This window comes from Vibrio sp. 99-8-1, from assembly GCF_013114595.1.
GTDB lineage: Bacteria > Pseudomonadota > Gammaproteobacteria > Enterobacterales > Vibrionaceae > Vibrio.
On sequence record NZ_VTXE01000001.1, the window covers coordinates 1 to 115,343 of the forward strand.

Below are 115,343 nucleotides of genomic sequence, written 5' to 3' on the forward strand. Positions count from 1 at the left end.
GGTTTTGACGGCCGCATCATCGGTATGACAACCTTTGGTGAGTCAGCTCCGGCAGGCGAACTCTTTAAGATGTTCGGCTTTACCGTAGAAAACGTTGTCGATACAGCGAAAGAGCTACTGGCTTAATCCATCACCTTTCAGTGCTTCTTTGAGCACTGACATGAATACTGTAAAAACCGGAGATCTTAGGATTTCCGGTTTTTTATGCACCTCGTTATTTGGGTCTTTCTCCCACACTATCTAATCAAATAACTCATTTTATTGTCATATTTGATAATACCAGCTACTTTTTATATGCAACTACGTAGAGGCTATAAAAAATGCAACAAGTTCACCAATCATTATCCGAACAGATGAGAATGGGCGATCATGAGATCGAACGTCGTAAAATATTGTTAGAACTCGATCAAAGTGACTTTGACCGACTAGAATCTTGTCTGCATTGGGTAGAGCCCATTATCGACCCTATGGTGGCGCAGTTTTATACCCTACAAACTGAAATACCGGAAATTGCCCTGATAATCGGTGACAAAGATACCTTAGCGAATTTGCACAATAGTATGTGTAAATACGTTAAAGAGTTGTTTATGGGAGACTACGGGCGAGACTACGTCAATAAACGACTAAGGATCGGAAAAATTCACCAACGGATAGGGGTAAGCCCTAAGCTATATCTATCTGCCGTTAGCCAGCTACAAAGAGTCATCGAAGATCATATTGAAGAAAATAGCGACGATGCAAAACAGGTGATCATCTCACTACGAAAACTGTTTTATTTCGATAATCAGTTAGTGTTTGATACCTATATCTCTGCTTTGCAAGGCGTAGTCGAGTCAACAAATACGCAGCTAGAGCAGTACGCATCCAACCTAGAGAAGAACATCGCCGAACGAACAGAGGCGTTGGTTCAGCTCTCCATGCGCGACCCATTGACGAAACTGTTCAATCAACGGGCCTTCTATCAAGACTTAGAAAAGGCGGTTGCTACAAGTCAACGCAGTCAAGCTCACGTCACCGTACTCTATATCGATCTCAACCACTTTAAAGCCGTCAATGACGAATTTGGTCACCTTGCAGGAGATGACGTACTGATTGCCTTTGCCGAGGCCTGCAACCAAGTATTGCGTAAATCAGAGTCTGCTGCCCGGTACGGTGGCGATGAATTTTGTATCATCATGCAAAATACCAAAATTGAACACGCCCGTAATCTTTGTGAACGTCTGAGTACAAAATTCAGCGAGTTAGTAAAGCACGATGTTACTTTAAGTATTGGCGGTGCGTCGTGTTATCCCGGCATAGAGCGTTCCATTGACGAACTGATGCACGCCGCAGATATACAAATGTACCAAGCAAAAGAACTGGCTCACAAATCGAGTACTCATCAATTTAGCTTTGAAGCAAGACTTGATGATGAGGATAATGTCACCAAGCTTGCATAATGTTTTCACTCACCTTTAGCTATTCGTAACCGCTAATTCTACAGCTGAGTTAGCGTGAATAGCGGTAGTATCATACAGCGGGACGCTTGTATGTTGCTGCTGAACAAGCAGTGCAATTTCCGTACAGCCGAGGATGACCGCTTCGGCACCTTGCTGTTTTAATCGGTCAATAATCTCGATATAGCGGACTCTCGATGCATCCTTGATCTCACCTCTGCACAGTTCCTGATAAATAATGGTATGAACTGTTTTCCGATCTGCTTGTTCGGGGACAACCACATCAATGCCAAATTTTTCCGTCAGCCGTCCTTTATAAAATGACTGTTCCATAGTAAAGCTAGTGCCTAACAACCCGACTTTTTTTACCCCATCATCCAACAGTTTTTGTGCCGTTGCATCTGCGATATGCAGTATAGGGACCGAAATCTCCTGTTCAATCTTGGAGGCAACTTTGTGCATGGTGTTAGTGCATATGAGAATAAAGTCGGCCCCTCCTTTCTCTACTGATATCGCGGCATCGGTAAGTATCTTTGCTGTTTCATCCCAATTGCCTTGATGTTGCAACTTCTCAATTTCATCAAAGTTCACACTGTACATGCAGATTTTTGCCGAGTTCAAACCACCAAGTTGTTCCTTCACCCCTTCGTTGATCGCTTTGTAATAGCTCAGTGTCGATTCCCAAGACATTCCGCCAATTAACCCAATGGTTTTCATGGTAACTACTCCTGTTTTTCCAATTACGTTATCAGTTCTCAACAAGAAATGTTTGTACGATCTTGCCAAATTTCATTAATTTTAAGCTTGATACGGTATGTCATATGTAAAAATTTCTGACTATATCTCGTTCTAATTACGCTTATTTTAGTATTATCTACCGGATAAAATAATAAAGATTAAACTACAACGTCATGAGTTTTGCTTTCAACAAGTAAGACCAATAAATATAAAACTAGGTGATTATGATTAAAGCAATACTGTTCGATATGGATGGGTTAGTGTTTGATACAGAATCAATCAACAAAACCTGTTGGCAACAAGCCGCCCTCCAACAAGATTTACTGTTAGATGATGCCTACTATCAAACCTTTATCGGTGTTAGAGATACAGAGTGCGAGCAGAAACTGATAAATACCTTTCAGGAAAAGTTTGATTTAAACCGCTTTCGAAAAGACAAACAGAACTACTACAGCCAATACCAAGACAGCAAAGTGGAATTTAAGGATGGTTTTCATAAACTGTTCGACTGCCTTAAGCGCCACCAGCTCAAATGTGCATTAGTGACATCCTCACCTTTATCAGCAGTGGAGCATTACTTCTCAGAGAGTCCGTACTTAAAACAGTTTGATGCCGTTATTACCTCAGAAGACGTAAACCAAGGAAAACCGAACCCTGAATGTTATAAGCTAGCTTGCAAGAAAATAGCGGTTCAGGCTAAACATTGTTTGGTGCTTGAAGATTCAAATAATGGCATGAAAGCGGGATTAGAGGCGGGTTGTTTAGCGGCTATTATTCCTGATTTGGCTCCTCCAAGTGAAGAGATCTCTAGACAGGCCAATTTTATTTTTGAATCTTTAAATGATGTTATTTCACTCATTGATGCAACGTGCATAGAAGCACCTATCACGTTACATCATGCGCATGCATAGCAATTCAGTTACGGAGTAAAGGTCTCACCAGACTCTACATTCAGGTAGACCTTATCTTCTCTATCCGTGCCGCCACAGTAGATGAAATAGACAGGCTCAAGGTTAAAAGTAACGGACCGCACCCAGCCTCCCACTAACTCAAAATCTTCAAATGTGCACTGACCCGATTTAATAAGCTTTTCAGCCCCTTGAATAAAACTCTCTTCATACTCTTTTAGGTCATCTGATCTTTTGATCAAAGCCATCATTGTTTTACGACGTTCTATTGGGGTGATCATGGGTTTGTCATGTGATAAATAATCTCTATTCACCCAATCTGCAACATCATTACCGCTTTTATGAACTTCATAATCGGAGAAACGCACCCAATCTCCTTTCACTTCTAGCGCGGTTAACTGATCCCCTTTTCGTAACATGCCACGAACAGCGGAGCCTCTCCTTGGATAAGAGCGAACGTTTAAGCGGTCCGAGATAACATAGTAGTCGACATTTGGCTCTATGACAGGAGCAGGAACGGCAGCAGATTCCATCGGCTCAGCCTCCTCTTCCATCACTTCTTCAACCATCTCTTCCTCTTGATTCATCATAAAGAAATAGTAATACGCACCACCCCCAGCCGCAGCCAGCACGAGCAATATAACGATGATGATAACTATTTTTTTCATAGATAACCTTGCGTAGTAAAGGAAGCGTCTCTAGGCCAAAAGTATAGCCAATTATTATATCGGCAGTATAGTCACTACCTTTAACACCCATACAACATCAAATATCAAGACAAAAAAAACCGCTCACGGTCAGGTGAACGGTTTGACTCACTTAGGGGGAATGAAGCGAGTTTTTAGTATTACAGTAAAATAGACACCGTTAGAACAAGGTCGGTAACTCTGCGGCTTCACACGCTTGATTCAAACGTTGCTGCGCTAGCTTTATGTTCTTTTCCCAATGTTCATCTTGTGCCCACATTTCAATAACCAAAGGCACCACTATTTCATGACGTTTGAAGGTCTTAAAAATGGCATCAAAATCCACTTGCCCTTCCCCTATCACTAAGTCTCGAAACTGGCCTTTATAACCCTCTTTCACTTTATAAGTATCTTTAAGGTGAATTTGAGTAATTCTTGGCGCACTCAGCGCAAGTTCCGTACAGGTATCGTAATTCCAACCATTAATATTACCCACATCAGGATAAGCGGTAAAAAACGGCGAATTTACTTGACGGTTTAACACTTCAAACTTGCTTAACGAGTTAAGGTAATCAGTATCCATAATTTCAACCGACAACATGACACCCGCTTTTTCAGCAAGCTTAGCGCAATAGCGCATGCCTTCTATAAAGCGCTGATGAGTGGCTTCATTGGCAGGCTCATAATACACATCGTAACCGGCTAATTGAATGTTTCGAATACCTAACTTATACGCAAGGGCAATCGCCTTCTCCATATGGATGGCTGCTTGCTCACGTATTGCAACATCAGCAGAGCCAAATGGAAATTTGCGATGAGCACTAAGGCACATAGACTGAAGCGGTAGTGCATGGGTTTCGCAGAGATGACGAAGTGCATAAATCTCTTCATCACTCCAATCTAGACGTTGACGTCTCTCATCAGACTCATCAACAGATATCTCCAAGAAGTCAAAACCAAGCTCCTTGGCTTTGACGATTTTTTCCTGCCATGACAGTTCATTCGGTAAGGCTTTTTCATATAACCCTACGCGGTGACGTTCCAGGTTTCTATACATGCCGTTTTCCTTACCAGTAACGGTTTATCTGAGCGCGAAGTGCTTCTGCTGTTTCTTTACCTTTATCACCCGCTAGTGCACGACCTGCGATGAAGGTTTTCGCTTTAATGCCTTCAAATAGGTAAATCTCTTCTGGCACAATACCGCCAGTAATAGACAGTTCAATACCCAAATCAGACAGGGCGCGCATTTTAACTAGATCCGCTTCTGTCCAACCAATACCAGCTAGTTCAGCATCGCGTGAACGGTGGTAAATCGCCTGCTTAATTCCTAGGTCGACCCACGCTTTAGCATCTTCCATTGTCCAGTTGCCATAAATCTCAATTTGAATCTCACCATCAAATTCGTCAGCCACTTTTTTACACACTTCAATCGTTGCAATATGAGCCGCTGCAGAAACAGTGATCCAATCGGCTCCAGCTTCGAATGCCATTTTCGCTAAAATTGCACCGCCGTCAGTAGTCTTCATATCACATACTAAAATGTGCTCTGGGTGATTTTTACGCAGAGTTTGAACTGACTTCATCCCTTCTGCGAATGCCAAGATAGTGCCTACCTCGATAACATCTACAAAGCTTTCTACGTTATTTGCTACTTCTATTGCACTGTCCAAGTTTGTTTGGTCAAGCGCGATTTGAATCATTGGTTTAGTCATTTTTAATTCCTCTGAATTTGTCACGAATAAGGTGGGCTAATCCACCTTGGTTGTTATCTGATTGACACACCATGTCAGCAGCCGCTTTTACTGTTTGATCAGCATTGTTCATTGCGACACCAAGCCCTGCCAGTTGAATCATGGAAATATCATTGTGATTGTCTCCAACCGCCACTACCTGTTCTGCTTGGTAGCCATGTTGTTGAAGATATTGTTGTAAGCGACTTCCTTTGCTATTGCCTTTGCTAGCAAAATCGACGCGGTTAGACCACGAGCGCTCTCCTGAAAAATTGTCTTGTACAAAAGGTAATTTCTGTAACTTCTCAATTGAAGAAGGCTCTCCTTCAATAACAAATTTCCAGACATACTCGGCACTTTCTATATGGTCAGAGAATGAACGGATTTGTCGAATATCCGGTCTATTTGACGGTTCAAATGTCTGTGACCATTTTTCTAGCGCCGTCATGTACTCAATAGGCTGCTCAGTTGAATAGAGCATGCTATCGGTGACATACAGCACAAGTTTCATTTGATAATGCAGCGCAAGATCCAAGAACGTTTTTGCCGTCTCTTTACTTAATGCGTTTTCTGACAATACCTTTTGCTCTGCATAGTCATATACATAAGTGCCGTTACAGCAGATAATCGGCGTATCAAGCCCAAGCAAATCATAATAAGGCTTAGCCGCAGTATGATGTCGACCCGTCACCACAACGACATGATAGTCATTGCTGACCTGCTTTATCGCATCCACCACATCAGGGTGAACACCATGCTGGTCATTAAGTACGGTTCCATCTAGATCGAGAGCCAGAACTTGATACATATTGCTTTCCTACTTCTGTCCGTAATAAGCATTAGCACCGTGTTTACGGTTATAGTGCTTATCTGACAGCTCTGGTTGAATAGTGACACCGCTGTTTAGGGCACGAGTTGCCAACGCCATGGCAGAAACTTCTTCGAGCACGACAGCATTGTGAACGGCATCTTTACCGCTTTTTCCCCAAGAGAAAGGGGCATGCCCTGAAACGATAACACTCGGCACAGCTTGCGCATCCAGCTTACGACGCGCAAATTCTTGTACTATCACTAAGCCGGTATTTTTCTCGTACTCGCCTTCTATCTCTTCAGGTGTCAAATTGCGCGTGCAAGGAATGTCCCCGTAGAAATAGTCAGCGTGGGTTGTCCCTAAAGCAGGCACATCCAATCCCGCTTGTGCCCAAATTGTCGCACTGCGCGAATGAGTATGAACAACGCCCCCAACATTTGGGAACGCCTTGTATAATTCGATGTGAGTATCGGTATCACTTGAAGGGTTCATGCTTCCCTCGACACGATTGCCATCTAAATCAACAACAACAATGTCGTCTACCTTCATGTCGTCATATTCAACACCTGAAGGCTTTATCGCAATTACGCCAAGTTCACGGTCAATTTCTGACACGTTACCCCAAGTAAATGTTACCAATCCGTACTTAGGAAGCTGTAGATTTGCATCCAGTACGCGTTGTTTAAGTGCTTGATACATAACCTTTATTAAACCTTTTTACTTTATTTAGGTTGCAGCGATTCACCGGATGGCCGAGGTGGGCTCCAGATATGCTATAACCTACTTATTCACTATTTCTACAGCTAGGCTGTAGAACGAAATAAGAGAGCGTGATAACCACGCTCTCTTATAAAACTTACTCTGCTAACGCAGCATCAATAACATCGTAGACATCTTGCGCGGTGTTACATGCTAATAATTTATCAATATCAACACCCGTTTCGCTATCTTCGTCATCTAGGACTTGAGTTACTTCCATCAAGCCTTCCATATGTTCGTCAGAAGAACTACCGGCAAGAGTAACCATGACTCTCACTTGCTCACCTTCGATATCAATTGGTGTTGCCAACGTCACTAGTGCAAAAGCAGTGCGGTTCACACCATCTTCTGGACGAGCGTGTGGCATAGCGAAATCTGGGGCAATACAAATGTATGGGCCGAGTTTTTCAATGCTAGCAACAATCGCTTTGTAGTAGCTTGGTTCAACGGCACCCGATTTCTCCAACATATCTGTACCAACTTTGATCGCTTCACGCCAGTCGCTCGCTTCTACGTTCAGTTGGATAGATTGATTATCGATAAGTGATTGTTTGAAACCCATGGTTTTATCTCCTGTAAACGGTTACCAGCAAACTAACTGGTAACCGAACTTTTCTTTTTAGTAATGTTATTTCTGTGTAGCGAAGTTTTGGTCAATGATGGCAAGCAGTTCATCACCGAATGAATTAGGGTTAAGCATATTCTGTACACCTAGAACGAATTTGCCTTCACCTACTTCCATCTCGCTTGATAAGTGCTTAGATGACACAATGATATCTGTTGATGCTAACTTCGACTTATAGTCAGATACCGCACAAGAGTCCATGACATGTGGAATGCCTTTCTTCTCTAGGTATTTGCCTATTTTCATCTTCATCATCATTGAAGAACCTTGACCGTTACCGCATACCGCTAAGATACTTACCGGACGTACACCGTCTGATACTTGAATCGCTTGTTGAACAGCTTCAACAACTTCTGGCTCTTCTGCATTTAGGTTCATTTCACCTTCTGCATCTTCTTCAGCACGTAGCTGCTTAGAAGCGAAGTACATGTACACGCCTGCTAGTGCAACAAGTGCCCAGAAGAACGCTTTAGAAGCAGATAGACCAGCAAAGATTGGTGGGAATACTAGAGCCCAGTCAGCCATACCCATCCAGCCACTAAACTCAACGCCTTGACCCATGAAGATATCAATTGCCCAAGCTGAACCAACAACTTCGATGATACCCATTACGAAACAGATCTTCATAACTGCTTTCCAGCCACCAAAGTGGTTAGCGAAAACACCTATTGTTGCGTTAGAGAAGAACATTGGAATAAAGCCAGGGATGATCATGATTGGTGCATCAAGAGCCAGCATAGCAAGTACTGCTGTGAACTGGCCAATTGCGCCCCACATGAAACCAAATACCATTGCGTTTGGAGAGAATGCGTAGATTGCCGCACAGTCAATCGCTAGAACCGCGTTTGGAATAACACGCTCTGAGATACCTTTAAAGGCTTCAGATAGTTCAGCAACGAACATACGTACACCGGCAACGATAACTTGAATCGCTACAGCGAACTTAAGACCCGTTTCTAGAATGTAGATAAACCAGTTCGTTTTACCCGCCATCTCTTGAAGGTTATCAAGACCAAATGAAAGCAAGATGATGCCAAAGAACACTGTCATTACGATAGCTGTTGCAGCAATGCTATCGTGGAAGATATGAAGCCACTTAGGCAGTTCAATATGGTCTACACTATCGTTTTTGTCACCCAATTTTGGTGCAATTTTAGTTGCAATCCAAGAAGCAACCTGCTGTTGGTGACCGATAGAGAAACCCGCTCCGCCTGTAACAGCTTCAGTAGGTTTAAACATAATATTGGCAGAAATACCCCAATATAGCGCCATCAACACCGCAGAGTAGATGATGGTTTCCCACATTGAAGCACCAAGAATAAAGTAAAATACCGCAACTAGACCCGCTTGTTGGAACATGATGTGTCCCGTAAGCATGATAGTACGAATACCAGTGAAACGGCGGAATAGAACCAATAGAATGTTGATACCTAGAGCCAATAGAACCGCGTAACCAACCCATGAATAGTTGTCACCCATGTTCTCCATGGTTGCCATCATTGTTGTATACGGGTCAATAACTGAACCTGTTAGGCCGTGGAATTCTGAAAGTTTTTCAATAACAGGTTTGAATCCTTTAACCAAGGTACCGGCACCAACCTGTACAAGCATAAAACCAACGATGGTTTTAATTGTGCCTTTAATAATTGTTGTTGCGTCGCGTTTTAATAGCCAGTAACCAATACATGTTACTAAACCTAATAGCAACGGCGCCTTTGTCATTACCTGACTGTAAAAAATATAGAATACGTCGTATAAGAACTCCATATTTTTACCCCTTCTAATATTTGTTTTGTAGGACAAAGCTAAATTACGCATTATCTGATAAATTAGCTCAAGATTGTTTTGCTCACGTCACTAAACATAACAATCACAAATAATCATTCAATGCTCATCTATGATTATTTTGATTTAAATCAATAGTGCTCATGATCACTAGGTAGAAGTGCCAAATTGATCAATAAAATGAACCAAAAACAATCACAACTATATAAATCAATAACTTACATGGAATAAGTGACCTATTTCAAACTTTGACACCTATTTCCTTTGACATGATTAGTGGTGATAACTAGAATCATAACAAGTCAATAGTAATCACGGCGTAATCATTTGATACTTGGCTAATGATAAAATAATTGGTAACCGATATGAACGAAGTACAACGACACAGCAATATTCTTGCGTTACTTGACGAAGAACATTCCATCAAGGTCAGCACTATTATTGAGACTTTTAATGTTTCGCCGGCAACGGCAAGACGTGACATCTCTAAGCTTGATGAACTGGGTAAGTTAAGGAAAGTAAGAAACGGTGCAGAAAGATTAGAGAGCATAAAGAAAATATGGTCTCCCCTTAATGTCGACAATACTGAGCATTATCGCGAAAAAGCAAATATCGCAGCCGCTGCTGCTAATTTGTGCGATCGAGGTGACAGCATCGTAATCAACTGTGGTTCTACAGCATTTATGTTGGGGCAAGAGTTGTGTGGCGAAGACATCAAGATCATTACTAACTATTTTCCATTAGCAAGCTATCTCATTGAACGTGATCATGAGTGTGTAATCATCACTGGTGGTCAATATAACAAATCTAAAAATATCTTCTTAAGTCCCACACCTGAGCTTTCAGGAACGTATGCTGGACACTGGATGTTTACCAGTGGTAAAGGCCTAACCGAACAAGGTCTCTATAAAACAGATATGCTCACAGCGGTCGCTGAACAACAGATGTTGGAACAAGTTGGTAAATTGGTTGTAGTCGTAGACAGCTCAAAAGTTGGACAACGTTCGGGAATGCTTTTCTGTCCCTCAACCAAAATAGATTTTGTCGTCACAGGTAAAGATGCCGATCCAGACGTAGTTTCAGCACTACGCGCGAAGGGCATCGAAGTCATTCTAGTTTAATGAATCAATAGGTAATTAAAGATGAGCAAAGTAAGCGAAATCACACGTGAATCATGGATTTTAAATACGTTCCCTGAGTGGGGCACCTGGTTAAACGAAGAGATCGAAAAAACCGTTGTACAACCAAACACATTCTCTATGTGGTGGCTGGGTTGTACCGGTGTTTGGCTTAAAACTGAAGGCAACACTAACATTTCTATGGATTTTTGGTGTGGTACTGGTAAAAAAACACAGAAAAACGCACTAATGAAAAACCAGCACCAAATGATGCGTATGGGCGGTGTTAGAGAGCTTCAACCAAACCTTCGTACCGCTATTTTCCCAATGGACCCATTTGCAATCAAAGAGATTGATGCAGTTCTTGCGTCGCATGATCACGCTGATCACATTGATGTAAACGTAGCAGCAGCAGTACTTCAAAACTGTGGTGACCATGTTAAGTTCATCGGTCCTAAAGCATGTGTTGATCTTTGGATGGGCTGGGGTGTTCCTGAAGACCGTTGTATTGTTGCTAAAGTAGGTGACGAAATCCAAGTAGGTGACGCGCTCATTAAAGTTCTAGACTCGTTCGACCGTACTGCGCTGGTTACTCTACCTGAAGGCACTTCTTCTTACGATAAAGCCATCCTAGATGGCATGGATGACCGTGCAGTTAACTACCTAATTGAGACGACAGGTGGTTCAATGTATCACTCAGGTGACTCTCACTACTCTAACTACTATGCTAAGCATGGTAACGATCATAAAATCGATGTAGCACTTCTATCATTTGGTGAGAACCCACGCGGTGTAACTGACAAGATGGGTGCTTCTGATATTCTACGTGCTGGTGAAGCATTAGATTGTGAAGTGGTTATGCCTTTCCACCATGATATCTGGGCTAACTTCCAAAATGATCCTCGTGAAATCGAAGTACTTTGGAACATGAAGAAAGATAGACTGCAGTACAAATTTGCTCCTTTCTTCTGGCAAGTAGGGGGTAAATATACTTACCCAACAGATAAAGGCCGCATGTACTATCAACACTTCCGTGGTTTCCAAGATATTTACACTGACGAACCAGAGCTGCCATACAAAGCGTTCCTATAATCGGTTTGTATTGACAAAATCCATGATAAAACCTTGCTCCGGCAAGGTTTTTTTTGCTCATCAACAACCAAGCGATAAGACCACCAGAATCACCTCATATCAAACCCCAACAAACTGTTACAAAAACAACCCCCCTAGATCAACCGTCCCTAGTAGTATGGAAGTAAAAAAGGACTCACCATATGAGCACAATGTTAACTTTTTTATTATCAGGGATGATTTTACTGGTCATTTTTCTCTACTCAATCACCCCCGTATCAATAGTGTTTCAATGTCTGGTTAGCGCACAGCGAAGCTGTGCTAATCTCAAGCTGAAACGAATAAAAGTCGATGGGTTAGAGATAGAATATCTTCGTGGGGGAAGCGGTCCTGCACTAGTATTACTGCACGGTTTTGCAGCCAATAAAGACTACTGGAATCGCGTGTCAGGCCACCTCGTTAATGACTTTGATGTCATCGCAATTGATTTACCCGGCTTTGGCAATAGCACAAAAGATATAGAGCTAGACTACGATATTCACTCACAAGTCGATAGGTTAAAAAGAATCACCGACACCCTAAATTTAACAGAGTTTAACCTTGCTGGCAGCTCCATGGGCGGATACATCGCTGGCAACTATGCCGCTCAGTACCCAGATACAGTCACTCACTTATGGCTTATCAGTCCACTTGGCATTAGAAACTCAATAGCCAGTGACATGTTTGCCGCAATTAAGAAAAGTTTAAAGCCCATTCTTTTACCGCAGACAAAGGACGATTTTTTGCAACTGTTTAACTTTCTGTTCATTAAACCTCCTTTTATCCCTTCTCCCATCATTAACCATCTCGCCATTGATGCGAAGAAAAACGCTGAGTTAAATAACAAGATCTTCAAGCAAATAATTCGAGTAAAGAATGGGGAACCAGATCCCGACCAACCACTTGATAAGGTTTTAATTAACTACAGTGGTCCGGTATTAATATCGTGGGGTGACACCGACAGAGTATTGCATGTTTCTGGCGCTTCAGTTTTAAAGCAAGCCATTCCACATGCGAAACTAGAAATCAGCCAAAACGTAGGTCATTTGCCAATGGTAGAAATCCCACTGGTTACCGCTAAATCCTTTCTATCGTTTGCTAAGCAACCCTTAATTGCCCATGACGAACGGTGACGCTACTCCACATCGTCCATAACATGATACTTAAAACAGTCACCCTTTTATCCGCGCAACGACCGTTTGTTGTGCGAATGACTTTTAACGCTTTTGTACCATTCGTAAATTGGTGTAAAGAAAGATAAATATAGGTAAAGTGACTCCTCATTGGTCAGCAGATCGTTATTATTCAATTCATAAACCTTATGAATACTATGGATAAACCAACGTCCGGTGACAACTATGCCCACTCTTTCTATACGCAATATCACTATTATTACTAGCCTGTTTTGGCTTCCCTCACTCGCTTATGCTCTGCTCACTTCTGACGGAGCAATGACAGATTTCTTCTTCTGGCGTCATCAGTTAATCATGCTGTCCGGAATGCTAGCTTTAGTGTATATGAGCTTAGCGGTTGTTCTCGCGGCTCGTTTTCAATGGCTAGAAAATATCGTTAATGGCTTGGACAAAAGCTATGCGCTGCACAAAAACCTTGGTATAGGTTCAATTATCACGCTTGTAGCCCATTGGGCGATGGTAAAAAGTGCCCACTGGCTCATTGATTCTGGTGCCATCGCAATGCCACAGAGAGGGCCTCGACCTGAGCAGATAGGTATCGACTGGCGGGGAATTGCAGAAGGTGTTGGTGATGTTTCCTTCAAGCTATTTCTACTGTTTAGTATTATTAGTCTTGTGCAAAGCATCAGTTACAAAAAATTCCGATTTGTTCATAAAATTGGTGGCGTATTGATGCTAGCTGGCGTTTTTCACTCCATGTTGTTGATGGATTGGAACTTCGCCACACTGCCGATGAACACCATCATTACCCTATTTTGTCTAGCGGGCACATACTGCTCAGTATTGTCATTGACAGGGAAAATTGGCCGTAGCAACCAAGCTAGTGGTGAAGTCACACAAGTTGATTCATTAACGACAGATGGAAAAAGAGCCGATACCATTCGCTTCTCTATTACTTTGTCTAAACCCATTCGTTACAAAGAAGGTCAGTTTGCGTACTTAAACTTCCATGATGGCGAATCCCCTCACCCATTCTCAATTTTAAACTATAACGCGGCAGAGAATATGGTGGAGTTTGGTGTAAAAGATTTAGGTGATTACACCCATAAATTAGTTCAAACATTGCAGGCTGGACAGCGGGTAACGGTAGAAGGTGGTTATGGTTACTTCCAAATCCCCGAAGATCAGCAACAGATCTGGGTTGGTGCAGGTATTGGCATCGTGCCGTTTATTTCTCGGCTTTACTGGTTAGCGCATAAAGCAAAACACCAACCCGTTAACATAGAAAAAATTCACCTATTTTACTGTGTTAACTCTCGTAAAGAGGCCTATTTTGAAAAAGAGATTACGAACGTGATTGGTAACTTACTTAACAAGCTTGATATTGTTGAGTTAGAGATAGTTGACGCCGAGAAGGGGCAACTGCTTGACGCACAGCAAGTGCTGCAAAAAACTCAAGGACAAGCATACAATGTGAGCTTCTGCGGCCCTCGCCCATTTGCAACATCGCTTAAGTCTGATCTTGTGGCATCAGGATTAAATGAAAACAACTTCCACTCTGAACTGTTTAAAATGCGTTAGTCGCTAAGCAGAAACGAAACTGTCAAAAGGCACCGTTAACTATATATGTAACGGTGCCTTTATTATTTGGCTATTACTCTCGTTCTGTCTGTCAGCTATTATTTTTTGGCCGATTTACAACCTGCACTATTAGCACAACCGACACACTTTACCCCCTTGCGCTTCTCCGAAACAATTTTAGAGACCGCAAGCACCAGAATAAGTAAAATAACAAGAGACACAATTATATTCGCCATCACACGTACTCCTTATGAAGAAACTAAGCCCAACAACTCTTCTTCTTTTCTTGCACCTTTCCTAACTAAATGCATTAGAATTCCAAACAGTATTAAAGTCACACCTAGGCCATAAACAAAGCCTTGACCTACAGCACCTGTCGTCAGGTATGTCCCCACTTGATAGGTCATGAAAGCGGCGACGTAACCTACTCCAAACTGGAATGCGACTCCACCAAGTAACCATTTCTTATTCTCCAGTTCCGCATTCATAGCGCCTATTGCTGCAAAGCATGGAGGAGTGAAAAGATTAAAGACGAGATAAGCAAAGGCAGCAACTGAAGATAGCCCCATAATACTCGCGACATCGGTACTGCCAGAGACCAGTGCTAACTCTTCAGTATCAATGAAGTTGGTAATGCCATAAACAACCGCTAACGTACCAACCACATTTTCTTTGGCAATGAAGCCAGTGATAGCCGCTGCCGCCAATTGCCATGCACCAAAACCTAGCGGTATTAATGCAAATGCGAATGGAGAGGCAAGTCCTGCCAAAATACTTGTGTGTTCAGCTCCTTCTGCAACCACTTCAAACTGCCAATTAAAGGTCTGCATGATTTGGACTACCGCGTTACACAACAAGATGATCGTACCCGCTTTGATGATAAAGGCTTTTGCTCTTGATAAAGTGGTAAAGACTGCACGACGAACACTAGGGAAACGATATTCAGGTAGCTCTAGAATAAAGAATGCTCTGGTACTTTTTTCTCCGGTGATTCTTACAATTAACAGTGCACCAAGAATAATTAGACCGATACCGGCGAAATACATGCTGGTTCCAACCCATGCTGCATCTTGAAAAAAGACACCTGCAAACAGGGCAATAACCGGCAATTTAGCACCACAAGGCATAAATGGCGTTAACATCGCGGTGGTTCTACGCTGTCTTTCATTTTGAATCGTTCTTGTGGCCATGATGCCTGGAATTGCACAACCAGTACCAATAACCATTGGAATAATGGACTTTCCAGACAAACCAACCTTCTTAAAGAAGCGATCCATAATGACGGCTACTCGAGCCATATAACCACTATCTTCAAGCAGTGCAAGCAAGAAGAAAAGCACCATAATTAATGGAAGGAATCCGATTACAGCACCGACACCACCAATAATACCGTCTAACAATAAGGCACTAAGTAGGGGAGAAACGTCATCACCTAGCACGCCTTCAACTGCTGCATAAATCTCATCTATCCAGCCAACAAGTGTATCCGCTAAAATTGGGCCGATATGCGTTTGAGATAAAGAAAATACACACCACATGACGAGAGCAAATATTGGTAATCCTAGCCATTTGTCAGCCAATACTTTGTCGACTTTGTCTTGAGTTGTTTGTGTTGCACTTACTACCTGTCGCTTTTCAATTTTTTGAACCAAACTTTTTACAAAATCAAAGCGTTGTTTATCGAGCTCTTGTAATGATGCCGCATCTTTCAGTTTGGTATTGTCAGCATCAAACGGGGCACTTTGTGTTTGTCCTTTTAGCCCAATAGCTTGTTCGATCAGTGTCTCTAGTCCGTTATCACTGCTTTTAATCGAAACGGTCTCGACGACAGGACACCCTAACTGTTCACTTAATTGACGAGTGTCTAGTTCCGTTTTTCTTTTCTCAGTTAAATCACTTTTATTTAAAGCGACAATAACGGGAATACCGAGCTCTAGTAATTGAGTGGTAAAGAACAGGCTACGGTTTAAATTGCTGGCATCAACGATGTTTAAAATAACATCAGGATTTTCATTTCTAATGAAATCTCGTGTAATTGTCTCTTCAGAAGTAAACGGTGACATTGAATAAGCACCGGGGAGATCAACCGCAATAATGTCACTATCTGTATGACTAATTGTTTGTTTAATTAGCCCCTCTTTCTTACTAATAGTTACGCCAGCCCAGTTGCCAACACGTTCTATTTTTCCCGTGATAGCATTAAAGAGCGATGTTTTCCCACTATTGGGATTACCTGCCAATGCAATTCTCAAAGCCTTATCCTCACAAAAATTTTAATCCAGCTAGCTATCGCTAACTCATCTATTTCTCATTAATTAAACCAGTATGACCATTTTCGCTAAATCTACATCGATACTGTATCGGGCGTCTTTAATGCTAATTACATAAGTGTCTGATAAGACAGATATAAGTGTAATCGACTCCCCTTTAAAACAGCCTAAAGTAAAAAGAAATTTCACTATTTCTTCGTTATCTTGAATTACGTTTTTTATTTCGTATTCTTTATTAACCTCAGCATGAGATAGAGTTTTGACGTTGCGATATTCAGTTTTATCTGTTTCTTTTTCTTGAAAAAAAGTAACGAATCTCTGCGGTAATAGGTTAGCAATGATATTGTTCACAACCCTTTCTCCAAATATATCGATATAGTTATAATTTTATTGCTTCAATGCTGACTCTGCTGGGCCAATAATAGAAATCTAAATAACAATGGTTTTCATTTGCATGCGTAAAATAAGTGAAAGCAGTTTATTACACAATAGCCCTCACTAGCATTATGGCTATTTAGTTAAATAACTATGCAAGTTGATTGATTTAAATCAATTTTTCGGTAAGAGTTCTTGCTGCTTAAACAGCTATATTAGGACAGGCACCTTACTTACGCATGCAAATAGAAAGCTCTGCGCCCACGACAAAAGACAACACAACACAACACAACACAACACAACAACCATATTTTGCCTTTCATCGAAACACCCCTATTTCAAATCGCTGTAATAGCTGCACTCATTAAGTTATATAGATAGAGAGCAACATGATTGCGGTAATTTTCGAAGTTCAAAGCCTGACCAATGAGGATAAGAGTCGCAGGGATAATAAAAGATTTTGGCATGGATGATCGCGCTAAAGCACCAAAAGACAGTACCAATATCCATGGTTAAGATAGCGCTAACAGCAGAACGTCCTTTAGCTAGCAACGTCTGGACAAATCATTGTCGCCAATGGAAATACTCGTTGTCGTAACACTCACTCGCTAGTTTGATCGGCTGCCATTACTATCTCGTCATCATTTGCGAGGTATTTATGTCACGATTTATTCTTTGTAGCTTTGCGCTCGTTCTTCTCTATCCAACCGCCATCGACCTTTATTTAGTTGGTTTACCGCAAATTTCAGCCGATCTTAACGCGACAGAATCACAACTGCATATCGCGTTTTCTATCTATCTAGCCGGAATGGCGACAACCATGTTGATAGCCGGAAACATTGCCGATTCAATTGGAAGAAAACCAGTAGCGATTTTAGGAGCGATGATTTTCATTGCTGCTTCATTACTCGCTGGTAACGCGCAACACAGTTCATGGTTCCTCTTTGCGCGGTTCATTCAAGGTGTTGGTGCAGGTTCATGTTATGTCGTGGCATTTGCCATATTACGAGATACATTAAGCGAGACTCAGCGTGCAAAAGTGCTCACTATGATTAATGGAATTACTTGTATAGTTCCCGTACTCGCGCCAGTTCTCGGTTACTTAATTATGTTGCGGTACCCTTGGCAAAGCTTGTTTACCACAATGGCTATTATGGGCTTCATGGTACTACTTTTAATGGTACTGCTATTGAAGGAGAGCAAACCTCACTTTCCAAGTTTAACAACGCAGCAAAGCAGCCATCTATCAGCCGAAACCTTTGCTGAAAGATTTTTTGTCAGTCGCTTAATCATCACTTCACTTGGTGTCACCACTATCTTAACCTACGTCAACACCTCTCCCTTAATCATCATGGGAGAAATGGGTTTCGACAGACAAGGTTATTCCATCATTATGGCACTGACTGCGCTAGTCAGCATGATAACCTCTTTTTCTGCACCTTTTGTTCTTTCTAGGTTAAAACAGAATACCTTAATGGTAACCGCACAATGTCTATTTGCTTTTGCTGCCGTCATTCTATTTCTCACCCAGCAGCTACATCTTGCTAACCCATTATATTTTTTAGGCTTTGCTTCAATATGTGCTGGGTTTTCCATTAGTTTTGGCGTCTCTATGAGCCAAGCACTCGGGCCGTTTTCTCGTCGTGCTGGTGTGGCAAGTTCCTTATTAGCTATCGCACAGATCGCTTGTTCAGCATTCTATATCTGGATAATGGGGATACTTGCGGTAAGCGCATTCAACATGCTAATTTTTATCCTAATATCCGGTAGCGTAATTAGTTTCGCTTTACTACTATTACTGCCCCAACCTTCTCACAGTGAGCAGCATGAAAAAATCATTAGCCCGTCTTGACTTAAATCTGTTGTATATTCTTAAACTGCTGTCACAAGAGCTTAGCGTGTCAAAAACAGCGCGCAAACTCAATGTCACCCCTTCCAGTGTCAGCAAGTCTCTCAGTAAATTACGAGATTGGTTTGATGACCCCTTATTTGTCAAAACACCGAAAGGGTTAATGCCCACACCGCTGACATTAAGCATGGATCAACAGCTGTCTGACTGGCTTCAAATAAGTAATCAGATTTTGGATACCCACAGTGACGATTATCCAAGTGACATTCAGTTTGATCTCGCGGTGGAGTCGCCACTATTAATTACCATGCTTAGTGAACTTATATTGCAAATACAACAGCGTTATCAGGGAGCCAAAGTAAAAACACGTAATTGGGATTACGACTCCTTGGAGGCGATTATCCGAGGAGAAGCGGATATAGGCTTTACAGGACGAGAAAGTCACCCTCGTTCAAAAGAGTCTTTAGATCTTTTACCCTATTTTATTGATTACGAAGTGATATTTACTGATTTACCCATGGTTTATCTACGAAATGACCACCCAGCATTACAAGAGGAGTGGAATCTAGAGACGTTTCTAAAATACCCTCATATCAGCATTGTGTGGGAAAAAAGTGAGCTATGGGCGTTGGACGAAGTGCTCAGTGAAATGGGAGTCACACGCAATAACACCTTAACAATGTCGAGCTTTGAGCAATCGCTATTTATGGCTAACCAACCTGGTCTGAATATGATCACAACCGCGCCACAATATTGTCAGCGTTATACCAAACAGATCCATCCTGACTTGATCTGCTTACCGATACCGGTAGATAAAGCCTCACGAGATAAACTGTTGATTCCCTTCACCATGATTTGGCATAAACGAAATGCCCACAACCCTAAAATCATGTGGCTTAAGGAAGCGATAAAATCACTCTATTCTCAACCTCATTAACTCTGCCATTGTGCCTGCATGCACCAACAACCGTAATAAAACTGATGCAAGAAGAAAAGCCACTCTATATCAACTTGTTGATATAAAAAGAAAAAAATTGACGTTAAAGCCAATCTTTTCTCAATACTTAACTGTCTGTAACATTACTCGTATTCAGACGAGTAGGTCTCTTCATAAGTATGCGAATAAAGTTCAAACAAGTTACCAAACGGGTCTTCTAGATAGACCATTTTAGCTGGTTTGTTATCATCTTCTGGATGATAGCGCATAATATCCATTCTCACTTTACCGCCAAATTTCTCAGTTCTTTCTATCGCACCGGCAAAGTCATCGGTTTGAAGACAAAAATGGAAGATACCGAGTCTTGAGAAATCAACCACATGTCTCTCATCACGCTGTTTCATTTCAAATAGTTCAACACCAATTCCGTCAGTGGTCACTAGGTGTGCAATATTAAACCCCTTGAAGCCTTCTCCAAAGACAGCGACGCACATTCTACCAATTGCTGTTTCGCGTTCTTCTTCAACCTTGGTATTTCCCATCACAACTTTTAGGCCCAGCGCATTGGTATAAAACTCTACCGCTTTATCCATGTTGCCAACCATTATACCTACGTGATTCATTTTCATACTATATTCCCAAATTAGGTGACTAAATAATCTCATCTCAGAAATTTCAGCCTGTCAGTTGGTGCCTTTGGCACCAAACTGTTTAAAATCAAAGCAATAAAATCTTTATTGAATGACGATCTTGGCTTTACTATCCCTGACTGAGGTTAACTGCTGTTTTGTTGGAATCAGTATATGAGCATCTGTACATTATGAAAAATTATCATTAATTATGATTATAATAAATTTATGCTATCAAAAAATAGTTTAAAACTGTCTCTCTGCTAATATCAAACAATAGTTTGATCATCGAGTTTGTTATAAAAACACAACTTTGCTAGACTCGCCGACTCTATAAATTAGCAGTCCATTCATGTCACGGCTTAAAGGCTCAATACTCATATCAACTCAAACTTCTCAGTAGGAACTAAATGAACATCTTCGCTTTAATCGTCCTTGCTTTTGCAATGTCTACAGACGCTTTTGCAGCCGCAATAGGTAAAGGGGTCAAAATCAAAAGTCCCCGTTTTATTGACGCGTTAAAGCTAGGAGTTATTTTCGGTATTGTAGAAGCGACAACCCCCGTTATCGGCTGGCTAATAGGCAGATCCGCATCTCATCTTATTGAAGCATGGGATCACTGGATAGCTCTTATCTTATTAACAGGTTTAGGCGTTCACATGATCTACCAGAGCCTAAAGCCAAGCGAAGATGAGGCTGCCCCCACGAAGAAAATGTCATTAGCGTTAGTTGTATTAACCGCTCTTGGAACCAGCACTGATGCAATGGCAGTTGGTGTTAGTTTGGCATTTATAGAGGTGAATATTGTTTTGGCAGCGGGCTTAATTGGAGCAGCGACGTTTACCATGGTCACTATCGGAATTATGTTGGGAAGTGCCCTTGGCTCACTTATTGGTAGGCGAGCAGAAACGTTTGGTGGAATAGTGCTTATTGGCGTTGGGTTATGGATCTTCTATAGCCATGTATCCTAACATCGTGCCTGTAATGTGTGGTTGAAAAAAGATCATAACGACACCACTAAAGTAACCTCTAGATACACTCCCTAAGGGCGAGTTATATCAGTTATGATCTTCTATCATCAAACTACTTTTGCAGTTGCTCTTTTGCCGCTTCAACTTTTGAAAAGTCTAGCCCAAGTTCGTTAACCGCTTCTTTAATTAATGCAGGGTTTTGCATTACTTGCCCCATTAAAAGCTGGAGTTTATCTTGAGGTAAACCGAGTTGACCAATTGTTGCCATCGCCGCTAAAGGGTTTTGTGTCAACACTTCAAAAAGCTCGCTGATCTGCTTGTCACTAATATTATTCTCTTTCAGTATCTCAAGAATCGGATTCATTACACTACCTATTAAACATCAATCAAAATAAAACGATATTCTAACATCTTCAACAAAAGGGCACAGCCTTCTTCTAAAAGGTTATCTATTACTGGTCAGACACAGTATAAGCCAAAATATCGACAATCTGCTGAGGCGTTGTCGCCCAACCTTGAGCGGATGCGTCTACCTCTTTAAGAGGGTGAATGATGCTTTCATCATGCAATGTAATATAGGGCTTACCTAATGCAGCGCAGTAACCGGCATCAAATGCAGCGTTCCATTGCTTGTACTGATTGCCAAAACGAATCACTGCCAGATCACAAGACTTAATCGCTTTTTGAATACGAATCGCGTTCACCTTCGCCGATTTATGATCTCGCCAATACTGTTGAGACTCTTCACCTAAACCATCGCCTGCCGCATCACTTGACTCATGAACCGTATTTGCTGAGGTGAAGTCAATATCTAGCCCTTTCTCTTTACAGCCAGTAATAATCTGCTCACGCCAATCGGTATGAATTTCACCCGACAAGTACACATTAAATTTCATATTTATCCCTGTTATTGAATATTAAAATATATAGCCCGTTATACAGCAGCCACTCTAAATTGAGCATCTAGCTCACTCACCCCTAAGCCTGATTTTTTCTTTACTTTCAGTTGAACTGGGATGCGTTCTTTCATTGCCTCTATATGGCTAATAACACCAATCATTTTTCCTGATGCATTTAAGCTATCTAATGCATCTAAAGCAAGATCTAACGTTTCGCTATCTAGCGTGCCAAAACCTTCATCTAAAAACAGTGAATCTATACTGGTTTTATGGCTAACCAAATCAGACAAGCCTAGAGCTAGCGCTAAACTCACTAGAAAACTCTCTCCTCCAGAGAGTGTTTTGGTATCCCTAATGGCATCAGCCTGCCACGTATCCAGTACCGACAACTCTAACCCTTCTGACTCACTGCGTTTTAGCTGGTAGCGACCGTGTAGTCGATTAAGTTGTTGATTGGCTAAATAGACCAGATTGTCCAAGGTTAAGCCCTGAGCAAATTTGCGAAACTTATCGCCATTACTCGACCCTATTAACGAGTGCAGATACTGTATATCATCGTAAGCCGTTCGCTGATGCTCAATTTTATCAAACAGATTGCGCTTCTCTACTCTACGCTTCTCATCCGCTTGCACTTCGTTCGCTAGTTCACCTTCTCTACGCGTCGTCTGTTCAATGAGTAGTGACAATTTTTCATTCTCATCTTGTAAACTCTCTCTATCCGCTTGCTGATACTGTTCGGCATTGCTCTCCTCCAACAACTCTTGGTACTGCTCGTTGGCTGCTTGAAGTAGTGCTTTCGCATTGGAGGCATGTTGCTCAAGAGTCTGTTTCAGCTCCCTTAATTGCTCGCGTTCTTCTTGATCAATCAAAGCAGCTTGGAAGGCCGCTTCTGATTCAAAGGGACTCTGGGTTAACTGCTGCTGCCAACTCTCTTGCTGCTGTTGTCGCTTTTCTGTCGCAGCTTGCAGATTTGATGTCAGCGCCTTAATTTCTCCTTCCAAGGCGTTTTGTTGCTGTTGAACTTGCTGCAGGGCAAGCTCAGTCTGTTTATGTTGTTCTTCGCCAGTCCGTAGCAATTTCTCAATTCGTTCCCGTTCGGTACTAACCACTCGTTCACCAAACAGATCGTGCCGCTTAGAGACCAGTTCATTGAGCGTCACTTGCTGAGCAAGTAGCTGCTTGTTGATCTGTTCCAGCTCTTTATTAAGTTCTGAAATACGTTGAGCTTGAATAGTAATGTTGGAGAGTAAAGCGGCATTTTCTTGCTCACACCCTTTCAACTCATTTTCCTTGTGCTGCCAAAGCACCAGATCTTCTCGTTTTTGTTGCAACCAGACGGTCAAATCACTATGCGGCTCGATAACAAAACCACACTGTGCAATATCACCAAATAGCTGTTCGCTGCCTTGCTCTTTTTCGTTAACGGCTTTGTTTATCTGGTTAGATAACTCCGTACAACGTTTTTCATCGTGCTCAAGCTGTTGATTTAACAGTTTCACTGCCGAATCAGCTTGATGATGAGACTGAACCGCAAGGTTAACTTGATCCTTCATATTTTGCTGTTGGTCCACGAGATGCCTGACTTTTACCGTTAACTCTGATAGTTGGTTGCGGAGATTCTCTTGCTCATAAGCAAACGCCTTCAACAAACTCTCATTATCTATTCCATGAGGGTAATGAATTACTTGAATTGTCGACTGCCACTGCTCAACTAATGACTGTTGCTGCTGCTCTAGCCACACCACTCGTTTTTGCTCATCTTCAATTCGGCGCAACAGAGACTCCAGTTCATGTCTAATCTCTTTGCCTTTGGTCTCAATTGATGACAGTTGCAACTCAGCCTGTTTTTTCTCTTCTTCGGTTGCCGAAGGCTCAACTCGCCCTTGTTCAACCGCGAATGGGTGTTCAATTGAACCACACAGAGGACACGGATGATTCTGTTCCAGTTGAGCACGATAGCTTGCCAGTACCTGTTCTTGTTTCAGTAACTTCTGCTCTTTTTCAATCAACTCATCGATATTGCTCAGCAGCTTTTTCTGCGTGCGATAACTTTCAGCCAGATGCAGTCGTTCTGACTCTAACGACTGCTGCTTCTGCTGAGCCTCAGATAAGAACTGCTGCTTTTGCTGATTCTCTTGCTGGTAGCTAACCCATTGATTTTGCAGATGATGAAGATGCTGCAGTGACGCAATAGTTTGGTTCTGTTCACCTAATTGATGTTCAAGTTGTGGTAATGACTGCTGACTCTTATGTTGCTCATTGAGCAGCTGAAGTTGCTGGTCAATATTAGTAAGCTGTTGCTGTTTCTCAGCCAGTTCAGCAGCACTCTGTTGTTGCTTCGCTACCGTCTGTTTAATCTGGTTATTTTGTTCAACAATCGCCTTGTTCGCCAGTTGATGACTCTGTTTTAGCTCATCCACTTGCTGCTGTTGTCGCTGCAACTGCGCTAGTTGTTCTGTCCATTTTTCAATGTTGCTCGCCAGCTGTTTATCTTGCTGATGCTGAGTTTGATACTGTTGAATGGCCGTTATACTCTGCTCAACATTTTGTTTATCAGTTATCGTTCGCTGATGTAAGTCATTAATGCCTTCCAGCTCTTGTTCAATGCCAGTGGTACTTTTCTCTAATGTTTCTAACTTACTGACTTCTAACTTTATTTGATTGTCTAATGGGATGATGTGCTGATTAATCAGCGTCTCAAACTGGCTACTCTCTTGCTTTGTGGCGTGCAGTTTTTCGTTAGCAAGCTGCATCTGTTTCTCATGCTGCTTGGTCTTTTCCGTCAAGTGCTCAATATGTTGTTTTTTATCGATAAGCTGATTATCTAGTAGCTGATGGCTGGCGACCGCTTCTTGTCGCAGCAAGTACGCCGCACGAAGTTTCTCGGCAGGTTCACTATTGGCTAACTTACTTAATGCTGGCTGGGCATTATCAATATTAGCTTGAGCCAGCTTGCAGTCAGATTCCGCATCATGTTTGCTTTTGCTCAGTTTATCCATCGTCACCAGCCAAGTTAGGTTGGCTTTGATCGATTCAAGCTGTTGCTTATTTTTTTGCTGGCTACCCTTTAGGCTCTCAGCTTCCGCTGCGATTGCTTGTAGTTGTTGTTCTGTTAACAGCTGAACGCCATTGGCTTCTGATTCCAGTGCCGTTAATTCAAGTTTTGCTTCGCTATATTTCTCATGAACGCTTTTAGATATTTCGCTGTAGATCTCGGTGCCCGTTAACTCTTCAAGTAGTTCAGCTCTCTCGGCTTCTTTCGCATTTAAAAACGCGGCGAACTGCCCCTGAGACAGCAACATCGATTTGGTAAATCGACTAAAATCCAACCCTGTTATCTGTTTTGTTAACTCGTTCTTCTTTTTCACTTGCGTGGCAAGTACTTTACCTGATGCTACTTCTGCTAGCTCCACCGTTGCAGGTTGCAGTTTTCCATCCACTTTGCCACGAGCACGCTTCATGCTCCAGAACGAACGATATGCTTGACCTTTTACTTCAAACTCAACCTCAGATAAACACTCCGTAGTTCCACGGGTCATAAGTTCATTACTGGTGGCGGAAATAACATCCAGCCGTGGTGTCTCTTGATACAGAGCGACACAAATTGCGTCTAAAATCGTGGTTTTTCCCGCACCAGTAGGGCCAGTAATAGCAAACAAGCCATATTCTGAAAAAGGCGGTTGAGTAAAATCGATTTTCCACTCACCTTTAAGTGAATTGATGTTTTTAAAACGTAAGCTTAGAATTTTCATTCCTTTGGCTCCCTATCTTGAAGCCCACCGAGAACCTGCTTAAATTGCGTTTTAATACGAGCCATTCGCTGTTGTTCCCCTTCTCCCTCAAAGCTTTCCATCTCTAGCCGCTTATTAAATACATCCAATGGGGTTAGTTCCGCTAAGGTCTCTGTCTCTTCTCGCACTAAGCTTTTGTTGTTATTTCCTCGCGCTCGGCGTAACTGCAACACATCAACATTCAGCTCTTCAGTCAATGTATGAATTCTCTGTTGCAGATCAGACAAAAAGTCCTGTATTTCAACTTCAATCGCCAACCAAACCGTCTCATCACCACTAAATTGTCCATCATTCAACTGCTGTTCTATGGACGGCAAATCCCCTTTTAACACGGCCATTTTTTGAAACATAGGCACCTCTACAGGTTCAATAATGGCTTGGTTATCATCTGAAAACTCAACCACAACCACCTGTTTAGGAGATGACAGTTCGTCAAAACTCAGTGCAATGGGAGAGCCGCAATAACGAATATGCTGTTTCTTGGCGACGATTTGTGGACGATGAATATGCCCTAGAGCAATGTAGTCGGCATCAGGGAATCCATCGGCAGAGAAACCGTCTAGCGTTCCTATATAAATGTCTCTTTCCGAGTCAGTGGTTGTTACCCCTACCGCAGTTAAATGCCCTGTAGCAATAATTGGAACCTGCCAGTTATGCTGTTGCTTTAGCTGCTGAGCTCTTTGGTACAAGGCGTGATAATGTTCTTTAATAGCAACACCAAGCTGTTGTTGCTTCTCTACTCCGGAATCCCCTGCTTGGCTGCGCATCACATCCCTAGCACGTACAAAAGGAACCGCACACAATAACGCACCGACTTGTTTATTTTTATCTTTTATTTGGATAATTTGTTCATCCAACTGCTCGCTGGTATTGGCGATGACATGAGCATTTAAACAGTTCAGTAACGGTTTAGATTCATTCAGTGTGGCAACAGAGTCATGGTTGCCACCCAAGAGAATCAACTGACAACCAAGCTGATTGATATCTACCACAAACTGGTTATAGAGTTCACGGGCATAACTTGGCGGTGTACCGGAGTCGAAGATGTCTCCAGCAACAATTACCGCATCTATCGCCTTTTCCTCTACTTGAGCCAACAACCAATCAATGAAAGCTTGATGCTCAGATTTTCGACTCTTATTGAAAAAGTTTTGCCCTAAATGCCAGTCTGAAGTGTGTAGAATTCGCATATCTTGCTTGATTTGAAGGAACCATTTCTGAATTGTGCCAATTAACGGTGCGTTACACAATCAAACTAGCTTTAACTGTTTGATTATTTGCTGATCTATGTGCAAAGTACTCCTATACTCTTATACCCAAAGCGATAACAACCGTTCTCCCACATAAGGATAAAGAAATGAGTGGAAAACAGAGAGATGTCACCCTACGTTTTTTAGCAGAGCCTGCTGATGTAAATTTTGGCGGCAAGGTGCACGGCGGCGCCGTAATGAAATGGATTGATTTAGCGGCCTATGCATGCGCTGCAGGTTGGAGTGGTAAATACTGTATTACGGCTTATGCTGGGGGAATTCGATTTGTTGCACCAATTCATGTAGGCAATTTGGTGGAAGTCAGTGCCAAGGTGATCTATACCGGAACCTCCTCTATGCACATCGCGTTAGATGTTCAGGCCAGCGATCCTAAAGAGCTGAACAACGTCTTAACAACACACTGTATTGTCATAATGGTTGCAGTGGATGCCAACGGTAAACCAACAAAAGTACCGCAATGGGATCCAGAAACCGATGAAGATATTAAGCTAAGAGACTCGGCGGTTAAACTGATGAACATGAGAAAAGAGATCGGTGAAGAGATGGAAATGCACGTTAAGATGCTAAAATAACGTCCGCAATCAAAAGAGTTTCATATAATTGTCATGATTTTTTAATACTGTTTTGCTTAAATCCTAGTCACCCGATTATGGCTAGGATCTATTTTGAGCAATACATCACTGCATATTACCTTAAGCGATAAAACCATTAGCAACCCACACGCAGTGGAGTATCAATGGGTTCGTAGTTTGCATATTGAAGGATATGATCATCGCGATATCAACCACTACATTCATACCTGTTTCGGGGGAGATTTTGTTTTCGCCGATCTATTTAGAAAAGTGGCCCTCAATGAAGAGAGTATTTACGTACTAATGCAGTATGTAGGCTGTGCTCCATCCAGTAGAGAGTTCTGAATTCCATTTGGGCTTTACGCTCTGTTCACTTTTCGCAACTATTTTTTCAGCGGTTGGTTTAGCCATCAGAAGCAGTGATGGTTGTTCTAAAATGCTTCTCCATCTCTTGACTCCACTTCTGGGCTTTTAGCAGTTCATCCACTGTCTCTTGCAGCTCTATTTTCAGTTTTTCACAAAGGCTTTCAACATTTGGCCAATCTGCCATTTCAAAATACTCCCCAAGCTTTAGAAGTTCTCCAAGAACGCCCCGACGTTGGGTAATGGCATAACGAATATTCTCATCAAGCGGCAGAGCCTCTATCAAGGTTTCAATGTCATTATCCAGTAGCGCATCAAGAAGAGAAAACAACCCAACAATAAACGCTTGTTGAGAGTCTTCCTTGCAGGCGGGTCGTTTTGACATCTGCTGACAAAAATGCGCTCGCTGCATGGATAAATTAATCAGCTCGCGTGGTTTGTTACTCGATACATAAGAAGCCGTCGTAAGTGCAACGAATACTCTTAATTGATCCTCACCTAAATAGATCAATGCCTGTTTAAAAGAGGTAATAGGGTTTCGCAGTCTTGGGCTGGCAGCATTGACAAAACGGAGCAATTTGTAGGAGATCGAGACATCTTGAGAAACAAGCATCTCCACTTTTGTAAAATTTACTTCTGCACTACACACTTCCTGAAAAAGTTGTAATGCAATTGCGTGTTTCGGGCTAACGTATTTGTTCTTTTCAATAATCGGCTTACTAAAGAAATAGCCTTGGAAAAAACGAAAACCGGCTTGATTCGCTTTATCAAAATCGTCTTTACTCTCTACTCTTTCTGCCAAAAATGCGGTTTTATCTCCTTGCCTCTTTCTGTCTGCGACAATATCACACGCTCTATCTATTCCAATAGCGGTTAAGTCCAGTTTAATAATATGGGCGTAAGGGATAAACCGTTCCCACTCTTCGCCTCCATTAAAATCATCCAAGGCAATGATATAACCGTTGCGATGTAAGTGTTTAATGGCGCTAAATAGTTCATCATTTGGCTGACACGTTTCTAAAATCTCCACCACTATTTTCTCTTTAGGCAGAGAGAGAGGAAGTAATCGAGTCAAACTAAGTTGAGGAAAGTTAATAAAACAGCGAGAGAGGAGATAGTTGGGGTTAGTTCCGAGGGACAGAAAGTTTTCAGTGATGAGTCGATAGGTCGCTCTATTGGCACTGGTTTGGTCAGGAAAAACATTCTCCTCGCTATTTCGAAACAACAGCTCATAGCCTACCGTTTTAAGGGCAGCATTTAATATGGGCTGTCTTGCTACATAGCTATACATCATGTTCGATATTCATCCAGTAACCATCACGACGACATTTTTCTCTACCAACGTGATGCAATGTATAGCTGCTGAGATAATTATTCAATAACCATAAAAAATAAAATGGTAATTATTCGTTAAATGCGTGCCCAATATGGACACGCATTTATATCGTAAGACTACCCTTTTACACCACCAGCGGTTAAACCACCCACCAGCCAACGTTGCGCCAATAAGAATACAACCGTAATCGGAACCGCTGATAATACAGCCGCAGCAGCAAAGTCACCCCACAAGTAGTTTTGCGGATATAAGTATTGCTGCATACCCACTGCCAAGGTGTATTTATCTACATCCGACAGCAACAGTGATGCCACTGGGACTTCGCCTACCGTCGCAATGAAGGCCAAAATAAATACCACAGCAAGAATCGGCACAGATAATGGCAATAGAACTAAGCGGAACGCCTGCCATGGCGTCGCACCATCTAGCGCTGCGGCTTCTTCTAATGAGTTATCAATCGTTTCAAAATACCCTTTAATGGTCCACACATGCAGGGCAATGCCCCCTAAATATGAGAAAATCAGACCGCCATGGGTGTTTAAACCTAAGAATGGTATGTATTGCCCAAGCTTATCAAACAAGGCATACATCGCAACCAAAGCAAGTACTGCTGGAAACATCTGAAAAATCATCATCGCTTTTAGTATTGTGTTCTTGCCGGAAAATCGCATACGAGCAAACGCATAAGCAGACGTTGTCGACAAGCAAACAATAAATATTGATGAGATACCTGCGATCTTCACTGAATTCCATAACCATGTTAGAACAGGAAATGGCGGTGGTGTTACCGTTCCATCCGCATTAGTAACGGAGAAGCCTAGAGCCAACTTCCAGTGTTCCAGTGACGGGTTCTCTGGAATCAAACTCCCAGTAGCAAAGTTACCTTCACGGAATGAAATGGCGATCACCATCAGTAAAGGAAAGATAATTAACGATAAAAATATCCAAAGAGCAATATGCGTTGCCCAGACACGATATTTAAGGTTTTTGCCTTGTACCATTGCCATATTATTGCTCCTTAATCTTGAGAAAGCTTAGTGAATCTAAGGTTCAGTAGCGCTAAGCCACCCACCAGTAAGAAAATTAGTGTTGCTATCGCACTGGCTAAGCCAAAGTCCTGACCGCCATTACCTTCAAACGCGATACGGTAGGTGTAACTCACCAAAAGGTCGGTGTAACCAGCTGGTTCAGTCGTTCCAATCATGTTTGGCCCGCCCTTTGTTAATAGGTAAATCATGACAAAGTTATTAAAGTTAAAGGCAAAACTGGCAATTAGTAACGGTGTTAATGGTTTCATCATCAGCGGCAAGGTTATCCGCGTAAAATTCCTAAATGGACCGGCGCCGTCAATAGCTGATGCTTCATAGAGATCTTCTGGAATGGCTTTAAGCAGTCCCATACAGAGAATCATCATGTAAGGGAAACCTAACCATGTATTCACTATAACGACCATGGTTCTTGCCAACACTGGGTCTGAGAACCAGTTAGGGCTAATACCAAACATCGCTTCTAACACCATATTTATCTCACCAAAACTTTGGTTAAATAAGCCTTTAAAGATAAGTATTGAGATAAAAGCAGGTACCGCATAAGGCAGTATTAATAGCACTCGATATAGTGCACGACCTTTCAGCTCTTCCCACTGCACGATGCTCGCTAAAACTAAACCGATTACCAGAGTTAAACCAACCGTTAATGCAGAAAACACCACGGTCCAGATGAATATGGCAATAAAAGGCTCTTTAATTCCGTCGTCTTTCCAAACTCGCTCAAAGTTTGCAGTACTGACATTTACAATGAAGCCAGGAGATATAGTGTTGCCGATAAAAGCACCATCTTGATCAACAGGTTGGTAATAACCCACATCCATATTGGGCTTAACTATCTCGCCATTACTGTTGTTTATAAGAGTTAAACCATCATCTTCTAGACGGTATAAAGGAACAACAGAGGCAAACTTTCGTAAACCATTCATTCGAATATCACCACCATCAGGCATATGTAAATCAACATTGCTTAACGATGAGCGGTTCTTAATGATGGTCTTAATTTTCTCTTTTTCACCTTGAACTTCAGCTACTGGAGCGAGATCCAAATCATTTTCAGAGAATCCCTGCAGGGTAAACTCAGGGGTCGCCAACAGTTGTTCATTTTGGGTAATAACAATTCGATGACCATTGTCGGTTTTATAAAGAGAAAAAGGGTAACTGTCGCCACTTTGATAGGTTCTATCAAGGAGTACTGATTGCGCCCGCTCTAGGGAGAGCTGGTTTTTGGCACTGTAGTTGGTGAATGCCAACCCTACCGTATAAGCCAAAGGAAACAGAATAAACAATATCATCCCTGCAATTCCAGGATAGATATAGCGATGCGCGTACGTTTTCTTACTACCAAAAATATAAAGTGCTAGGGCGGTTAACACCACGGTAAGTAGTGCGAAAGCAACCTCACCTCGGGAATACATTAATATGGTGGCATAGCCGTTTACAATACCAACCGTTGCCAGTAGCGCCCATTTTATAAACACTTTCTGACTTGAAGGCATAGTAGTTGATGCTGCGGCACCAGTATCTTGAACTGACTGCATAAGAGAACCTGCTAGCGGTAAATATTAAAATAAGGAGAGGTTACCCTCTCCTCAAAAAGGTTATACACCCAAGCAACACAATTTTGCATCTAACTCGTATAGGGCTTGGGTGGTTTTCATTTACTATGGGTTGTGACTTTATCGCTGTTTACTTCGTCATCTGCTTTTCTGCATCAGCAAGAGCTGAATCAACAGACTGGCGACCGTCAACAATGTTCACAATAGCGTTTTTCGCTGCGCCCCAGAAGGCACCCATTTGTGGGATATTTGGCATGATTTCACCGTGCATTGCGTTGTCCATCGTTGCCGCAATACGTGCATCACTATCCAGCTCTTTTTGGAAGGAGTTAAGCGCAACGGCGCCTAATGGTTTGTCGTTGTTTACTTTCTCAAGACCTTCGTTTGTCAGTAGGTAGTTTTCAATAAATTCAACGGCAAGATCTTGGTTTGGTGATGCCGTGCTAATACCCGCAGTTAAGATACCAACAAATGGTTTCGATGATTGGCCATTAAACTTAGGTAAAGTAGTAACGCCATAGTTAATTCCAGACTTCTCAACGTTACCCCATGCCCAAGGACCGTTAATCGTCATGGCAACATTGCCTTTGTTAAATTCTGACTCAGAGACTGAATAGTCCATGTCAGCAGAGATAACGCCTTGGTCAACTAAGCTTTTCACAAAGTTCATCGATGATTGAACACCGCTGTTAGCGATACCCGCATCTTTAACATCATAGCCCGTAGAGTTGTACTTGAAGGCATAGCCGCCATCAGCAGCCATCAATGGCCATGTGAAGTACGGTTCTTTTAAGTTCCACATGATGGCTGATTTACCATCTTTCTTCAGTTTGGCATCTAATGCCGCCACTTCTTCCCAGTTTTTAGGAGGGGTAGCAACAAGATCTTTGTTGTAGATAAGAGAGAGTGCTTCTACCGCTACTGGGTAGCCGATAAATTTACCATCGTATGTTACTGCATCCCATGCAAAGTCTACTACGCCATCTTTAATCTCTTTAGATGGTTTTACTTCAACAAGAAGACCTGCTTCAGCGTAACTACCGAAACGATCATGCGCCCAAAATACGATATCTGGACCGTCACCTGTTGCTGCTGTTTGTGGGAACTTGTCTTGCAATGCATCTGGGTGTGCAACTGTCACTTGGATGCCAGTCTCTTCTTCGAATTTTTTACCTACTTCAGCCAATCCGTTGTAACCTTTGTCACCATTGATCCAGATAGTAAGTTGACCTTCTTCAATAGCCGCATTCGCACTAAGTGAACCTAGTGCAGCCAATGTGCAAACCGCAACAGTAGTCAGGGTTTTCTTCATGATTGTATCCTTTTTATATTGTGATGTAGGGCTATTCAGACAACATGCCAAATTTGAAACTAAACAGTAAATCTGGATCCGCTAAATAACGTCAAAATGCTTTCATCTAAAAATGTAACCAGCGTGCCGCTATCATCTATAAGAAAGGCCTTAGAATCATCATCCTAGATTCTACGCCCCTATCAACATCCAATGTTTTCGTGATCTTCATCAGACAAGATTAGCGATCACGATCACATAAGAAGCTTTCAAAGCGATTCACATCACACTAACTTGGTATAAAAGTTTGAACTAGATCCTAATTCGATTTTAACCCCCTTCTACGCCTCCTCCCCCACTACTCCCCCTGAATAAATGCCATTCAGGAGGATGTATCTAGTGCACGATTCAATAACACTGTCACTATCCAAGAGAGGATGGTTAGAAGCTTTTATCCGCGCTATATCTTCGTTACGTTTCTGCAATAGTTAATGAAGGTAAGGAGCAGATTTACGATGCCGGATAGGTTAACTGACACTGATTTGAACGCAGATGTATTTATTTACGGGGGAGTGTTCAATAACGTGAAGAGGGAAGTTAACCTGTTATTGGTACAACAAGGTGATGCTAGTTACTGATGTACTGCATCACCTCTATTTTTAACCATTTGATTCTATAAAACAGTTTGATACTTTTATTGCCCGCCAAACCCTATGACAAGGCGATAGATTAAAAATAAATCGAGGACAAGCTAGATGGCAAGCGTCACTTTAAAAAATGTGTGTAAAGCGTATGGCGACGTACTTATCTCAAAGAATGTTGATCTTGAGATCCAAGAAGGTGAATTTGTTGTATTTGTTGGGCCATCTGGCTGTGGCAAATCAACACTTCTACGTTGCATCGCTGGTTTAGAAGACATCACCTCCGGTGACCTCTATATTGGTGAACAGCGCATGAATGACATTGAACCATCTAAGCGTGGGGTTGGCATGGTGTTTCAGTCTTATGCTCTTTATCCTCACCTTAATTTATACGACAACATGTCTTTCGGCCTTAAGCTAGCCAAAGCAAGCAAAAGCGAAGTGGACAAACGTGTGACTCACGCCGCTGAGATATTGCAACTAGGTCACCTACTTGATCGCCAGCCTAAAGCGCTATCCGGTGGTCAACGCCAACGTGTCGCTATTGGCCGAACGTTAGTCTCTCAACCAAATGTCTTTTTACTTGATGAACCGTTATCAAATCTAGACGCTGCACTGCGGGTAAACATGCGCAGTGAAATAACTAAACTACAACGCCAGTTGGGCTGCACCATGATCTATGTGACTCATGATCAGGTAGAAGCAATGACAATGGCGGATAAAATCGTAGTATTGGACGAAGGTTTTGTTTCTCAAGTGGGTAAACCTCTTGAGCTTTATCACTACCCAGAAAATCGTTTTGTGGCTGGCTTTATCGGCTCACCAAAAATGAACTTTATTAGCGTTCAAATTGAAGATTGCGAAAAAGAACAAGTATTGGTGAAACTCTCTAATGGCGCAACACTGTGGATTCCGGTAGATGGCACCACCGTTAACAAAGGTGAACGTATGTCTCTCGGTATTCGACCAGAACATCTGCTCAATGCGGAGCAAGCGGATGCTACTATCGAAGGTGAGATCCAGATCGTTGAAAAGCTCGGCAACGAAACTCAAATTTATCTACACCTAGATAGCGCAGATGCGGATGTAATCTACCGTGCACCAGACACCTTACCTGTAGAAGCGGGGGATAACTTTGCTATTGGATTGGCGGCTCATCGTTGTCATCTATTCCATAGTGATGGCAGCGCGTGTCGACGTCTACATAAAGAGCACAGTATCGATTTTGATTAATAAGATTTGTAAGCACAATTAACGCTCATATAGCCTATCGCCTTGCATCTACTGCAAGGCGATTTTCTAATATCACTATTATTTTCTAACAACAAAACAAGTGTCATTACAGTTGATCATAAACTCACTTTCACTATTGTCGGTTTCATAAAATACGGTAATTGGAAATTGTGTGATATTCAATCTGTAACTCACCCTAATTCCTTTGTTCAAGGTGGTAGACATCCGATTCCCGGCACTGGATTGAACCGTCAAATAGGCCAAATGACTCTCTGATACGAACATAAGCTGAACATGACCTTGCTGATTTGAACTCTTTATTGAAAGATCATCAATTTGCAATGCCATTTCACCCGCCAACGTCAGTTCCGAGAGCAACAAAGCGGCGCTAAGCACCGCTTTGTTCAACCAACTACTTAGTATCATTACTGTTGATTAATGCTAACTGCATTATGAACCGAATTGGTCATATGCACGCGAGCATAGTCGTTAGAGGCTTGTTGAATTGTCACACCCATTGTGCCGTCGGAATTAGCAAAGAAATTCCCATGAGAACTGGTCAATTTAACATCCGCAACAGACGCAGTACCTACTTGATTAATATCAATCCAGTTTGCATTAGAGTAATCTAAATCAACTTTAGCCAGATTTGATTCGTCAGTTTGCGATATATCAATTGCATTGCGGCTAGAGAAGTCCATATCAATATCCGCTTTATTCAGTTCAGTTTTTTGCATGACGGTTACTGAGTTGCTATCAGAGTTATTCATTCTGACATCGGTGTCATTCTTAATCGTGCCAAAACCTGAGTCTTGATCAACAGAAATAACGTTACCATTTGACCATTTCATATTGAGATTTGCTTTATTGCCGTAGTACTGTTCGACATTAACGATATTCCCGCTTGAACCTTTCAGAGATGCGTCAGCTTCATTGTATGAACTTTGAAGGATAGTTATACGGTTAGAATCTGACATATCTGTTAATTTCACTCTCGCTCCGGCATTTAAACTAGGGTTAACTTCACGATTCATTGCGGTCTGAGAAATTGTAACTTGGTTCAAATCTGAGTCTTGTACATAAACGTCAGCATCATTCATAAAGTCTTGACTGATAATGACATGATTAGAATCAGATGAAATAAGCTCGACTTCTGCTTTGTTGAGTCTACCTGCTCTTTCATCATTATTAGATGCTGCAGTCACCCCTTGACGAATAGCGACATCATTAAGTGAAGAGGCGCCACTAGATTTAACACTCGCTTCGTTCTCATCCCCTGACTGATTAATCACTGTTTTACTATAAGCCGAATAACCACTAGATTTAACTAACGCTTTATTCTTCTCGCCACTTTGAGATACATCAGCGCTATAACCAATGGTATTTTTTAAGTCAACAACAGCGGTGTCATCACTTAATTGAGAAATTTTAATAGTGCCAAATAAGGTGTTTGAAGTTTGAACAACAGCGTTGTTATGTTTATCAGGGAACTCAGAATTAATATACCCAGATAGATCATCAATAGCCACTGCAGCATTTGATGCTAATGCAACTGTAATTGCTAGTGCTAATTTTTTCATAATAGACGTCCTTTTATTTTAAAATAATATTTATATTTCATACTCATGTATCAGCTACTGTTTAACACTGATGTTTTTATGCATATTGCTGACAACAGAAACATAGCTATGTGAACCTGTCTGGTTTATTCCATAGCTTGAACCACCATAATCAACAACCAATGCAGTATTGCTGTTTCCTGTTTGAGAAAGACTGATCTCACTACCCGCGACTTTTTGTACCAGCAACGCCAAATTATCGTCACCGAATTGCGTTATCTGTCCTTTATGATGGTTCCCCGTCTGTACAAGAAGCGCGACATTATCGGAACCCTGTTGTTCAATTAACCCTATGTTCCCTGATCCATTTTGACTGATGTAAGCTAAGCTATTTTCCGCTCCACGCTGTAACACTTTGGCCTTGTTTGTATCTATCGCCGAACCGTGATTTTGTATAACAATAATGTCGTTGTTATAGCTGTAATCAATGTCAACATCGGCGTAATTAGCGAAGTCGCTGTTATGTAATTCCAGTTCCTCAAAGTTTACCGTTGGTTTAAAATCTGTATCTGGGCCGCTACCATTAGATGAATAGTAAAAACCTTCTGATACCGCTAAAGCACATGAAGAAAAAAACCAAAGAACAAGTGAAAGAAACAATATTTTTGGCAGCTTCATTATCTTCACCTTATTAATAAAAATTTCATGCCGATAGGTTTATAAAAACCAATATTATTTAAATCTCATCTCGACACTAACTTATTATTAAAACAAAACAACATTACGGCAATAAACTTTAACGTTGAATATACACATCAAAATATAAACTTTAGCATTAAATAAAAAATACAAACTAAATCCAAAGTTAACAAATACTAACGACACCAAAAATATACATTTATTTAACAAATATTTTACAGTAAATAGATTAATTCTCATTTTTGAGAAAATAATTATTATTAAATAATCAGAAACAAGAAAACATTTGCCGTTTAAATTTTACAGTACTAGTATAAAAAAATAAAAAGCCCAAACAGTATATAAAAACGAAGGGTTACCCTATGGAAATTAGAGTAAAAAGCATTGGCAAATATATTATTATAACTCTATGCATTTATAGCAATTTTTCTTTTAGTGACAATTCAAGCAATAAAGAAAGCTTATCTTCATCATTAGAAAACGGGGTGAAATTAGAAGATATAAAACCAAAATTTGATAATTTTGATGAAGTCACTGGATTAATTATAGACAGAACCATGACACGATTTGGTGAAGACTTTTATTTTTTCTTCACTCAAAAACTAAATGAAAAATACGACAATCTAAATGAAAATTTTATGATTAAGGAAAGGCCCACTGCTCTCTCAGGTAGTATCATCAGCGTTTTTCATTCTCGAAAACTCATTTATAGAACAGCACTGTCTCCAGGAAAACGCCAAGCAGAAGAGAAAGCGGATGAGGCGATAAATGCCGTCAGTACTTATTTAACTCGTTGGCAAATAGAGCGTCTATTTATGGATACATTTGATTTGGATTATGATGAATTTTAGTCGAGGTAATGATGAAAAATAAACCACTTAGCATTCTGCTGTTAATTGCTGCATCGACAGTAACTGGCGCATCAGAACTCATATACACCCCCATTAATCCAAGTTTTGGCGGTCACCCGAATAACAGTGCCCACCTTATGGGGGTAGCCAACGCAATCAACACCTACAAAGCTCCAAGTAGTAGTTCAGGCATTGAGCAACAGTCGTCATTAGAACGACTCGCTGCAAACCTAGAGTCTAGACTTATTAGCCAACTTTTATCAGACATTGGTACTGGCAATACCTCTGGTATTGTTGATACCCCTGACTTTACGTTGAATGTATCAGAAAACCCTCCAGGAAGCGGAAATCTGGTCATTCAAATAAGAGACAAAAATACGGGAGAATCTACCGAGATTAACGTCAGCGGATTAACACCAAATAACTAAGAAATATAATAAGGACATTATATTTATGAAAAACGTAATAATAACCCTCGTTATCGCATTACTAGCAGGGTGTTCAAACTATGTAAGTGTCCCTGATGCAGATGAAAGTCCAAAACTTATGCCACGAGGAAGTACCTATGGTGACCTTATTTCATTGCCATCACCAAAAGGTAAGATATTAGTATCAGTATACGATTTTAGAGACCAAACAGGGCAATATAAGCCATCTCCAAACAGCAATTTCTCTACCGCTGTGCCTCAAGGAGGGACAGCATTGCTCACCACATCTCTTTTAGACTCTAAATGGTTTATACCTTTAGAAAGAGAAGGGCTGCAAAACCTTTTAACCGAACGAAAAATTATCCGCGCAGCTCAGAAAAAAGAACAATCACCAAATAACCATAGTAAGGAACTGCCATCTCTTAGTTCTGCCAATATTGTGGTTGAAGGTGGGATCGTGGCCTACGACTCTAATATTCAAACCGGAGGAGCTGGCGCTCGCTATCTCGGTATTGGTGGCTCAGGGAAATACCGCACTGATATGGTCACCGTTAATTTGCGTGTTGTTGATGTACGCAGTGGCCAAATATTGCTTAGCGTCACCACCAGTAAGACTATTTACTCGCACGAGTTAAGCGCTGGTGCCTTCAGGTTTGTTGACTACAAAGAGTTACTTGAAGTTGAAATGGGTTATTCCAACAACGAACCTGTCAATATTGCAGTAATGTCGGCTATTGATGCGGCTGTGATTCATCTGGTTATTGAAGGAATAGAACGAGGGATGTGGCAACCAGCTAGTGCACAAGAGATGGACAATGCTATCATCCAGAGATACGCAGCTGAAAAACATGAAATTTTATAACAGTTTCTAACTTATGTAATACATCCGAATAATCTCAAGGTTTTTATTTAATACAAGTTTATTGGTTTCTGATCAAGACACTGATTTAAAAGCATGACCATGCTACAGAATAAATCAGTATCACAGAGCGGAAACCAATACAATTCGCACTCTTGAAACTCATCAATAGTTAAGCGCCTATTGGCTTGCTGACAATCAACATTATGTTAGCTCTTCAACACCTATATTCTCTTTTGCCCAAAGTAATGCCTGAAGACGATTTTTAGCTTTTATTTTACGAAAAACATTATGCAAGTGCGTTTTTACCGTGTTTTCACTCACATATAGTTTCTCTGCAATTTCAATATTTGAACTTCCATTGCCAAGTAATTTAATGATTTGCTGTTCCCGTTTTGTTAGCTGCTTATATGTTACGCTTGTTTTTACCCCATTTTTTCTTCTAAAATGTTGTATATATTGTTGCGCTAGTTTTCGACTCAACCACATCTCACCAAATAATATCTTTTCAACACCTTGATTAAGAAGTTCTATATCATCACTTATATAAAAAACACCAACTAGATTAGACCAAACTTTAAAATCTTCGTATTGGCTTTTTTTATTGCAATTGATAAGTATTTCAGGAGTATCAGAAAAGTGCTGACGCTGACATAATGCATAAATCTCTTCTTTTTCACGGGAGAACACACTCATATCAATAATAACCAAATCTGCTATTATTTTCCCTCGAGAAAACATTGTTAACGATAAATTATTAATCGCTAGAATATTAATATCAATATTGAGAGACTTTTCTAGAGCATCTTTTAACAGTGATGACTGCAGGCTTTTTTCCGTGATCAAAGTCGCAGAACTATAGACTTTACGTTTACTCACCATAATAACATCATCTTATGTTAATGAATTTAAACCTTATTATATAAAAATAAAATCACTTCCTGATCAAGTCAATGACTTTATATACATATTTTCTATACAAAGCATTAAATCAATAATTTAAAACTATCAGTTCAATATGTTAGCTATTTTTTAACTTTCGAAACATCCAATTAATAACAATAATATAATTAAAGAAGCCAATTAAAACACCAGTAAATAATATTCATTATCACTATTAAGTTTATTTGATAATTATAAAGCTTTTCATTCACCAATAGCTTCAGAGTTTATCGGTGGACTCGCCACTCTGGCCCAACAAAGATAGCCATCGAACATCGGTTTTGTGCAAACAATGGCAACTTAAAGACCAATAAACTGAAGCAGAGGCGTTAGACTTTCAACGACCACGTCGCTTAAAGTGACGTGGTCATTTTCTCTTTAAATTTACACAAACAGATAAGGGAATAACTGCTTTTTTTGCTGATCCGTTAATGAGGTTACGCAATCAATATTATTATCGGGAATCTGTTCTGGGTTGGGGTAATGCTTTAATACGCGTTCCATACTCTCTTCACGAATTAAATGCAGTATCGGAAATGGGGAACGGTTAGTTAAGTTTTCATCATCATCCGGTTCAACTCCGGCAAAACAGTAATCGGGATGAAAGGTAGCGACCTGAAAAATCCCCTGCCACTCTTGCTGCTTAATCAATGCATCTACCCAGTCTAAAAACTGGTTGTAGAGATAGAAATCATCCAGCATGTCGGGGACAACAACCAAGGTTGTTTCTAATGTCTCTGCATCCGACGTCGCTAAGATCATTAACTCGGTTAATAACTCTTCTAGGAGAGCCTCTTCTGTATCAGCGCGAGAGACCTGAATTTTGATCTGCTTATTTCGGTTTGGTTTGGCCGCAAACGGGCAGAGGTTAAGACCGATAACCACCTCTTCTAACCAAGTACGTACTTGTTTTTCAATAAGCTCATTGTTCAAATTTGCTTCCTTTCATATCTTTTAAGTAATAACACAGCAGAAAAATAGCGAAACAAAGCACCGTTCCCCCCATCATCACCATAGGCCAAGCACCTTGTTGCCAGCAGTAGATAAGGAAAAAGCCCCCTAAGCTGCCGCCAATATAGTAATGAACCAGATAGAGAGCAGTGGCGGTCGCTTTAGCACTCACCGCTTTTTGGCTTACCCAACCATAAGCAAGAGCATGGGTAAAAAATGCGCCACTGCTAATCAATAACAGACCCAGCAGCATCAAAGGAATTTCAGGAAAGTAAGCCAAAAACATACCGGATAACGTCACAATGGTTCCCAATACCATGCCAAGTACAGGGTGAAATCTAGTGGCCCATTTTCCACTGTATCGTGAACTGACTGTCCCGGACAGATAGCATAAAAAAGTTAATGACGTCAGACTCGGGGGGAGATTATAAGGTGCTTCAGCAAGGCGAAAACTGATCACCGAAAATAGATTAACAAACAGCGCGAAATTAAAACCGCCAATAAGCATGGCAAACCATACTCGCTTATCTTTAATATGCTGAATTAACTGACGATTATGATGAAAAAACAGACCTCGCTGAGGTTTAAAATAACGCTGCTGAGGCAATATTTTTAGAACCGCAACCGCTCCTATTAATGTTGCCACCGCAATGACTGATGCCGCTACCTGCCAACTAAACAAATCGGTCAGCACACCACCAGCGATACGCCCAGTAATACCCCCGAGACTATTAGCCGCAATATAACCACCCACGGCTTGAGTCAGTGCAGAGGCCGACATCTCTTCAGCCATATAGGCAACGGCAACGGACGCAAATGCCGCTAAAGAGATGCCCATAAGTGCACGACCTGCAACCATGCTATAAAAGCTAGAATCAAGCATCATCAACACATTAATGATTGGTGGAACAAAAAGGCCAACCAACATGACTTTTTTACGACCAAAGGACTCAGAAACTAGTGCCCAAGGCACTAGAAAAACCGACAGCATTAATGTGGTAGAAGCAAAGATCCAATTTACTTTGGTAGCCGATATAGAGAGCTCATCTGCCAGTTGAGGCAAGATAGGTTGGAACAGATACAGATTACAAAATATAAGAAACGAGCCCAGCGCCATTATAAAGCTGACCCTTTTATACTCCGATGTTCCAAATTCAATCATGGTTTTTTTTCTTACCGTAATCTGCGATTATTGAACGTCAATTAAGCGGTCAAAACTGTCCATCACTTGTTGACACTTCATCACCCTTCCATGCCCCTGCCCTTGCGTTGCGACTAAAGTGACATTATCGCCTTCGCTCGCCGCTTTTTGCGACACAGAGAACTTAGTGAACTTATCTTTCTCATCATGAACAATAATGGTGCGGTTAGTGCGATTCATGAGGTGAGCATAGGGGTCGATAATATGGATCGGGTAGTGATATTGATCTTGAATATCTTCCACAATCGCTTGGAATAACTTCACCGAGTAACCAGACCGGCTAACACTACCAAACAAGTTGTCTAAGTAATCCAATACTGGCGCAATCAATAGCATCGGACAGTGCGCAATTTTTGCGTGCTTGCACTCAAGCGCAGAAGCAGTTCCCATACTATGACCAACCACACCCGCCACGTCTTGTACGCTATCCAGCACGGATTCTAAGCAAGCAACAAATCAGGGAATATGGCCATAAGCACCACCACTCTTACCGTGTCCCGGCTGATCATAAGCAAAGGCGGTAAAGCCACGAGAGGCGATGTGTTCCATTACTGGGTAAAACTGGCTCGCAGTTCCTGACCAACCATGCGTAAGTACCCAAACCGGCCCTTCGCCAAGACTATACGTTTTTATCACCCCTTCGTTGGTGTCTACTTCGCCCTTAATTAAACCTTCCGGCTCATCATTAATCGGTTTCATTCTTGCAGGTGTTAGCAGCAATTGCTTAGCGGTTTTTTTAGCATGATTGGGAGCAATGGTATGGTGCAAACGAGTGGTTATGTTCACCAGCTTTCGTTTTACACTGAACTTCCCTGACGTATTGAAGTAGATTTTCTCACTCACCGTGGTGTCCTTGTTGTTCTTTTTTTTGAATAGTTTAGAAACGGGACTATAACAAAATTTTGACATTCTGTACGGCAACGTTAAGCATAATCACCTAATTTTATATTTCATTTTTAAATCGCGATTTATGTAATAATGACCATCCACGGACGAGTTTAGAGGTAACAATGGCGGAGTTTTTAGCGCAGTTGCAGTTTTCAGCATCGATTACAGGACCCATTTGCTTAATGCTGTTGCTCGGGGTATTTCTTAAACGGATAGCAGTTATTGACGATGCGTTTATTGATGTCGCGTCTAGGTTGGTTTTTCAAGTGACCTTACCTGCTTTGCTGTTTCTTAGTATTGTCGGTTCTGAACATGACTTTTCAAGCAGTACACCATTAATCCTTTTTGGTCTCAGCGCTAACTTAATTTTCTTTGTTTTTGTGGTTATTGCCACCAAAACACTCTTTTCTGGCTCCAATGATAAAGGGGTGGTCATTCAAGGCAGTTATCGGGCAAATACCGCCATTATAGGGCTTGCTTATGTTGCTAACGCATATGGTGAAACCGGTATCGCTTTAGCGGCGATTTACGTCGCACCAATGACGATTCTTTATAATATATTGGCGGTCATTGCATTAAGTCCGAAGAACGATAAAGAGAAATCATCGGGGCTAAAAGCATTTGCTGTTATTGTTAAAGGGATAACTAAAAATCCTCTAATCATTGCCATAATGCTTGGGTTGATTGTCTATTTTCTCTCTATTCCTATCCCTAAAATGGTACTAAATGCAGGTCAGTATTTTGCCAGTATGACTTTACCCCTTGCTCTGTTATGCACTGGCGGTTCTTTAAATATTAAATCTCTAAAAGGCGACCAACGCGCCACGTGGTTTGCTACGGTAAACAAACTCGTTTTTGCTCCTATCATCATCACTGGTGCAGCTCTGCTGTTTGGCTTTAGAGGGCTTGATATCGGGATTGTGTTCTTTATGAGTGCCGCGCCTACTGCGGCTGCAAGTTATGTCATGGCTCGAGCCATGGGTGGAAACGCTGCTCTGGCGGCAAATATTATCGCCCTAACAACGGTCACCTCATTGGTTACCTGTACCTTGGGGATTTTCGCTTTATCAACACTATCGTTAATGTAATATCTTCAATTATCTTTCTTGAACTGAACTTGTTGATGCTGCTCTGAATTCTGCATCTTGAGGTCACTTGAGTATATACCCTTTCTATTTGGTTATACTCACCAAATAGAAAGGGTCAGATATCGCTATCTGACCCTTGTTGTTATCTATTTATGAATACTATTTAGAAGTACCGTTTATGAAAGCTTATAGAACACGGTCGCTAATGGTGGTAACCGTAAGTTAAGTGACTGTGCTAATCCTTCACTCTCTATCTCTTCACTATTTAGTGATTTGATCACCGCAAAATCACTGCCGTGATAACGGCTATCATCACTGTTTAACAGCAAGTCATATTTTCCTTTATTGGGCACACCTATACGAAATGACTCATGAGGAACAGGCGTAAAGTTAGTCACCACTAGCACTCTTTCACCATGTTCACTGATGCGTTCATGCGCCAATATGCTGGCATCTTGTGCATCTTGCAGACGCCATTCAAATCCTCTTGGATCACAATCAAGTTCGTGAAGCGCCACTTCATTGCGATACAACATATTCAAATCGCGAGTGAGCGCGTGAATACCTTGGTGACGTTCGTAGGCCAACAGGAACCATTGCAACTGATCATCATGGTTCCACTCCGCCGTTTGACCAAACTCGGTGCCCATAAAGTTTAGCTTTTTACCCGGCTGACCATACATGTAACCAAGATAAGCCCTCAAATTGGCGGTTTGCTGCCATTCATCACCCGGCATCTTGTCATGAATAGAGCGCTTTCCGTACACCACTTCATCGTGGGACAGAGACAACACATAGTTCTCGCTATGGGCGTAAATTAGCGGGAAGGTGATGGTGTTGTGATGATACTTACGATGTACGGGATCTTCTTGCACATAAGACAAGCTATCGTGCATCCAACCCATGTTCCACTTAAATCCAAAGCCTAATCCACCCATATATGTTGGCGCAGAAACGCCCGGGAATGCCGTCGACTCTTCAGCAATCGTCATGGCATTTGGAAAGTGCTTATACACTTCTTCATTGACCCATTTAAACATAGCAATGGCATCGTAGTTCTCGTTGCCGCCGTCGCTATTTGGAATCCACTGATCATGGCTACGTGAATAATCTAGGTATAGCATTGATGCTACCGCATCAACTCGAATACCATCGATATGGAACTGCTCGAACCAATACAACGCATTGGCAACGAGGAAACGTCTAACATGTTCACGTCCTACATCATAAATAAAGGAGTTCCAGTCTTGGTGCCATCCACGCCTTGGATCTGGATCGTGGTACAAAGGAGTACCATCAAAATTCGCCAAACCATGGTCATCCGATGGGAAATGCGCAGGAACCCAATCCAGAACGACACCAATTCCAGCTTGGTGACATTTATCAATAAAGTACTTAAAGTCATCTGGAGAACCAAAGCGGCTGGTTGGTGCAAATAGCCCGACAGGTTGGTAACCCCAAGAACCATAGAATGGGTACTCTGAGATCGGCATTAGTTCAACATGGCTGTAGCCTAGGTCAACTAAATAAGGCACCAGCTCATCGGCCAGATCGCGATATCCAATAAAGTTGCCATCTTTATCTCGCTTCCACGAACCAACATGTAGTTCATAGAAAGAGAGTGCCTGTTTGGTTTTAGTGCTAACCGGACGACTTTGCCACTGTTGGTCTTGCCAGTCATACCGGTTGTGATCGTATGTTACAGAGGAGAATGATGGGTGCTGCTCGGCATAGAAACCCCATGGATCGGCTTTATGCGGTAAGCTCTCTCCATTAGGCCCTTTGATTTCATATTTGTATTGAGCGCCTTCTTCCAGTTCAGGAATAAAGATCCCCCAAATACCGTAATCTAAACGTTGCATTGGGTTGCGGCGGCCGTCCCAGTAGTTAAAACTGCCGATTAAACTCACTGCGGTGGCATGAGGGGCATAAACCAAAAAGCGAGTACCAGAAATCTGCTCACCTTCTCTCTCAATAGAGACAAACTGTGCTCCCATGTGATGATACATTTGCACAGGAGTATGGAGCTCTTCAAACTCTTTATACAAAGCATGATATTGGTATGGGTCATCCACTATCTGCTCTGTTCCATCCCAGTTCACCGCCAACTTATAATGGGTAAATGTCAAATCTCTATCATGTTCTAGAACAAAACTGTTCTCTGACTCTTTCTCCAAGGCGATTCTCGGCTCATCAGCAATAAGTAATTCAACTTTACTTGCTCCCGGCATCCATACCCTTAGTGAAAGCTGCTTTTCTCTATGATAAGGACCCAGTAAAGAGAAAGGATCAGCGCATGCCGCATTTTCTAATACACTAAAAATGTCTTCCTTTTTTGTCACAGTATTCTTTTTCAACTGGCATCTCCAAAACATCTATAAAATTAAAAACAAAAGTATGAAACAAAAACCAACTTTTCTCATAGTAACCTGTTAATTAGTCGCTGTTAATAAATAATAAAAAATACCCGCATAAAGCGGGTATTCTCAAAAATATCAATTAGTTAACAAGTTCACTATCCGGCGAATACAAGCAGTGACTATCTTGCAAGACTGCGTAATTAACTGTTTGTATTCGTTGCATTATTTTCCAGACCCAGCGCGAACTTCTGTTAAGCGTTTAGCAATGTAATTTACCTCTTCTCGAGCAAAAATATCCTCAAGATTTAATGATAACTTACGACGCCAGTTTGGATATTCATCAACCGTTCCCGGAATGTTTACCGGTTTATCCATTTCTAACCAATCTTCTAGCTGAATACTCAACAAGGCCGAAGAGCCAGCGGCCAAATGAAGTTGTAACGCTTCACTTAAGTGCTTATCCATTGGCACTAATGTCGCGTCACGACCAACACCATCAGGTAAGAAGCCATGCCATTCAACACTATTAAGGATCTCTTGCTTACATTTTAAACGGTCATCAAACAGTATTTGTAACTGCTCCTCGTCGGGATATAACCCTAGCTCCTGACCTGTTTTGAGATCATCACAGTGCCAAAATCCACGTAACGTTGGCATGTCGTGGGTACAAAGTGCCGACATGGACTGTTCTGTATAATGATTCGGCGAGTAATAGCCGCCATCTTCTGCTGTTTCAAAGAAGAAGACTTTATAAGAGTGAACCCCTGCATCCGCGAGAATATCAACAATTTCATCTGGCACTGTTCCAAGGTCTTCACCAATCACACTGCACTGATAGCGATGAGATTCTAAAGCCAATATTGCCAGCATATCTTCAACGGGATAGTAGATATAAGCACCGTTTGTTGCACCTTCACCTTTCGGTATCCACCACAAACGAAGTAGGCCAAGAACATGGTCAATACGCAGTGCGCCACAATGCTTCATGTTTGCTCTTAGCAACTTAATATAAGCGTCATAGCCTGTTGCTTGAAGAACTTGTGGATTAAGAGGAGGAAGCCCCCAATTTTGTCCTAGAGGACCAAGAATATCCGGTGGCGCACCAATACTGGCGTCCATCACCAAGTTACCATCGTCTGCCCAGGTCTCAGATCCTGAGTTAGCCACCCCGACCGCCAAGTCACGGTAAAGCCCTACTGCCATGCCTTTCTCTTCAGCCAATGTCTGCGCTTCATTAATCTGACTGTCGGCAATCCATTGCAAATAAAGGTGCAATTGAACTTTATCTTCATTCTCTTTAATGAAAGTTTGAACGGCTGGATTTTGGAAGTGCTGGTACTTCTCAGGGAATACAGGCCAACCCCAAATGCTTTGATCTTTTTCAAACAACGTACCATGCAGAGCATCGAATGCAGCTTGATGTAATAGGCTCTCGCCACCTTGCTCAACAAAGCTCAAAAATGCTTTTGCTCTGTCGGTAGATTCATCCAAATGACGACTCTTAAATTCGTCAAATAACAGAGGTAACACACTCATTTTAAGTTCAGACACTTCAGAGTAGTTAACCCAATGGGTATCTCGAACTTTATGCAGACGCTGCTGGAACTCATTGCTGCCCACTTTACGCTGAGCATCAACACTTAACACAAACTCAGGAACAGAACTGACATCAATATAGAGAATATTTAACCAACGGCGAGACGACGGGCTATATGGACTCGCCCCTTCAGGGTTGGCTGGAAATAATGAATGAATTGGGTTTAAACCAACAAAATCCCCTCCTCGTGATGCTATTTCTGCGACCAATTGTTTAAGGTCACCAAAGTCACCAATACCCCAGTTATGCTGAGTTCTAAGAGTATAAAGTTGAACGCTTGGCCCCCACAGTTTTTTCTGCTGGGATAGTTTCTGCTGCTTGTAACACGCATTTGGCGTCACTATCAGGGTCATTTCATACGGGGTTTTACGACGCTTGCGGGTAATAATAAGTTGATGGTATCCCCACTCCACGTTGGGCAGTTGAAACACTAAAGGGCCGCCTTCTGCACGCTCATCACGTACAATTTGCGATTGAAGATATCCTTCAAGGGTCTTACCCTGCTCAGTTTCTAAACGCCAGCTAAATTCACTCTCGCGAGCACTAACACCTAGATTCAACTTAATCTCTATGGGTTGCTCACTATCGCGTACAACTTGAACGGGATCCAAAACCTCTTTTTTATGTTTCTTTTCTGCCGATTTAAGCAGATTTTCTTCACTTGAGGTATCGTAGCCAAGAGAAGCAAGTAAACGACGAATGGTTTCCTCTTCGACACTTGCTTCATCTCCCCACGCACTAATATAGTTTTTTGATATCTTAGCCATATCAGCGACTTGCATTAGAACTGACTGTTGTTTCATTTTTCTCTCCGAAGGCGTTTATACGCCTTCCTTTTAGTAGGGCATTCTTGTCAAAATCTTAGGTAACTTACCGGATCCAATAATGCTCTTTGGTAAAACCACTATTGGATCCAGTAGAGCCGGGAAACTGCACTCGCTAAATTATGCTTGCGAAAACAGCGCTCCCAGCTCAAACAGGCAAATAACTAGCGTTTTACGGCTTGTAATTTCCAGATGTTATTTACGTAATCACGTATTGAACGGTCAGAGCTAAACTTACCTACCAGCGCCGTATTTAGAATCGCCTTACGAGCCCAACCTTGCGGCTCACGGTACTGTTGATCCATCGCTTCGTGCGCTTTCACGTAAGAGGCAAAGTCAGCAAGACACAAATACGGATCACCACCGTCCAACAGGCTGTCATAAACTGCGCGCAGTTTACCCGGCTCTCCTGGTGTAAATTCATCACCTAACAGAAGATCCATTGACGCTTTTAGCAGGTGGTCAGCATTGTAATAATCAAATGGGTTGTAGCCTCGAGCACGCAACGCCTCAACACCATCAACTTCTAGACCGAAGATATAGATGTTTTCATCACCCACTTCTTCACGTATCTCTACGTTTGCGCCATCCATAGTACCAATGGTTAGTGCACCATTAAGCGCCATTTTCATGTTACCTGTACCCGAAGCTTCTTTACCTGCGGTAGAGATTTGCTCAGACACATCTGCAGCCGGAATAATGATTTCCGCCATGCTGACACGATAATCAGGAATAAAGACCACTTTCAGTTTGTGGTTCACACGGTTGTCACTGTTGATTTTCTCTGCCACTTTGTTGGTGGCATAAATGATCTCTTTGGCTAGATGATAGCCCGGTGCGGCTTTCGCGGCGAAGAACACCACACGTGGCGCCATATCAAACGAAGGATCATTTAATAGACGATGATACAGGGACAATATGTGCAACAGGTTCAAATGTTGACGTTTATATTCGTGAAGACGTTTGATCTGCACATCAAAAATCGCATCGGTATTTAATTCAATACCCATGTTCTCTTGTACCCAATCGGCTAGACGCTCTTTATTGGCTTTTTTAACCGCCATATAGTCATCTTGGAAGGCTTTATCGTCCGCAAATTCGGCTATTTTTGTTAGCATATCCAAGTCGGCTGGCCATTTATCTCCAATCTTCTCGCTAATAAGAGCTGACAACTTAGGATTACAGAACTTCAACCAACGGCGAGGTGTTACCCCGTTAGTCACGTTTTGCAGTCGATTTGGGTAAAGTTCGTGGAACTCTGGGAATAAGTCACGTTTAACCAACTCAGAGTGAAGTGCCGCTACACCATTTACCGCATAAGAACCAACAACACAAAGGTTGGCCATACGTACCATACGGTGGAAGCCTTCTTGAATAATAGATAATTTGCGTTGCTTCTCAACATCACCCGGCCATTTAGCACGCACTTCTTGCATAAACAGATGGTTGATATGATAAATGATTTCCATATGACGAGGCAGCAAGCGCTGAATTAACGACTCGCTCCATGTTTCTAATGCTTCCGGCAACAAGGTATGGTTAGTATAGGCAAATGTTTTAGAACACAGTGCCCATGCATCATCCCAAGCCCACTCATACTCATCCACCAAAATACGCATTAATTCCGGAATAGCGATAGTTGGGTGTGTATCATTTAGCTGGATGGTTTCATATTTCGCTAAGTCTTCTAACTTGTGACCAGCTTTAAGGTGGCGACGCAAGATATCAGCAATAGATGCCGCACTATGGAAGTATTGTTGCATTAAGCGAAGAGTTTTACCCTTCTCGTGGTTATCATTTGGATAAAGTACTTTGGTAATGTTACCCGCATCAATCAATGAGTGCTGAGCTTCAAAGTAGTCACCATTGTTAAAGCTTTCTAAAGAAAAAGGTGCAATGGCCTGACATTCCCATAAACGCAATGGGTAAACGGTATTGCTTTCGTAACCCACAATAGGAAGATCCCACGGCATCGCTTTTACTTGCATACCCGGAACCCAACGACGCTTCTCTTTTCCATTTTCATTAATCACTTCTACGTGACCATAAAAACCGATTTCTTGAGCAATATTTGGCCGTGCAACTTCCCAAGGGTAACCTTCAACACCACGCCATGCATCAGGCGCTTCCTGTTGATGACACTGATCAAATGACTGTTTGAACAGACCATACTCGTAGTGAAGACCATAACCAACCGTTGGAAACTCTTGAGCAGCACATGAGTCCATAAAGCAAGCAGCCAAACGACCAAGACCACCATTGCCCAGTGATGGGTCACGTTCTTCTTCTAACAGGTCAGTTAGACTCTGTCCCAGCTCTTTCATGGCTGCGTCTATTTGCGAATAAAGCCCCATGCTGATCAAGTTGTTACCCGTAAGGCGGCCAATCAAGAACTCTAATGAAAGGTAGTTAACACTTTTCGCATTTTGAATCGCTTTATCATTTTCTGTTTCTAGCAAATCAAAGGTTGTCATCTCCGCTAGAGCGCGACCCATTGCTAAATACCAGTCACGTGGCTGTGCATTTTCAACCTTCGTTGCGTAAGTTGCGGTTAAATGCATTTTTACATCGGCTTGGAACTGCGCTTTATCAAACTTTTTTTGTTGCGTCGGTTTCATAGTGACATCTCATAATTGTTTCAATTTATCTATGGCATATCCTGCATCTTGATAGTCAACAGAACATCCTCCTAACTTAAAGAGTGGAGAGGAGGAGTAGCTAGGGCGTAGACCCTACTCTTCTACACACTTAGCGATCTAAGTCACACTAACTGCTGCTAGCGTTAAAAATATAGCGACTCAGGTCACGTATAACTTTCGATTACCTCCTCCATTACTCATTGGCTATAAATTACTCAGTCAGAAACATTGATTGAAAATAGTAGTTTCATCACACTAATGCCTGAATTTATCCCGTTAAGCCATGGCTAGCTTCACCACTAGTGGTAGTAATAGAATCCCATTTCATAAATACTAATATGTACGGGTAGCCGCCGTTTTTCCATCTAGCAAACTATACTTATGAGATGTTTATCACAATTTCGGGGCGTAGAACCTCATAATTATGCGGCAGATCATACATATCGCAGATAAGCCGTTTTATGTTGATATCACCTTATCGTAGGATAAAAACAGTTTATGAATAACCTAAATCAAATAGTGCGATAACTATGTGGATACCCTCAAAACTCACTCGGCCCGGCCGGTTACATAACGCCATCGTTAGACCTCGCGTGTTAGACTTATTACAGCAAGCACCGTGTTATAAGCTGATCCTTTTCCGCTCTCCGGCGGGCTATGGTAAAACCACCATGGCGGCACAATGGCTCTCTGACAAAAATAGCGTCGGCTGGTATAGCCTTGATGACAGTGACAATGATACGTTTCGATTTGTTAACTATTTTATTCAGGCCATCAATCGCGCCACAGGGGATCAATGTCCGAACTCACAAACACTGGCTGAGCGCCGGCAGTTTTCCTCGTTACAGACGTTATTTGCAGAAGTATTCTCTGAGCTATCAGAGTTTTTTAATGAAAGTTATGTGGTGCTTGATGACTACCATCTGATTCAGAATGAAGAAATTCATGAGGCGATGCGTTTTTTCCTCAAGCATATGCCAGACAACATTACGTTAGTCGTAACCAGCCGCGCTAACCCACCACTAGGCACCGCGAACTTACGAGTACGCGACTTAATGATTGAAATTGGCAATGATTTATTGGCGTTTGATACCGAAGAGACTACCCGTTTTTTCAATCAACGGGTTTCCGAAGGCATTGATGACACCACCGCAGATAGCTTACGCAACTATGTAGAGGGTTGGCCGTCAGCGTTACAACTTATTGCCTTGCAAGCTCAACATCAAAAACGCACTTTAGCTCAATCTGTCCAGTCAGTATCTCAGTTTAATCACGCTCATTTATGGGATTATTTGGTTGAAGAGGTGTTTGATCTTCTCGATTCCGAAACTCGACATTTTTTAATGCAGTGTTCGGTACTGGAAACCTTTAACGATAAGCTCGTCAGCGAGCTCACGGAAAGAGAAGACGCCTTAGGTATGATTGAGTCTCTTAATCGCTTTGGCCTGTTTATCTACCGTCTTGAAGGTGAGCAAAACTGGTATCGATTCCACCACTTATTTGGTGAGTTTCTCACTCACGAAAGGCAGTCACGCATCCCTCAAGAAGAGAGGTCTCTTCACCGCAGCGCTGCGCAAGCATGGTTAAACATTGGCATTCCGCATCAGGCACTTTCCCATGCTCAAAAATCCCATGACGGTGAACTGGTGGCGCAAATTTTAATTGAGCACGGTTGGCGCATGTTTAATCTCGGTGAGCTAGCCATTATGGAAGATGCCATCACTCAATTAAGCGATGATCAGCTCTATTCCGAAATGAAACTGCCATTACTAAGGGCGTGGCTGGCTCAAAGTCAGCACAGTTATGACCGAGTTGAAGGTATGTTGGTTGAATCTGAGCGACAGATGGCCCAGCGAAATATCGAGCTCACCACCAGCGATAAAGGTCAGATTAATGCTCTTAGAGCACAAGTAGCCATCAACAGAAATGATCCTGAAAAGGCGTTAGAACTGGCTGAGCTAGCGCTAAGTCAGCTCGATACCACCATCTATCGCAGCCGAATTGTCGCGACATCAATTGTCGGTGAAGTGAATCACGTTAATGGCGAATTGGATCGCGCCCTTTCTCTTATGCAACAAACAGAGAAGCTCGCTCGCCAATATCAGCTTTATCATCAAGCTCTTTGGGCACTGCTACAACAGAGTGAGATCTTAATTGCTCAAGGGTTTGTGCAGGCGGCTTATGAGCTGCAAGACAACGCATTTAAATTGATTGAAGAGCAAAAACTGCAGCAATTACCGCTGCATGAGTTCCTGCTTCGATTACGCTCTCAAGTGCTGTGGTGCTGGAATCGACTAGATGAAGCCGAAGAGTGTGCCTATAAAGGGATGCAGGTATTGGGCAACCATGATCCAAGCAAGCATCTTCACTGTTATTCACTGCTCGCGAGAATCGCCATTAGCAGAGGTGAAATAGATAAAGCAACACGGTTTATAGAACAGATTGAACATCTATTGCAGCAATCTAGCTACCATTTAGATTGGAAGGCCAATGCCTCGCTTTCGTTGTTGTTGTACTGGCAAGCGAAAGGGGATACGACATCGGTTAAGCAATGGCTCGAGAGTGCTGACCGCCCAACAGATGCCAAAAACCACTTTTACCAACTTCAGTGGCGCAATATCGCCCGAGCTCAAATTTTTGTCGGTCAATTTGAAGAAGCCCAAGAACATTTAGATGCCTTGCAACAACATGCCGAACAGGCGAATTTGGTGACGGATATCAACCGCAACCTAATTGTTGAAGCCATTCTTTATGTTCGACAAAATAATGAAGAAAAAGCGGTAGAAAAGCTTAAACATGCCCTTAGCTTAACTAACCAAACTGGCATGGTGGGTAATTTCTTAATTGATGGTAATACCATTGACGAGCTGCTGCAAAAGCTCAGTAGCCATGCCTCGTTAGGTGACCTTGAAAAGCATCGAGCTCAGCAACTAATTAAGGATATTTCTAGCAAACAGCGCAGCCGTTCTGTTCACTTTGACGAAGATTTTGTCGACAAGCTTATCAATCACCCTAACATTCCAGAGTTGGTAAGAACCAGTCCACTGACGCAAAGAGAGTGGCAGGTACTGGGCTTAATTTATTCAGGGTTTAGTAACGAACAGATTGCGCAAGAGCTGGATGTTGCTGCTACTACCATCAAAACTCACATTCGTAACCTGTATCAAAAACTCAACATTGCCAATCGTAAAGAAGCCATTGAAACTGCCGAGAATTTGCTTAGCTTAATGGGGTATTGATTTAGTTAAGGTACAGATAAAAAAAGAGCCAATCGCAATGCTTGCAATTGGCTTATAGATAGTGTGAACAATTTTCGTTCACTAACAACGTCAGTTGGCTAGGTGACCCTCGGCTTTAAGAAGGGTCAGTAGTATTAAAGCATATTACATGCCAACTTTCAAAACTTAGAATAAACGCCGTTTTACGGCATTTAATTATCCAACATATGAATATTTCGCTCACCTTCTCGCATAATGCAATTGCAAAATGCAAATCAAGTGCAATTTGCTATGACATTACTTGCACAAAAATAGAATGAATAACCTAAACCCTACAATATCGAATAACTCACGGCAGCTATATATATTAAACTCAGATTTTGTATAATTCGATCATCCTAGTTAGTTGAATAGAAACAGATGAAATATTTGGTCACTTTTTTCAAAGGTATGGCAATGGGGGCGGCAGATGTTGTCCCAGGTGTATCAGGCGGAACCATTGCGTTTATTACTGGTATTTACGATACCTTGTTAGAGAGCATTCGCAGAGTAAACCCTTCATTAATCGGTATTGTTAAAAATGAGGGTGTAAAACACGCTTTTGACCATATAAATGGACGCTTTTTGATCTGCTTATTTGGCGGCATCATCACCAGTATTTTAACCTTAGCGAAGCTGATTTCTTGGCTGTTGGTTACTTACCCTATTCCATTATGGTCATTTTTCTTCGGGTTAATTGTTGTCTCTGTTTGGCATATCATTAAGCAAGTTGATAGAAAAGATTTAGTTAGGGGCGTCTTCGTTATAGTAGGGATTGCATTCGCCTACTCCATCACGGTGCTTAAACCTCTGCAGATGGACCCTACCAGTATCAACATTGTTGTCGCTGGGGCAGTCGCTATCTGTGCCATGATTCTACCCGGCATATCTGGCAGCTTTATTCTATTACTGCTTGGAATGTACACACCGATACTTGCCGCAGCAAAGTCGCTACAAATAGAGGTATTGTTACTGTTTGTTACTGGCTGCGTTACTGGGCTGCTTACTTTCTCTCACTTACTTTCGTGGTTACTAAAACGTCATAGAGACTCAACATTGATGTTTCTGACAGGACTAATGATTGGAACATTACCCAAAATATGGCCTTGGAAAGAGACCATCAGTTGGCGTACAAACTCTAGCGGTGAACAAGTACCTTTAATACAACAGAACCTCTCACCCTTTGAGTTTGAGTCCATAACCTCTCAACCAAGTCAGCTTTTACTCGCCATTGGGTTGATGATCATTGGTGTTGGCATTGTGTTGTTACTGGAGAAATTTGCCGACAAAGGTAATAGTCACTAAGAACATATCCTGTGATGGCTCTTGTTACGAATAGAGCCGTCACACAATAGTGCATTAACCGCTCTTAAATAAGTCTCGCTCTTATTACTATTTTTTAATTGTAAAATTTTACAGTCGTAGATCCAAATCACATCCTCACTTCTTAATCATGTTAATCTGTTAACTTATTGATAACCTCTTGCTCACTATGAAACTATTAAAAATACTCGCGCTCTGCTGCGCCGTTTTACTCGGTTTTTTTGTACAAGATATGCTGAAACCTAGCTCCACTTCAGACAGCGCGATGAATGTAAAAGACTACTGTTTTTTATCAACCACAGCATGTAAACAGCAGCATGTAACCATGACTCTTGAACATGATACCGCGAAACCTTTGGTAGAAAGCCAGCTAACCGTAGATTGGCCTAATGCCAGTAAAGAGACCTTGTTACTTGAAGTTGAAGGGTTAGAAATGGATATGGGCATTAGTAAGTTTTTACTAAACAAGCAACCCAATGGCACATATTCAGCCGCTATAATGCTGCCTGTTTGTACGCAAGATAGTATGACATGGTTAGGCCGCTTAACCGATGGAACAACAACAGTACACCCAGCAATTAGGATGGAAAGATGACAAAGAACTGGTTAATCGCCCTTATTGTCGCATTTGGGCTTGGTTACGGCATCAATGTCTATATGGATTCACAGGCAGATGAAGAGAAAGCACAACAAATTGCCGCTTCACAACAGATAGCCAATGATCCCATTTTTATTGGTAAAGATAATAGGCCGGTACGGATTTTTGAACCAACAGATGATCGAATTAGAATTGTCTACTTCGGCTATACACGCTGCCCTGATGTTTGCCCAACATCATTGGCCATGTTGTCTGCAGCACTAAGAGAGTTTGACGATAAGCAACTAGCTAAACTTCGCCCGTTATTTATCTCTATCGATCCTGAAAGAGATGATCCTGTCGCGGCTCACCAATATGCTCAGTATTTTCACCCAACGATATCTGGCTTATCAGCGCCATTAACAACAACACAACCTGTTGCTGATCGCTACGGTGTTATTTTTAGAAAAACAGAGCTAAAAGAGTCCGCCATCGACTACGTTGTTGATCATAGCTCTTACTTCTACTTCTTACAGCCAGACGGAAGCTTAATTACTAAAGTGCCGCACACACTCGATCCTGAGCCAATAGTGCAAGCAATAAATTCTGTTCTTGCTAACTAGGTGACACATAACCCCATTATAAAATAACCAAATACAGATAAATTAAAGAGTGGCGTTAAGCCATCAATCAAAAGGAAGAGATATGAAACGTATACTACTTTTAGCCACACTAGCCCTAACCAGTACTTTTGCTTCTGCAAATAGCGATGTAATGATTCACAACGCTTATGCGCGGGCTACCCCACCAAATGCACCAACCAGCGCCGTGTTCGTGACTCTAATGAACAAAGAAGAAACCCCTCGCTCTATCGTCTCAGCTTCTTCACCTGCATCAGGTAAAGTGGAGCTGCATACTCACGTTAAAGAAGGCGACCTGATGAAAATGCGACAGGTTGATCAAATTAGCATCCCAGCCAGCGGTACTGTTGAGCTTAAGCCCGGCGGACTTCACATTATGTTGTTCGACTTGCAACAAGATTTTATCGAAGGTAAAAGTATTGAGGTAACAATCAACTTTGCTAACGGTGACCAACAAACCTTTACTGCCCCAATCAAGAAAGTAATGGCTGGCATGAAAATGAAGCATTAAGATCTATCTTCGGACTAGAATAATTTAATAAGAGTAAAAAAGAGGTTCCAGTTGGTACCTCTTTTTTGCTACTCTAAGTCTTAAATACTGGTATATATAAGCCCGTAAATGAACAGCTACCATACTGAAAAATGAACAACTATAAGAGAACTAGTCGTCAATCAGTTTGGTGTTAACCACTTAGTAAAATTTCACAGAAAATTGGAGGATAAGATGATTGTATTAATGACCCACCCGGTAACGGTAAGAGCGTAGAAACCACACTGCTCGTATAATCTTTCCTGTTACCCGGTGATCCATCTATTACCGGGGTTCTAATATGCCGCAACAAATTAGCCCCTGAATCGTAAAATTTCAGCGATTTTCGCTCGGGTTTAAAAAATGAAAAACCATTTATCTTTGTCACAACTAGGTTGGCAAGCATACTTTCAACAACAACTTACATTAGAAGACTATCAATCAAGCATTATTGCTCGTGTATCTGCTCATCACCGTTCCGGTTATCAGCTATTAACGGAGTCGGGAACAGTTACATTAGAGCATCATCACGACTTTCCACCAATGACCGTTGGCGATTGGTTGATTCTAAATGAAGACAACACCTTTCAGCGACTGCTAGAAAGAAGCTCACTGTTTCAGAGAAAAGCATCCGGTAGCAAAGCTTATCAGCAACTTATTGCTGCCAATATCGATACGCTCTTTATCGTCTGTTCATTGAACGACGACTTTAATTTAAGCCGAATTGAGCGCTATCTTGCTATTGCTAATGAAGCACAAGTACAGCCTGTTATTGTATTAACTAAAGCAGATCTCTGTTCACACAGCGACGAGCTAAAAGCAGAAGTACAATCTCTTGACCCAATGCTAATCATTGAAAGTGTTAACGCACTTGATTGTGAGAGCATTCAGCCGCTGACCGATTGGTGTAAACAAGGAAAAACCGTGGCCTTTATGGGCTCATCCGGAGTTGGAAAGTCCACACTCGTCAATACCCTGATGAGAACAGAAACGCAATTAACAGGCGGTATAAGAGAAGACGACAGTAAAGGCCGACATACCACGACCTCAAGAACTCTTCACATTATGCCAGACGGTGGTTTACTGCTAGATACACCGGGAATGCGAGAGTTACAGTTGACCGATTGTGAATCTGGCGTCAGTGAAACCTTCTCCGATATTGAAGCGATCATTGAGCTGTGCCGATTTTCTGATTGCCAACATCAAACAGAACCGGGTTGTGCCGTTCAATTAGCACTAGAGAAAGGCACTCTTGATGCTCGACGCTTAAATAACTATTTAAAGCTTCTTCGTGAGCAGAAAAGAAACAGCGCCACGATTGCAGAGCAGAGAGCCAGTAGTAAACAGCTAGGAAAAATGTACCGTTCGATACAGAACGAAAACCAGTTCAGAAAAAAAGGACATCATTAACATCGTAAACGTTTGCAGGGGCATATGAATGCCCCTGCACAACAGATTTATTACCATCCTGTAACAAAAAAACAATATTTATCTCTAGTTTTCGCTACAGGCTTCTATTTATTGATTAAAAATAGACTTATCTATAGACACATTCGCTACTTTGCTTAATATATGCATCTCAGACTGTTTGTTACATCAAACAACGCAGCTGAAAACAAAAAAATAAAATTATATTATTAGGTAGTAATCCCATGCAAAACAACAACACTCTTATAGCAAGATTTGCCAATGGCAACCTTGTTTTACAAATATTGGTCGGTATTGTACTCGGTGTAGTACTCGCGACGATTTCACCCGAAACTGCAAAAGACGCTGGCTTAATCGGTAGTCTATTTGTTGGTGCGTTAAAAGCTGTTGCTCCAATTTTAGTATTCATTCTAGTTGCAGCCTCTATCGCTAACCAAAAGAAAGGACAGCACACTCATATGCGTCCGATTATTACTCTGTATTTAATCGGTACATTTACTGCTGCACTTACCGCGGTACTTCTTAGCTTTGCTTTCCCAACGACTCTAACTCTGGTAGCGGGCGCAGAAGGTACAACGCCTCCACAAGGTATTGGTGAAGTTTTACATACACTTCTATTCAAACTAGTGGATAACCCAATTAATGCGCTAAAAGAAGCGAATTACATCGGTATTTTGGTTTGGGCTATCGGTCTTGGTCTTGCACTTCATCACGCATCTGCAACAACCAAAGCTGTATTTGAAGATCTTAGCCACGGTGTATCTCAAATTGTTCGCTTTATCATTCGTTTAGCACCATTTGGTATTTTTGGCCTAGTTGCATCAACATTTGCAACAACGGGTTTTGCTGCGTTAGCAGGCTATGCACAGCTTCTAGCAGTACTGCTAAGTGCCATGCTAATTATTGCCTTGGTTGTTAACCCAATCATTGTTTATGTGAAAACTAAGCAAAACCCATATCCATTGGTTCTTCAATGTCTACGTGAAAGTGGTGTTACTGCATTCTTTACACGTTCAAGTGCGGCGAATATTCCAGTAAACATGACCCTATGTGAGAAACTGAAACTAGACGAAGATACTTACTCTGTATCTATTCCTCTAGGTGCGACGATCAACATGGCAGGTGCAGCAATCACAATTACTGTACTTACACTGGCAGCTGTACACACTATGGGTATTGATGTTGACCTACCGACAGCACTACTACTAAGTATCGTTGCAGCAGTATCAGCTTGTGGTGCATCTGGTGTGGCAGGTGGTTCTTTACTGCTTATCCCACTAGCGTGTAGCCTATTCGGTATCTCTAACGATGTCGCGATGCAAGTCGTTGGTGTTGGCTTTATTATTGGTGTTATCCAAGATTCAGCAGAAACAGCGCTAAACAGCTCAACAGACGTAGTATTTACTGCTGCGGTATGTAAGTCAGAGCAAAGCAGCTAATAACGTTGCACGGCAATAAAAAAGGGGCTCATTAGAGCCCTTTTTTATTGCCGGTAAATAACTTGCCGTGAAAGGTAAGCAATCGCTACTCAACTATTAACACTATCTTACCAATATGCTGTTTTTTCAGAAAAGCCTCTTGAGCTGACTGTATGGATTTAAGCGGGTAGGTATCCGCAATGAGAGGCACAATACTTCCGTTTTCAATATGGCGGATGACATTACCAAATACCTGTTCATCAAGAACGGTACAGCCAAAGAAACTTAAATCCTTTAAGTAAAGTGTTCTAACATCCAACTCGACTAATGCCCCTCCAATGGCTCCGGCAACGGCATATCGACCACTAGGGCGGAGTACGGTCAAAAATTGTGGCCATTTGTCTCCAGCAACCAAGTCGATCACTACGGTAACGCTGTTCTCTGCAAGCTGTTCAGTTATTTCAGCTTCTCTGTCAATAACTTGGTCAGCGCCAAGTTCCCTTAGCTGCTCGTTTTTACTCGGACTGGTAATGGCAATGACATAAGCACCACGGGCTTTCGCGAGTTGAATCGCTGCCGAGCCCACACCGCCAGATGCACCGGAGATAAGAACCCTATCTTGGGCAGTCACATTAGCGCGCTGCAACATATTTTCGGCTGTCGTATAAGAGCAGGGAAATGACGCCAACTCAACATCTGTGAGAGGGCTATTTACAAGATAGGCATGTTTGGATGAAACAACGGTATATTGGGCAAAACCACCATCGCATTCCGATCCAAAGTAACAAGGGTAGTCCAAAGGTTGACCATTAAGCTCGGTTAAACATGGCTCCACCAATACCCGCTCACCTATTCTCTCTTTATCTACATTATTGCCCACCGCAATAATAGTCCCGCACACATCTGCTCCCTGAATTCTCGGCAGCTCAATAGCGGCTCCAGACCAACCCGCGTCATCATCGCTACCCTGATTCTTTGAGTACCACGCTATTCTGGTATTGATATCGGTATTATTGACAGCGGCTGCAGATACACGAATCAATACTTCATTATTCTTAGGAGTCGGGACTGGTAAATCTGTTTTGTATTGCAACATTTCAAAGCCACCATGGCCAATAAGCTGCACACCTTGCATAGTTTGAGTCGTGGTTGTCATAGTGATTTCTCTGATAATAGTTCAACAATAATGTTCTGAGCGGAAGTTAACGCCTCTTTGCCAATGACTGGCCATGCGTTCGACACCCCTTCATGCAGCAGAAACAGCTCGGTAGAACGCCTTTCTGTCCCACTCTGCTTAGCAAACAATTGACGTACCGCCTCTTTGTGCTGCTTGACGGCAAGATTGATCACCTGATTATCAGGAAAGGCAGCGATCGCATTCAACGACATACAACCATGAGGCGCATATCGCTCCATCCAAAGCTCAAGTCGTTCAAACATATATAAAACAGATTCAATACCAGTCTGAGGAGTCACTTCCGTTAAAAAAGCCAAGTAGCGTTGGTGACGGTACTCTAAAGCTGCAACGATCATTGCTTCTTTGGAAGGGTAATATTTATATAAAGTACGTAAGCTAACATCGCAGGCGGTTTTTAACTGCGCGACGCTCGGTTCAGCAAAGCCATATTCACTGAACGCGTCTTCAAGTCGAGCAGCAAGCTTCTCTTTAAGCATAATGTATCCAATAGTAGAATAAGTATTCTACCAACAGGGTAGAACGAACACTCTACCTTTGTCAAAGCTTGTTATTAGATCTTTCTTTTATCGAGGTTTATGCCATCAGAGGAAAATGCAGATGAATTCAATGGACGTATTGGAAATCAAGTAATTACTATGAAGGGAGAAAAAAGGCTCCTTGTTAGGAGCCTTGTGCAAAGTTATTTTTTATCTATTGGCGAATATGAAAAATCAAGGTCGTTACTGTCTGCGGCCTCTTTATCCTCACCATCTTGCTCAGATGTTTTTTCATATACCATAAACTCGTTACCATCAATTTCAGGGAAATAACTGTTACGTTTATACAGTTTATTTAACGCTTTTATCATCGAATGTTTGGCAAGCGCACCGTCTGCTAACTTACGCAGCAATGGCTTCGCCATGCCCTGTAAACCGACGACAGCATCCACACCAAGAATATTGCCGACATCATCTCGTCTTGATTTAGCGGGTTCATAACCAAAATATGCCGAGATAAATAACCATAAATAGGCGATGGCGTTTCCTTTAGAGCCGCGACCGATCCATACATCGCCAGCCAAATATTGCGCTTCTAAATTTCCTTGCTCTGCTGCAACCTCAAACCAATAAATCGCACGAGTTGTATTCTTATCAACCCCTTTACCATCGCGATAATGAATGCCGAGTTTTAGCTGACCCTCAGAGTTATTCTGTTGTGCCGCTTTAAAATGCCACTCAGCAGATAACTTCGGATTAGGATTGGTATTCGACTCTGCGATATACCAATCTCCCATGAATATTTGTGCTTCGGTGTTACCCTCGTTAGCTACCTCTTCAATGGTTTCAATCCCTTTATCGATATTTTGATCGGTACCTTGACCGCCCATAAAGGCTTTACCCAACTCAAGCTTTGCTCGGTTATTGCCATTATGAGCCTCAATAGCCAAACTCCAAAACTTAGACTTTTCACCTAGCACAACATCTTCTTTTGCTCTGGCACACACACGTACCACACCATACATGCCAATTTCGTTATCCTGTAAAGCGGCCTGTTCGTACCAATAAAGCGCTTCTCTTGGGTTATGTATTTCGGCCTCTTTAGCTAAAAAAAGTTGAGTAGGAACATGTCCGGTTTCTGCTTTAAAAATCCGCTCTTTACGTTCTTCTTCTCGTTGCCTCTCAATTGCTCTTCTATAAGCACGATCGCGCTCTTCTTTTTCGGCGGCTAAGCGTTTCTTTTTTGCAGACAAAGACGCCATCCATCCAAAAATAAGCAGTAGCGAAATACCTGTAGCCCCAAGGGCAATCGTTATAAAATTCATAAATCTCTAGTTCTAACAGCGTGAAAACACACTTACATTCTTGTTGAAATTCTCTATGGTCAATAGAGCATCCAATTTACAACAAATAACAACCTTCACCAACAGTATAGGAGATTGGCGATATTCGCTATGGATAGTTGGTGTTTAATTGAGATAACTACAATACGATGTCACAAACCTTATCATTTCACTTTCTATAAATCGAACCCTCTCACACTGCCATTAGTCAAAACCTAAAGCCATAAATACAACAAAGCGCACTCTGGAGTGCGCACTGATAAAAATCTCAACCTGTTTGGATAGTAATCAATTACCAATTACCAAAAAAGTAAACAAGCAAGTAAACCGTACCTTACTGACTGCCTTTTAACTGTACCGCAAACGACTCATAAGGCCTAAGGTGCAGTTGTCTATCTAACGCCACTCGATCACGATAATTTGCAATTAAAATCGGCTGTTCGGTTACCGAGAAACTATCCGGTAACCTAAGTTCAGCGGAACAATTATGGAAATTACACACCACCAAAATCGTCTCTTTATCATCACTTCTTAGGTAGGCCCAAATAGAGCCATGCTCTTCAAATAGAGGAGTAAAGTCTCCATAAACAATGGCAGGATGCGATTTTCTTAACCGTATCAACTGCTGATAATGGTAATAGACAGAATCAGGATCATTTAGCGCGGCCGCAACATTAATCTGTTTATAATTTGGATTCACATCGATCCATGGTTGGCCCGAAGTAAAACCACTATGCTCACTATCATCCCATTGCATGGGAGTTCGCGCATTGTCACGACTATTTTCATGAAGTGCTGCCAACATCTGTTGAGCAGGAACGCCAGATTCCGTCCTCAGTTTATAGAAGTTCGTTGTTTCAATATCTCTATACTGCTCGATTGAGTCGAACTTAACGTTTGTCATAGCAATTTCTTCACCTTGATATATGTAAGGTGTACCTTTTAGAAAATGCAGTGCCGTCGCCAGCATTTTGGCTGACTCCACACGATAGGTGGCGTCGTCACCATATTTGGATACCGCTCTGGGTAGATCGTGATTTCCCCAAAACAGTGAGTTCCAGCCATCATTCGCCAACTCTATCTGCCACTTATTCATCACTCGCTTAAACTCAACAAAATCGAGATCAATTGGTTGCCATTTATCACCATTTCCCCATGTTAGGGTGATGTGCTCGAACTGAAATATCATAGAAAGTTCGTTTCTATCAGGATGGCTGTATAATTTAGCAATGTCTGGGTTTGCTCCCCATGTTTCTCCAACGGTTAGCAGATCTTTGTCGCCAAATGTGGCCTTATTCATCTGCTGCAATAGTGGGTGAAGACGTTCACCATTACCTGTTATTTTCTTATCCACTTGTTTGCCAATAAGATCAATAACATCTAGCCTAAAACCACCAATTCCCTGCTCTATCCACCAATTCATCATAGTATGAACTTGCTGCTGAACTTGTGGGTTTTCCCAGTTGAGATCCGGCTGACGCTTAGAGAAGAGATGAAAATAGTATTGCTCGGTCTGGCTGTCCCACTGCCAAGCAGGGCCACCAAAAATAGAATCTATATCATTGGGGTACCCGCCCTCACTAGGTTCGTCTCGCCAAATGTAGTAATCACGATAAGGATTATCTTTAGATTTCTTCGCTTCGATAAACCAAGGATGTTCATCAGAGGTATGGTTAACCACCAGATCCATCACAATGCGTATACCTTTAGACTTCGCGAGCTTTATCAGGGTTTTCATCTCCTGCATGGTGCCAAACTCGGCAGCAATGGCTTGATAATCAGAAATATCATAACCGTTATCATCCATCGGAGACTGATAAACCGGAGAAAGCCAGATAACATTAATCCCGAGAGTCTCTAGGTAATCTAGTTTGCTAATTATCCCGGCAATATCGCCAATACCATCGTTATTTGAGTCAGAAAAGCTGCGCGGGTATATCTGATAAACGACGGCATCGTGCCACCACTGCTGTTTCATCTCTCTCTCCAATTAGGCAAGTCACTTGAGTATTTAAGTTACTTATTTGCTTGGTTACTTCTTATTAACTGCATCAATAAACACTTGTTGTGCTTGTTCAATATTCAATGCTTTGGCTTCTTCCAATAACGCCAGCGCCTTCGCTATATCATTTTGATCAACCGCTTGCTTAATAGCATTAGTATAATACTCAACCGTACCAGATTGTGCGGCCGTAACTACCGCTTGTTTTTTTACTATAGGCGCCGGTTTACTGGCTTGCTTTTGCGAAGATTTGGCATGACTTCTTAATGATTGAGTCGTGACCTCAATATCCAGCTTACCGGTAAAGGCGTGGACATATTTTAGATCGGTCACCATGGGCAGAGGCGCACTACTACGAATCGCTCGAACTTTTGCCGGATGAGGGATAACCACTTGCTGACCAACATCACTATTGGCGGTATAAACCACAAAATAAGGTGTCTTCTCCGCATCTAACTGCAACGTCGTTTGATATCGATTCTGTCTTAACGCATCGCCATACAAAGTATCGAACTGATCCAGACCGAACGTCTGTACAACATTAAAAGTCTCATCTAAAGCAATGACTTGTGGTGCAAGTACTTGTTTCTCAGTCATATAGCTTCGTAATGTTACTTCAACCATTTTTGATTTAGGATCCAACTCAAACGCAGCAAAGCGACTATTGCCTTGAGAGAAGTGCCATATTGGAGATGCATCATTTAATTCAAATTCGATGTTGTCAGTGCTATCAAGTTGTGTCCAGTAAAACTCTGACATTGCCGTACAACAGATATCCCCGTCAGATAATGACGAAGGTAAACGCGAAGCTTCACTATGTGCCTCCGATGCACACCCCGAAACCAACCCACCGAGCAACAAAGCCAGCAATGCATTTTTCATTTTAATTCCTCTATCATTTCCAATATTGAGCGGTTAGAACCAACTAAGGCAGTCAAATGACTGCCTCGATTTTTCACATTTAACTATCGGTTAGAACCATATTTCGGCTTCGATACCAATGCGTGTTTCATTGCCTTTGGTGTTCTTATTCCACTCATAATTTGCGTCACTTGACGCCATATAAGTCACATAAGGTTTAATTTGTGGACGTCCCCAGTAGTCAGCATTAACGGTAAATACTGGCGCTAACGTTGCGGTATAGAATGATGTGGCTTTATCCTCACGACCCCAATCGCCTTTTTTTCCTAATGTTTCAATTGCATAGGAAACAACCGCTTCTAGACGCAAGTTATCATTCATCTTATAAGATGGCGTAACACCAAAGAAGGTACGGTTCACTTTCTTAGTGCCCCAAACATTATCACCGTCTTTGTTGTCTAACTCCCACATTGCGAACTCTGTACCAAGCTGAAGATTTTCAGAAACATTAGCTACACCATATGAGGTGACGAATACACCTCTATCACTTTGGTTATAAGTAGAGAACTGTCCAAAGTTAACCCCACGGTTTGCTAACAAACCTTCTCCATAGGCAATAGCTGACGTCGACCAACCATCAAAACCATAGAAGTCACGGCTATAGGTAATACTACCGCCGAAACCATCTTTTGCTGCATTAGCATTGTCGGCACTGGTGTTACGATATGTCTTAGCGTTTGCGCGGTTAGCAAGCTTAAAATCGAAGTCAAAACGACCAGATAAACCTTCAACCGAGTATAACCACATATTCAAAGAGTTTAGAGTGGTGCTCTCTCCATCGGAGGTTAGCTTACACTGCTTATCGTTCTTGTTATCCCCAGATACATTACAGCTACCAGCACCCGGATCCGCCGATACGATCGCCACACCGACGTTGTTGATTTCAAAACCGCCACCAACACCAGAGGACTGTTTCCAAAATTCTTTTGTGATGATGCCGGCTTGACGGTTTAGTTTTCTCTGTCCAGCCCAGATGCTTAAACCTTCTTTGAAGAAAGACAGATCACCAAGTTCTATATACGCTTGTTTAAACTCCAGTTGACCCGACTGATAGTGCCCTTCATTACCAGAAGATGACGGATAAAACCCACGACCATTGCCATCTTCATGGTTACCATACTCAGCTTGAAGTACGTATTTGGCCCATGAACCATTTTCGTAGTTATCGCCGCGAGTCAATGAGAACTCAACTTGATTTGGGTTGGCAGAAAAAGCGGCACCCGCAGCACGATAATCTCGTCTATGTTCCCATGTATACTCTCTAGCTAAAGACTCACCAAAGTTATATAACAACTTTCCATATCCATTGACTTGCCACCCTTGCTGAACTTTATCTTCAGCTAGTGCGGTTCCGGACAACAGAGCGCCGGCCACTGCTATCGCGATCACGCTTACTTTTTTCATTCGTTAACTCCTGAACGATTTATTATGTTTTTGCTACTTTTTCCAGACGTCCTTGTGAGGCAGTCACAAATTCGACTCGATAAAACAGCAGTGTGGGAGTAACTCCCTAATTTGTTTCAACGGATGAAATAGTAAGCAGTAAAAACAAGGCTGACTTCCTCCACCCTCATTAATTCTTCGGGGGAGTAGATAGGCGTAGAAAGCGACTGAGACGATAAAATTGAGGCGCCGGTCACTATATTAGGGGGGAGTAAGCACTTTTTACGGCGAGTACTGCTATACAAAATGTTAGCAGCATCAAATTTTCAGTAACAAATGATGAGCAAAATGTTTTTTATATTTTTAAGATCCTTTTACAAAAGGAGGTTGCCTTAAAAGGCTATCCCCTTTACCGTATTGTGCATAAGATTAATAAAATCGCTAAGAAAGACTAAAATGACAAATTTGCGCTCAAGACCATACCCTCTAGGTGCGACCTTAGATAAAAATGGGTGTAACTTTTCTATATTTGCGCCCAATTATAAAAGCATCTCACTAGCAATATTTGAGACCGAAACTGACTATCAAACTTACCCGCTAACGGACGAGTATGCTGGTGTTAGACATACCTATATCAGCGATATCAAAGCGGGATGTAAGTATGGCTATATTGTAGAGATTGATGACGAAGCTATGTTGATCTCTGACCCATACGCTAAGGCATTAGAGAAACCGCTACATTACCAAGCGCCATATAACGCCTCAAAAAGCTGGACAATGAGCAAGTGCTTAGTGGTAGATAGTCACTTTGATTGGCAAGGTGTTGAACCTCCGCGAATTGCTCGTGAAGACACGATTTTGTTTGAAACCCACGTAAAAGGGGCGACTCAGCTTAATCAAAAAGTGAAGCCTAATAACCGTGGTCGTTATCTAGGGCTCGCCTGTCCCGATATGCTCTCTTTCTATAAAGAACAAAATATCAACACACTGCAACTCCTTCCTGTTGCCGCCTGCATGCACGAAGAACATTTACTCAAGCAGGACAAAGTGAACTATTGGGGCTACAACCCCTACTTGTTTATGACACCCGATCCTAGATATGCTGCAAACGATGCTGTTACAGAACTAAAAACTGCCGTTCGAGAGCTGCACCGCAACGGTATTGAGGTTATTTTAGATGTCGTTTACAACCATACTGCGGAAGGGGGAGAAGGCGGTGCTTGGTTCAACCTAAAAGCATTAGACAGCAAATACTACATTAAGCACGGTGTTCATTACGCCAACTACACTGGCTGTGGTAACACGCTGGATCTTACCTATCAGCCGTCTCTCAATTTAGTCATGGATACCTTACGGTACTGGGTTGAAGAGTATCATATTGACGGATTCCGTTTCGACCTTGCGGCTACATTAGGTCGAGAAGGTGATGCCTTTAATTATCACTCCGCCTTTTTTAAAGCCGTTGCACAAGACCCTGTCCTAAGAGAGATAAAACTGATCGCAGAACCATGGGATATTGGCCCCAACGGTTATCAGGTCGGCGGATTCCCAGACGGTTGGAATGAGTGCAATGACAAATTTCGTGATATCACTCGTAGCTTCTGGCGCGGAGATCACGGCTTCTTAAAAGAGTTCGCTACCCGAATAATGGGCTCACGCGATCTCTACAGCGCAAGTCGCTGGCCACAAAAATTAACCGTCAATTACATCACTTACCATGACGGGTTCACCTTACAAGATCTTGTATCGTACAAACACAAACATAATGATGCAAATGGTGAAAATAACCACGATGGACATGGTGATAACCGTTCTGATAATTACGGAGAAGAAGGCGAAACCGATAACATGGTGATCAAAGCCGTGAGAGAAAAGCAGAAACGAAACTTTTTTGCTAGCTTACTCTTTTCCTTTGGTATCCCCCATATTATGACCGCCGATGTCCTTTCTCATACTCAAGACGGCAACAACAATGCTTACTGTCAAGACAATGAAATCAGTTGGCTCAACTGGCAGTTAACCTCAAGAAAAATGTTATTCCAACAGTGGGTTAGTGACACTGTAGCCGCCAGACATAAATATATGCTGCCGTTCTTGCGAGCGTTTAGTGGTGAACAGCGAAATCAAAATAGAGTGGGTTGGCGACGAGCAGACGGCCAACATATGGAACATGATGATTGGAACAACTTAAATGCCGTTGCACTGCACTTAGGAATTGGGCAGCAAGGCAATGAACTGATTTATCTGATCAACCAATCGGCGGCACCTGCTCGATTCAAACTCCCATCGAATAATGACCAGCATTGGATAACCATTTGTAACACCAACAATGAAAGAATCACCAATGAAAGGTTAGAGTACGATATGTTGCTTGCCCCTATGTCTCTGGCTATATTGCATAGCAAAGCGGAGTCGTAAACCTTTGGTTTTTATCTAGAACGGTCCACTACAACCCCTCTATTTATTGCTTCACACCTCAAAAAGGGTAGCCACTCTTTTTGAGGTGCTTTCCTATTAAATCGCTATAACTCCGCCAGATATTTCTCAACATCTACCTCATCTATCTGTTTATCCGCCAAGTAAGTTTTGGCGTAAGTTAAATAAACACCACTGGTTAGAAACAGCTTAAATATGTCCTTATCGATATTATCTTGTTTCACGTTGTAATATAAAATATCGATGGCCGTGCTAAGGGTTTTTGCCTTCTTGTATGGACGATCATCTGCCGTCAACGCTTCAAATATATCCGCTAAAACTAAGATCCGTTCTCCAACCGATAAGTCATCTCCTGGTATATTTCTTGGGTATCCGGTCCCTTTTAAGTTTTCATGATGGGTAGAGGCGTAGCGAGGAACATTCTCCAACTCTTTCGGGAAAGGTAGCCGCTCTAAAATCTTAATAGTGCTTACGGTATGCTCCATGATTCTAAATCGCTCCTCATGGTTCAATGTTCCTCTTCTAATCAATAGGTTGTATAGCTCCCCTTGATTATTTTGCAATTCAGTTGGCTTCAGTTTTATCTTCAGATCTTCATCATAATGTGGTTTCCTTTCCCATCTGATTCTGTGTTCACTCTTGTCAGAAATCAGCTGTTCCTGAACGGGTAAACTCTGGGTTGAGCCGGTTAATCGTTTCTCTTCCACAGGAGATAAACCTAGACGATCATCAAAATGCCTTTGCCATGTCTGTTGAGCAATCTGTGTCAATCGATCAGCATGGCAGTCATCCATACTCTCGCTGCCAATATTGTGTTGAGCCACAAACTGAAAATCTTCAACAAGCTGCTGCTGCTTAGCATTTCGGATCTCTAACCACTGTCCTTCCATTTCCGGTTGGTTATGTACCGCTTTCAAATAGTCAATCTCAGCATCTCGCCACAACACTTCAAAACGAGTACGAATTTCATGAATACGGTTGTAGCTTGTCTCTAACTTACTTCCTTTATCCACCACATGCTCCGGTGTGGTGATCTTGCCACAATCATGTAACCATGCGGCCATTCTAAACTCTCGATGCTTATCCTCGTCCTCAATAGAGAAATCACGGAAACAGGGTTGCTCACTTTGACTGGCATATTTCGCCAGCATAAGACCCAGTTCAGGAACACGATGACAGTGCCCTCCGGTATACGGTGACTTATCATCAATGGCTTGAGCAATAAGCTGTACAAATGCATCCATTAAATCTTGTTGCTGCTTTTGGTGGGTTGCAATGGCTTTTGACATGTTCACCAAGGAAGTAGAGAGCTCATCAATCTCTTTTATGGCAGAGCGGTTATGTTTCACATCTTGATGTTGTCGATGCATTATTTTTTCATTCTCTAACGCTAACTGCCTGATAGGTAATACAATCGGGTTGGCAAACAGCCAACTTGCCGGTAAAAGCAGTAAAATAAACAACGCGGTAATACCAATAGAGATAAGAACTTCTCGACGACTGTTCTTCAATATGTCCTCAGCATTAAACACAATACCAATGTATTGATTAGTGCCGTTGAACACGGGTGCTATATAAAAATACGAGTCGCCACTTTCAAGATCCGCTCTAACCAACTGCCCTAGTTCATCGGATTTAGCCACATGCTGAACTAATGCGTTGTATGGGACAGTATTTGATTCCGTTTCAATTAGCTCTGACGAATTACTTAACCACTTATCGCTTAAATACTGCCTATCTTTGGGCTTAACATTGGCAATAGCTTTGTTTATTAATTTGGCTAATGGTTGGTACTCTGGTTGGAAAACATAACGAAGATTGCTATCAAAACGTGCCGGTGAAATATCGATATTAGACAGAACCTTGATACCGTCCAAATAGAATATATCCAAGTTATAGTTTAAGGTAATTTCACTTTCTATTGCAGCATCAGCGCCACCAGATAACACCGCTTTTAGCGCTTCAAAAATATTGCTTACTTGCAATATTTTAATGGTTGGATAAGCCCTCTTTAGCTCAGGAATAATCGACCAACCAGCAGGTATTGCTAATGTTTTCCCGTTTAGTTCACTAAGGCTCTGATAGCGAGTTGCTCCTTCTTTAACCGCTAACGCCATTGGCATATCCAGTAGTGGTTCTGAAAATATCCCCCAATCTTTGTTAAATTCCGTTCGGTAAACAGGAGCCAATATTTCTATGTGTTTTTCATGATAATGATCGACAAGCTTAGACCAAGAAACACCATTCACGTATTCGATGTTGAGCCCTAAGCTATCGGTCAGCAACTTAGTAAACTCTACCGCGTACCCTCTTGGCTCACCCGATATTGAATAGTCTAAAGGAGCCCAGTCAACCTCATTTGAAATACGAATGACATGCAAGTTATCAATGTAATCTCGTTCCTCTTGGCTCAATACTAGAGGAGAGAGTTGATACTCTGCTTCTTCTTTGGTCCCGCTATTTGAAGCGATAAGTGTGCCATCAGATTTATACAGAAACCCTTGACCACTTTGAAAACGAGTATTAGAGATCTGTCGCGTTAAGAAGCCGGACATTGTCGATAACGCGATATCAATACCGATAACTGCATCGCTCTCTTCTATCACCATTGAATAGGTTTGGCCGGGAGCCTGAGTAAGATGGAACAGATAGGGTTCTGTTTGACTCGCTTTAATGTCATTCGCTATGCGAAACCATGTTCGAGAAGTGGCATCATATTCTGAGCGAGATTCAATTTGATGACTTAAGGTAAATTTCTCGGTTAAGAACTGCGTATGAATCATACGTTTACCATTAACGTCTTTGACTGATACTTTTGCGTATCGATCCGTCAATGATGCCCCTAACTGCTCTCGAATCACGGGGCTAGCTTCAAGATTAATGAGTTCATAAAAATCACCATTGGCAAAACCAATGTACACCGCGTAAAACTCATTGTTATTGTCCAGCAAGTTACTAAATAGCTCATCGACAATCGAACCAACCTGATCACCATCAACCAGTGCGGTATTTCTAGCAAGAAGCTCAACCGCATAAGTTGCTTTACGGCTCAATGAGGCCACTTTTTCTTTGGTATTGCGAGCCACATTTGCCGCATGATTGGTCGCAGCATCCGTCGCAATTTGAGTGGAAAAATGGTACTGGAGAATAATCGCGAATGATGTCGTCATCAAAATACCCAGCAAAAAAACAAACACTACGGTAATTCGAATGGACACTATTCGGCTAGCAAGCCTTAGCATTTTCTGCCCCTATATCTGACGTTTTTATATTTTTGTTATAAATATCATCACAGAGGAAGTATTCACCAATGCGATATGACAAGCTTTATGTACAGTGTAATACATATCTGAATATTCACATTTTTGTGCTTACATATTGGCAAGCTAACTTAGCAAATGAATAGGGGCGGTTGATCTTTCGAGAACAGATTTTGTTCAATCTGAAAGCGGTTTGAGCAAAGCATGAGGAGAGCAGCATGGTTATTCTATGTAAACAACTCAAAACACAGCTCAAGACGTTTTCAGATGACCCCTTCGGGTAGCGTTTGTTGGTACTATCTTCTGCAAAAGTAGTCGCGAAAGATCAACAGACCCTAGCTACAACAAAGGCGCTAACAATAGCCACTTAGCGCCTAAATACCATTAAAGCTCACTACTCCACATTACTGCCGAACAAGAGCTATCGATTGACTATCCGTGTCGTTGACATCGTGACTGCTCAATAGTCACCTAAAGTCACTGTCTTGTTATTGTCCAATGTATTCAACAAATTATCTAACAGGCTCGAAGCACCAAAACGATAAAATCGACTTGTTACCCACTCCATACCAAATAGACGATCAGCAATTTCCAAATATTGTTGAGCATCCTCCGCAGTCTGAACTCCACCTGACGCTTTGAAGCCGACCTTGTCTTTAGCCCCCAACTTAGCGATGGTGGTTAACATGATCTCTGCGGCATTCAAGGTCGCGTTAGTTGGCACTTTGCCCGTTGATGTTTTGATCATATCAGCACCTGCTTCAATGGAGATCTCAGAGGCTCGTTGGATTAAGTGATCAGGAAGTTCACCAGACTCTATGATCACTTTTAAGAGTACCCCCGCTTCGCTGCATTCTAACTTACACGTTTCAATCATCGAGTAAGCAATATCTTCTCGACCTGCGATAAGGGAACGATATGGAAAGGTGACATCAATGTCATCGGCACCATACATTATGGCAGCTCTGGTCTCAGCGACAGCAATATCAACATCGTCATTACCATGAGGAAAATTGGTCACGGTAGCAACACGAACTTGGGGCGTTCCCTGCTCTCGCAACTGCTTTTTAGCAATAGGAACAAAGCGAGGATACACACATATAGCGGCAGTGTTTCCTACTGGCGTCTTAGCATTTTTACACAGTTGGATTATTTTCTCGTCGGTATCATCATCGTTTAAAGAGGTGAGATCCATTAGCTTAAGTGCTCGCAAAGCTGCAATTTGTAATTCATTCATATTTAAATCCAGTTCTTAGTGTGAAGATCAAACATATACTTCTTCCTCCAATCCTTGGAAGTTATCCTCAGAACCGCTATTAAATCATAGTGATTCGAGTCCATGCCCTTTCATTTGAGAGCACGGATAGTATAAAACTGGCTAAAAAATAGAATAGATACAGAATTGAGCAATATTACTATAACAGATGAAACCGAGCGCAAATTACTCTTTGATATACATAAAAAAATAGCAAGAGAGAAACTCTCTTGCTAAAGAACTATCAAACATCATTTACCTTATTTATTAGAGTATAGGTATCTGGATGACAGCGGGCGTTTATTTGGTTTTAGATTTGTTAAATGAAACATCCTCACTTATGATGTGAGCCGCTATTTCTTAACCCAATCATTACTTAGTAAGCTTCTGTTTCTTTGATTTATTACTTCACATAGCAAAATATAGTCATTAAGTTTAAACCATGTTTCTACTAGTTTTAGTGTAATTATGCTTCCCATACTGATGTAGATACAGATAGTGACAGTTTTTCTATAACAGTTACAAAATAGATTTAACCCATTGCTTTTCTTACATAAAGGACGATTTCTTGGCTAAATACGAACAGCTTGTAGATCAAATACGTGACCAGATTCAAAATGAAGTTTGGCAAGTAGGAGACAAACTCCCCTCTTTAAGAAAACAGACTAAGCTGTCTGATATGAGCTTAATGACCGTTATGCAAGCTTACCAAGTTTTAGAGAGCCAAGGTTGGATTACATCTCACGCGCGTTCTGGTTATTTTGTCGCCCCAAAAGTCAGTAAATCCATACCTAAGGAGTCAAGTATTGCTATCGACTCTTCAGAAAATATCGATATTAACGACTTTATTTTTGAAGTACTGCAAGAGAGCCGAAAACCCCATGTCATAGGTTTCGGTTCGGTCTATCCTGATGCTCGTTTATTTCCAAGAAATCAATTAAATAAAGCGCTAATGACGGCGGTCAAAACCATGCCTATCGCCAGCGCACTGTATAATTTTCCGCCAGGGAACGAAAAATTACGCCATATCATTGCCCAACGCTATGCAGCCCAAGGAATGAATATTCACCCGGACGAAATTATAATTACCGCTGGAGCGCTAGACGCACTCAACTTATGTTTGCAAGCACTTACACAAGCTGGAGACTGGGTTATTGTTGAATCTCCCGCGTTTTATGGTTCACTGCAAGCGCTACAACGACTCAACCTAAGAGCACTATCAATACGAACTCATCCACAAAAAGGGATTGATCTTGAAGCGTTAGAACAGGCACTTCAAACACACCCAGTAAAAGCGTGCTGGCTTATGACTAATGTACAAAATCCGACCGGCTGTACCATGTCTGACGATAAAAAACGTCGACTGGTTGAGTTGCTGGAAAAATACCAAGTCTATCTTATTGAAGATGATGTATACGCTGAACTCTATTTTACGGATAAAAAGCCGCTTCCAGCGAAAGCGTTTAGCACTAACAATCATGTTTTACACTGCTCTTCATTTTCCAAGTCATTGGTTTCTGGCTATCGTATTGGATGGGTCGCCGCCGGAGATATGTCTTTAGCCATTCAGAAACTTCAATTAATGAGTGCTCTTTCTGTAAGCGCTCCAATTCAGTTGGCATTTGCTGAATATTTGTCGACACGCAACTATGAGAATCATTTACGGGTATTACGCAGAAAATTAGAAACTAATAAGTTCGCCACATGGCATGAGGCCAAAAACTGTTTTCCTGAAGAAGTAGATATTCACTACTTAGATGGCGGATATTTTTTGTGGGTAGAACTGCCCAAACATCTAGACGCTGCTGAACTTTATCAACGAGCAATAAATGAAAACATCAGTATTGCGCCAGGAAAAATGTTCTCACTTGGAGAACACTTCAATCACTGTTTTCGTATGAACGCGTCTTTTGATTGTAGTGAGAAAGAAAAACGCGCCATAACTCGGCTAGGTGAGCTGATCAGAGCGATGTTAACTTAACTTCTCCACGTAAACTCTTTCAGAAACTTCGTTGATGATAAGGGGGCGTGAGTTAACCTCCTCTCTCATTCGCCATTTTATTAATACGCTAGCTAAAATAGCGATTTGTGAGATCCACCTGCTGTGATAACGTCAAAACCACAGTAAGATAAAAACATAATATGCTGAAAAGTAAGCGACCTTATGAGTTTGCTGGACAGCAAGCTGGCAAGATATACGTTCAGACGGATACAATTATAGGATTTGCGATGTCGATAACCAATCAACTCACCCTGTTTATGGACATTGTCCAGCAAGGCTCCTTTAGCAAGGCCGCGACACTGCATGATATGGATAACTCCACCCTGTCTAAACAGATCAAAAAGCTAGAAGCCACGTTAGGAGTCCGTTTACTCAATCGTTCAACACGGTCTTTTTCATTAACATCGGCGGGGGAAGAAATCTTACAGCAAACCTATACTTTGACTGAAACCTTAACTCAAATTCAAAATATTGCCGACTCTTATCACTCAACCCCAAAAGGAACATTGCGCATTACTTCGCCCGTCTATTTTGGGCAACAGTATTTGCAACCCGTTGTAACGCAATTTTTAAAAAAACATCCCAACGTACAGATTACGCTCTCAATGGATGATAAAAAGTCCGACATTATTGCCGACCACTTTGATCTCGCCTTTCGTGTAGGCAAGCTTTCTGACTCCAATCTTATCGCTAAGAAAATTGCCAAAACCAACTTCGCCATTGTTGCCTCTCAAGAATTTTTAGATCAGCACGGATGCCCATCAACGCCAGAACAACTTATTGCGCTACCTGCAGTGATTTATAGCAACGCTGACGTAACTTTAGATCAGCTGAGAATAAGTGAACAACCTTATGGTACACAGCTCAATAACCATAAAATGGTCGGAAACTACCGAGTAAGTGACGTGAGATCATTAGTGGAGTCCGTGAAGGCAGGGTTAGGTTATAGCCAAATTGATCTATTTAATCTTGATCGGCCAATTACCGAACTGGGATTGCATGCACTGCTAACCAATTACACGCTTTCTACCATGGATACTGGCATTTACGCCCTTTACCCTCATCGTAAACAAACACCACTAGTTAGTGAGTTTATCCAAGCGGTTCAACAGCATATTGGCCAGCCGGCATTTTGGGAGAGTTACATAGACAACTATAGCGAGCTATATATCGCCAAATAATCTCAAAATAGGCAGACATAGCAATTCTTATTAGAGCGTACCATTAATGTGTAACTAGTTCGTGACCTGTTTTTCTAGCAAAGCTTGTTCAATCGCAGCTAAAACGATCTTCACCGTTAATGGAATATGCTTGTTGTAAGGATGCAGCGCGTAAATCGGATTAACCGGCAGCTGATGCTGAGGAAACACATTTGATAGCGAGCCGTCCAATTGATTTAAATAGAAATCAGGCACCAACCCTATACCGGCTCCTGACTGAACCAGAGATAAGCAGGTGTAAAACGAGTTCGCAACACATCTTGCCCGGGTGGTAAAAACAAAGCTATCTAACGTATGACTCGCAAAGCGGTGAGTAATATGTTGGCTCTGCCAAACATTCGCAATATACATAGCCTGTTCTATGTTGCCGTTGGCTATTACTCTTGGCTGAGCACACAGTACATCTCGAAATTGTCCAATTCGTCTCTGCTTAAGGCTGCTCTCATTAGAGTGTCCCACCCGTATCGCTAAATCAATGTTGTCCGCCACTAAATCTAAATGGTGATCACTACTGATAAGAACAGGTTCAATCAAAGGATGCTGTTGTAACAACTCACCAATGACCGGAGCGACCAGCGTTTCCATTAATGCATTTGGCGCTGTTATCCTTACTTCACCTTTAACCACTTCTAATGTCTCTTGTGCTTGTAACCAAGCACTATCAGCAACATTATTCAGCTCCTTGCACCGTTGATAAAAACTCTCCCCAGCAACCGTAAGAGACTGTCGTCGAGTAGTTCGTTTAAGCAGCACAATTCCCAACTCAGACTCAAGAGACTTTAAATGTTGGCTAACTACCGATTTGGATAGCTGCAAAGATTCTGCCGCCGAGGTTATCGACCCGGCATCTACAATATGGGCAAACAGCGACATCTGTCGTAATCTATTCAATTTATTGTCCAGTATAATTAAACAATCAATTCTAATACCTCTGTTTTTCAATAACAATAATATCGCTAATCTTATTGGGTATTCATTTATTTAAGGTAGAGAACATCATGTCAGAAAATACAGTATTAGATGCCTGCAAAGAAGGCATTGCATTATGGCAACAAGCATTCAACAGTCAAAATGCCGCAGGCTGTGCCGCACAATATACCCAAGATTCTATTATGAACGCACGTCCGTTCGGCGAGTTTAAGGGCAGAGAGGCGATAGAATCATTCTGGCAGAATATCATCGACCAAGGGTTTGCCGATGTCGAGTATGAAGACGTGGAGTGGCAACCACATCCAGAAGGGGGATATATTCTCACATCAAGTTGGACAATGAACAAAGCGTTTGGCGTTGTACACCGCGAGCATTGGGTCATCGAAGAGGACGGTTGTGCTCGTCTTATTAGCGATGATTTTGAAGTACAGGGTGAGCGTTAATCTATTAGCTATACTCAAGTGACCTTAAGGTGCTTTCACTGGCTATGAAGAAAGTTGCGCACCGACCCCTTTGGCGTCTTAGCAATTTTCTTCATTAGCGAAAAAGAAGCATCATTAATATTGAAATCTTGTTTCAACAGATCAACAAACACCAACCAAAGTGCTGCCGTCACTTCAGCATCCGCAAGTGCTCTGTGAAACACCCCATCATTCTCAATGCCGTGAAAACTGACTAACTCTGCTAATTTATGAGAAGGAGCATTCTGGGTTAGACGTCGAGATACCAATAAGGAACACGCAAAGTCACCATGATAACGACGCTGAATATGGTCAAGCTCTGCATCTAAAAAACGCTTATCAAATGATGCGTTGTGAGCAACCAAATTGCTACCTTGTATAAAATCGGCAAATTCATCCATTACTTCAGCACAGCTCGGCGCTTCACTAAGCATCTCATTACTGATTCCAGTATACCCTTCTATGAACCGACTCACTCTAAAGCCCGGATTCATTAGGCGCTGAAAGCGATCTGTAGCAACTCCTTGCTCTAATTTTACCGCACCGATTTCAATGGCACGATCACCTTGGTTAGGCGACAAACCTGTGGTTTCGAAGTCAAGTACAATAACGGAGTTAGCAGAAGAATCTAATGACACAGCAATTTCCAGTAGCAATAGTTTAAGGGATGATTATCGTTCTATAGAACAGTGGCAGAGTTTACCTTGATCGACTTTTAAGAGAAAAGTGTTTATTGGCTCTGCCAGTGTAAATTGTCTTGAAACGTGGCGTGAACACTGCCATTTACAAACTGACTTACTCACATAGGTATAAATGCAGCTTACTACTCATAATTAACAATAATCATCACATGGGTATCGCTGCTACTTGAATTTATATATCGATGCGGGTCTTTCGAATCAAATGAAATAGAACTACCAGATTTCAATTGATAACTCTTATTTTTAATCTCCATCTCTAACTCCCCTTGAGAAACAAATATTTGCTCTGTTGTGCTGTTCTCATGGCTAGTGGGATCGCAATAGTTACACCCGGGCTTAAAAGTGCCATAGAACACTTCGTATCCACTGGTAGGTGAAAAAGGAAATATACTGTGGATAATAAAACGATCATCATCATTCTTAATCGCAATCGTGTCATCGATACTCTTTACGTCATAAAGTTTGCTAGAGTTGTCGAGTAACGTTTCTAATTTGATCTTCAGACCATTAGCTATTTTCCAAATGGTCGCAATAGTCGGCATAGACTCAGAACGTTCTATCTGGCTAAGCATGGTTTTACTCACACCTGTTCTAGCAGAAACTTCATTGAGACTTAAACCCATTTTACTACGGGTGCTTTTGAGTTTTTCTCCTAAAACAGAAAAGTCGTCCATAATTCATCACCTTTTTTCAAATAAAATTATTCAATATCATTGGTTCACATCAGTCTGCGTATAGTCTCAGAACATATAAGCAGAATTGACATTGATAGATCGATAAATAACACTATGTCGTACAGACGGACAATATAGTGAACGTCTGTACTTATATCAAGCTTCAAATCTAATTGAAGCTCAGTAGTTGGCATAGGTAACTTAGGAATAATAAGCATGGGTAATCAAACAATGAGTTTAGACAAATTGTCGACTCAAATTGGTGCTCTATTCGCCTATTTAGTTGGTTCAGGTTTTGCTACTGGCCAAGAAACCGTGCAATTTTTCTCCGTTTGGGGCTCTATCTGGGATTCATTGCTGGTAGGTGCTATCTCGTTTTTTATGATGTATCTAACCTATTCAGCTTATGCATATGCCGGCCGGACTCGCCACCTTTGTGACTTAAAAAGTATCTCTCGGTTTTATACCGGTTCGTTAATTGGCAAGCTGTTTGAACTCTTTGCCTGGATCTTTAATGCATGTGCTTACGTGTTTATGGTATCCGGCTTTGGAAGTGTTTTATTGCAGCAGTGGGGAATTCCGCTCTTTATAGGCTCAGCCATCGCAGTTGTTCTATCGGTAATAACCGCCATTGCCGGACTAAACAATCTAATAAAGATCATAAGCAAACTGGGCCCATTGTTAATCGTACTCACTCTATGTATTGGTGTTATCTCTGCTAGTGAGTTCTATCCATTAATAAACCAAGGAAACCGTGCTGTCATCAACGGTGATGTTTCTGTGGTTCGCGCTGGTACAAATGCCATTAGTGCTGGTCTCTCTTATGGCGGAGCCTGTGTGCTACTTGTGTCCGCTATGGTTGGACGCATGGGATCACAATTACGTTCATACCGCTTTTACTATACTAAGATGACCATCGCGGTTGTCGCATTAGGCTTGCCTATGATTAATATTATTATGGGCCTTAACCACATTGGTAATATTGAACAAGCTAGCCATGCTCAAATACCTAACCTGTTGTTAGCTAACCATATCTTTGGTGCTATTGGTGATTTTTATGCCATTATCATATTGGTCGCAATATACAGCACACTGTGTCCTATTATTTGGACTTGTGTATCAATGCACATTCCTAACGAAAAATGCACTCGCTATAAGCTAACCTGCATCTTTTCTGGTATTGGTGTCTATTTTATTACTCTCTTCATCCCCTACCAAACATTGTTGCACTACGTTATGACCTACTGCGGCTCTGCAGGCGCACTGGTCTGCATAGTCATTGTATCTCGCTACTTAATAGTGAAAGCAAAAGATAACAACGGCCACTCACACTCTCTTTAAAAGCCATTTCATTGACAGAGATCTAATCCTCTATATTGATTAATTTGTCCTTTATAACGTACAATGCGTTCATTATATAGGTCTATTGTACGTAATAAAGGATTAATACGAACAATTCCAACTTCTGATATTTAGAAACAAAAATTAACTAATACGGTGAAAAACATGAAAAAAACAATAGTAATTCTATTGATTGGGTTAGCAATTGGTTGGGTTACGCTCGGAGGTACGCAGGCCATAATGCATGCCACTTCTGATACTGAATTCTGTCTTTCTTGCCACAGCATGCAAATTCCGTATGAAGAATACCAAGGGTCGATACACTTCTCCAATGCCAAAGGCATACGTGCAGAGTGTTCTGACTGCCATATTCCCTCTGAACCTCTTGACTATGTTTGGACAAAAATACGTGCATCTAAAGACATTTATCATGAGTTTGTCACTGGGAAAATTGATAGCGAAGATAAGTATGAAGAGCACCGTATGGGCATGGCACAAATGGTCTGGGATCAAATGAAAGCCAATGACTCCGCAACTTGCCGTTCATGTCACGACTTTGTCGCAATGGATACCTACGAGCAGTCGGAAGACGCAGTCAAAATGCATGATTACGGTAAAGAGAACGGCCTTACGTGCATAGAGTGTCATAAAGGGGTCGCACACTTCCCTCCAACAGCCGAAATGGACTCAGAAGCGTATGAGAATCTATTAGCTGAAGCACAATCCACACCCGATTCCGCCAAACATATATATACCGTCAGTTCATCTGAAATGGGAGAGCTTGGAACGATTAACCCAGCAGTATCTTTAGATGTGATAGGTGGGCAAGACGGTAAACGACAGGTTTTACTGCAAGGCTACCAAATGCTAGGAGCGGAAAAAGTACTCTATATGGGAGAAGGACAACGCTCGATTATTGCCTCGTTAACCGAATCAGGACAAGGCCAACTAAAAGTTGGTAATTACAAAGAAGACGATTACGGTAATAAATGGCGCACCGCCGAACTGATCGCCACAATAGAAGCTCCTGTACTGCAATCCTCTGATCCTATTTGGGCGTATGCTGAAGAGTTAGATAACGTCTACTGCTCTGCATGTCATGCAAAAATTCCAGCGTCTCATTTCACAGTCAATGCTTGGGGTCCTGTCGCCAAAGGCATGGGAGATCGCACTGATATTTCTGAACTGGATCTTGAAATTCTAACAAAATACTTCCAAAACCATGCGAAAGATATCGCAGGGTCGAGCCATTAACTCTGAATACTAAAACAAAAGGAACAATACGATGGACAATCTTACCCGCCGTAGTTTTTTGAAAGGTACAGGTGCCACTGCCGGTGCAGTAGCTATTTCTTCGCTCGTACCGCTGAGCGTAAATGCAGAAACAAAAGGTAAAGGTGTTTTAACCGCATCTCGTATGGGACCATTATATGCGGTAGTCAAAGACGGCCAATTAGTCTCAACTGAAGGTGCTCTGCCAAAAACGGTACCAAATAGCCTACAGTTGACCGGGCCGGATCAGGTGCATACAAAAGCACGTATCAAGTATCCAATGGTACGTAAAAGTTATTTAGAAAATCCAGAAAACCCTGCATTACCGCGTGGTCAAGACGAATATGTTCGCGTCTCATGGGACAAAGCACTTAAGCTAATTCACGATCAACATATCCGCATTAGAGGGGAATTTGGTGATGAATCTGTATTTGCAGGTTCCTATGGGTGGCGTTCGTCTGGCGTCCTTCATAAAGGACGTGAGCTGCTACGTCGTTATATGAGCCTAGCTGGAGGTTATACAAGCCACTTAGGTGACTATTCAACAGGGGCATCTCAGATCATTATGCCGCACGTAATGGGCTCGATTGAAGTTTATGAACAGCAAACGACTCACCCTGTTGTGATGGAAAACTCTGACGTAGTTGTACTTTGGGGAATGAACCCAATGAACACTCTGCGTATCGCATGGACATCTACAGAAAACTCAGGGATTGAGTTTTTTCATCAACTTAAAAAGTCAGGTAAAACACTCATTTGTATCGATCCAATGCGCTCTGAAACAATCGACTTTTTTGGCGATGCAGCACAATGGATTGCACCTCATCCATACACTGATACTGCAATGATGATGGGTATTGCCTACTCTCTTGTAAATAAAAACAAGCATGATAAAGAGTTCCTAGACAAATACACCGTAGGGTATGACAAGTTCCAAGACTATCTTTTAGGCAAAACTGACGGCACTCCAAAAACACCTCAGTGGGCAGAAGAGATCTGTGGTGTACCAGCCAAACAGATGGAAGTTTTGGCGGATATATTCAGTTCAAATCGAACCATGCTTATGTCAGGTTGGTCTATGCAACGCCAACAAAATGGCGAACAACGCCACTGGATGCTTGCTACTCTAGCGGCTATGCTCGGACAGATTGGCCTGCCAGGTGGTGGATTTGGTCTCTCTTACCATTACTCTAACGGAGGAAACCCAACTCGCGATGGCGGCGTTCTACCGGCCATGGGAGCCACTGTAGGAAAAGCAGGAAAATCCGGTGCACGCTCAGCATCCAAAGAGGCGGTCAATGCTGTACCGGCGGCCCGTATTATTGAAGCGATTGAAAATCCGGGCATGAAGTACATGCATAACGGTCATCAACTTACCTTCCCGAATCTTAAGTTAGTGTGGTGGACTGGCGGGGGTAACTTCACTCATCATCAAGACACAAACCGACTAATTAAAGCATGGCAAAGCCTTGAGTTATCTGTTGTGTCAGAAATCTACTGGACAGCGGCAGCCAAACACGCCGACGTTGTATTACCGATTACAACATCATTTGAACGTAATGATATGACAATGACCGGTGACTACTCTAAACAACACATAGTTCCTATGCCGAAAGTCATCGACCCTCAATTTGAGTCCTTAAGCGATTTTGAAGTATTTGCGCGTATGTCTGAATTACTGATGCCCGGAGAGGGTCGAGCCATCTTTACTGAAGGCAAAGAAGAAATGGATTGGTTGAAATATTTCTATGACGAAGCCGCAAAAGGAGCAAAACGTGCTCGTGTTCGTATGCCGAAATTCCAGCAATTCTGGGAGAAAAACGAACTCATCGAGATGAAACCTAACAAGAAGAATGCTAAGTTTGTTCGTCATGAGAAATTCCGTAGCGATCCGGTAATGAATCCTCTAGGGACACCGTCCGGTAAGATTGAGATCTACTCTAAAACCATAGAGAGTTTTGCTCTTGAAGATTGCCCAGCACATCCTACTTGGATGGTCCCCGGCGAATGGGCAGGTAACGCGAAAGAAGGAGAACTTACGCTGATCACTTCTCACTCAGCCCACCGTCTTCACAGTCAGTTTAACTACGCTAAGTTACGCGATAAGTACGCAGTAGCCAACCGCGAACCTATAACGATAAACAGTGAAGATGCTAAAGCTCGCGGAATCAAAAACGGCGATCTCGTCCGTGCGTTTAATGACCGTGGGGAAATTTTAGTTGGTGCGTTAGTAACAGATGGCATTAAACCTGGTACCGTTTGTGTACACGAAGGAGCGTGGCCAGATCAAGATAAGAATGGTTTATGTCGCAATGGTGGACCAAACGTACTGACTCGTGATATTCCTGCATCTCGCCTATCTAACGGCTGTGCGGCAAACTCATCATTAGTTCGTATAGAAAAATACAAAAATTCGGCGCCTGAACTAATGGCATTTACACCACCTAAAAATGCCTAACAAAGTAACAGAGCAAAATGTATAAAGGGAGCGAAAGCTCCCTTTTATTATGACGGTTTAGCTTGAACCAACAAACAACCACTGACTCTAGTTTTAACTTACCAACTTAATCAACAGAGTTTACCTTCGCCACCTTTTCAAACAATAACGGAATTAATCTAGCTTGTTTAAATCGTCCTGAACCATAGCGTTGGACTGTTCGTGTATGGTATTTACCCGAAAACGTTTATTTGGTTCAAGTCGTTCATATTCGGTGAGGTAAATATCACTGTGGATATGCTCAGCAATCATTTTAACAATTAAGCGATTATTGGAGAATAAACCAATAGATTCTTCTCGGTTTGAGAACATTAACGCCAGCTTCATATCAGCAACCAGCATAAAGCGGTGAGACGGATAGTCTTGCTCTTCAGTATCTGAACGAGAATATAACTCCATTTGTGGATGAGGCAAGGCCACCTTGTTAAATGAGAATCCAATAACACGGACACCACGCTCTATCGCTTCACATATCTCTTTGTCCAAAAGGGACAGATGAAAGTCAGTATTCAGGTAGATCTCTAAGCCAGCTTGATTGATCATCTCTTTGGCTTTTTGAATAAGGTTGTCAAAGCCAGAGACATTGTAAACAAACTCTTTTTCCTCATGGAGCATCATTTTTGACAGCTCTTTTTTGAGGATATGAATGTTATCAACCGTCTTTTTTTCTATTTGGCTAAAAATCAGTTCCGGTGATTTTGCTTCGTACTCTTTAGTCTCTCCATCAGACATAAAAATGTAGCCATTTTTATACAAATTATCGATGGATGAGTAGACAGAAGAACGTGAGAGGGCAATTTCTTTAGCAATCTTGTAACCACTAGAGCGACCATTTTTTAGCAGGTTAATATACACAAGGGCATCTGTTTTAGTGAATCCAAAATCCATTAACTTCACGACAAGCTCAGACACAAGTATTCCTCTAATTTGTTTCATATTAAACTCTTATATAGGTTACCACTCCTTGGGAAGTGTTTGTAAATTATTGTTTTATTTTTTGCACCTTCAGCATGGAGGCGCCTTGAGCGTAAACGAACTCGTCAAGCTGCGATAAAGCAATGTGCGGTAATAATGAACAGTCACAATATCGAGCTAACGCCAACTTCAAATCGCTCGCGAGTGAGTGATAGCTAGCCACCGATCCAAATAGAACCATATGAGCAGGCCGATACCTATCGACTAGCATTGACAGTGAACGTGCCAACTGATCAAGAAACGCACGGTATATCCTCACCGCATGGCTATGGCACTGGCCTATTTCTGTATATATTTCAGATAATGATTTGTCTTTAAGAACCACTTGATGATACTGCCGCTCAATACCTTCTACGGTAATAAACTGTTCAATACACATCTCATTTCCGCATCGGCAAACAGGCGTTAATCCATCAGTAAAGCTATCAAATTCTGGTAGCAAAGAGTGCGCCCACGGCTGAACGCACTGTTGTGCTATATCTTGTTGTCGACATTTATCAACCACTTCTACCCCACAGCTATGATCGAGAAACACGCCCATAACCTTGTCTTTTTGGTAGGGTTTCACCCGAATAGATTCTGCCAGAACAGCAGATTGGCTGTGCTTAACCATGTGACATTGAAGCCTTGTTCTCTGTTCAATATCATCACGCCATCGAGCCATTAACTGTTGATCATCAGCGTCGTAGTTAAGACAATTTTCAGACACACTCACACCAAGAAACTTGGCTTTTCCAAAACGCCTCTGAATGGTATTAATCAGATTATCAATTGCTTGAAGTTGAGAATAGTAGCCTTCAGGAAGCAATCCACTCGTTCGATACAGCTCTTTATGCACCGTTTTACCGACGTAACAGTGCAGCTTGTTATGATCGATTGAGATGCCGATGTTCATGAAACTAACTAAGACCCATTATTTGATAACCATAAGCTGCAAGCTCAACCTTTTGCTCCCCAATAGTGACTTGCGTTGACTGTTCAGAATTGTTTATAACAAACGTCAATGGGCCTCGTTGATAAGCAATACAGCTAGAATTATCGATCGGTAACCATTTAACATAAGGTAGATTTAAGCAGTCATGTTGTTTTCTAAGTTCGATAAGGGATTGGATGAACGCTCGCAATTCTAGGTCTTGAGACTCAGTATCCCAGTTCATACATTTACGATTGTTTTCGGATCCCATTGCTCTTCTGCCATCCAAACCTATCTCTCCACCGTAGTAAATACATGGGGAGCCAACCTGAGTAAACATAAACAAGTAAGCCAGCTTTACTCTGCTCTTATTGTCACCACATAAACTTAGAATTCTGGTGGTATCATGGCTATCAAGAAGATTAAACATCGCTTCATTAACGTTTCGTGGATAGTCCATATAACATCGGCTCACCGAGTCCATAAACTCTTCTTTATTGCAGGTGTTTAGTGCAAAGTAATCGGTCATAGCTTGGGTAAGTGGATAGTTCATTAGCGAGTCGTACTGCTCACCTCTTAACCACGGCATCCCCTCATGCCAGATTTCACCAAGAATGTAACAGTCTGGTTTGATACCTTTTACGACGCGACGAAAGTCACGCCAAAACTCATGATCAACTTCATTAGCAACATCCAAACGCCAACCATCAATGTCAAATTCTGTCACCCAGTGGCGAGCGACATCCAATAAATATTGTCGGCACTGTTCATTTTCAGTGTTGAGCTTTGGCATTTCACTCACATTGGCGAATGTTTCAAAATTTAAGTTCCAGTGATCCCACTCAGACTTAGGTAAATCAGGATAGACCGGGAACTCTTTGATCCAAAACCAATCGGCATACTTGGATTTCTCTCCCTTTTCCACCACGTCTAACCATAGTGGCGACTTATTACCGATATGATTAAACACCGCATCCAGCATCACCTTCATTCCACGCTGATGCGCCGCTTTGATAAGCGCATGAAACGCCTTATTTCCACCAAAGTGAGGATCAACATTAAAATAATCGACGGTATCGTATTTATGATTCGCATTAGCGGTAAATATTGGACAAAAATAGAGTCCGTTTACCCCTAAATCTTGCAGATAATCCAGCTTATCAATTACCCCCCATAAATCCCCGCCCATAAAATTATCGGCAGTAGGAACACTTCCCCACGGCTGAACATTATCCGGCGAAATGTCTGGCCGACCATTAGCAAAACGTTCAGGGAAGATCTGATACCAAACCGTTTTTTGCACCCAGTTAGGTGTCTCCAGTACATCCCGGGGGTTAATATATGGAAAACAGTAAAAGTTACTAATATTCGACAGTTCTGCTTCTGCAACACTCTTATCCAATAAGTCTACGCAACGTCTCTCACCAAACAGTATTTTCTCACCATCTTTTCCATATAAAATGAAACCATAGCGGCTTCGGCGTTTAGGTGGTTTAAATTCCGCAAACCAGTGATCATGGTGTTCAGTTGTGCCTTCTAGCTCCATGGCAACTTCATTGCCACCAATCCAGCCATGGGCGTCACTGCCACCAAGATTCCCCCCATCAAGTCCTCCTTCAGACCAGATATAAGGGTCACCGATCCACAAGGCAACACGCTCAATTTCTCCTTTAGCACTACGCAATCGAATATGTAGTGTCTCTTTATCATAGGCGTAACTGTCCGCACTCTTTGCCGAGTGTGTTAGAGAACTCTTCGTAATCATGGTTATTTCCTAGTTATTATTCTTTTACTGCGCCACTGACAAGGCCGGTTGTAATGTGTTTTTGTGTTGCCACAAACAATAAAGTAATGGGAACAGCGACTAACAAAGAGCCCGCTGCAAATAAGGTGAAGTTTTCTGCTGAATTAGACGATATCCAACTGAAAATGCCGATAGCGAGAGTCATTTTCTCTTCGCTTCGAAGAATCAAGGTGGGAAGAATAAAATCCATCCACGGAGCCGTAAAAGAGACTAGCCCAACAAACACTAATATCGGTCTGGCAAGCGGCAGAATTATCTCCAAAAATATCGTCATATGACCCGCACCATCTATTTTGGCAGCCTCATCCAATGAGGTAGGAATGGCGTCGAAATAACCTTTAACCAACCAAGTCATAAATGGCAATGATCCGGTGACATATACCGCAAGCAATCCAACATATGTGTCAATCAATCCCAACTTAGACAAAAGGATGTAGATGGCCGTCATTGACAAAAATGCGGGAAACATCTGTAACACCAATATCGTCATCATGGTGTTTTTCTTGCCTTTAAATCTATAGCGGGAAAAGACAAATGCCGTAATGGTTACCACTACTAGCGAAATCAACATATTTGATGTAGCTAATACAAATGTATTCTTATACCACTCCAAATAAGGGGTATCCGTAAACAGGGCCTTGTAATGGTCTAAAGTAAACTCCATTTGTCCAAATGAAGAACTGAACAAGTTGTTACCAGGCTTAAATGACGCCAGAACAGTCCAAATAACAGGGCCAAGCACCAACAACGCATTGAGTGTAAGAAACAGGTAAACAACCGCTGTTCCTAATTTTCCTATAAGCTTTTCCATCTTACATACCTACATCATCTTTAAACGATTTCATCCGACGGAACTGCCAGATCGCAACCGCTGACAAGAACAGGAATATGACAATAGAAACTACCGATGCAATTTGATATTGCTGGAAGTCGAGCGTCAATTTGTATATCCAAGTAATTAAAATATCGGTATGACCAGCGAAACGATATTCTGGATTAATCGGTCCCCCACCCGTTAACAAGAAAATCGCACCAAAATTATTGAAATTATGCGCAAATGTCATCACAAGAGAAGGCGCTACTTGATGCATCACCATAGGCAGAGTAATTTCCCAGAACTGCTGAAACTTGTTAGCACCATCCACTTCACTCGCTTCATAGATGTCTGATGGAATATTGGTTAACGCACCAGAAATCAATAACATGAAATACGGTGCCCCCACCCAAACACTTATCGCGATCACAGAGATCTTTGCGGTAATAGGATCAGAAAGAAACGCGACTGAATCAAATCCCCATAAGTTAAGAACATTGTTGACCGGGCCAACACCGTTTAACAGCAGCCTAAACATAAGCAAAGTAACGAATGCAGGAATGGCGTAAGGTAAAATGAAAATAAATCGCCACATTTTTTTAGCTTTAATCTTTTTGTTAGACAGGGCTAACGCAAGAATAAAACCAAATCCACAGGTACAAATGGTCGCAAATATCGCCCACAGCACTGTCCAGCATGCAACACCAAAGAAAGTATTGGACCAGATACGCAACTCAAATAAGGCAAAAAAGTTTTTAAACCCAACCCAGTCCACAAGGTTTCTCGGAGGAATATGATTTGGCGCTGAATAGTTGGTAAATGAGACTAAAACGGTAATCACGATTGGCAAAATGATAAACGCGATACAGGCAATAAATGCCGGAGAGAGCACAATAAAGGCAAATCTACGATTATAAATGTCCGCCAACTGTTCAGTCATCGATAAACGACAATGAGCCAAAGATTTTGCATCATTAACGTTCAACAGATACACCAACGTAATCAACACGACAGCAATAAGCGCAATCACACCTTCAACAAGCATAAATACTGAGTTGTCACCCTGAATAACCTCAAAGCCTTTGCGGCTCTGTGCGACATCTCCTAGTGAAATCAACCCTTGAATGGCAATGATAATGTCGGGCAACATTAATAGCGCTAGGATCTGCAAAGTAAAAAATAGCAGTCCCTTTACTTGATAACCACGCTTTATCTGTGTTGCCCCCATAAACAGCATAGATAGGGGCAATTTTGCGAATGTTCTATTAGTCGCTTGCATAGTCACTAGTTATTCCTGCAACTCAATTTGTTCTTCAATAATAGACAACGCACGTTCAAGCACGACTTTAGAAGGCTTATCATTTACCCATAAGTCCGTAATAGCGCTGGCCATCGGTGACCAGATATACCCCATCTCTGGAATGGATGGCATAGCATCAGAGTAATACCCTTGAGCGATGATGGCTTGAGTGGCCTCACTTACATTACTGGTTATCTCTTCTAATACAGAAGTCATAGGAGGAATCGCATTGGTCATCTCATAACGTTTTTTAAGCATCTTGTTGGATGAGAGATAATCTGAAAACAACTGTGCGGCTCTCGGGTACTCAGTATAAGACGAAACGACAGCCAGGCGAACGGTTGAAAAGGTTCGTAACTTTTGACCACCTAAAGTGGGCATAGGTACAACGCCAAAATTGATTCCCGACTCTTGATACCCTTGAATTGCCCATGGACCATCAATAATCGCGGCGACTTTTCCTTCACTGAATAACCCTCGTCTCACCTGTGGATTACGCATGTCCATAGGGTTTGAGTTATTCGCCACACGCAGTTTCTTCATAACAGTAAGCCCCATTTGAGCTTCTACGGATGCAATACCAATATCATTCGCATCTGTACCGTTATTACCAAACTCATATGCACCAAACTGCGTCAAAAACATTCGCGACTCGTAATAATTTTGTATATCCCACAGCAGTGCGTACTTATTCTCTTTTTTATTATTGAATGCCTTAGCAAATTCAACGATCTCTTCAAAAGTGTTAGGAGCAGAAGTGAGCAGATCTTTATTGTAAAACAATACAGTGGTAGCAAAGCTAACAGGGAATCCGTAACTGCTGTTCTCCGCTTTCGCCGCTGTCGCCGCATTCTGCATAAAGAGCTTGTCTACTTTGTCAGCAGAAACAAGGTTTTCCATTACTCCCCCTGCAACAACCAACTTACCCAATAAGTCATGTTCAATTTCAGCAACGTCTGCCACTCTCGCTGAACCTCCGTCTTGAATAAGGCGAGAAGCTGCATCTATAGGGGCGATCCCTCTAAATGAAAAATCAATAGCGTAGTTGTAGTCTTTATTAAATTCGTCCGCGGCATATTCCATATAATTGAGCGTCGTTTTGTCAGTCCATATTAATAGCTCTGCTCCCGCTTCAGGTTTAATCTCTTCTGCCGCGATAACCGATGACATTAGCAAAGACGAAAGTAATGTTACTTTAAATAATTTGTTTTTCATTTACACACCAACCCACTTGTGATTTTAGTAGTACATCAAGAACTACTAAATAGAATATTATCTCGCTTGAATAAGTCAACATAATCAATTTCGGCGCTATATTTATTGTGATGGACATCAAGTAATTGTTTGTGATGCACATTAAAACCTTTCCAACCCAAGCAATAACAACTGCTCTAGCACGATAGAACTTTTTATCTATTTTTCTGAAGAATATATTTATCTTTATCAATATGCCTGGTTTATTGTGATTTCGGTCAATAAAATCACTACAACAAAGTGATCGAAATCACATTTAGACTTTCATGCACAAGAAAAAAACAGGGAAATAAAGAACAATGCAAATAGGCGTTCACTATGGACGACTACAAAAGCTAATTGGCCATAGCAATAACTTCATTCTATTTAATTGCTAACTAAGGATTTACAGTGAAAAAAACACTCATATCAGTATTAGTCGCGAATGCACTTGCCATTCCCTTCACTGCTCACGCAGCAGATGATCGCGGATTCTCTATCGAGAAAAGTGTCTACGATGAAGCGCTAGAATTTGGTGGTCATGTCGGCACCTCTTTTGAACTCGAAGATAAAGTAACAAACGGCTTTAACGGCAATAAGAAAAAAGAGAAAACCACCACTCACGAGGTTGTAGGTCTTTATTACAACAATCCAACGTGGAACTTTACTGCCTTATATGCCCTAAAACTTGAAAATCGAGAGCAGAGAGAACCAAGTTATCATGAAAATGAAGATGGCATTAAGCAGCTATTTTCATTAAACAAAGGTTACGATTTATCTAATGGTTGGGGAACGGGGTTAATCTACGAATTAGAATACACTAAGAGTAAAGTCTATTCTCCTAACGTAAAAGGATTAAACAAAACCAAAGCAGAAAACAGTATTCGTCCTTACCTCACCTACTGGGATAATGACAACAGTTGGGGCTTCTATTCTAACTTAGAGTATTTATTTAATAGTGAAGATAAGAGTGCTTGGGGTGAACGAGACGAAAAAGGTTATAGCGTTCTGTTTAAACCCTATACTCGATTTGGCAACTGGTTGATGGGTATTGAGTTCTTCTATCAGATCAAAGAGAACGAAGGTAAAACGTCTACAGGTACGCTAAGCGAAGAAAGTGACTTCACTGAAAAGTATTTCGAACCTATCGTACAGTATAGCTTTGACGATGCTGGCACAGCTTATGTACGTGTGCGCGTTGGCGAAAATGAAACAAAGCATAGTGCCAAAAGCGGCGGTAACGCCAATGTTGACTATTTCAAAGATATTCGTAAAGCAACAGTAGGCTACGAGCAAGCCGTTGGTGAAAACTGGTTAATGAAAGCAGAATACGAATACGCCAACGAAACAGAGAAAAAGAGTAAACTGGCTGGCTGGGAAGCGAAAAACGAGAGTGAGCTAAAACAGCACACTGTATTTGTTCAGGCTTTATACCGTTTTTAAATAACTATTTGCCGAGAAAATATCATGATAAAAGCTTTGGAAATTGCACAGATTATTTCAGGTTCTATCGTCGGGGATGAGCAGCAAAGCATCTCTCACATTCGACCGATAAAAAGCAAGGAGAAAGGTGGATTAGCCATTGTTTTTGCGAAGAAAGATCTTAGCCATATTTCTGAAGCTTTTGCAGATATTATTATTGGCCCGCCAGAAATATTAGAGTGTAACGTAAAAACAAAAATTGTTATCGACAGCTTAAAAGCAGACAAAATTAACCAACTGCTTCGTCATTATAAGGTTCACAAGTATCAGTTATTTGATCAAGGAAATAGTTCTGATAACCCAGATGTTTATATAGGCAAGCACTGTACCATCGGGCAAGGGTGTTATTTTATGCCCGGAGTCAAAATCATGAATGGTGTCACCATTGGCGATAACGTCGCAATCCATGCCAATACCGTTATCAAAGAAGGCACCATCATTGGCAATAACGTTACCATCGATTCCAATAACTCAATAGGCAACTACAGTTTTGAATATATGGCAGGCGAAGGGCAAGGGTATCAGCGCATTGAAAGCGTTGGCCGAGTTGTCATTGAAGATGATGTTGAAATAGGTTCTAACAACACCATAGATAGAGGCACGCTAGGTAACACCGTTATCGGCAAGGGCACAAAAATAGACAACCTCGTACAAATAGGTCACGACTGCATCATTGGCCAGCACTGTCTATTAGTTTCTCAAACTGGATTTGCTGGTCATACAACACTAGGGGATCACGTTATTGTGCATGGTCAGGCAGGTACTGCCGGTAACCTATCAATCGGCAGCAACTCAGTTATTAAAGCAAAATCTGGTGTGAGTCACTCATTTCCTGAAAATAGCGATCTATTTGGATACCCAGCCAAAGACGCCAGATCCTACTACAAAAATTTAGCGGTGCTGAACCGATTAACAAACAATAAATAACCCATTTAAAAGGCAAATTATTATGAAATCTAAATTGTTATTTTCTGCATTAGCGTCACTTGTTATGTTCGGTTGTGCAAGTACATCGGATTCCCCTGCAAATATGGAACTCGCGACGGGCCCAATGGCAAATTGTGACCTACCGACACTGGACGAAAGAGGACCTGTCAGACCTTCATTATACGTTGTTGGTACGTTTGACGACGGACAATGGATCCACATGGAAAACCGTAAAATGGGTTACAAAGGCGACGGAATATATCAAATCGTGAGTGATGAGAAGCAAGGTAATGTCAGCTTACAATTTGCCACTATGGGGTGGAACCCTCAATATACCGCAGCTGGATTATCAATGAAGGTAGGGTATGAAAAGGCGTTAAAACGAGGCGGTTTTGCAAAAAATACCGTTGTAAACATTCCTCATGCCGGAAAATACCTTTGGAGCATCAAACTTGCTGAAGATAAAAAACCCATCTCAGCATTAATCTCTGTGTGCAAATAGACCTCTCGGTGTAAGTGATCTTTTCAGAGAAAATAACCTTGATACAACGACGTTAATCGTCACTATTCGTTATCGTGTTCATATGTGGAGAGTCGAATGGCTACAGTAAGCCTACGCAATTTAGAAAAACAGTACGACAATGGCTTTAAAGCTGTTCATGGCATCAACCTTGATATTAAAGAGGGTGAGTTTATGGTTTTTGTCGGCCCGTCAGGCTGCGCTAAATCCACGACTCTACGTATGATAGCCGGGTTAGAAACCATCTCGGGTGGCGAAATATGCATAAATGGTAAACGGGTCAATGAACTTGCCCCTAAAGATCGCGGCATTGCTATGGTGTTTCAGAACTACGCCTTATATCCGCATAAAACCGTTTATGACAATATGGCTTTTGGACTAAAGATGCAAAAGAGACCAAAAGAAGAGATAAAGCAGCGGGTAGAAGAAGCGGCCGAAAAACTCGAGATAACCGATCTATTAGATAGAAAACCAAAAGAGATGTCAGGGGGTCAACGTCAACGTGTTGCCGTTGGCCGAGCAATCGTGCGTAAACCTGACGTGTTCTTATTTGATGAACCTTTATCGAACCTTGACGCTAAGCTTCGCGTATCAATGCGAGTTAAGATTGCTCAATTACATCAGTCGCTCAAAGAAGAGGGCAATCCTGCTACCATGGTATATGTCACCCATGACCAGACAGAGGCCTTAACGCTAGGTGACCGTATATGCGTGCTCAATCAAGGGGAAATCATGCAAGTCGACACCCCCGAAAATTTATATAACTATCCAACCAATAAATTTGTAGCCACATTTATTGGTTCACCATCGATGAACTTAATAAAAGCCATTATACGAAAACAAGGTGACCATATTTACGCCGAGTTAGCCAGCCAAGTACACCTTTTACTCCCTGAATGCAAACAGGAAAAACTACAGCAACATATTGATAAGTCGGTATTTTTAGGCATACGCCCTGAGCATATTAGCTTAGCTCAGCCAAACGAAGAGATAAATGTATATACAGGCAAACTCACGGTGATTGAAAACTTAGGTAATGAAAAATACCTCTACTTCAAAATTGGAGACAATGAAATCATCTCTAGAGTGAGTGGTCAGCATATTACGACATCAGACATTGGCTCCGATTTGAACTTCAACTTAAACTCAGAGTTTTGCCATATTTTTGATGCAGATACAGAAGAGAACCTAACACTGTAATCTCTCAATAAACCAAATTCTCATCAACAAAGCGCGCACATTAAGTGCGCGTTATGAGATCCTTTTACCTTGCAGAGCAACGCTTATCTACCACCTCTACTTACGGTTGCTGTAATTTCTCTTTAAGAAAATCCACCAGCATTTGTACTTTTGAAGATAAATGACGGTTATGTGGATATAACGCCCAAATATGATCATCTTCTTCACGATAACCTTCTAAAAGCGTTACTAGCTCTCCACTATCAATGTACTCACTAACATAATAATCCGGCAGTTGTACGATACCAATTCCCTTAACCGCCGCATCACACAAAGCTCTGCCGCTGTTGCAACTTAAATTGCCTTTTACCTTAATATGTTTCTCTTTATTGTTTTCGCGAAAACGCCAAAAGTTGAGCGTACCGATAAGGCAATTGTGCTTATCTAGCTCTGATAATGAGTGAGGAACACCATATTTTTTAATATAAAGAGGAGATGCACAAACATATTGTGTGCGGGAACTTAACCGCTGCGCCATCATACTTGAATCTTCCAACTGCCCAAGACGAATCGCGACATCATAGCCTTCGGCAACCAAATCTTGCTTTTGATTGGAGAGGTTTAGCTGAATATCCAGTTCTGGATAAAGAGACAAGAATTCATTAACCAATGGAGCGACAGTTTCTTCTCCATAAGTACCGGGGGCGGTCATTTTTAATGACCCTTTAGGTGTTGTCTGTAAATCGCTGATGGCACGTTCCGCTTCGTCCAGACCATCCAACACCTGACGGCAATGTTGATAATACACCCGACCTATATCTGTAACAGACACTCTTCGAGTTGTTCGGTAAAACAACTTGCAGGAAAGTCTTTTTTCCAGAGCAGTGATCTGTCGGCTCACTTGTGCCGTGGATATATCCAATTTCTTTGACGCCGCAGTGAAACTCTCTAACTCTGCCACTGCGACAAACTCACTGACGCCTTCCCAAATAAACATTGCTGCTCTATCTAACCGGAATGTAATAATGCCGATTATATACCCAAGTACCATCAAGATGCTTGTTCAACAACCATTTATTGGCGTCGAAACGAGGGTCTGTTAATCTTTCTCGGCTGCAAAAATAGTCGCGAAAGATCAGCCGACTCTAAGCAACGATTCGGACGCCACATCCTGTTACAGTCTGAATTAACTGAGAGCCAAAGGCTTTATCAATACGAGTGCGTAACTGATAAAGTTGCACCTTAAGATTATCACTATCAGGGGACCCCTCCGGCCAAATCTCATCAAGTATCTCGTTGCGGCTGATCACTTTCGGACTCTTGCGCATTAAGAGCTCTAACAATTTAAGGTTGGTCGGAGTCAGTTTTACCGACTTGCCACCACGCACCACCTGCTTAGTTTCAACACATAGTTCTAGGTCATCCACCTTAAGTTTACGCAGCTGACCACTGCGTCGGGAAGATAGCGCTTTAATACGAAGTTCCAGCTCCTTCATTGCAAAAGGTTTGACGAGATAATCATCGGTTCCGGCATCAAAGGCTCGTTCTTTATTGGTAAGCTCTTTATTGTTAGAAGTCATCAAAACAGGAACATCAATGCCCTCACTTCTCAAGGTGCGACACAAACGAATACCATCAAAACTTTTGCAATCTAAATCAATCACAATGGCGGCATAATAAGAGCACTTAAGCAAATTAACCACAGAAGTGCTTCGGCAAGCATAGTCACAAACGATATCTGCTTGAGCCAAATAGTGTTCGGTAGATATCGCCTGATCGCTGTTAGCATTAACCAGCAGAATATTAATAGCATTCCATTTCATAATCATGACCTCTTCAAATCATCGCAGATAATCTTGCTGTTACAGATGAATAGCGTGAATAAAACTGCGCACTTACAGTGAAACTACCGTGTCGGTAAAACGAGCTTTTTCAATATTTTTCAAATAATTAACTCCATCACGGCTGTTCACTAAATCCTTAACTGTCGTGCTACCGTCAGGCTGTTTAGTTATCTGATACTGAGAAGAGTTTCCTGAGAAAATGACCTGATTTTCAGCTTGGTTACCTGTGATCTGATTATCCATTTGATTCACTATCACATTCGATGGATTTAAACCGGTTAACGTCACATCCTTCAAATACTGAGAGTGATGGCTGTATGCTTTAGCGGCATCAAATTTTAAAGAAAAGTCACCACTAAAACCGCTATCTATTCTGGCGTTGTAAGTCAGGTAAGGATGAAAGAACTCTTTAACAACGGCATTTCCGACCGGATCTTCCACCGCTATTTCATCGCGAGTTTTTGCAATATATCCCCCCCACATGCCATATTTAGTACTGCCATTCCAACTTCCCCATAGGCCATAATAAGAGTCGATCACAGATGCCAAATACTCTTGCGATAAGCTATTCTCAGCCGTAATCTCTGTTACCCATTCCTGAAAATCGGCACTAAAGGCCCATAATTTATTGGTTTGAGCATGAACTTGAGCATTTCGAATGTTGGCCTGATATGCGGGTAAAGCTCCTATAAAACGAGCATTTTGATCAACACCAATTCCGTAATCATGTACTAGATGCAAAATCTCTTCGAATGTCGCATCACGATGAGAGAAGTCTTGAGATTGATACCACGTTCCCCCTTCTACTTGTATCTCATTTTGATATAAAGATTGACCGTCTAAGTCCCTAGCGGGATTCCTGCCATCATCACTGCCATTCAGTAACAATAAGGTTGCGTTATTCTCTACCATCTTATTGGCTACAGCACTTTTATCAGCACCATAGGTAGAACCGGGGAAATCAGTAAGATAGTGCTGCAATACCGAACGTGCTCGAACAATTTGGTTATCAGATAATTGGTTTTGAACAATAATGTGTATTGCACCGCCATCAGGCGTGGTCACCTTGCTATAGCGGTCAAAGCCAAGATTCGCGGAATACTTTGTTGCCAAAGACGTTGGAACCGCAGTGATCCCTAATGCTCGAGTTTCAGCAGAGAGTGATTGACGATTATTTTTTGAAGAAGCAGTAGACGTGCCAGCATTACTAGCTTGGCATCCAACAACCGCGACAGAGGTTATGGCTAATAAAAGAACTGAAGTTTTCATCGAGCGACCTTTTTCTGACAATATTGAAGTTCGCTACTATTGTGTCAGAACCATTTTTCTTGTGGGTAAGGCCATGTAAGCACAAACCGTTATCATGTAAGCATATGTAAGCTCACTTTAATTACCGTCAGATGGAGGATAAACTGATGGTCAACCGACGAGGTGCAAATGAATACTAAACAAATTTTGATTGTAGAAGATGATGCCGAGATCTCTCGGCTTACCGATATGTACCTTCAAGCGGAAGGTTACGATACCATTACCGCCGCTGACGGATTACAAGCGCTAGATCAAATCAAATTGCACTCACCAGACTTAGTGATTTTAGATCTCATGCTACCTGAAATGGACGGTATTGAGGTTTGCAAACACGCCCGAACCTTTTATCAGGGTCCCATACTGGTCATGACGGCTCGCGATGACGACTTGAGCGAAGTTAGCTTACTGAAACTAGGGGCCGATGATTACCTAACCAAACCTATCCGCCCACACATTATGATTGCCCGCATTGAAGCGTTGCTAAGACGAACAGCAACAATAAATCCCCCTGTTCAAACCAGTAGCATCAGCATCGGTGAAGTCACCATAGACACGGCTACCCGCCAAGCCTACTATCAAGGAGAAGCTCTTAACTTAGCTACTGCTGAATTTGATATGTTGTCTATTCTTGCACAACATGCCGGACAAGCGGTAAGTCGGGAAGATTGTTGCCAAGCACTCAGAGGCATCAACTACGATTTTAATGATCGCTCTGTGGACATGAGAATCTCCGGATTGCGTAAGAAGCTAAATGATGCTCAACCCCCCTATAAAGTGATATTAACCGTACGTAACAAAGGATATATGCTTGTTAATGGCTAGATTGATCCCCCCCGCTTTTTTACGCATTTATCTCAGTATGCTTATCGCGCTATTTAGCGCGGTGCTCGTGACGATATTAATGGTGAGCTACTACTTAGAAAAAGAAGAGATCGCCCGTTTTCTGCAAGATACAAACTATATCTATAATAAGTTCACCGTTGAACTTGATGGGCAGAATAACTCTGCAGATGAGTACTTTAATGAGGAGATCCTCTATAGATACGGTTATGAACTGGAGTGGATTCCAGAGACCGAAGATGGCCAACTTTGTGTAGATTGTAACTATATTTCTACCATTAAAGGGGTCGAACTGTATTGGGAATACCCCGAAGACTCATTACTCGCCTCTTACCAACTTCCCGACAATTCAGGAAAACTCCGGGTTCGCTTGGTACAACCCTATGTGCCAGTTGAAAGCTACCAAGAGTACCAGTCATTCTGGCCTGATGATCCTGAAGTCACGGCTGTATTCTTACTCATGCTGGTGATCGTGGTGGTTATCGGCTGCGTTTTGTATTATCCCGCCGTCAAATTACAAAAACAGATCGAGACACTTAACCGTTCTCAGAGTGCTTTTGGTAAAGGGGACTTGTCGGTAAGAGCAGAGGAAAACGTTCCACAACCGATAAAAAAATTAGCCATCAATTTTAATAACATGGCCGACGATATTTCTGAAACGGTAAAAGAGAGCCAAATATTTGCTCAAGCCGTTCCTCATGAAATGCGCACACCACTAAGCCGTATACAACTAGCAACCGGGATTCTAAGAAAAAGCTGTGATGCTCCCATACAAGTAGAGTTGCTAAATAATATTGATAGCTACATTGATGACTTGGATTCACTCACCTCTCAAGTCGTCACCTACTCAAAGCTTAACTCAAGTAAAAGTGAGGAAATGGATAGCCAAAAAGAAGATATTTTACTGTCGGAATTTATCTCTTCTCGTGTGGCAATCTATAGCGCCAATAGCAGTAAAACCGTTACGTTAGAGATAGAGTCAGAGAGCACGCTTCAATGTTACAGCATGCATCTTAGGCTACTTATGGATAACCTCATAAAAAATGCGCTCAGTTATGCTGATAGCCATATTAAGATAACCGTCGCTAACCAACCAAAGTTATACATTGCTGTTGAAGATGACGGCGCAGGTATTCCGGAAGAGCAGCACCAATTACTCTTTATTCCGTTCTCTCGGCTAGATAAAAGCCGCAACCAAAAAACCGGCGGGTTAGGTCTTGGTCTAGCGATAGCGAAAACAGCGGCCCATAAATTAGATGGCACATTATCCATCGGAAAAGCCGATTTAGGTGGCGCCAAATTTATCTTTAAGCAGTAACGACAATAAAAAAACACCCTAGCGATTACCATGGCTAGGGTGTTCTGTTTTCTATCTTAACTAACAACTTACAGTAGTGATTCTATTCCATATTGCTTGCCGTAATTCTCTACGACAAAATCAATATCTTTATCCCCACGACCTGATAAGTTGATGAGCACGTTACCTTTTAAGCCTTTTTGGGCTAACTTAAATGCATAAGCGACGGCATGAGAAGACTCTATCGCAGGGATAATCCCCTCTAATCGAGACAGCTCAAAAAAGGCATCAATCGCTTCTTGATCATTCGCGGTACCGTAATTAACTCTGCCTAAGTCTTTCAAGTAGCTGTGCTGCGGTCCAACTGACGGGTAATCCAAACCACTCGCCACTGAGTACACCTCTTGAGGTTCTCCTTGGCTGTCTTTTAACATATAAGACTTAAAGCCATGCATCACACCTGGTTCACCTAGTGTCAATGTCGCCGCATGCTCGCCTTCTTCTTCCAGTGTGTGTCCCGCAGGCTCAACACCGTGAATATCCACCGCTTTATCCTCTAAGAAGGCACTAAACAGTCCCATTGCATTAGAGCCACCACCAACACAAGCGATTAAGTTATCCGGTAGCTTACCCGTCATTTCCTGAAACTGGACGCGAGCTTCGTTGCCAATAATAGATTGGAAATCACGAACCATCATTGGGAATGGATGAGGACCAACAACAGAACCGATAGCATACAACTGAGTAATTGGATCTTTAAGGTAGGCTTCAAATGCCGCATCTACCGCTTCTTTTAAGGTTTTTCTGCCGTGAGAAACAGGAATTACGTTAGCGCCTAAAATGCGCATACGAACGACGTTTGGATGCTCCTTAGCAATGTCCACTTCGCCCATATAGATATCGCACTCTAAACCGACTAAAGCGGCCGCAGTTGCCAAAGCAACCCCATGTTGACCAGCACCGGTTTCCGCGATCAGTTTCTTCTTGCCCATTTTCTTGCCTAATAGGGCTTCACCTAAGCAGTGGTTAATTTTGTGAGCACCAGTATGGTTAAGATCTTCTCGCTTTAGATAAATATCAATACCATATTTTTCCGACAAATTTTGTGCATGAAAAATAGGGCTAGGACGACCAACAAAATGTTTATACAACCTTGCAAGCTCAGTCAAAAACTCAGGGTCTTGACGGCACTCATCGTATGCCTGACCAATCTCTTTCATAATGGTCTCTAGCTCTGGCGGAATAAAACTACCACCATATTCACCAAAATAACCATCGCTGTTAGGCATTGCATGTTCAAAGCTGTTTTTCATTCTGGGCACCTTAATTTATTCACTGACAGAGCAATCACTATCTTTTTAATCAAAACAGCCATCGAGCTGTCACTATTTGTAATGATCTAGCAAACTAGTACGCTAGTATTTTGCCGAGTTTAAGCTCTATTTAAGGTAGTGTCAATGAGATCTTGTTGCACATAAATAGGGTCTGTTGATCTTTCGAGTACAGATTTTGTGCAACCTGAAAGCGGTTTGAACAAAGCATAAGTAGAGCAACATAGTCTATCTATGTTAAGTACCGCAGTACGTTCGGTAACATACATCCCCATCACGCGGTAGGTCTTGATAGTCAGAGGTTTGAGTGACTGCATTATAAGGAGAACGAAGTACGGTTAAAAAACGCAAGGCAGGTTCATAATTGTTATCCTCCTCGCAAGCGGTAAGCACCTCTTCCATGTGATGGTTTCGAGCAATAACCACCGGATTGTTTTGGCGCATAAGTGTTGTCGCGCACTGAAGACCTAATTGTGCTCCTTGCTGTTGCCATTGAGAAAATAATCCATCAAATTGACGTGCTAACCCTTCATCTTTCTGACCTTGAGCAATCGTAGTTAAACGAGCAAATGTTTGGTTGTAATCCATTTTATTTTCTTGCATCCGCTGCAACATATCATCAATAAACCCTCGCTCCGAGGCCTCTAACTCTTTTACACCAAACTTGTTGGCCATCATGGCATAGTAGGCATCTTGATACTTCTCTGTGATTCCTAGAATAACGGGCTCGATTCTCGCAACAGCCTGCTCTGAACTTCCCTTCATCAACGGTAAAAGAGTTTCTGCCAATCTGGCCATGTTCCATTGCAAAATAGCCGGTTGGTTGCCATAACAGTACCGCCCTTGTTCATCTATCGAGCTGTAAACCGTCTCAGGATGATAGATTCCCATCATGGCGCAAGGGCCATAATCTATGGTCTCACCTGATATCGTCATGTTGTCGGTGTTCATTACGCCGTGAATAAAGCCGACTCGCATCCAGTTCACCACGGTGTCAATTTGACGATCAATAACAGACTCAATAAAGCGCGATACTTTCTCATCCACGGATAAATCGGTGATGGTATCAATATCCGGATAGTGTCGACTTATCGCGTATCCCAGCAGGCGTTCGAGTGACGCCATATCCCCTTTCGCAGCAAAATACTGGAATGTTCCAACCCGGATATGGCTACTGGCTACGCGGCTGACAACCGCTCCCGGTGCAGCAGTACCGCGATATAACGTTTCTCCCGTCGTCACAACAGATAAACTACGTGTCGTGGCAATACCCAGCGAGTGCATGGCTTCGCTCATGATAAACTCACGAACCGCAGGCTTGAGTGCGCATCGTCCATCTCCCCGGCGAGAAAACCGCGTCACACCCGAGCCCTTTAACTGCAAATCCTTTATGGCTCTGTCTCTGGTCTGAATATCACCAAGCAGGTGCGCTCTCCCATCACCAAGCTGAGGATTAAAGCCCCCAAATTGATGCCCTGCATAGGCTTGCGCCAACGGAATAGAACCTTGTAACAGTCGATTACCAGAAAAGTAACTCGCGGCGTTATCAATCACCTGCTGTGATACCGCTAACTGTTCTGCAAGCTCATCATTCCATAACACCAGCTCAGGGCTATCTACTGCTACAGGCCGAATCTGCTGATAAAACGGTGCTCCTAAATCATGATAAGAATTTGTGATGATCAATGGCTAAACTCCCTTTAGCGTTATGTGGTTGCGCTCTGAGTATAGAGGCTCTTCGTGTTACTCAAGCATAGAAAGCGAAGTTTGACAAATATCTAATGAATCGAAAAATGAAAAAGAATATGATGAAAACCCTAGGGTCTGTTGATCTTTCGAGAACAGATTTTATTTAATCTGAGAGCGATTTGAGCAAGGCATGAGGAGAGCAGCATAGATGAAACTGACCAATTACCACACTCACTGTCACTTTTGTGATGGTAAAGGCAGCGCTGAAGAAGTGCTAGAAAAAGCCAAACAGTTAGGTTACCAAGCACTTGGATTTAGTTCTCATGCCCCACTCCCATTTGCCAATGACTACTCGATGCAACAACAGGATTTAACCCGCTATATCGAGACCATCAACGCCTTAAAAAATCAGCAACAGATTGAGGTGTATTTGGGGCTAGAGATTGATTATCTACAAGATTATATTCAGCCTGCGGATAGCAAATGGAGAGAATTAGGACTCGATTATGTTATTGGCTCAGTTCATGCACTGCTGTTTTCAGCGGAGAAAAATGACATGTTAAGCGTCGATGGGCTTGACGATGATGTGGACTATTTACTGTACGATGTTTATCAAAATAATAGCCGTAAGCTAGTTGAAGACTATTACCAGAAAGTCACCGATCTGTGTCGTTCTGGCGGCTTCGATATCTTGGGCCATTATGACTTAGTAAAAAAACATAATCGCCGCCTCAACTTCTTCGATGAATCCGCCAGTTGGTATCGCGATGTGGCGATTTCCTCATTGGATTCAGTCGCCAAATCCGGCGTTATCATGGAAGTTAATTTTGGTGGCATGCTGCGTGGAGCAACAGATGATGTCTATCCACCACTATGGTTACTAAAAGAAGCGTTTCAGCGCCACATTCCGGTGCAAATAAACGCAGATGCTCATGCACCACATCATCTAGGCGTTCATCAAGAGTACTGCCGAGACCTTTTGCTTCAAGCGGGTTATCAAACGCAGCGCGTACTGCTCGATAAAAAGTGGCAAGATATCTCTCTTACTCAATAACCTCAGTTCATAAACAAGCCGGATAGGGGGTGATCATCACCGTTAATGATGATTATCCACTACGCCCGTCCAACCATACTGTTGCGCTAATTCCAGCAGTTGGGCAATCTCCTGCCTCGAGTCCTGACACAACCATGCAACTATTTTGTCCACTTCTGCTGAGTGCGTTTTCTGATGACAAAAATATTGCCATGCGCTGTGATGAATAGGGATCGCTCGCGGACAAATTAAAAAACCGCGTTGTAGCTCTCTTAGTATCAGCAGCATATCCGTTACGGTAACGCCTTGGCCTGACGTACAAGCATTTAAAGCCATATCGAGAGAATAGAATGTGGTGTCGTTGGTCGTCGATGTGTCACGGCAACCCATCTTTGCTATCCAAGTTTTCCAGTCATGGTGATCAAGAGTGGGATGCAGCCGAGGCATGGTAATAATTTGATCTATGGTTAGATCTCCCTCAGCTAGGCTCTCTGAGTACACAGGTGCCATGTACTCTTCTCTTAGCAAAAACACATCTGGATTATTTTTATACTTTCGGCCAGCACGAGAATTAAAAATTAGCAGATCATACTCATCGTTGTTCACCGCCATCTCCTCTTCCATAGTAGGAATAATGACAATCTCATAATCCGGCAACCAAGCATTCAACAACTGCATTTTAGGTATTAACGTTCTAATGGCGTAACTCAATGCCGCCTTAATCACCATTTTTTTCTTTTCAGGTTTTTTCCAAGACGACAATAGCAACTCAATTGAGTGGTAATTTTTATTAAGCAGAGCGAACAGCTCCTGCCCTTTAACCGTCAACTCTATGGAGCGATGCTTACGCAAAATGAGCTTGGTGGCTAACTCTGTTTCAAGTTGCTTAACTTGCCGACTAACAGCGCTTTGCGTCACATGAAGTTCTTGTGCTGCATCAGTAAAGCTCAATAACCGGGCTACCGATTCAAAGACTTTAAAGCCATTATGGGAGTTGGGAATCGTTTTAAATGGAGTCATCGTTTTTCACATGAGTTTATGTAATGCCAGAATCACACAAAAATCAATTGAAGACCAGTGAATTAAACCTTATGTTTAACCTCTATACCCAAGTGACCTTAAGATGACTATGCTTTCAAAACTGCGCTTTGATTAGAAGCCCATAGATTCTCGATGAGCACGTTCCTTGAGGTTACTTGGATATTTAACAGAGGTCGCAATGAAAAAAATCATCAATTTAGCATTCCCATTAATCATCTCTCAATTAATCGCCATGGCATTAGTTCTTACTGATGTGTGGATGATGTCTCGCTTGAGTATTGCCGACCTTGCGGCAGGTGGGTTAGGCGCCTCCATCTACTCCTTTGTCTTTATCATCGCCTCCAGCACAGTAGGCTGCTGCGCCAACTTAATTGCTATCGCTTATGGGCAGAGCTTATCCCGCCCTGAATATGGAGAGCAGCAGATACGATTTGCGGTAAAAGGAGCGGTATTGCTCTCTGTTATTTTGACTGTTTTGCTCACCATCAGCTTTCAATATGCGCCCTATGTATTAGAGAAAGCACAGCAATCCAGCGATGTTATCGACATCGCTATTCGTTATCTGGACACCTTAAAGTGGGCGATGTTGCCAATGTTGCTGTTGCTGGTGTTACGAGGCTTAACCAGTGCGCTAGGAAACACTCGTTCTGTCATGGTGATGTCCATTATCATTGTGCTGCTCAATATTCCTCTTAGCTACTTTTTGGCCTTTACCCTTGACTGGGGCATTTCTGGCTTAGGGGCAGGAACCGCCATTGCTACTATTCTGGTGCTTATTGGTTACAGCTATTGGACATTTACCCACCCCAGCTATAGCAGCTACGCACCATGGAAACAGAAAGAAGAGTACTCATTTAAACTGCTGATCCCACTGTTATCAATGGGGCTCCCCATAGCAATCGCAGCCCTGCTTGAACATGGACTCATCTATGGTGGGACATTAATGGCGGGCGTTATTAGTGTCAGTGCGCTGGCTCTTCATCAGATACTGTTGCAATGCTTAAGTTTTACTTGGAACTTTAATTTTGGTCTGTCTCAAGCGGCGGCTATTTTGGTGGGGCGTGACTTTGGTGCGAACGATTTACAAGGTATCAAACACACTTCAATCCAAAGCTTTATCTTGGTGACTCTGGTCAGCCTATTACTCGCTGGAGTCTTTCTTTTGTGGCCAAATGTCATCGCCGATCTGTTCCAGCTAGACAGTGCAGACAACGGCCAAAATCAAAATAACATGAGTCAGATTCTTTCTAGCGTGTTATGGGTTGTTGCGCTCTGCTTTGTCGTAGATGCATGGCAACTTCTGGCGATAAACCTACTGAGAGGAATGAAAATTGTTCTCTCTCCCACCATCAGCACCGCAATTGGTTATTGGCTCTTTGGCTTACCTGCCGCGTGGTGGTTATTGGATCGCTACCAGTTAGCCGGAATCTGGGCGGGTATAGGGGTAGGGCTGGGAATCACCGGAATTCTATTGCTTTTACAACTCAGACAGGCGATTAATAAGAAGTTTGCCTCCACGACACTTCAACAAAGCGTGAGCTAACTAAAACCACGCCTTGGTTTGGTTTAAATGGTGCAAATACTTTAAATGATTTAAATGTAAATAAAGTAATGATCGACACGGTCGCATCATTACTTTTCATTAACATTTGTACTATACTATTGCGGCTTTCCTCACCAACCCCAAGCGTCTTCGCACAGCAATGAGTATAGAATGAACAGTAAAAGTCAGCGCCCTTTATATATCCCTTACGCCGGTCCCGTACTACTTGAATCTCCCCTATTGAATAAAGGTGGTGCATTTTCTCAAGAAGAACGGTCACAATTTAATCTAGATGGTTTATTACCTGAAGCGATCGAAAGTATTGAAGAGCAGGTCGACCGTGCCTATCACCAGTACGAAAATTTTGAATCCGATATGGATAAACATATCTATCTACGTAATATTCAAGATACCAACGAAACGCTGTTCTATCGATTAGTACAAAATCACATTAGCGAGATGATGCCCATCATTTATACGCCAACTGTTGGTGCTGCGTGTGAAAACTTCTCTAGTATCTACCGTCGTGCTCGCGGGCTGATTATCTCCTATCCAAATCGTCACAAAATTGACGAAATTCTAAATAATGCCTCGCGTCATAACATTAAGATTATTGTTGTCACCGATGGTGAACGTATTCTTGGTCTAGGTGATCAAGGTATCGGAGGAATGGGCATTCCAATTGGTAAACTGTCTCTCTATACTGCATGTGGGGGCATCAGTCCCGCTTATACTCTGCCTATCGTATTGGATGTTGGCACAAACAACCCACAACGACTCTCTGACCCTATGTATATGGGATGGCGACACCCAAGGATCAGCAAACAAGAGTACGATGAATTTGTAGACGAGTTTATCCAAGCGGTGAAAAATCGTTGGTCAGGTGCCCTGATTCAGTTTGAAGATTTTGCACAGAAAAATGCCATGCCTCTTTTGGAAAGGTATAAAGATAAAGTGTGCTGCTTTAACGATGATATACAAGGTACTGCTGCCGTTACGGTAGGGTCATTATTGGCAGCATGTAAAGCGGCCAAAAGTAAGTTGAGCGACCAACGTATCGCCTTTTTAGGTGCCGGTTCTGCAGGGTGTGGTATTGCAGAAGCGATCATCGCCCAGATGGTGTCGGAAGGTATCGACGATGCACAAGCGCGCTCTCAAGTATTTATGGTGGATCGCTGGGGATTACTTGCCGACGATATGCCAAACCTACTCGACTTCCAGAAGAAACTGGTACAAAAGCGTTCAACCATTGATGCATGGGATAAAGAAGGCAGTGATGTCTCACTGCTTGAAGTAATGAAAAACGGCCACCCAACTGTCCTCATAGGCGTCTCTGGAGCCCCAGGGTTGTTTAGCGAGCAGATCATTACCGAAATGCATAAGCACTGCCAGCGACCAATCATTTTCCCGCTGTCTAACCCAACAAGCCGTGTTGAAGCCTTACCAGAAGACATTCTGCGCTGGACGAATGGTGAAGCACTTGTTGCCACAGGCAGCCCATTTGACCCTGTAATTTTAAATGGCGAAACTTACCCAATCGCTCAGTGTAATAACAGCTATATATTCCCGGGGATTGGATTAGGTGTGCTTGCTTCTCGTGCTAAACGAGTGACTGACGAAATGTTGATGGCATCAAGTCGGGCATTAGCAGAATGCTCACCATTAGCCATTAATGGTACCGGTTCGCTGCTCCCACCTCTTGAAGAGATTCAACAAGTATCGAAGAAAATCGCATTTGCCGTGGCTAAAAAAGCGATGGAACAAGGCAAAGCGTCAACATCTTCCGATGAGCGATTGAAAGAAAAAATTGAAGAGAACTTCTGGGCACCAGAGTACCGTCAATATCGCCGTTCAGCGTTCTGATATACCCGAATAACCTCAAGGAGCAGGATTCAGAACTGAATCAACAGGTTCAGTTCAAAAAAACAATTGAAACAGTGCACTTTATGACGTGTTGATTTAAGACGTATTGTTTTATGACGTGTTGTTTTAAGATGCACGGCTTTATGAGGTACGGCTTTATGAGGTAAAACGTTGTGAAGTATCGCGGTGTAAAGTCACTTTTAACGATACTCTTATTATTGCTAATCAAGAGTATCGTTTAATTTCAAATCCTTGAAAAACAGTAGTTAGGCAATCAAGTTTACGCCAACAAATAGAGCCACTGCTGAAACTTCCATAAGCATTAATGCAATTGTCGCCACTCCACCAAGTACTGATGCAGATACTGTTGGGATTATTTCGTTTGTCTCTTCAGTATTCAACAAGGATAGTAGTGCTGAGTTCATGCTTCCTCTCTTATGTAATTACATTTCAATTTAGAGCGTGAATTCTACTCATTTTGAGAACTAGATCAAGTTTTATATGTAACTAAATTACCATCCTAAAATTGAAAGAATAATCCCTGAATTTATTAGCAATAATAATTTCATAATCTAGAAAGGGAATGCCATTCCTTCAATTATCTTTCTTGAACTGAATATGTAGATGCTGCTCTGAATCCAGCATATTGAGGTCACTTGAGTATAGAACCAATTAAGACCAATGCGACTCAGTTAGATTTTTTCTCGTTTAACCCGAAATACTTCTTTAATATCAACAAAATAAATTAATTACGACGAAATTTCCTATTGCATATATACTTTTTATATGATGTTAAAAGTCGATCCCTGATCACAATCCGACCACCTTGGTATTGCTTTGGTATTATCAAAGTATATTATTGGACCGTACCCCACAGTACCAAAGGAAATTAATAATGAAATCTACAAATGCAAAACTATCATTCATGATGTTTATTGAATGGTTTATCTGGGGAGCATGGTTTGTTCCTCTCTGGCAAATACTCAATACCAATGGCTTTACGCCAACGGAAATAGCATGGTGCTATGCATCTACCGCCATTGCGGCCATTTTATCTCCGATCCTCGTTGGCTCAATTACCGACCGTTTCTTTCCTGCACAGAAGGTTCTTTCTGTAATGTTGCTTGCTGGCGCAGCACTTATGTACCTTGCAGGTCAACAGACTGAATTTTCAAGCTTCTTCCCTTTACTGTTGCTATATGCGCTCACTTATATGCCAACTATCGCACTCACCAACAGCATTGCGTTTTCCAATGTTGAAGACGTCGAAAGAGACTTTCCACGTATACGTGTACTCGGCACTATTGGTTGGATTGCATCGGGAATTGCCATTGGTTTTCTTCCTGGATGGTTGGGGTATGGCGACATCTCCTCAAGCAATATCCCACTAATTATTACCGCGTTAAGTTCTGCTGTTTTAGGTCTGTTTGCACTGCTATTACCGAATACACCGCCAAAGAGCACAGGTAAACTTAGCTTAAAAGTAATGCTTGGTTTAGATGCATTGGTATTATTGAAAGATCGCAACTTCCTCGCATTTTTTGTCTGTTCATTTATGTTTAGTATGCCACTGGCGTTCTACTACATCTTTGCCAACGGCTTCCTTACAGAAGTTGGCATGAGCAATGCAACTGGCTGGATGACGTTAGGTCAGTTCTCCGAAATCTTCTTTATGCTCGCACTGCCTTTCTTCACTAAACGATTTGGTATTAAAAAGGTATTATTACTTGGTCTGTTTACAGCAGCAATTCGATACGGTTTCTTTGTCTACGGTAGTGCCGAAACGTGGTACCTATACTCACTTCTGTTTGCAGGTATTCTGCTACATGGGGTTAGCTACGACTTCTACTTTGTTACCGCCTATATTTATGTGGATAAGAAAGCACCCGCTCACATGCGTACTGCAGCACAAGGCCTTATCACACTTGGCTGTCAAGGTATCGGTAGCTTATTAGGATACCGTTTAGGTGGTGTTCTGATGGAAAGCATGTTCGCCTATGAGACACCACAAAATGGACTGACTTTCGACTGGGCAGGAATGTGGGGCTTTGGAGCGCTAATGATTGCCGTCATCCTCGTTATCTTCATGTTCTTCTTTAGAGAGCCTGATGGAGAGATCGCTGAGATAGAGATTCCCGATTCAAACTCTGAAACGCATACAGAGAAAGCTCAAGCATAACCCTTGATGGTCCTGCTCAGTATCAGTATTAACGTCAATACTGAGCAGGATTTTTTAACCGATTTTTGGTGTAGTAAGATGAATATAAGTAAAAAACAACGAATTCTAGGTACCTTTTATGGTCAAGCGTTAGGTGATTCGATGGGAATGCCTTCTGAGCTTTGGCCAAGAAGCCGAGTCAAAGCCCATTTCGGTTGGATTGACCGATTTTTACCCGGCCCAGAAGAGAATAACGCGGCCTGTTACTTTGATGCTTGCCAATTTACCGATGACACTTCTATGGCCTTAGCATTAGCCGACGCCATCATCGAATGTGACGGTGATATTAATCCAGATATCATCGCTCGAAATGTCCTTACTTGGGCAGAAGGTTTTGATGCTTTTAACAAAAACATATTTGGCCCATCATCAAAAGCGGCCATGAAAGCCATCAAGCAAGGTACACCGATTAACGAACTGGAAAACAATGGCGTCACTAACGGTGCAGCCATGCGCGTATCACCAATGGGCTGCCTTCTTCCTACCCATAGCCTCGACAACTTTGTTGAACAAGTTGCCCTAGCATCCAGTCCAACACATAAATCCGACGTGGCGATTGCTGGTGCGGTAGTAATCGCTTGGGCTGTATCCAAAGCCATTGAAGGGGAAGATTGGCAAGCAATTAAAGATCAGTTACCCGCGGTTGCACTCTCGGCACAAACTCGAAACATCACCACTTTTAGCGCCTCAATGGCCGCTCGTATTGAGTTAGCACTTACTATCGCTCAAGAACCGACTGGTTTAGAAACCCGTATGGAGAAAATCTACAACCTTGTAGGCGCTGGAGTGAGTACTATTGAGTCTGTCCCTGCGGCAATTGCCATGGTCGAACTCTCCTTAACTAACCCTAATCGTTGCGCTGTTTTATGTGCTAACTTAGGAGGAGACACTGACACCATTGGTGCTATGGCGACAGCAATATGTGGTGCTCTCAATGGCATTGATTCCATTGACCAAAATCTTAAAAAACAGTTGGATGATGAAAACCAACTCGACTTTGAAGGTTATAGCGATAAATTTGTTCAACTGAGACAACTTAAGGAGCAAGCCTATGCCTAGTAATGCGCTTATTCAGCTTATTCCCTCATTAACCAACAATAGACAGCTCTGCCTTGTTGGAGCGGCTGTGGTTGATATTGTTGCTGACGTGGCCGAATTACCAAAACGCGGTACCGATGTTGAACTGGTCGAGAAAGGCGTTCATGTAGGCGGTTGCGCATTGAATATCGCTATCGCACTAAAAAAACTCGGCTTAAACTCCGTTAACGCGCTGCCCATTGGCAAAGGAAAATGGGCAGACGTAAT

General features: G+C 42.0%; 95 protein-coding genes and 2 pseudogenes (1 of these 97 running past the window's edge). 43 read left to right on the forward strand and 54 right to left on the reverse strand.

Annotated features, from left to right (window positions below; all coding sequences use genetic code 11):
• Positions 1-126: pseudogene (locus F0227_RS00005) on the forward strand (transketolase); the annotation flags it as partial.
• 194 nt (positions 127-320) lie between these two features.
• Positions 321-1,439, forward strand: coding sequence for a GGDEF domain-containing protein (locus F0227_RS00010; RefSeq protein ID WP_171751095.1), 1,119 nt, complete (start codon positions 321-323; stop codon positions 1,437-1,439).
• A gap of 15 nt (positions 1,440-1,454) precedes the next feature.
• On the opposite strand, the gene F0227_RS00015 is transcribed toward F0227_RS00010, so the two are convergent.
• On the reverse strand, positions 1,455-2,153 hold the full coding sequence (locus F0227_RS00015; protein WP_171751096.1) for an aspartate/glutamate racemase family protein: 699 nt from the start codon (positions 2,151-2,153) through the stop codon (positions 1,455-1,457).
• Positions 2,154-2,398: 245 nt separating this feature from the next.
• On the opposite strand from F0227_RS00015, the gene F0227_RS00020 reads away from it, so the two are divergent.
• Positions 2,399-3,085: an HAD family phosphatase gene (locus tag F0227_RS00020; RefSeq protein WP_171751097.1), complete on the forward strand. Its 687-nt coding sequence runs from the start codon at positions 2,399-2,401 to the stop codon at positions 3,083-3,085.
• Between the two features lie 8 nt (positions 3,086-3,093).
• On the opposite strand, the gene F0227_RS00025 is transcribed toward F0227_RS00020, so the two are convergent.
• The 7 genes from F0227_RS00025 to F0227_RS00055 all read right to left on the reverse strand — a co-directional run bounded on the left by F0227_RS00025 (position 3,094) and on the right by F0227_RS00055 (position 9,460).
• Positions 3,094-3,750, reverse strand: a complete 657-nt coding sequence (locus tag F0227_RS00025) for an SH3 domain-containing protein (RefSeq protein WP_171751098.1) — start codon at positions 3,748-3,750, stop codon at positions 3,094-3,096.
• A 199-nt stretch (positions 3,751-3,949) separates the two neighbouring features.
• Positions 3,950-4,825, reverse strand: a complete 876-nt coding sequence (locus F0227_RS00030; RefSeq protein ID WP_171751099.1) for an L-ribulose-5-phosphate 3-epimerase — start codon at positions 4,823-4,825, stop codon at positions 3,950-3,952.
• Between the two features lie 10 nt (positions 4,826-4,835).
• On the reverse strand, positions 4,836-5,480 hold the full coding sequence (locus tag F0227_RS00035) for a 3-keto-L-gulonate-6-phosphate decarboxylase UlaD (protein WP_171751100.1): 645 nt from the start codon (positions 5,478-5,480) through the stop codon (positions 4,836-4,838).
• On the reverse strand, positions 5,473-6,306 hold the full coding sequence (locus tag F0227_RS00040) for a Cof-type HAD-IIB family hydrolase (RefSeq protein WP_171751101.1): 834 nt from the start codon (positions 6,304-6,306) through the stop codon (positions 5,473-5,475). Before F0227_RS00040 ends, F0227_RS00035 begins: the two co-directional genes overlap by 8 nt.
• Before the next feature lie 9 nt (positions 6,307-6,315).
• Entirely contained in the window at positions 6,316-7,008 is a 693-nt protein-coding gene (locus F0227_RS00045; RefSeq protein WP_171751102.1) for an L-ribulose-5-phosphate 4-epimerase, read from the reverse strand.
• Positions 7,009-7,165: 157 nt separating this feature from the next.
• A complete protein-coding gene (locus tag F0227_RS00050) occupies positions 7,166-7,630 on the reverse strand; it encodes a PTS sugar transporter subunit IIA (RefSeq protein ID WP_171751103.1) in 465 nt (154 codons plus the stop codon).
• A 66-nt stretch (positions 7,631-7,696) separates the two neighbouring features.
• A complete protein-coding gene (locus tag F0227_RS00055; RefSeq protein WP_171751104.1) occupies positions 7,697-9,460 on the reverse strand; it encodes a PTS ascorbate-specific subunit IIBC in 1,764 nt (587 codons plus the stop codon).
• Between the two features lie 383 nt (positions 9,461-9,843).
• Between F0227_RS00055 and ulaR the strand changes: the two genes are divergently transcribed.
• The 4 genes from ulaR to F0227_RS00075 all read left to right on the forward strand — a co-directional run bounded on the left by ulaR (position 9,844) and on the right by F0227_RS00075 (position 14,420).
• On the forward strand, positions 9,844-10,599 hold the full coding sequence (gene ulaR, locus F0227_RS00060) for an HTH-type transcriptional regulator UlaR (RefSeq protein ID WP_171751105.1): 756 nt from the start codon (positions 9,844-9,846) through the stop codon (positions 10,597-10,599).
• A 21-nt stretch (positions 10,600-10,620) separates the two neighbouring features.
• On the forward strand, positions 10,621-11,688 hold the full coding sequence (gene ulaG, locus F0227_RS00065; protein WP_171751106.1) for an L-ascorbate 6-phosphate lactonase: 1,068 nt from the start codon (positions 10,621-10,623) through the stop codon (positions 11,686-11,688).
• 182 nt (positions 11,689-11,870) lie between these two features.
• Positions 11,871-12,839, forward strand: a complete 969-nt coding sequence (locus F0227_RS00070; protein WP_171751107.1) for an alpha/beta hydrolase — start codon at positions 11,871-11,873, stop codon at positions 12,837-12,839.
• Between the two features lie 225 nt (positions 12,840-13,064).
• The gene (locus F0227_RS00075; protein ID WP_216613284.1) at positions 13,065-14,420 is read left to right on the forward strand and encodes a ferric reductase-like transmembrane domain-containing protein; all 1,356 of its coding nucleotides are present in this window, start codon (positions 13,065-13,067) and stop codon (positions 14,418-14,420) included.
• A gap of 98 nt (positions 14,421-14,518) precedes the next feature.
• On the opposite strand, the gene F0227_RS00080 is transcribed toward F0227_RS00075, so the two are convergent.
• The 3 genes from F0227_RS00080 to F0227_RS21880 form a co-directional block, all read right to left on the reverse strand.
• The gene (locus F0227_RS00080; protein WP_171751108.1) at positions 14,519-14,656 is read right to left on the reverse strand and encodes a FeoB-associated Cys-rich membrane protein; all 138 of its coding nucleotides are present in this window, start codon (positions 14,654-14,656) and stop codon (positions 14,519-14,521) included.
• Positions 14,657-14,668: 12 nt separating this feature from the next.
• A complete protein-coding gene (locus F0227_RS00085) occupies positions 14,669-16,672 on the reverse strand; it encodes a ferrous iron transporter B (RefSeq protein ID WP_171751109.1) in 2,004 nt (667 codons plus the stop codon).
• 63 nt (positions 16,673-16,735) lie between these two features.
• Entirely contained in the window at positions 16,736-17,041 is a 306-nt protein-coding gene (locus F0227_RS21880) for a FeoA family protein (RefSeq protein ID WP_317918637.1), read from the reverse strand.
• Positions 17,042-17,723: 682 nt separating this feature from the next.
• Here F0227_RS21880 and F0227_RS00095 point away from each other — a divergent pair.
• Both F0227_RS00095 and yidZ read left to right on the forward strand, forming a co-directional pair.
• Positions 17,724-18,917 (forward strand): MFS transporter, encoded by a 1,194-nt coding sequence (locus tag F0227_RS00095; protein WP_171751110.1) that lies wholly within the window; start codon positions 17,724-17,726, stop codon positions 18,915-18,917.
• Positions 18,892-19,851, forward strand: a complete 960-nt coding sequence (yidZ, locus tag F0227_RS00100) for an HTH-type transcriptional regulator YidZ (RefSeq protein ID WP_171751111.1) — start codon at positions 18,892-18,894, stop codon at positions 19,849-19,851. Before F0227_RS00095 ends, yidZ begins: the two co-directional genes overlap by 26 nt.
• Positions 19,852-19,994: 143 nt before the next feature.
• Here the strand turns inward: yidZ and F0227_RS00105 are convergent, their stop codons facing one another.
• Entirely contained in the window at positions 19,995-20,480 is a 486-nt protein-coding gene (locus F0227_RS00105; protein ID WP_171751112.1) for a VOC family protein, read from the reverse strand.
• Positions 20,481-20,890: 410 nt separating this feature from the next.
• Here F0227_RS00105 and F0227_RS00110 point away from each other — a divergent pair, with 410 nt between their 5' ends.
• Entirely contained in the window at positions 20,891-21,451 is a 561-nt protein-coding gene (locus F0227_RS00110) for a manganese efflux pump MntP family protein (RefSeq protein ID WP_171751113.1), read from the forward strand.
• A 112-nt stretch (positions 21,452-21,563) separates the two neighbouring features.
• Here F0227_RS00110 and F0227_RS00115 read toward each other — a convergent pair whose 3' ends face one another.
• From F0227_RS00115 to sbcD, 4 genes are all read right to left on the reverse strand, one after another.
• The gene (locus F0227_RS00115) at positions 21,564-21,815 is read right to left on the reverse strand and encodes a DUF2999 family protein (RefSeq protein WP_171751114.1); all 252 of its coding nucleotides are present in this window, start codon (positions 21,813-21,815) and stop codon (positions 21,564-21,566) included.
• A gap of 88 nt (positions 21,816-21,903) precedes the next feature.
• A complete protein-coding gene (locus F0227_RS00120; RefSeq protein ID WP_171751115.1) occupies positions 21,904-22,347 on the reverse strand; it encodes a YtoQ family protein in 444 nt (147 codons plus the stop codon).
• 38 nt (positions 22,348-22,385) lie between these two features.
• A complete protein-coding gene (locus F0227_RS00125) occupies positions 22,386-26,102 on the reverse strand; it encodes an AAA family ATPase (protein ID WP_171751116.1) in 3,717 nt (1,238 codons plus the stop codon).
• A complete protein-coding gene (sbcD, locus tag F0227_RS00130; RefSeq protein WP_171751117.1) occupies positions 26,099-27,331 on the reverse strand; it encodes an exonuclease subunit SbcD in 1,233 nt (410 codons plus the stop codon). Before sbcD ends, F0227_RS00125 begins: the two co-directional genes overlap by 4 nt.
• 167 nt (positions 27,332-27,498) lie before the next feature.
• On the opposite strand from sbcD, the gene F0227_RS00135 reads away from it, so the two are divergent.
• Both F0227_RS00135 and F0227_RS00140 read left to right on the forward strand, forming a co-directional pair.
• Positions 27,499-27,984: an acyl-CoA thioesterase gene (locus F0227_RS00135; RefSeq protein ID WP_171751118.1), complete on the forward strand. Its 486-nt coding sequence runs from the start codon at positions 27,499-27,501 to the stop codon at positions 27,982-27,984.
• Positions 27,985-28,077: 93 nt separating this feature from the next.
• Positions 28,078-28,329 (forward strand): hypothetical protein, encoded by a 252-nt coding sequence (locus F0227_RS00140; RefSeq protein WP_253821995.1) that lies wholly within the window; start codon positions 28,078-28,080, stop codon positions 28,327-28,329.
• 58 nt (positions 28,330-28,387) lie between these two features.
• On the opposite strand, the gene F0227_RS00145 is transcribed toward F0227_RS00140, so the two are convergent.
• The 4 genes from F0227_RS00145 to malE form a co-directional block, all read right to left on the reverse strand.
• Positions 28,388-29,641 carry an HDOD domain-containing protein gene (locus F0227_RS00145; protein WP_171751119.1) on the reverse strand — a complete coding sequence of 418 codons (1,254 nt, stop codon included), beginning with the start codon at positions 29,639-29,641 and terminating at the stop codon, positions 28,388-28,390.
• A 158-nt stretch (positions 29,642-29,799) separates the two neighbouring features.
• Positions 29,800-30,690: a maltose ABC transporter permease MalG gene (malG, locus tag F0227_RS00150; protein WP_171751120.1), complete on the reverse strand. Its 891-nt coding sequence runs from the start codon at positions 30,688-30,690 to the stop codon at positions 29,800-29,802.
• A gap of 11 nt (positions 30,691-30,701) precedes the next feature.
• On the reverse strand, positions 30,702-32,270 hold the full coding sequence (gene malF, locus F0227_RS00155; RefSeq protein ID WP_171751121.1) for a maltose ABC transporter permease MalF: 1,569 nt from the start codon (positions 32,268-32,270) through the stop codon (positions 30,702-30,704).
• A gap of 148 nt (positions 32,271-32,418) precedes the next feature.
• Positions 32,419-33,600, reverse strand: coding sequence for a maltose/maltodextrin ABC transporter substrate-binding protein MalE (gene malE, locus F0227_RS00160; RefSeq protein ID WP_171751122.1), 1,182 nt, complete (start codon positions 33,598-33,600; stop codon positions 32,419-32,421).
• 734 nt (positions 33,601-34,334) lie between these two features.
• On the opposite strand from malE, the gene malK reads away from it, so the two are divergent.
• A complete protein-coding gene (gene malK / locus F0227_RS00165) occupies positions 34,335-35,453 on the forward strand; it encodes a maltose/maltodextrin ABC transporter ATP-binding protein MalK (protein WP_171751123.1) in 1,119 nt (372 codons plus the stop codon).
• Between the two features lie 78 nt (positions 35,454-35,531).
• On the opposite strand, the gene F0227_RS00170 is transcribed toward malK, so the two are convergent.
• The 3 genes from F0227_RS00170 to F0227_RS00180 are packed head-to-tail and all read right to left on the reverse strand — an operon-like array spanning position 35,532 to position 37,690.
• Entirely contained in the window at positions 35,532-35,879 is a 348-nt protein-coding gene (locus tag F0227_RS00170; RefSeq protein WP_171751124.1) for a hypothetical protein, read from the reverse strand.
• Positions 35,879-37,033 (reverse strand): hypothetical protein, encoded by a 1,155-nt coding sequence (locus F0227_RS00175; protein WP_171751125.1) that lies wholly within the window; start codon positions 37,031-37,033, stop codon positions 35,879-35,881. Before F0227_RS00175 ends, F0227_RS00170 begins: the two co-directional genes overlap by 1 nt.
• A gap of 54 nt (positions 37,034-37,087) precedes the next feature.
• On the reverse strand, positions 37,088-37,690 hold the full coding sequence (locus tag F0227_RS00180) for a hypothetical protein (protein ID WP_171751126.1): 603 nt from the start codon (positions 37,688-37,690) through the stop codon (positions 37,088-37,090).
• A 383-nt stretch (positions 37,691-38,073) separates the two neighbouring features.
• Between F0227_RS00180 and F0227_RS00185 the strand changes: the two genes are divergently transcribed.
• From F0227_RS00185 to F0227_RS00195, 3 genes are read left to right on the forward strand one after another with little or no spacing between them, the layout of a single operon-like run.
• Positions 38,074-38,562: a curli production assembly/transport protein CsgE gene (locus F0227_RS00185; protein ID WP_171751127.1), complete on the forward strand. Its 489-nt coding sequence runs from the start codon at positions 38,074-38,076 to the stop codon at positions 38,560-38,562.
• A gap of 11 nt (positions 38,563-38,573) precedes the next feature.
• Positions 38,574-38,990, forward strand: coding sequence for a curli assembly protein CsgF (locus F0227_RS00190; protein WP_171751263.1), 417 nt, complete (start codon positions 38,574-38,576; stop codon positions 38,988-38,990).
• A gap of 25 nt (positions 38,991-39,015) precedes the next feature.
• Positions 39,016-39,852, forward strand: a complete 837-nt coding sequence (locus F0227_RS00195; RefSeq protein ID WP_171751128.1) for a CsgG/HfaB family protein — start codon at positions 39,016-39,018, stop codon at positions 39,850-39,852.
• A 201-nt stretch (positions 39,853-40,053) separates the two neighbouring features.
• Here F0227_RS00195 and F0227_RS00200 read toward each other — a convergent pair whose 3' ends face one another.
• The 4 genes and pseudogenes from F0227_RS00200 to F0227_RS00215 form a co-directional block, all read right to left on the reverse strand.
• Entirely contained in the window at positions 40,054-40,731 is a 678-nt protein-coding gene (locus tag F0227_RS00200) for a LuxR C-terminal-related transcriptional regulator (RefSeq protein WP_171751129.1), read from the reverse strand.
• Between the two features lie 444 nt (positions 40,732-41,175).
• Entirely contained in the window at positions 41,176-41,724 is a 549-nt protein-coding gene (locus tag F0227_RS00205; RefSeq protein ID WP_171751130.1) for a DUF1415 domain-containing protein, read from the reverse strand.
• A complete protein-coding gene (locus F0227_RS00210) occupies positions 41,714-42,904 on the reverse strand; it encodes an MFS transporter (protein WP_171751131.1) in 1,191 nt (396 codons plus the stop codon). The genes F0227_RS00205 and F0227_RS00210 overlap by 11 nt, the downstream gene beginning before the upstream one ends.
• 27 nt (positions 42,905-42,931) lie before the next feature.
• Positions 42,932-43,786 (reverse strand): annotated as a pseudogene (locus F0227_RS00215) (alpha/beta hydrolase).
• Positions 43,787-43,953: 167 nt separating this feature from the next.
• Between F0227_RS00215 and F0227_RS00220 the strand changes: the two are divergent.
• Positions 43,954-44,919, forward strand: coding sequence for an AEC family transporter (locus F0227_RS00220; protein WP_171751132.1), 966 nt, complete (start codon positions 43,954-43,956; stop codon positions 44,917-44,919).
• A 176-nt stretch (positions 44,920-45,095) separates the two neighbouring features.
• Here the strand turns inward: F0227_RS00220 and glgB are convergent, their stop codons facing one another.
• The 3 genes from glgB to F0227_RS00235 all read right to left on the reverse strand — a co-directional run bounded on the left by glgB (position 45,096) and on the right by F0227_RS00235 (position 52,318).
• Positions 45,096-47,276, reverse strand: a complete 2,181-nt coding sequence (gene glgB, locus F0227_RS00225; protein WP_171751133.1) for a 1,4-alpha-glucan branching protein GlgB — start codon at positions 47,274-47,276, stop codon at positions 45,096-45,098.
• Between the two features lie 225 nt (positions 47,277-47,501).
• On the reverse strand, positions 47,502-49,679 hold the full coding sequence (malQ, locus tag F0227_RS00230) for a 4-alpha-glucanotransferase (protein WP_171751134.1): 2,178 nt from the start codon (positions 49,677-49,679) through the stop codon (positions 47,502-47,504).
• Positions 49,680-49,864: 185 nt separating this feature from the next.
• Positions 49,865-52,318: a glycogen/starch/alpha-glucan phosphorylase gene (locus tag F0227_RS00235; RefSeq protein WP_171751135.1), complete on the reverse strand. Its 2,454-nt coding sequence runs from the start codon at positions 52,316-52,318 to the stop codon at positions 49,865-49,867.
• Between the two features lie 551 nt (positions 52,319-52,869).
• Here F0227_RS00235 and malT point away from each other — a divergent pair.
• From malT to sstT, 7 genes are all read left to right on the forward strand, one after another.
• Positions 52,870-55,578 carry an HTH-type transcriptional regulator MalT gene (gene malT, locus F0227_RS00240; RefSeq protein ID WP_171751136.1) on the forward strand — a complete coding sequence of 903 codons (2,709 nt, stop codon included), beginning with the start codon at positions 52,870-52,872 and terminating at the stop codon, positions 55,576-55,578.
• Positions 55,579-55,977: 399 nt separating this feature from the next.
• Positions 55,978-56,901 carry a DUF368 domain-containing protein gene (locus F0227_RS00245; RefSeq protein WP_171751137.1) on the forward strand — a complete coding sequence of 308 codons (924 nt, stop codon included), beginning with the start codon at positions 55,978-55,980 and terminating at the stop codon, positions 56,899-56,901.
• Between the two features lie 187 nt (positions 56,902-57,088).
• Positions 57,089-57,514: a hypothetical protein gene (locus F0227_RS00250; protein WP_171751138.1), complete on the forward strand. Its 426-nt coding sequence runs from the start codon at positions 57,089-57,091 to the stop codon at positions 57,512-57,514.
• Entirely contained in the window at positions 57,511-58,119 is a 609-nt protein-coding gene (locus tag F0227_RS00255; RefSeq protein ID WP_171751139.1) for an SCO family protein, read from the forward strand. Before F0227_RS00250 ends, F0227_RS00255 begins: the two co-directional genes overlap by 4 nt.
• A gap of 82 nt (positions 58,120-58,201) precedes the next feature.
• Positions 58,202-58,648: a copper chaperone PCu(A)C gene (locus tag F0227_RS00260; RefSeq protein ID WP_171751140.1), complete on the forward strand. Its 447-nt coding sequence runs from the start codon at positions 58,202-58,204 to the stop codon at positions 58,646-58,648.
• A gap of 381 nt (positions 58,649-59,029) precedes the next feature.
• Positions 59,030-60,076, forward strand: a complete 1,047-nt coding sequence (gene rsgA / locus F0227_RS00265; protein WP_171751141.1) for a ribosome small subunit-dependent GTPase A — start codon at positions 59,030-59,032, stop codon at positions 60,074-60,076.
• A gap of 242 nt (positions 60,077-60,318) precedes the next feature.
• Positions 60,319-61,533 (forward strand): serine/threonine transporter SstT, encoded by a 1,215-nt coding sequence (sstT, locus tag F0227_RS00270; protein WP_171751142.1) that lies wholly within the window; start codon positions 60,319-60,321, stop codon positions 61,531-61,533.
• Between the two features lie 85 nt (positions 61,534-61,618).
• Here sstT and F0227_RS00275 read toward each other — a convergent pair whose 3' ends face one another.
• The 6 genes from F0227_RS00275 to F0227_RS00300 all read right to left on the reverse strand — a co-directional run bounded on the left by F0227_RS00275 (position 61,619) and on the right by F0227_RS00300 (position 68,856).
• The gene (locus tag F0227_RS00275) at positions 61,619-62,668 is read right to left on the reverse strand and encodes an alcohol dehydrogenase family protein (protein WP_171751143.1); all 1,050 of its coding nucleotides are present in this window, start codon (positions 62,666-62,668) and stop codon (positions 61,619-61,621) included.
• Positions 62,665-63,186 carry a TetR/AcrR family transcriptional regulator gene (locus F0227_RS00280; protein ID WP_171751144.1) on the reverse strand — a complete coding sequence of 174 codons (522 nt, stop codon included), beginning with the start codon at positions 63,184-63,186 and terminating at the stop codon, positions 62,665-62,667. Before F0227_RS00280 ends, F0227_RS00275 begins: the two co-directional genes overlap by 4 nt.
• A gap of 203 nt (positions 63,187-63,389) precedes the next feature.
• On the reverse strand, positions 63,390-64,511 hold the full coding sequence (locus F0227_RS00285; RefSeq protein ID WP_216613285.1) for a tetratricopeptide repeat protein: 1,122 nt from the start codon (positions 64,509-64,511) through the stop codon (positions 63,390-63,392).
• 352 nt (positions 64,512-64,863) lie between these two features.
• Complete coding sequence (locus F0227_RS00290; RefSeq protein ID WP_171751145.1) at positions 64,864-66,507, reverse strand: alpha-glucosidase; 1,644 nt, start codon at positions 66,505-66,507, stop codon at positions 64,864-64,866.
• A gap of 54 nt (positions 66,508-66,561) precedes the next feature.
• Complete coding sequence (locus F0227_RS00295) at positions 66,562-67,413, reverse strand: MalM family protein (RefSeq protein ID WP_171751146.1); 852 nt, start codon at positions 67,411-67,413, stop codon at positions 66,562-66,564.
• Between the two features lie 90 nt (positions 67,414-67,503).
• Positions 67,504-68,856 (reverse strand): carbohydrate porin, encoded by a 1,353-nt coding sequence (locus tag F0227_RS00300; protein ID WP_171751147.1) that lies wholly within the window; start codon positions 68,854-68,856, stop codon positions 67,504-67,506.
• A 435-nt stretch (positions 68,857-69,291) separates the two neighbouring features.
• On the opposite strand from F0227_RS00300, the gene glgX reads away from it, so the two are divergent.
• Positions 69,292-71,253 carry a glycogen debranching protein GlgX gene (glgX, locus tag F0227_RS00305; RefSeq protein WP_171751148.1) on the forward strand — a complete coding sequence of 654 codons (1,962 nt, stop codon included), beginning with the start codon at positions 69,292-69,294 and terminating at the stop codon, positions 71,251-71,253.
• Between the two features lie 104 nt (positions 71,254-71,357).
• On the opposite strand, the gene F0227_RS00310 is transcribed toward glgX, so the two are convergent.
• Both F0227_RS00310 and deoC read right to left on the reverse strand, forming a co-directional pair.
• The gene (locus tag F0227_RS00310) at positions 71,358-74,513 is read right to left on the reverse strand and encodes an HD domain-containing phosphohydrolase (protein ID WP_171751149.1); all 3,156 of its coding nucleotides are present in this window, start codon (positions 74,511-74,513) and stop codon (positions 71,358-71,360) included.
• A gap of 478 nt (positions 74,514-74,991) precedes the next feature.
• On the reverse strand, positions 74,992-75,768 hold the full coding sequence (gene deoC, locus F0227_RS00315; RefSeq protein ID WP_171751150.1) for a deoxyribose-phosphate aldolase: 777 nt from the start codon (positions 75,766-75,768) through the stop codon (positions 74,992-74,994).
• A 586-nt stretch (positions 75,769-76,354) separates the two neighbouring features.
• On the opposite strand from deoC, the gene F0227_RS00320 reads away from it, so the two are divergent.
• Both F0227_RS00320 and F0227_RS00325 read left to right on the forward strand, forming a co-directional pair.
• A complete protein-coding gene (locus tag F0227_RS00320) occupies positions 76,355-77,767 on the forward strand; it encodes a PLP-dependent aminotransferase family protein (RefSeq protein WP_171751151.1) in 1,413 nt (470 codons plus the stop codon).
• A gap of 248 nt (positions 77,768-78,015) precedes the next feature.
• Positions 78,016-78,969: a LysR family transcriptional regulator gene (locus F0227_RS00325; protein ID WP_171751265.1), complete on the forward strand. Its 954-nt coding sequence runs from the start codon at positions 78,016-78,018 to the stop codon at positions 78,967-78,969.
• A 54-nt stretch (positions 78,970-79,023) separates the two neighbouring features.
• On the opposite strand, the gene F0227_RS00330 is transcribed toward F0227_RS00325, so the two are convergent.
• Entirely contained in the window at positions 79,024-79,899 is an 876-nt protein-coding gene (locus tag F0227_RS00330) for a LysR family transcriptional regulator (RefSeq protein WP_171751152.1), read from the reverse strand.
• A 107-nt stretch (positions 79,900-80,006) separates the two neighbouring features.
• On the opposite strand from F0227_RS00330, the gene F0227_RS00335 reads away from it, so the two are divergent.
• Positions 80,007-80,381: a nuclear transport factor 2 family protein gene (locus F0227_RS00335; protein ID WP_171751153.1), complete on the forward strand. Its 375-nt coding sequence runs from the start codon at positions 80,007-80,009 to the stop codon at positions 80,379-80,381.
• 35 nt (positions 80,382-80,416) lie between these two features.
• Here F0227_RS00335 and F0227_RS00340 read toward each other — a convergent pair whose 3' ends face one another.
• Positions 80,417-81,037, reverse strand: a complete 621-nt coding sequence (locus F0227_RS00340) for an exonuclease domain-containing protein (RefSeq protein ID WP_171751154.1) — start codon at positions 81,035-81,037, stop codon at positions 80,417-80,419.
• Between the two features lie 185 nt (positions 81,038-81,222).
• Positions 81,223-81,774, reverse strand: coding sequence for an XRE family transcriptional regulator (locus F0227_RS00345; RefSeq protein ID WP_171751155.1), 552 nt, complete (start codon positions 81,772-81,774; stop codon positions 81,223-81,225).
• Positions 81,775-81,990: 216 nt separating this feature from the next.
• Between F0227_RS00345 and F0227_RS00350 the strand changes: the two genes are divergently transcribed.
• From F0227_RS00350 to F0227_RS00360, 3 genes are all read left to right on the forward strand, one after another.
• Complete coding sequence (locus F0227_RS00350) at positions 81,991-83,115, forward strand: hypothetical protein (protein ID WP_171751156.1); 1,125 nt, start codon at positions 81,991-81,993, stop codon at positions 83,113-83,115.
• Positions 83,116-83,280: 165 nt separating this feature from the next.
• The gene (locus F0227_RS00355) at positions 83,281-84,369 is read left to right on the forward strand and encodes a NapC/NirT family cytochrome c (RefSeq protein ID WP_171751157.1); all 1,089 of its coding nucleotides are present in this window, start codon (positions 83,281-83,283) and stop codon (positions 84,367-84,369) included.
• 31 nt (positions 84,370-84,400) lie between these two features.
• Positions 84,401-86,845, forward strand: a complete 2,445-nt coding sequence (locus F0227_RS00360) for a molybdopterin guanine dinucleotide-containing S/N-oxide reductase (RefSeq protein ID WP_171751158.1) — start codon at positions 84,401-84,403, stop codon at positions 86,843-86,845.
• 153 nt (positions 86,846-86,998) lie between these two features.
• Here F0227_RS00360 and F0227_RS00365 read toward each other — a convergent pair whose 3' ends face one another.
• The 6 genes from F0227_RS00365 to F0227_RS00390 all read right to left on the reverse strand — a co-directional run bounded on the left by F0227_RS00365 (position 86,999) and on the right by F0227_RS00390 (position 93,905).
• A complete protein-coding gene (locus F0227_RS00365) occupies positions 86,999-87,796 on the reverse strand; it encodes a TrmB family transcriptional regulator (RefSeq protein ID WP_171751266.1) in 798 nt (265 codons plus the stop codon).
• A gap of 70 nt (positions 87,797-87,866) precedes the next feature.
• Positions 87,867-88,754 carry an ROK family protein gene (locus F0227_RS00370; RefSeq protein WP_171751159.1) on the reverse strand — a complete coding sequence of 296 codons (888 nt, stop codon included), beginning with the start codon at positions 88,752-88,754 and terminating at the stop codon, positions 87,867-87,869.
• A 4-nt stretch (positions 88,755-88,758) separates the two neighbouring features.
• Complete coding sequence (locus tag F0227_RS00375; protein ID WP_171751160.1) at positions 88,759-90,537, reverse strand: glycoside hydrolase family 13 protein; 1,779 nt, start codon at positions 90,535-90,537, stop codon at positions 88,759-88,761.
• A gap of 16 nt (positions 90,538-90,553) precedes the next feature.
• Positions 90,554-91,387: a sugar ABC transporter permease gene (locus tag F0227_RS00380; RefSeq protein ID WP_171751161.1), complete on the reverse strand. Its 834-nt coding sequence runs from the start codon at positions 91,385-91,387 to the stop codon at positions 90,554-90,556.
• 1 nt (position 91,388) lies between these two features.
• A complete protein-coding gene (locus F0227_RS00385) occupies positions 91,389-92,669 on the reverse strand; it encodes a sugar ABC transporter permease (RefSeq protein ID WP_171751162.1) in 1,281 nt (426 codons plus the stop codon).
• 9 nt (positions 92,670-92,678) lie between these two features.
• Complete coding sequence (locus F0227_RS00390; RefSeq protein ID WP_171751163.1) at positions 92,679-93,905, reverse strand: maltose ABC transporter substrate-binding protein; 1,227 nt, start codon at positions 93,903-93,905, stop codon at positions 92,679-92,681.
• A 429-nt stretch (positions 93,906-94,334) separates the two neighbouring features.
• Here F0227_RS00390 and F0227_RS00395 point away from each other — a divergent pair, with 429 nt between their 5' ends.
• From F0227_RS00395 to ugpC, 4 genes are all read left to right on the forward strand, one after another.
• Positions 94,335-95,366 carry a porin gene (locus F0227_RS00395; RefSeq protein WP_171751164.1) on the forward strand — a complete coding sequence of 344 codons (1,032 nt, stop codon included), beginning with the start codon at positions 94,335-94,337 and terminating at the stop codon, positions 95,364-95,366.
• 24 nt (positions 95,367-95,390) lie between these two features.
• The gene (lpxD, locus tag F0227_RS00400) at positions 95,391-96,332 is read left to right on the forward strand and encodes a UDP-3-O-(3-hydroxymyristoyl)glucosamine N-acyltransferase (RefSeq protein WP_171751165.1); all 942 of its coding nucleotides are present in this window, start codon (positions 95,391-95,393) and stop codon (positions 96,330-96,332) included.
• A 22-nt stretch (positions 96,333-96,354) separates the two neighbouring features.
• Positions 96,355-96,834, forward strand: a complete 480-nt coding sequence (locus tag F0227_RS00405; RefSeq protein ID WP_171751166.1) for a glycosidase — start codon at positions 96,355-96,357, stop codon at positions 96,832-96,834.
• 96 nt (positions 96,835-96,930) lie between these two features.
• Positions 96,931-98,052, forward strand: coding sequence for a sn-glycerol-3-phosphate ABC transporter ATP-binding protein UgpC (gene ugpC / locus F0227_RS00410; protein ID WP_171751167.1), 1,122 nt, complete (start codon positions 96,931-96,933; stop codon positions 98,050-98,052).
• A gap of 100 nt (positions 98,053-98,152) precedes the next feature.
• Here ugpC and F0227_RS00415 read toward each other — a convergent pair whose 3' ends face one another.
• From F0227_RS00415 to F0227_RS00425, 3 genes are all read right to left on the reverse strand, one after another.
• Complete coding sequence (locus F0227_RS00415; protein WP_171751168.1) at positions 98,153-99,028, reverse strand: LysR substrate-binding domain-containing protein; 876 nt, start codon at positions 99,026-99,028, stop codon at positions 98,153-98,155.
• Between the two features lie 148 nt (positions 99,029-99,176).
• The gene (locus F0227_RS00420) at positions 99,177-99,854 is read right to left on the reverse strand and encodes a response regulator transcription factor (RefSeq protein WP_171751169.1); all 678 of its coding nucleotides are present in this window, start codon (positions 99,852-99,854) and stop codon (positions 99,177-99,179) included.
• A gap of 72 nt (positions 99,855-99,926) precedes the next feature.
• Complete coding sequence (locus F0227_RS00425) at positions 99,927-101,144, reverse strand: hypothetical protein (RefSeq protein ID WP_171751170.1); 1,218 nt, start codon at positions 101,142-101,144, stop codon at positions 99,927-99,929.
• Between the two features lie 168 nt (positions 101,145-101,312).
• Here F0227_RS00425 and F0227_RS00430 point away from each other — a divergent pair, with 168 nt between their 5' ends.
• Both F0227_RS00430 and F0227_RS00435 read left to right on the forward strand, forming a co-directional pair.
• Positions 101,313-102,005, forward strand: coding sequence for a response regulator transcription factor (locus F0227_RS00430; RefSeq protein WP_171751171.1), 693 nt, complete (start codon positions 101,313-101,315; stop codon positions 102,003-102,005).
• Entirely contained in the window at positions 101,998-103,341 is a 1,344-nt protein-coding gene (locus F0227_RS00435) for an ATP-binding protein (RefSeq protein ID WP_171751172.1), read from the forward strand. The genes F0227_RS00430 and F0227_RS00435 overlap by 8 nt, the downstream gene beginning before the upstream one ends.
• A 68-nt stretch (positions 103,342-103,409) precedes the next feature.
• Here the strand turns inward: F0227_RS00435 and trpB are convergent, their stop codons facing one another.
• Together trpB and F0227_RS00445 are read right to left on the reverse strand one after the other, a co-directional pair.
• On the reverse strand, positions 103,410-104,633 hold the full coding sequence (trpB, locus tag F0227_RS00440) for a tryptophan synthase subunit beta (RefSeq protein ID WP_171751173.1): 1,224 nt from the start codon (positions 104,631-104,633) through the stop codon (positions 103,410-103,412).
• 255 nt (positions 104,634-104,888) lie between these two features.
• Positions 104,889-106,337 carry a YdiU family protein gene (locus F0227_RS00445; RefSeq protein WP_171751174.1) on the reverse strand — a complete coding sequence of 483 codons (1,449 nt, stop codon included), beginning with the start codon at positions 106,335-106,337 and terminating at the stop codon, positions 104,889-104,891.
• A gap of 211 nt (positions 106,338-106,548) precedes the next feature.
• On the opposite strand from F0227_RS00445, the gene F0227_RS00450 reads away from it, so the two are divergent.
• Positions 106,549-107,394, forward strand: coding sequence for a histidinol-phosphatase (locus F0227_RS00450; protein WP_171751175.1), 846 nt, complete (start codon positions 106,549-106,551; stop codon positions 107,392-107,394).
• A gap of 42 nt (positions 107,395-107,436) precedes the next feature.
• Here F0227_RS00450 and F0227_RS00455 read toward each other — a convergent pair whose 3' ends face one another.
• Entirely contained in the window at positions 107,437-108,393 is a 957-nt protein-coding gene (locus F0227_RS00455) for a LysR family transcriptional regulator (protein ID WP_171751176.1), read from the reverse strand.
• 199 nt (positions 108,394-108,592) lie between these two features.
• On the opposite strand from F0227_RS00455, the gene F0227_RS00460 reads away from it, so the two are divergent.
• Positions 108,593-109,957, forward strand: a complete 1,365-nt coding sequence (locus F0227_RS00460; RefSeq protein ID WP_171751177.1) for an MATE family efflux transporter — start codon at positions 108,593-108,595, stop codon at positions 109,955-109,957.
• Positions 109,958-110,128: 171 nt separating this feature from the next.
• Positions 110,129-111,820, forward strand: a complete 1,692-nt coding sequence (locus tag F0227_RS00465) for an NAD-dependent malic enzyme (RefSeq protein ID WP_171751178.1) — start codon at positions 110,129-110,131, stop codon at positions 111,818-111,820.
• A 266-nt stretch (positions 111,821-112,086) separates the two neighbouring features.
• On the opposite strand, the gene F0227_RS00470 is transcribed toward F0227_RS00465, so the two are convergent.
• The gene (locus F0227_RS00470; RefSeq protein ID WP_171751179.1) at positions 112,087-112,245 is read right to left on the reverse strand and encodes a hypothetical protein; all 159 of its coding nucleotides are present in this window, start codon (positions 112,243-112,245) and stop codon (positions 112,087-112,089) included.
• Positions 112,246-112,715: 470 nt separating this feature from the next.
• Between F0227_RS00470 and F0227_RS00475 the strand changes: the two genes are divergently transcribed.
• From F0227_RS00475 to F0227_RS00485, 3 genes are all read left to right on the forward strand, one after another.
• Positions 112,716-113,999, forward strand: a complete 1,284-nt coding sequence (locus tag F0227_RS00475; protein WP_171751180.1) for a nucleoside permease — start codon at positions 112,716-112,718, stop codon at positions 113,997-113,999.
• 78 nt (positions 114,000-114,077) lie between these two features.
• Positions 114,078-115,097 (forward strand): ADP-ribosylglycohydrolase family protein, encoded by a 1,020-nt coding sequence (locus F0227_RS00480; protein WP_171751181.1) that lies wholly within the window; start codon positions 114,078-114,080, stop codon positions 115,095-115,097.
• Positions 115,090-115,343 carry the beginning of a PfkB family carbohydrate kinase gene (locus tag F0227_RS00485; protein WP_171751182.1) on the forward strand. The gene runs 700 nt beyond the window's last position, so only the first 254 of its 954 coding nucleotides appear in the window; its start codon is at positions 115,090-115,092; its stop codon lies off the right edge, out of view. Before F0227_RS00480 ends, F0227_RS00485 begins: the two co-directional genes overlap by 8 nt.

Bases quoted from the DNA above. Each gene is read 5' to 3' on its own strand.
- lpxD (WP_171751165.1), top strand. From the start codon at position 95,391: ATGATAAAAGCTTTGGAAATTGCACAGATTATTTCAGGTTCTATCGTC.
- F0227_RS00465 (WP_171751178.1), top strand. From the start codon at position 110,129: ATGAACAGTAAAAGTCAGCGCCCTTTATATATCCCTTACGCCGGTCCC.
- F0227_RS00260 (WP_171751140.1), top strand. From the start codon at position 58,202: ATGAAACGTATACTACTTTTAGCCACACTAGCCCTAACCAGTACTTTT.
- F0227_RS00235 (WP_171751135.1), bottom strand. From the start codon at position 52,318: ATGAAACCGACGCAACAAAAAAAGTTTGATAAAGCGCAGTTCCAAGCC.
- trpB (WP_171751173.1), bottom strand. From the start codon at position 104,633: ATGAAAAACAGCTTTGAACATGCAATGCCTAACAGCGATGGTTATTTT.
- F0227_RS00470 (WP_171751179.1), bottom strand. From the start codon at position 112,245: ATGAACTCAGCACTACTATCCTTGTTGAATACTGAAGAGACAAACGAA.
- F0227_RS00220 (WP_171751132.1), top strand. From the start codon at position 43,954: ATGGCGGAGTTTTTAGCGCAGTTGCAGTTTTCAGCATCGATTACAGGA.
- sbcD (WP_171751117.1), bottom strand. From the start codon at position 27,331: ATGCGAATTCTACACACTTCAGACTGGCATTTAGGGCAAAACTTTTTC.
- F0227_RS00275 (WP_171751143.1), bottom strand. From the start codon at position 62,668: ATGACAACCACGACTCAAACTATGCAAGGTGTGCAGCTTATTGGCCAT.
- F0227_RS00120 (WP_171751115.1), bottom strand. From the start codon at position 22,347: ATGAAATTTAATGTGTACTTGTCGGGTGAAATTCATACCGATTGGCGT.
- F0227_RS00185 (WP_171751127.1), top strand. From the start codon at position 38,074: ATGGAAATTAGAGTAAAAAGCATTGGCAAATATATTATTATAACTCTA.
- F0227_RS00300 (WP_171751147.1), bottom strand. From the start codon at position 68,856: ATGAAAAAAGTAAGCGTGATCGCGATAGCAGTGGCCGGCGCTCTGTTG.
- F0227_RS00360 (WP_171751158.1), top strand. From the start codon at position 84,401: ATGGACAATCTTACCCGCCGTAGTTTTTTGAAAGGTACAGGTGCCACT.
- F0227_RS00050 (WP_171751103.1), bottom strand. From the start codon at position 7,630: ATGGGTTTCAAACAATCACTTATCGATAATCAATCTATCCAACTGAAC.
- F0227_RS00345 (WP_171751155.1), bottom strand. From the start codon at position 81,774: ATGGACGACTTTTCTGTTTTAGGAGAAAAACTCAAAAGCACCCGTAGT.
- F0227_RS00055 (WP_171751104.1), bottom strand. From the start codon at position 9,460: ATGGAGTTCTTATACGACGTATTCTATATTTTTTACAGTCAGGTAATG.
- F0227_RS00190 (WP_171751263.1), top strand. From the start codon at position 38,574: ATGAAAAATAAACCACTTAGCATTCTGCTGTTAATTGCTGCATCGACA.
- F0227_RS00110 (WP_171751113.1), top strand. From the start codon at position 20,891: ATGAACATCTTCGCTTTAATCGTCCTTGCTTTTGCAATGTCTACAGAC.
- F0227_RS00035 (WP_171751100.1), bottom strand. From the start codon at position 5,480: ATGACTAAACCAATGATTCAAATCGCGCTTGACCAAACAAACTTGGAC.
- F0227_RS00385 (WP_171751162.1), bottom strand. From the start codon at position 92,669: ATGCAAGCGACTAATAGAACATTCGCAAAATTGCCCCTATCTATGCTG.
- F0227_RS00045 (WP_171751102.1), bottom strand. From the start codon at position 7,008: ATGTATCAAGCACTTAAACAACGCGTACTGGATGCAAATCTACAGCTT.
- F0227_RS00030 (WP_171751099.1), bottom strand. From the start codon at position 4,825: ATGTATAGAAACCTGGAACGTCACCGCGTAGGGTTATATGAAAAAGCC.
- F0227_RS00460 (WP_171751177.1), top strand. From the start codon at position 108,593: ATGAAAAAAATCATCAATTTAGCATTCCCATTAATCATCTCTCAATTA.
- yidZ (WP_171751111.1), top strand. From the start codon at position 18,892: ATGAAAAAATCATTAGCCCGTCTTGACTTAAATCTGTTGTATATTCTT.
- malK (WP_171751123.1), top strand. From the start codon at position 34,335: ATGGCAAGCGTCACTTTAAAAAATGTGTGTAAAGCGTATGGCGACGTA.
- F0227_RS00145 (WP_171751119.1), bottom strand. From the start codon at position 29,641: ATGATGTATAGCTATGTAGCAAGACAGCCCATATTAAATGCTGCCCTT.
- F0227_RS00080 (WP_171751108.1), bottom strand. From the start codon at position 14,656: ATGGCGAATATAATTGTGTCTCTTGTTATTTTACTTATTCTGGTGCTT.
- malG (WP_171751120.1), bottom strand. From the start codon at position 30,690: ATGGCAATGGTACAAGGCAAAAACCTTAAATATCGTGTCTGGGCAACG.
- F0227_RS00115 (WP_171751114.1), bottom strand. From the start codon at position 21,815: ATGAATCCGATTCTTGAGATACTGAAAGAGAATAATATTAGTGACAAG.
- F0227_RS00355 (WP_171751157.1), top strand. From the start codon at position 83,281: ATGAAAAAAACAATAGTAATTCTATTGATTGGGTTAGCAATTGGTTGG.
- F0227_RS00010 (WP_171751095.1), top strand. From the start codon at position 321: ATGCAACAAGTTCACCAATCATTATCCGAACAGATGAGAATGGGCGAT.
- F0227_RS00435 (WP_171751172.1), top strand. From the start codon at position 101,998: ATGGCTAGATTGATCCCCCCCGCTTTTTTACGCATTTATCTCAGTATG.
- F0227_RS00310 (WP_171751149.1), bottom strand. From the start codon at position 74,513: ATGCTAAGGCTTGCTAGCCGAATAGTGTCCATTCGAATTACCGTAGTG.
- F0227_RS00325 (WP_171751265.1), top strand. From the start codon at position 78,016: ATGTCGATAACCAATCAACTCACCCTGTTTATGGACATTGTCCAGCAA.
- F0227_RS00405 (WP_171751166.1), top strand. From the start codon at position 96,355: ATGAAATCTAAATTGTTATTTTCTGCATTAGCGTCACTTGTTATGTTC.
- F0227_RS00280 (WP_171751144.1), bottom strand. From the start codon at position 63,186: ATGCTTAAAGAGAAGCTTGCTGCTCGACTTGAAGACGCGTTCAGTGAA.
- F0227_RS00375 (WP_171751160.1), bottom strand. From the start codon at position 90,537: ATGATTACGAAGAGTTCTCTAACACACTCGGCAAAGAGTGCGGACAGT.
- F0227_RS00475 (WP_171751180.1), top strand. From the start codon at position 112,716: ATGAAATCTACAAATGCAAAACTATCATTCATGATGTTTATTGAATGG.
- sstT (WP_171751142.1), top strand. From the start codon at position 60,319: ATGCAAAACAACAACACTCTTATAGCAAGATTTGCCAATGGCAACCTT.
- F0227_RS00250 (WP_171751138.1), top strand. From the start codon at position 57,089: ATGAAACTATTAAAAATACTCGCGCTCTGCTGCGCCGTTTTACTCGGT.
- F0227_RS00125 (WP_171751116.1), bottom strand. From the start codon at position 26,102: ATGAAAATTCTAAGCTTACGTTTTAAAAACATCAATTCACTTAAAGGT.
- malE (WP_171751122.1), bottom strand. From the start codon at position 33,600: ATGAAGAAAACCCTGACTACTGTTGCGGTTTGCACATTGGCTGCACTA.
- F0227_RS00295 (WP_171751146.1), bottom strand. From the start codon at position 67,413: ATGAAAAATGCATTGCTGGCTTTGTTGCTCGGTGGGTTGGTTTCGGGG.
- F0227_RS00425 (WP_171751170.1), bottom strand. From the start codon at position 101,144: ATGAAAACTTCAGTTCTTTTATTAGCCATAACCTCTGTCGCGGTTGTT.
- malF (WP_171751121.1), bottom strand. From the start codon at position 32,270: ATGCAGTCAGTTCAAGATACTGGTGCCGCAGCATCAACTACTATGCCT.
- deoC (WP_171751150.1), bottom strand. From the start codon at position 75,768: ATGAATGAATTACAAATTGCAGCTTTGCGAGCACTTAAGCTAATGGAT.
- F0227_RS00370 (WP_171751159.1), bottom strand. From the start codon at position 88,754: ATGAACATCGGCATCTCAATCGATCATAACAAGCTGCACTGTTACGTC.
- F0227_RS00480 (WP_171751181.1), top strand. From the start codon at position 114,078: ATGAATATAAGTAAAAAACAACGAATTCTAGGTACCTTTTATGGTCAA.
- F0227_RS00020 (WP_171751097.1), top strand. From the start codon at position 2,399: ATGATTAAAGCAATACTGTTCGATATGGATGGGTTAGTGTTTGATACA.
- F0227_RS00210 (WP_171751131.1), bottom strand. From the start codon at position 42,904: ATGATTGAATTTGGAACATCGGAGTATAAAAGGGTCAGCTTTATAATG.
- F0227_RS00420 (WP_171751169.1), bottom strand. From the start codon at position 99,854: ATGAAATGGAATGCTATTAATATTCTGCTGGTTAATGCTAACAGCGAT.
- F0227_RS00075 (WP_216613284.1), top strand. From the start codon at position 13,065: ATGCCCACTCTTTCTATACGCAATATCACTATTATTACTAGCCTGTTT.
- ulaR (WP_171751105.1), top strand. From the start codon at position 9,844: ATGAACGAAGTACAACGACACAGCAATATTCTTGCGTTACTTGACGAA.
- glgX (WP_171751148.1), top strand. From the start codon at position 69,292: ATGACAAATTTGCGCTCAAGACCATACCCTCTAGGTGCGACCTTAGAT.
- F0227_RS00285 (WP_216613285.1), bottom strand. From the start codon at position 64,511: ATGAATTTTATAACGATTGCCCTTGGGGCTACAGGTATTTCGCTACTG.
- F0227_RS00390 (WP_171751163.1), bottom strand. From the start codon at position 93,905: ATGAAAAACAAATTATTTAAAGTAACATTACTTTCGTCTTTGCTAATG.
- F0227_RS00135 (WP_171751118.1), top strand. From the start codon at position 27,499: ATGAGTGGAAAACAGAGAGATGTCACCCTACGTTTTTTAGCAGAGCCT.
- ulaG (WP_171751106.1), top strand. From the start codon at position 10,621: ATGAGCAAAGTAAGCGAAATCACACGTGAATCATGGATTTTAAATACG.
- F0227_RS00170 (WP_171751124.1), bottom strand. From the start codon at position 35,879: ATGATACTAAGTAGTTGGTTGAACAAAGCGGTGCTTAGCGCCGCTTTG.
- F0227_RS00025 (WP_171751098.1), bottom strand. From the start codon at position 3,750: ATGAAAAAAATAGTTATCATCATCGTTATATTGCTCGTGCTGGCTGCG.
- F0227_RS00380 (WP_171751161.1), bottom strand. From the start codon at position 91,387: ATGGAAAAGCTTATAGGAAAATTAGGAACAGCGGTTGTTTACCTGTTT.
- F0227_RS00070 (WP_171751107.1), top strand. From the start codon at position 11,871: ATGAGCACAATGTTAACTTTTTTATTATCAGGGATGATTTTACTGGTC.
- F0227_RS00040 (WP_171751101.1), bottom strand. From the start codon at position 6,306: ATGTATCAAGTTCTGGCTCTCGATCTAGATGGAACCGTACTTAATGAC.
- F0227_RS00415 (WP_171751168.1), bottom strand. From the start codon at position 99,028: ATGTTTATTTGGGAAGGCGTCAGTGAGTTTGTCGCAGTGGCAGAGTTA.
- F0227_RS00245 (WP_171751137.1), top strand. From the start codon at position 55,978: ATGAAATATTTGGTCACTTTTTTCAAAGGTATGGCAATGGGGGCGGCA.
- malQ (WP_171751134.1), bottom strand. From the start codon at position 49,679: ATGAAACAACAGTCAGTTCTAATGCAAGTCGCTGATATGGCTAAGATA.
- F0227_RS00255 (WP_171751139.1), top strand. From the start codon at position 57,511: ATGACAAAGAACTGGTTAATCGCCCTTATTGTCGCATTTGGGCTTGGT.
- F0227_RS00195 (WP_171751128.1), top strand. From the start codon at position 39,016: ATGAAAAACGTAATAATAACCCTCGTTATCGCATTACTAGCAGGGTGT.
- ugpC (WP_171751167.1), top strand. From the start codon at position 96,931: ATGGCTACAGTAAGCCTACGCAATTTAGAAAAACAGTACGACAATGGC.
- F0227_RS00350 (WP_171751156.1), top strand. From the start codon at position 81,991: ATGGGTAATCAAACAATGAGTTTAGACAAATTGTCGACTCAAATTGGT.
- F0227_RS00200 (WP_171751129.1), bottom strand. From the start codon at position 40,731: ATGGTGAGTAAACGTAAAGTCTATAGTTCTGCGACTTTGATCACGGAA.
- F0227_RS00450 (WP_171751175.1), top strand. From the start codon at position 106,549: ATGAAACTGACCAATTACCACACTCACTGTCACTTTTGTGATGGTAAA.
- F0227_RS00175 (WP_171751125.1), bottom strand. From the start codon at position 37,033: ATGAAAAAATTAGCACTAGCAATTACAGTTGCATTAGCATCAAATGCT.
- F0227_RS00015 (WP_171751096.1), bottom strand. From the start codon at position 2,153: ATGAAAACCATTGGGTTAATTGGCGGAATGTCTTGGGAATCGACACTG.
- malT (WP_171751136.1), top strand. From the start codon at position 52,870: ATGTGGATACCCTCAAAACTCACTCGGCCCGGCCGGTTACATAACGCC.
- F0227_RS00095 (WP_171751110.1), top strand. From the start codon at position 17,724: ATGTCACGATTTATTCTTTGTAGCTTTGCGCTCGTTCTTCTCTATCCA.
- F0227_RS00430 (WP_171751171.1), top strand. From the start codon at position 101,313: ATGAATACTAAACAAATTTTGATTGTAGAAGATGATGCCGAGATCTCT.
- rsgA (WP_171751141.1), top strand. From the start codon at position 59,030: ATGAAAAACCATTTATCTTTGTCACAACTAGGTTGGCAAGCATACTTT.
- F0227_RS00335 (WP_171751153.1), top strand. From the start codon at position 80,007: ATGTCAGAAAATACAGTATTAGATGCCTGCAAAGAAGGCATTGCATTA.
- F0227_RS00180 (WP_171751126.1), bottom strand. From the start codon at position 37,690: ATGAAGCTGCCAAAAATATTGTTTCTTTCACTTGTTCTTTGGTTTTTT.
- F0227_RS00105 (WP_171751112.1), bottom strand. From the start codon at position 20,480: ATGAAAATGAATCACGTAGGTATAATGGTTGGCAACATGGATAAAGCG.
- F0227_RS00290 (WP_171751145.1), bottom strand. From the start codon at position 66,507: ATGAAACAGCAGTGGTGGCACGATGCCGTCGTTTATCAGATATACCCG.
- F0227_RS00455 (WP_171751176.1), bottom strand. From the start codon at position 108,393: ATGACTCCATTTAAAACGATTCCCAACTCCCATAATGGCTTTAAAGTC.